Origin of the sequence: Pseudoduganella ginsengisoli (genome assembly GCF_009720865.1) — a bacterium.
GTDB lineage: Bacteria > Pseudomonadota > Gammaproteobacteria > Burkholderiales > Burkholderiaceae_D > Rugamonas > Rugamonas ginsengisoli.
The window spans coordinates 1-115343 of sequence record NZ_WNLA01000014.1 but is presented as its reverse complement, the minus strand read 5'-3'; the positions used below and the strand labels follow the sequence as shown (position 1 = coordinate 115343).

Annotated in this window: 91 protein-coding genes, 4 tRNA genes, 1 pseudogene and 2 riboswitches (1 of these 98 running past the window's edge); of the genes and pseudogenes, 51 read left to right on the top strand and 45 right to left on the bottom strand. The window is 60.0% G+C overall.

Annotated elements, in window-relative coordinates:
- The 11 genes from GM668_RS19505 to GM668_RS19455 form a co-directional block, all read left to right on the top strand.
- On the top strand, positions 1-1920 hold the 3' portion of the coding sequence (locus tag GM668_RS19505) for an efflux RND transporter permease subunit (RefSeq protein WP_155440622.1). Its footprint begins 1170 nt before the window's first position; 1920 of the gene's 3090 nt are visible here — the last part of the coding sequence; its start codon lies off the left edge, out of view; it ends in the stop codon at positions 1918-1920.
- Between the two features lie 203 nt (positions 1921-2123).
- Positions 2124-2210 (top strand) — tRNA-Leu (locus tag GM668_RS19500).
- A 33-nt stretch (positions 2211-2243) separates the two neighbouring features.
- On the top strand, positions 2244-3584 hold the full coding sequence (tig, locus tag GM668_RS19495; protein WP_155440621.1) for a trigger factor: 1341 nt from the start codon (positions 2244-2246) through the stop codon (positions 3582-3584).
- Positions 3585-3654: 70 nt separating this feature from the next.
- Positions 3655-4272, top strand: a complete 618-nt coding sequence (gene clpP / locus GM668_RS19490; RefSeq protein ID WP_155440684.1) for an ATP-dependent Clp endopeptidase proteolytic subunit ClpP — start codon at positions 3655-3657, stop codon at positions 4270-4272.
- A 164-nt stretch (positions 4273-4436) separates the two neighbouring features.
- The gene (clpX, locus tag GM668_RS19485) at positions 4437-5705 is read left to right on the top strand and encodes an ATP-dependent Clp protease ATP-binding subunit ClpX (protein WP_155440620.1); all 1269 of its coding nucleotides are present in this window, start codon (positions 4437-4439) and stop codon (positions 5703-5705) included.
- A 289-nt stretch (positions 5706-5994) separates the two neighbouring features.
- Positions 5995-8406, top strand: a complete 2412-nt coding sequence (gene lon / locus GM668_RS19480) for an endopeptidase La (RefSeq protein WP_155440619.1) — start codon at positions 5995-5997, stop codon at positions 8404-8406.
- A gap of 199 nt (positions 8407-8605) precedes the next feature.
- Positions 8606-8878 carry an HU family DNA-binding protein gene (locus tag GM668_RS19475; protein ID WP_170305716.1) on the top strand — a complete coding sequence of 91 codons (273 nt, stop codon included), beginning with the start codon at positions 8606-8608 and terminating at the stop codon, positions 8876-8878.
- Positions 8879-8931: 53 nt separating this feature from the next.
- Positions 8932-9007: transfer RNA gene (locus tag GM668_RS19470), tRNA-Val, on the top strand.
- A 32-nt stretch (positions 9008-9039) separates the two neighbouring features.
- Positions 9040-9116 (top strand) — tRNA-Asp (locus GM668_RS19465).
- A 28-nt stretch (positions 9117-9144) separates the two neighbouring features.
- A tRNA-Asp gene (locus GM668_RS19460) sits at positions 9145-9221 on the top strand.
- A 170-nt stretch (positions 9222-9391) separates the two neighbouring features.
- Positions 9392-11329 (top strand): SurA N-terminal domain-containing protein, encoded by a 1938-nt coding sequence (locus GM668_RS19455; RefSeq protein ID WP_155440618.1) that lies wholly within the window; start codon positions 9392-9394, stop codon positions 11327-11329.
- Between the two features lie 331 nt (positions 11330-11660).
- Here GM668_RS19455 and mnmH read toward each other — a convergent pair whose 3' ends face one another.
- Together mnmH and GM668_RS19445 are read right to left on the bottom strand one after the other, a co-directional pair.
- Positions 11661-12716 carry a tRNA 2-selenouridine(34) synthase MnmH gene (mnmH, locus tag GM668_RS19450; RefSeq protein ID WP_155440617.1) on the bottom strand — a complete coding sequence of 352 codons (1056 nt, stop codon included), beginning with the start codon at positions 12714-12716 and terminating at the stop codon, positions 11661-11663.
- 7 nt (positions 12717-12723) lie between these two features.
- Entirely contained in the window at positions 12724-13371 is a 648-nt protein-coding gene (locus GM668_RS19445) for an arylesterase (protein ID WP_229499560.1), read from the bottom strand.
- Between GM668_RS19445 and GM668_RS19440 the strand changes: the two genes are divergently transcribed.
- Positions 13370-14077: an ABC transporter ATP-binding protein gene (locus GM668_RS19440; RefSeq protein ID WP_229499558.1), complete on the top strand. Its 708-nt coding sequence runs from the start codon at positions 13370-13372 to the stop codon at positions 14075-14077. The two genes, GM668_RS19445 and GM668_RS19440, sit on opposite strands and share 2 nt — an antisense overlap.
- A 20-nt stretch (positions 14078-14097) precedes the next feature.
- Here the strand turns inward: GM668_RS19440 and GM668_RS19435 are convergent, their stop codons facing one another.
- Positions 14098-15612: an NAD(P)H-hydrate dehydratase gene (locus GM668_RS19435; RefSeq protein WP_155440615.1), complete on the bottom strand. Its 1515-nt coding sequence runs from the start codon at positions 15610-15612 to the stop codon at positions 14098-14100.
- Positions 15613-15730: 118 nt separating this feature from the next.
- On the opposite strand from GM668_RS19435, the gene GM668_RS19430 reads away from it, so the two are divergent.
- Positions 15731-19333, top strand: coding sequence for a hydantoinase B/oxoprolinase family protein (locus tag GM668_RS19430; protein WP_155440614.1), 3603 nt, complete (start codon positions 15731-15733; stop codon positions 19331-19333).
- 15 nt (positions 19334-19348) lie between these two features.
- On the opposite strand, the gene GM668_RS19425 is transcribed toward GM668_RS19430, so the two are convergent.
- Positions 19349-20986 carry a tetratricopeptide repeat protein gene (locus GM668_RS19425; protein WP_155440613.1) on the bottom strand — a complete coding sequence of 546 codons (1638 nt, stop codon included), beginning with the start codon at positions 20984-20986 and terminating at the stop codon, positions 19349-19351.
- Positions 20986-22659 carry a tetratricopeptide repeat-containing response regulator gene (locus GM668_RS19420; protein ID WP_155440612.1) on the bottom strand — a complete coding sequence of 558 codons (1674 nt, stop codon included), beginning with the start codon at positions 22657-22659 and terminating at the stop codon, positions 20986-20988. Before GM668_RS19420 ends, GM668_RS19425 begins: the two co-directional genes overlap by 1 nt.
- Positions 22660-22988: 329 nt before the next feature.
- On the opposite strand from GM668_RS19420, the gene purL reads away from it, so the two are divergent.
- The 3 genes from purL to GM668_RS19405 all read left to right on the top strand — a co-directional run bounded on the left by purL (position 22989) and on the right by GM668_RS19405 (position 29129).
- Positions 22989-27029: a phosphoribosylformylglycinamidine synthase gene (gene purL / locus GM668_RS19415; protein WP_155440611.1), complete on the top strand. Its 4041-nt coding sequence runs from the start codon at positions 22989-22991 to the stop codon at positions 27027-27029.
- A gap of 135 nt (positions 27030-27164) precedes the next feature.
- Positions 27165-28427 (top strand): lysophospholipid transporter LplT, encoded by a 1263-nt coding sequence (lplT, locus tag GM668_RS19410; RefSeq protein WP_155440610.1) that lies wholly within the window; start codon positions 27165-27167, stop codon positions 28425-28427.
- A gap of 159 nt (positions 28428-28586) precedes the next feature.
- On the top strand, positions 28587-29129 hold the full coding sequence (locus GM668_RS19405) for a GNAT family N-acetyltransferase (RefSeq protein ID WP_155440609.1): 543 nt from the start codon (positions 28587-28589) through the stop codon (positions 29127-29129).
- Positions 29130-29170: 41 nt separating this feature from the next.
- On the opposite strand, the gene GM668_RS19400 is transcribed toward GM668_RS19405, so the two are convergent.
- The 11 genes from GM668_RS19400 to GM668_RS19350 all read right to left on the bottom strand — a co-directional run bounded on the left by GM668_RS19400 (position 29171) and on the right by GM668_RS19350 (position 36410).
- Positions 29171-29356, bottom strand: a complete 186-nt coding sequence (locus tag GM668_RS19400) for a 4-oxalocrotonate tautomerase (RefSeq protein WP_155440608.1) — start codon at positions 29354-29356, stop codon at positions 29171-29173.
- A 24-nt stretch (positions 29357-29380) separates the two neighbouring features.
- The gene (locus GM668_RS19395; protein WP_155440607.1) at positions 29381-30169 is read right to left on the bottom strand and encodes a class II aldolase/adducin family protein; all 789 of its coding nucleotides are present in this window, start codon (positions 30167-30169) and stop codon (positions 29381-29383) included.
- Positions 30170-30269: 100 nt separating this feature from the next.
- A complete protein-coding gene (locus GM668_RS19390) occupies positions 30270-30692 on the bottom strand; it encodes an energy transducer TonB (protein ID WP_155440606.1) in 423 nt (140 codons plus the stop codon).
- 18 nt (positions 30693-30710) lie between these two features.
- Complete coding sequence (locus GM668_RS19385) at positions 30711-31145, bottom strand: MORN repeat-containing protein (RefSeq protein WP_155440605.1); 435 nt, start codon at positions 31143-31145, stop codon at positions 30711-30713.
- On the bottom strand, positions 31142-31795 hold the full coding sequence (locus GM668_RS19380) for a DNA alkylation repair protein (protein ID WP_155440604.1): 654 nt from the start codon (positions 31793-31795) through the stop codon (positions 31142-31144). Before GM668_RS19380 ends, GM668_RS19385 begins: the two co-directional genes overlap by 4 nt.
- A gap of 127 nt (positions 31796-31922) precedes the next feature.
- Positions 31923-32690 carry a peptidylprolyl isomerase gene (locus tag GM668_RS19375; protein WP_229499554.1) on the bottom strand — a complete coding sequence of 256 codons (768 nt, stop codon included), beginning with the start codon at positions 32688-32690 and terminating at the stop codon, positions 31923-31925.
- A 78-nt stretch (positions 32691-32768) separates the two neighbouring features.
- Positions 32769-33548: a peptidylprolyl isomerase gene (locus GM668_RS19370; protein WP_155440603.1), complete on the bottom strand. Its 780-nt coding sequence runs from the start codon at positions 33546-33548 to the stop codon at positions 32769-32771.
- A 91-nt stretch (positions 33549-33639) separates the two neighbouring features.
- The gene (locus tag GM668_RS19365) at positions 33640-33933 is read right to left on the bottom strand and encodes a BolA family protein (RefSeq protein WP_155440602.1); all 294 of its coding nucleotides are present in this window, start codon (positions 33931-33933) and stop codon (positions 33640-33642) included.
- A complete protein-coding gene (locus tag GM668_RS19360) occupies positions 33933-34568 on the bottom strand; it encodes a septation protein A (RefSeq protein WP_155440601.1) in 636 nt (211 codons plus the stop codon). The genes GM668_RS19365 and GM668_RS19360 overlap by 1 nt, the downstream gene beginning before the upstream one ends.
- 15 nt (positions 34569-34583) lie before the next feature.
- Positions 34584-34982 (bottom strand): peptide-methionine (R)-S-oxide reductase MsrB, encoded by a 399-nt coding sequence (msrB, locus tag GM668_RS19355; RefSeq protein WP_155440680.1) that lies wholly within the window; start codon positions 34980-34982, stop codon positions 34584-34586.
- Positions 34983-34994: 12 nt separating this feature from the next.
- Entirely contained in the window at positions 34995-36410 is a 1416-nt protein-coding gene (locus GM668_RS19350; RefSeq protein ID WP_371868732.1) for a protein adenylyltransferase SelO, read from the bottom strand.
- Between the two features lie 270 nt (positions 36411-36680).
- Between GM668_RS19350 and GM668_RS19345 the strand changes: the two genes are divergently transcribed.
- From GM668_RS19345 to GM668_RS19320, 6 genes are all read left to right on the top strand, one after another.
- Positions 36681-38330 carry a 3-(methylthio)propionyl-CoA ligase gene (locus GM668_RS19345; protein ID WP_155440599.1) on the top strand — a complete coding sequence of 550 codons (1650 nt, stop codon included), beginning with the start codon at positions 36681-36683 and terminating at the stop codon, positions 38328-38330.
- Between the two features lie 64 nt (positions 38331-38394).
- Positions 38395-39630 carry a branched-chain amino acid ABC transporter substrate-binding protein gene (locus GM668_RS19340; RefSeq protein WP_155440598.1) on the top strand — a complete coding sequence of 412 codons (1236 nt, stop codon included), beginning with the start codon at positions 38395-38397 and terminating at the stop codon, positions 39628-39630.
- 19 nt (positions 39631-39649) lie between these two features.
- Complete coding sequence (locus tag GM668_RS19335) at positions 39650-40588, top strand: branched-chain amino acid ABC transporter permease (protein WP_155440597.1); 939 nt, start codon at positions 39650-39652, stop codon at positions 40586-40588.
- Positions 40585-41868 carry a branched-chain amino acid ABC transporter permease gene (locus GM668_RS19330; RefSeq protein WP_155440596.1) on the top strand — a complete coding sequence of 428 codons (1284 nt, stop codon included), beginning with the start codon at positions 40585-40587 and terminating at the stop codon, positions 41866-41868. Before GM668_RS19335 ends, GM668_RS19330 begins: the two co-directional genes overlap by 4 nt.
- Complete coding sequence (locus tag GM668_RS19325; RefSeq protein WP_155440595.1) at positions 41865-42632, top strand: ABC transporter ATP-binding protein; 768 nt, start codon at positions 41865-41867, stop codon at positions 42630-42632. Before GM668_RS19330 ends, GM668_RS19325 begins: the two co-directional genes overlap by 4 nt.
- Positions 42632-43327, top strand: coding sequence for an ABC transporter ATP-binding protein (locus GM668_RS19320; RefSeq protein WP_155440594.1), 696 nt, complete (start codon positions 42632-42634; stop codon positions 43325-43327). Before GM668_RS19325 ends, GM668_RS19320 begins: the two co-directional genes overlap by 1 nt.
- An 8-nt stretch (positions 43328-43335) precedes the next feature.
- Here GM668_RS19320 and GM668_RS19315 read toward each other — a convergent pair whose 3' ends face one another.
- Positions 43336-43860: a chemotaxis protein CheD gene (locus GM668_RS19315; protein WP_155440593.1), complete on the bottom strand. Its 525-nt coding sequence runs from the start codon at positions 43858-43860 to the stop codon at positions 43336-43338.
- A 128-nt stretch (positions 43861-43988) separates the two neighbouring features.
- Between GM668_RS19315 and GM668_RS19310 the strand changes: the two genes are divergently transcribed.
- Both GM668_RS19310 and GM668_RS19305 read left to right on the top strand, forming a co-directional pair.
- Positions 43989-46076, top strand: a complete 2088-nt coding sequence (locus GM668_RS19310) for a 3-hydroxyacyl-CoA dehydrogenase NAD-binding domain-containing protein (protein ID WP_155440592.1) — start codon at positions 43989-43991, stop codon at positions 46074-46076.
- 105 nt (positions 46077-46181) lie between these two features.
- Positions 46182-46934, top strand: coding sequence for a substrate-binding periplasmic protein (locus GM668_RS19305; RefSeq protein ID WP_229499552.1), 753 nt, complete (start codon positions 46182-46184; stop codon positions 46932-46934).
- Positions 46935-47017: 83 nt separating this feature from the next.
- On the opposite strand, the gene nadB is transcribed toward GM668_RS19305, so the two are convergent.
- Positions 47018-48634, bottom strand: a complete 1617-nt coding sequence (nadB, locus tag GM668_RS19300) for an L-aspartate oxidase (protein WP_155440591.1) — start codon at positions 48632-48634, stop codon at positions 47018-47020.
- Between the two features lie 196 nt (positions 48635-48830).
- Between nadB and prsR the strand changes: the two genes are divergently transcribed.
- Entirely contained in the window at positions 48831-50177 is a 1347-nt protein-coding gene (gene prsR, locus GM668_RS19295; RefSeq protein ID WP_155440590.1) for a PEP-CTERM-box response regulator transcription factor, read from the top strand.
- A gap of 204 nt (positions 50178-50381) precedes the next feature.
- Here prsR and GM668_RS19290 read toward each other — a convergent pair whose 3' ends face one another.
- The 4 genes from GM668_RS19290 to GM668_RS19275 form a co-directional block, all read right to left on the bottom strand.
- Positions 50382-51479: a glycosyltransferase gene (locus tag GM668_RS19290; RefSeq protein WP_155440589.1), complete on the bottom strand. Its 1098-nt coding sequence runs from the start codon at positions 51477-51479 to the stop codon at positions 50382-50384.
- Between the two features lie 12 nt (positions 51480-51491).
- Entirely contained in the window at positions 51492-52193 is a 702-nt protein-coding gene (locus tag GM668_RS19285) for an XrtA-associated tyrosine autokinase (RefSeq protein WP_155440588.1), read from the bottom strand.
- 16 nt (positions 52194-52209) lie between these two features.
- A complete protein-coding gene (locus GM668_RS19280; RefSeq protein ID WP_155440587.1) occupies positions 52210-53769 on the bottom strand; it encodes an XrtA system polysaccharide chain length determinant in 1560 nt (519 codons plus the stop codon).
- A 115-nt stretch (positions 53770-53884) separates the two neighbouring features.
- The gene (locus GM668_RS19275) at positions 53885-54799 is read right to left on the bottom strand and encodes an EDSAP-1 family PEP-CTERM protein (RefSeq protein WP_155440586.1); all 915 of its coding nucleotides are present in this window, start codon (positions 54797-54799) and stop codon (positions 53885-53887) included.
- Between the two features lie 226 nt (positions 54800-55025).
- Here GM668_RS19275 and GM668_RS19270 point away from each other — a divergent pair, with 226 nt between their 5' ends.
- Together GM668_RS19270 and GM668_RS19265 are read left to right on the top strand one after the other, a co-directional pair.
- Positions 55026-55766, top strand: a complete 741-nt coding sequence (locus tag GM668_RS19270; protein ID WP_371868731.1) for an N-acyl amino acid synthase FeeM domain-containing protein — start codon at positions 55026-55028, stop codon at positions 55764-55766.
- Complete coding sequence (locus GM668_RS19265; RefSeq protein WP_155440585.1) at positions 55763-57406, top strand: FAD-binding oxidoreductase; 1644 nt, start codon at positions 55763-55765, stop codon at positions 57404-57406. Before GM668_RS19270 ends, GM668_RS19265 begins: the two co-directional genes overlap by 4 nt.
- Here the strand turns inward: GM668_RS19265 and prsT are convergent.
- Together prsT and GM668_RS19255 are read right to left on the bottom strand one after the other, a co-directional pair.
- Positions 57401-60181, bottom strand: a complete 2781-nt coding sequence (gene prsT, locus GM668_RS19260; RefSeq protein ID WP_170305714.1) for an XrtA/PEP-CTERM system TPR-repeat protein PrsT — start codon at positions 60179-60181, stop codon at positions 57401-57403. The two genes, GM668_RS19265 and prsT, sit on opposite strands and share 6 nt — an antisense overlap.
- 176 nt (positions 60182-60357) lie before the next feature.
- Positions 60358-60765, bottom strand: a complete 408-nt coding sequence (locus tag GM668_RS19255; RefSeq protein WP_211923419.1) for a hypothetical protein — start codon at positions 60763-60765, stop codon at positions 60358-60360.
- A gap of 628 nt (positions 60766-61393) precedes the next feature.
- Between GM668_RS19255 and GM668_RS19250 the strand changes: the two genes are divergently transcribed.
- The gene (locus GM668_RS19250) at positions 61394-63685 is read left to right on the top strand and encodes a PAS domain S-box protein (RefSeq protein ID WP_155440583.1); all 2292 of its coding nucleotides are present in this window, start codon (positions 61394-61396) and stop codon (positions 63683-63685) included.
- On the opposite strand, the gene GM668_RS19245 is transcribed toward GM668_RS19250, so the two are convergent.
- On the bottom strand, positions 63686-64438 hold the full coding sequence (locus tag GM668_RS19245) for a YdcF family protein (protein WP_155440582.1): 753 nt from the start codon (positions 64436-64438) through the stop codon (positions 63686-63688). It lies immediately after the preceding gene.
- A gap of 204 nt (positions 64439-64642) precedes the next feature.
- Here GM668_RS19245 and GM668_RS19240 point away from each other — a divergent pair, with 204 nt between their 5' ends.
- Both GM668_RS19240 and hmpA read left to right on the top strand, forming a co-directional pair.
- Positions 64643-65314 (top strand): aquaporin, encoded by a 672-nt coding sequence (locus GM668_RS19240; RefSeq protein ID WP_155440581.1) that lies wholly within the window; start codon positions 64643-64645, stop codon positions 65312-65314.
- A 137-nt stretch (positions 65315-65451) separates the two neighbouring features.
- Positions 65452-66627: an NO-inducible flavohemoprotein gene (gene hmpA, locus GM668_RS19235; protein ID WP_155440580.1), complete on the top strand. Its 1176-nt coding sequence runs from the start codon at positions 65452-65454 to the stop codon at positions 66625-66627.
- 18 nt (positions 66628-66645) lie between these two features.
- Here hmpA and GM668_RS19230 read toward each other — a convergent pair whose 3' ends face one another.
- Positions 66646-67182 carry an RrF2 family transcriptional regulator gene (locus tag GM668_RS19230; RefSeq protein ID WP_155440579.1) on the bottom strand — a complete coding sequence of 179 codons (537 nt, stop codon included), beginning with the start codon at positions 67180-67182 and terminating at the stop codon, positions 66646-66648.
- A gap of 144 nt (positions 67183-67326) precedes the next feature.
- Between GM668_RS19230 and GM668_RS19225 the strand changes: the two genes are divergently transcribed.
- The 3 genes from GM668_RS19225 to GM668_RS19215 all read left to right on the top strand — a co-directional run bounded on the left by GM668_RS19225 (position 67327) and on the right by GM668_RS19215 (position 71448).
- Positions 67327-68529: an NAD(P)/FAD-dependent oxidoreductase gene (locus GM668_RS19225; protein WP_155440578.1), complete on the top strand. Its 1203-nt coding sequence runs from the start codon at positions 67327-67329 to the stop codon at positions 68527-68529.
- A gap of 89 nt (positions 68530-68618) precedes the next feature.
- Positions 68619-70925, top strand: coding sequence for an FdhF/YdeP family oxidoreductase (locus GM668_RS19220; protein ID WP_155440577.1), 2307 nt, complete (start codon positions 68619-68621; stop codon positions 70923-70925).
- 79 nt (positions 70926-71004) lie between these two features.
- Positions 71005-71448: a carboxypeptidase regulatory-like domain-containing protein gene (locus tag GM668_RS19215; RefSeq protein WP_155440576.1), complete on the top strand. Its 444-nt coding sequence runs from the start codon at positions 71005-71007 to the stop codon at positions 71446-71448.
- Between the two features lie 13 nt (positions 71449-71461).
- Here the strand turns inward: GM668_RS19215 and GM668_RS19210 are convergent, their stop codons facing one another.
- Positions 71462-71713, bottom strand: a complete 252-nt coding sequence (locus tag GM668_RS19210) for a hypothetical protein (RefSeq protein WP_155440575.1) — start codon at positions 71711-71713, stop codon at positions 71462-71464.
- 213 nt (positions 71714-71926) lie between these two features.
- Here GM668_RS19210 and GM668_RS19205 point away from each other — a divergent pair, with 213 nt between their 5' ends.
- The 3 genes from GM668_RS19205 to GM668_RS19195 are packed head-to-tail and all read left to right on the top strand — an operon-like array spanning position 71927 to position 74544.
- On the top strand, positions 71927-72469 hold the full coding sequence (locus GM668_RS19205) for a TRAP transporter small permease subunit (protein ID WP_155440574.1): 543 nt from the start codon (positions 71927-71929) through the stop codon (positions 72467-72469).
- Positions 72466-74220, top strand: a complete 1755-nt coding sequence (locus tag GM668_RS19200) for a TRAP transporter large permease (RefSeq protein ID WP_155440573.1) — start codon at positions 72466-72468, stop codon at positions 74218-74220. The genes GM668_RS19205 and GM668_RS19200 overlap by 4 nt, the downstream gene beginning before the upstream one ends.
- Before the next feature lie 48 nt (positions 74221-74268).
- On the top strand, positions 74269-74544 hold the full coding sequence (locus GM668_RS19195) for a KTSC domain-containing protein (RefSeq protein WP_155440572.1): 276 nt from the start codon (positions 74269-74271) through the stop codon (positions 74542-74544).
- 1 nt (position 74545) lies between these two features.
- Here GM668_RS19195 and GM668_RS19190 read toward each other — a convergent pair whose 3' ends face one another.
- The 3 genes from GM668_RS19190 to GM668_RS19180 all read right to left on the bottom strand — a co-directional run bounded on the left by GM668_RS19190 (position 74546) and on the right by GM668_RS19180 (position 78162).
- Complete coding sequence (locus tag GM668_RS19190) at positions 74546-76066, bottom strand: TonB C-terminal domain-containing protein (RefSeq protein ID WP_155440571.1); 1521 nt, start codon at positions 76064-76066, stop codon at positions 74546-74548.
- 6 nt (positions 76067-76072) lie between these two features.
- Complete coding sequence (locus GM668_RS19185) at positions 76073-77797, bottom strand: molecular chaperone HscC (protein WP_155440570.1); 1725 nt, start codon at positions 77795-77797, stop codon at positions 76073-76075.
- Between the two features lie 98 nt (positions 77798-77895).
- Entirely contained in the window at positions 77896-78162 is a 267-nt protein-coding gene (locus GM668_RS19180; protein WP_155440569.1) for a hypothetical protein, read from the bottom strand.
- Positions 78163-78270: 108 nt separating this feature from the next.
- Here GM668_RS19180 and GM668_RS19175 point away from each other — a divergent pair, with 108 nt between their 5' ends.
- The gene (locus GM668_RS19175) at positions 78271-79422 is read left to right on the top strand and encodes a tyrosine-type recombinase/integrase (RefSeq protein ID WP_155440568.1); all 1152 of its coding nucleotides are present in this window, start codon (positions 78271-78273) and stop codon (positions 79420-79422) included.
- Between the two features lie 173 nt (positions 79423-79595).
- The gene (locus tag GM668_RS19170) at positions 79596-80030 is read left to right on the top strand and encodes a hypothetical protein (RefSeq protein ID WP_155440567.1); all 435 of its coding nucleotides are present in this window, start codon (positions 79596-79598) and stop codon (positions 80028-80030) included.
- A 128-nt stretch (positions 80031-80158) separates the two neighbouring features.
- On the opposite strand, the gene GM668_RS19165 is transcribed toward GM668_RS19170, so the two are convergent.
- Positions 80159-81199 carry a M35 family metalloendopeptidase gene (locus GM668_RS19165; RefSeq protein ID WP_155440566.1) on the bottom strand — a complete coding sequence of 347 codons (1041 nt, stop codon included), beginning with the start codon at positions 81197-81199 and terminating at the stop codon, positions 80159-80161.
- Positions 81200-81441: 242 nt separating this feature from the next.
- Complete coding sequence (locus tag GM668_RS19160) at positions 81442-81948, bottom strand: MgtC/SapB family protein (protein ID WP_155440565.1); 507 nt, start codon at positions 81946-81948, stop codon at positions 81442-81444.
- A 108-nt stretch (positions 81949-82056) separates the two neighbouring features.
- Here GM668_RS19160 and GM668_RS19155 point away from each other — a divergent pair, with 108 nt between their 5' ends.
- Positions 82057-82809 (top strand): pseudouridine synthase, encoded by a 753-nt coding sequence (locus GM668_RS19155; RefSeq protein ID WP_155440564.1) that lies wholly within the window; start codon positions 82057-82059, stop codon positions 82807-82809.
- Here GM668_RS19155 and GM668_RS19150 read toward each other — a convergent pair.
- From GM668_RS19150 to GM668_RS19135, 4 genes are all read right to left on the bottom strand, one after another.
- Entirely contained in the window at positions 82748-85900 is a 3153-nt protein-coding gene (locus GM668_RS19150) for a CusA/CzcA family heavy metal efflux RND transporter (RefSeq protein ID WP_155440563.1), read from the bottom strand. The two genes, GM668_RS19155 and GM668_RS19150, sit on opposite strands and share 62 nt — an antisense overlap.
- A gap of 14 nt (positions 85901-85914) precedes the next feature.
- A complete protein-coding gene (locus GM668_RS19145) occupies positions 85915-87093 on the bottom strand; it encodes an efflux RND transporter periplasmic adaptor subunit (protein WP_155440562.1) in 1179 nt (392 codons plus the stop codon).
- Positions 87090-88373 (bottom strand): TolC family protein, encoded by a 1284-nt coding sequence (locus GM668_RS19140; protein ID WP_155440561.1) that lies wholly within the window; start codon positions 88371-88373, stop codon positions 87090-87092. The genes GM668_RS19145 and GM668_RS19140 overlap by 4 nt, the downstream gene beginning before the upstream one ends.
- A 110-nt stretch (positions 88374-88483) precedes the next feature.
- Complete coding sequence (locus tag GM668_RS19135) at positions 88484-88858, bottom strand: hypothetical protein (protein WP_155440560.1); 375 nt, start codon at positions 88856-88858, stop codon at positions 88484-88486.
- A 70-nt stretch (positions 88859-88928) separates the two neighbouring features.
- A riboswitch (glycine riboswitch) is annotated at positions 88929-89025 on the top strand.
- Positions 89026-89139: riboswitch (glycine riboswitch) on the top strand.
- 51 nt (positions 89140-89190) lie between these two features.
- Here GM668_RS19135 and GM668_RS19130 point away from each other — a divergent pair.
- The 6 genes and pseudogenes from GM668_RS19130 to GM668_RS19105 form a co-directional block, all read left to right on the top strand.
- Positions 89191-90567 carry an L-serine ammonia-lyase gene (locus tag GM668_RS19130; RefSeq protein WP_155440559.1) on the top strand — a complete coding sequence of 459 codons (1377 nt, stop codon included), beginning with the start codon at positions 89191-89193 and terminating at the stop codon, positions 90565-90567.
- Positions 90568-90670: 103 nt separating this feature from the next.
- Positions 90671-91651, top strand: coding sequence for a chromate resistance protein ChrB domain-containing protein (locus GM668_RS19125; protein ID WP_155440558.1), 981 nt, complete (start codon positions 90671-90673; stop codon positions 91649-91651).
- A gap of 8 nt (positions 91652-91659) precedes the next feature.
- Positions 91660-92265: a LysE family translocator gene (locus tag GM668_RS19120; RefSeq protein WP_155440557.1), complete on the top strand. Its 606-nt coding sequence runs from the start codon at positions 91660-91662 to the stop codon at positions 92263-92265.
- 16 nt (positions 92266-92281) lie between these two features.
- The gene (locus tag GM668_RS19115; protein WP_155440556.1) at positions 92282-93460 is read left to right on the top strand and encodes a chromate transporter; all 1179 of its coding nucleotides are present in this window, start codon (positions 92282-92284) and stop codon (positions 93458-93460) included.
- Positions 93461-93496: 36 nt separating this feature from the next.
- Positions 93497-94231 (top strand): superoxide dismutase, encoded by a 735-nt coding sequence (locus tag GM668_RS19110; protein ID WP_155440555.1) that lies wholly within the window; start codon positions 93497-93499, stop codon positions 94229-94231.
- Positions 94232-94263: 32 nt separating this feature from the next.
- Positions 94264-94410 (top strand): annotated as a pseudogene (locus GM668_RS19105) (chromate resistance protein ChrB domain-containing protein); the annotation flags it as partial.
- Positions 94411-94413: 3 nt separating this feature from the next.
- Here the strand turns inward: GM668_RS19105 and GM668_RS19100 are convergent.
- Together GM668_RS19100 and GM668_RS19095 are read right to left on the bottom strand one after the other, a co-directional pair.
- Positions 94414-96633, bottom strand: coding sequence for a copper-transporting P-type ATPase (locus tag GM668_RS19100; protein ID WP_155440554.1), 2220 nt, complete (start codon positions 96631-96633; stop codon positions 94414-94416).
- A 58-nt stretch (positions 96634-96691) separates the two neighbouring features.
- Positions 96692-97051 carry a hypothetical protein gene (locus GM668_RS19095; protein ID WP_155440553.1) on the bottom strand — a complete coding sequence of 120 codons (360 nt, stop codon included), beginning with the start codon at positions 97049-97051 and terminating at the stop codon, positions 96692-96694.
- Positions 97052-97397: 346 nt separating this feature from the next.
- Here GM668_RS19095 and GM668_RS19090 point away from each other — a divergent pair, with 346 nt between their 5' ends.
- The 3 genes from GM668_RS19090 to GM668_RS19080 are packed head-to-tail and all read left to right on the top strand — an operon-like array spanning position 97398 to position 99355.
- Positions 97398-98012, top strand: coding sequence for a LemA family protein (locus GM668_RS19090; RefSeq protein WP_170305713.1), 615 nt, complete (start codon positions 97398-97400; stop codon positions 98010-98012).
- A gap of 7 nt (positions 98013-98019) precedes the next feature.
- Entirely contained in the window at positions 98020-98856 is an 837-nt protein-coding gene (locus GM668_RS19085) for a TPM domain-containing protein (protein WP_371868737.1), read from the top strand.
- 1 nt (position 98857) lies between these two features.
- Positions 98858-99355: a TPM domain-containing protein gene (locus GM668_RS19080; RefSeq protein ID WP_170305712.1), complete on the top strand. Its 498-nt coding sequence runs from the start codon at positions 98858-98860 to the stop codon at positions 99353-99355.
- A 221-nt stretch (positions 99356-99576) separates the two neighbouring features.
- Here GM668_RS19080 and GM668_RS19075 read toward each other — a convergent pair whose 3' ends face one another.
- Together GM668_RS19075 and GM668_RS19070 are read right to left on the bottom strand one after the other, a co-directional pair.
- Positions 99577-100239, bottom strand: coding sequence for a hypothetical protein (locus GM668_RS19075; RefSeq protein WP_155440550.1), 663 nt, complete (start codon positions 100237-100239; stop codon positions 99577-99579).
- Between the two features lie 112 nt (positions 100240-100351).
- Positions 100352-101218: a hypothetical protein gene (locus GM668_RS19070; RefSeq protein WP_155440549.1), complete on the bottom strand. Its 867-nt coding sequence runs from the start codon at positions 101216-101218 to the stop codon at positions 100352-100354.
- Positions 101219-101535: 317 nt separating this feature from the next.
- Between GM668_RS19070 and GM668_RS19065 the strand changes: the two genes are divergently transcribed.
- Complete coding sequence (locus tag GM668_RS19065) at positions 101536-104550, top strand: ligand-binding sensor domain-containing diguanylate cyclase (protein WP_170305711.1); 3015 nt, start codon at positions 101536-101538, stop codon at positions 104548-104550.
- A 19-nt stretch (positions 104551-104569) separates the two neighbouring features.
- Here GM668_RS19065 and GM668_RS19060 read toward each other — a convergent pair whose 3' ends face one another.
- The 4 genes from GM668_RS19060 to GM668_RS19045 form a co-directional block, all read right to left on the bottom strand.
- On the bottom strand, positions 104570-106771 hold the full coding sequence (locus GM668_RS19060) for an OsmC domain/YcaO domain-containing protein (protein ID WP_155440547.1): 2202 nt from the start codon (positions 106769-106771) through the stop codon (positions 104570-104572).
- An 80-nt stretch (positions 106772-106851) separates the two neighbouring features.
- Entirely contained in the window at positions 106852-107640 is a 789-nt protein-coding gene (locus tag GM668_RS19055) for a metallophosphoesterase family protein (RefSeq protein WP_155440546.1), read from the bottom strand.
- A 60-nt stretch (positions 107641-107700) separates the two neighbouring features.
- Positions 107701-108468, bottom strand: coding sequence for a substrate-binding periplasmic protein (locus GM668_RS19050; RefSeq protein WP_229499550.1), 768 nt, complete (start codon positions 108466-108468; stop codon positions 107701-107703).
- Complete coding sequence (locus GM668_RS19045; RefSeq protein ID WP_155440545.1) at positions 108443-108895, bottom strand: cache domain-containing protein; 453 nt, start codon at positions 108893-108895, stop codon at positions 108443-108445. The genes GM668_RS19050 and GM668_RS19045 overlap by 26 nt, the downstream gene beginning before the upstream one ends.
- A gap of 269 nt (positions 108896-109164) precedes the next feature.
- Here GM668_RS19045 and GM668_RS19040 point away from each other — a divergent pair, with 269 nt between their 5' ends.
- Entirely contained in the window at positions 109165-111675 is a 2511-nt protein-coding gene (locus GM668_RS19040) for a M4 family metallopeptidase (protein ID WP_155440544.1), read from the top strand.
- 33 nt (positions 111676-111708) lie between these two features.
- Here GM668_RS19040 and GM668_RS19035 read toward each other — a convergent pair whose 3' ends face one another.
- Entirely contained in the window at positions 111709-113760 is a 2052-nt protein-coding gene (locus GM668_RS19035; protein ID WP_155440543.1) for a hybrid sensor histidine kinase/response regulator, read from the bottom strand.
- Between the two features lie 507 nt (positions 113761-114267).
- Here GM668_RS19035 and GM668_RS19030 point away from each other — a divergent pair.
- Complete coding sequence (locus GM668_RS19030) at positions 114268-115200, top strand: formylglycine-generating enzyme family protein (protein WP_170305710.1); 933 nt, start codon at positions 114268-114270, stop codon at positions 115198-115200.
- Positions 115201-115343 lie beyond the last annotated feature (143 nt).

Here is a 115343-nt window from a genome sequence, read left to right as displayed (position 1 = left end):
CACATCCTCGACATCGACTTGCACAAGATTTCGCTGGGTGCGCTGATCATTGCGCTGGGGTTGTTGGTCGATGACGCCATCATTGCCGTGGAAATGATGGTGCGCAAAATGGAAGAAGGGCACTCGCGCTTTGACGCCGCCATTGCCGCCTACACGTCGACGGCCATGCCGATGCTGACGGGAACGTTGATTACCGTGGCGGGCTTCCTGCCGATCGGGCTGGCCAAATCCATGGCGGGCGAATATACGTTCACGCTGTTTTCCGTCAATGCGCTGGCGCTCGTGATTTCCTGGTTTGTCGCCGTGATTTTCACGCCGTATATCGGCTACGTGCTGTTGCGCGTGCAGCCGCATGCGGATGGCCACCATGAATTGTTCGACACGCCCGGCTACCGCAAATTCCGCAAGCTGGTGAACTGGTGCGTCGAGTGGCGCATGGTGACGATTGCCGCCACCCTGGGCATTTTTGCGCTGGGTATTTATGGCTTTAAATTCATTGAAAAGCAATTCTTCCCGGATTCCAGCCGGCCGGAATTGATGGTGGAAATGTGGACGCCGGAAGGGTCGTCGTTCCAGTTGAATGAAGGGCTGGTCAAGAAATTTGAAGGCATCGTGGGTAAATATGACGGCGTGGCCAGCATCACCAGCTACGTCGGCACGGGCAGTCCCCGTTTCTATTTGCCGCTGGACCAGATTTTCCCGCAGTCGAACGTATCGCAAATGGTGGTGCTGGCCAAAGATTTAAAAGCGCGCGAAGCGATCCGCAAGAAAATCACTGCGCTGTTCAAGACGGATTTCCCGGAAGTGCGCGGCCGCGTCAAGCTGTTGCCAAATGGCCCGCCGGTGCCATACCCGGTGATGTTCCGGGTGTCCGGTCCGGAAGTCGCGCAAGTGCGGGCGCTGGCGGACGACGTCAAGGACATCATGCGCGCCAACCCGAATACGGTCGGCGTCAACGATAACTGGAATGAGTCGATCAAGGCGTGGCGCCTGGACCTGGACCAGGACAAGATGCGGGCGCTGGGCATCACCACGCAAACCGTGATGCGCTCCGCGAATACGATTCTGTCCGGCACGACCATCGGCCAGTTCCGCGAAGGCAATCGCCTGATTGACATCGTGGCGCGCCAGCCCGTGGATGAGCGCGCCACAATGCAGGCGCTGCAAGATACCAACTTGCCGACCGCGTCCGGCCGCTCGATTCCCATCAGCCAGGTGGCGCGCGTGCATTTCACGTGGGAACCGGGCGTCGTGTGGCGCGAGGGCAGGGAATGGGCCATTACCGTGCAGTCCGACGTGGTTGATGGCATTCAGGGGCCGACCGTGTCCGGGCAAATCATGCCCAAGCTGGAAGAGTTGAAAAAACGCATGCCGGCCGGCTACCGTATCACCGTCAAAGGGGCGGCAGCCGATACAGGCGCTGCTGAAGCGTCGATTGCCGCCAACTTGCCGCTGGCCGTGTTCATTATCTTCACGCTGCTGATGCTGCAGCTGCACAGCTTTAAACGGTCGCTGATGGTGTTCCTGACGGGGCCGCTGGGGATTGCCGGTGCGGCCGGCGCACTGCTGATCATGGACCGGCCGCTGGGCTTCGTGGCCAACCTGGGCGTGATTGCGCTGTTCGGCATGATCATCCGCAATTCCGTGATTCTCGTGGACCAGATCGAACAGGATATTGCCCAGGGTGTCGAACCGTGGGATGCCGTGGTCGAGGCGGCGGTGCGGCGCTGCCGTCCGATTGTCTTGACGGCGGCAGCCGCGGCGCTGGCCATGATTCCGTTGTCGCGCTCAGTCTTCTGGGGGCCGATGGCAGTGGCGATTATGGGCGGGCTGATTCTTGCCACGGCATTGACGTTGCTGTTCTTGCCGGCGCTGTATGCGGCATGGTTCCGGGTTAAAAAACCGGTGCACAAGACTTGATGGCCATTGAGGAATGCATATCCGGAAAAATTTTCAAGCAATTGCTGTGTAAATGTTGTGGTAAAGCTAAAAAAGCCCTTCCACATTCCGGCAAAAACAGTAAAATACCGCGTTGAAGTTGAAAGCCCCCGTTTTGACGGGGTAAGGGTGACCCCGTTTTCAATAGAAAGTCGGGTCGCCCTTTGCTTTTGTACAAATACGCCGCGAGGATGGCGAAATTGGTAGACGCACCAGGTTTAGGTCCTGACGCCAGCAATGGTGTGGGGGTTCGAGTCCCCCTCCTCGCACCACAGTATTCTTTACATTTTTTGGACGATTTTTACATGGCAACTGCAGTCGAAAACCTGGGCAAACTCGAACGTCGTATCACGATCTCCTTCCCGCTGACCGACGTCCGCACGGAAGTGGAGAAGCGCCTGAAAGTGCAAGCCAAATCGGCTAAAGCACCAGGCTTCCGTCCTGGCAAAGTGCCCCTGAAAATGGTCGCAGCACAATACGGTTACCAAATCGAAACCGAAGTGCTGAACGATAAAGTCGGCCGCGCATTCAACGATGCCGCCAACGAAAATCAACTGCGCGTGGCAGGCTTCCCACGTATCGAACCTAAGAACGACGCGCCAGAAGGCACGCTGTCGTTCGACGCCACCTTCGAAGTGTATCCGGAAGTGGAAATCGGTGACCTGACCACCGTGGAAATCGAGACCGTCAAAGCCGAAGTCACCGACGTTGAAATCGACAAGACCATCGAAATCCTGCGCAAACAGCGCGTGCACTTCCACACCAAAGGCGAAGCCGGCGAACACGGCGACGGCGGCGAAGCCATCGCTGCCAACGGCGACCGCGTGACCGTAGACTTCGTTGGTTCGATCGACGGCGTTGAATTTGCCGGCGGCAAAGCTGACGACTTCGTGTTCGTGCTGGGTGAAGGCCGCATGCTGCCAGAATTCGAAGCCGCTACCGTTGGCCTGAAAGTGGGCGAATCCAAGACGTTCGACCTGGCCTTCCCAGAAGACTACCATGGCAAAGACGTGGCCGGCAAAACCGCGCAATTCACCATCACGCTGAAAAAGCTGGAATGGGCGCACTTGCCGGAAGTCGACGCTGAATTCGCCAAATCGCTGGGCGTGGCGGATGGCGACCTGGCTAAAATGCGCGAAGACATCAAGGTCAACCTGGAGCGTGAAGTGCGCGGCCGTGTGAAAGCACGCAACAAGGAAGCCGTGATGCAGGCGCTGGTGAAAACCGCTACCCTGGAAGTGCCGAACGCGCTGATCGAGCAAGACACGCAGCGTCTGGCTGAAATGACCCGTCAAGACATGGCGCAACGCGGCATGAACGTGAAAGACGTGCCATTCCCGCCAGAACTGTTCAAGGAAAAAGCAGAACAGCGCGTACGCCTGGGCCTGATCCTGAACGCGCTGGTTGCACAAAACAACCTGCAAGCCGAGCCTGAGCAAGTCAAAGCACAAATCGAAGACTTCGCACAATCGTACGAAGATCCACGTGAAGTGCTGAAGTACTACTACAGCGATCGCCGCCGCATTGCTGAAGTTGAAGCCCTTGTATTGGAAGAAAACGTCGTTAACTTCGTTTTGGGCCTGTCGAAAAATACGTCGAAGGAAGTTGCCTTTGACGAATTGATGGGAAGCAACGCGCAAGCGTAATCCAGCGTCAGGCGTCCGGCCTTTGAAAGAGGGCAGGGCGCCGGCTGCTTCACAAGGAAAACATTGAATGATGAACCGTAATCCGGCACTCGACACTGAAATGCTCGGCCTGGTGCCGATGGTGATTGAACAAAGCGGCCGCGGCGAGCGTTCGTACGATATCTACTCGCGTTTGCTGAAAGAGCGCGTGATCTTCCTGGTTGGCCCGGTCAATGACCAGATGGCCAACCTGATCGTGGCCCAGCTGCTGTTCCTGGAAAGCGAAAACCCGGACAAGGATATCTCGCTCTACATCAATTCGCCGGGCGGTTCCGTGTCTGCGGGCCTGGCAATTTATGACACGATGCAGTTCATCAAGCCCAACGTCTCCACGCTGTGCACCGGCCTGGCCGCATCGATGGGCGCCTTCCTGCTGGCGGCTGGCGAAAAAGGCAAGCGTTTCTCGCTGCCAAATTCGCGCATCATGATTCACCAGCCATCCGGCGGTTCGCAGGGCATGGCGTCGGACATTGAAATCCAGGCCAAGGAAATCCTGTACTTGCGCCACCGCCTGAATCAAATCATGGCGGAGCGCACGGGCCAGACGGTCGAACAGATCGCCAAGGATACCGACCGTGACCGTTTCCTGTCCGCGGAAGAGGCAGCCGAATACGGCTTGATCGACAAAGTGCTGACCAGCCGCGGTTGATCGCATCGTTGATGCCATATCTGATGCGTTTTTAGCAGCAAAGCGACGCCCGAAACTCATATGGTTCGGGCGTTTCTTTTTTATTTCAGGTAGCATGTGTCCTGTACGCTCTGCACTACGTAACACACAGGCGCACCTATCTTGTAACTACATAAACAAGTCCCATGTCCGAGAAAAAATCCTCCAGCGGCGAAAAACTTCTGTATTGCTCGTTTTGCGGTAAAAGCCAGCACGAGGTGAAGAAGCTGATCGCCGGCCCATCCGTCTTCATTTGCGACGAATGCATCGACTTGTGCAATGACATTATTCGCGATGAAACGGCCAGCATTGAATCGGTGGCGGGCGCCAAGTCCGACTTGCCGACTCCCCATGAAATCAAGGACTTGCTGGACCAGTACGTGATCGGCCAGCAGACTGCCAAGCGCATCCTGTCGGTCGCGGTCTACAACCACTACAAGCGCCTGAAACACCTGGGCAAGAAGGATGACGTCGAGCTGGCGAAGTCCAACATCCTGCTGGTCGGCCCGACGGGTTCGGGCAAGACGCTGCTGGCGCAAACGCTGGCGCGCATGCTGAACGTGCCGTTCGTGATTGCCGACGCCACCACGCTGACCGAAGCCGGTTATGTGGGTGAGGACGTCGAGAATATCATCCAGAAACTGTTGCAGAGCTGCAACTACGACGTGGAAAAGGCGCAACGCGGCATCGTCTACATCGATGAGATCGACAAGATTTCCCGCAAGTCCGATAACCCGTCGATTACGCGCGACGTGTCGGGCGAAGGCGTGCAGCAGGCGCTGCTGAAACTGATCGAAGGCACGATGGCTTCCGTGCCGCCACAAGGCGGCCGCAAGCACCCGAACCAGGACTTCGTGCAAATCGACACGACCAACATCATGTTCATTTGCGGTGGCGCATTTGACGGCCTGGCGAAGATCATTTCGAACCGTTCGGAAAAATCCGGCATCGGCTTCTCGGCGGAAGTGAAGAGCAAGGAACAGCGCGCCGCCAGCGATTTGCTGATGGAAGCGGAACCGGAAGATTTGATCAAGTTTGGCCTGATCCCTGAACTGGTCGGCCGTTTGCCGGTGGTGGCGACGCTGTCGGAATTGACGGAAGAGGCGCTGATCCAGATTCTCGTGGAACCGAAGAATGCGTTGGTCAAGCAATATTCGAAGCTGCTGGAAATGGAAGGCGCGGAACTGGAAATCCGTTCGGCCGCACTGCACGCGATTGCCAAAAAAGCCCTGGCCCGTAAAACCGGCGCCCGTGGCCTGCGTTCGATTCTGGAACATGCATTGCTGGACGTAATGTATGAATTGCCAAATGAATCCAATGTCAGCAAAGTGGTGATTGATGAAAATACCATCACCAGCGGTGCAAAGCCCTTGTTGATTTATCAGGAATCGGCAAAAGCGTCCGGCGAAAATTAAGGGTATATAAACACCTGCACACGGAAGCAAAATAAGTTTTGCATCCGTGAGGCAAGGCGGTAAAATTAAAACCAATAAGCAGGCTTCATCCGAAAAGCCACCGCGCCTGTATAGACGTGTGTGGCTTTTTTATTTGGGTTAATTAGTTTGCTTATTTTTAAAGCAGGGCAGCATCAAAACAAGCCGCAGTAATAACATTTTTTCTTCGTGAATTATTTATTGCCTGCGGGTCTTGTGATCTGGCAAAACACCGCCATCATCAGGTACACGCTTTCACATAAGGTACGCCATGACAACTTCCAAATTAACTGAGCAAACTCAGCTGCCGTTATTGCCGCTGCGGGACGTCGTTGTGTTCCCGCATATGGTGATACCGCTGTTCGTGGGTCGCCCAAAGTCGATCAAAGCGCTGGAAGCGGCTATGGAACAGGGCAAGAGCATTATGCTCGCTGCACAGAAAGCCGCTGCCAAGGACGAGCCTTCGGCATCCGACATTTATGAAATCGGTTGCGTGGCCAATATTCTTCAAATGCTGAAGCTGCCTGATGGCACCGTCAAGGTGCTGGTTGAAGGCGCGCAGCGTGCACGCATCCGCAAGATTACGGATGCCCCAACGCACTTCGTGGCCGACCTTACCCCGTTGGACTCGGAAGAAGGTGACGATTCGGAAATCGAGGCCATGCGCCGCGCCATCGTCCAGCAGTTCGATCAATACGTCAAACTCAACAAAAAGATTCCGCCGGAAATCCTGGCATCGCTGTCCGGCATCGATGACGCCGGCCGCCTGGCTGACACCGTGGCCGCACACTTGCCGCTGAAGCTGGAACAGAAACAAGTCATCCTGGAAATCTTCAACGTCGGCAAGCGCCTGGAGCATTTGCTCGGCCAGCTGGAAGGCGAGCTCGATATCCTGCAGGTGGAAAAGCGCATCCGTGGCCGCGTCAAGCGCCAGATGGAAAAGTCGCAGCGCGAGTACTATCTGAACGAGCAGGTCAAAGCCATCCAGAAGGAGCTGGGCGAGGGCGAGGATGGCGCGGACCTGGACGAGCTGGAAAAGAAAGTCGCCGCCGCCAAGATGCCGAAAGAGGCATTGGACAAAGCCAACGCCGAGCTGAAAAAGCTCAAGCTGATGTCGCCGATGTCGGCGGAAGCCACCGTGGTGCGCAACTACATCGATACGCTGGTGTCGCTGCCATGGAAGAAAAAGTCCAAGGTCAACAACGACTTGTCCAACGCTGAAAAGACGCTGGAACAAGATCACTATGGCCTGGAAAAGGTCAAGGAACGCATCCTGGAATACCTCGCGGTGCAGCAGCGCGTCGACAAGCTGAAGGCGCCGATCCTGTGCTTCGTGGGTCCGCCAGGCGTGGGTAAAACGTCGCTGGGCCAATCCATTGCCCGCGCAACGAACCGCAAGTTCGTGCGCATGGCGCTGGGCGGCGTGCGCGATGAAGCGGAAATCCGCGGCCACCGCCGTACCTACATCGGTTCGATGCCGGGCAAGGTGCTGCAATCGCTGGCGAAAGTCGGCGTGCGCAACCCGCTGTTCCTGCTCGATGAAATCGACAAGATGGGTGCGGACTTCCGTGGCGATCCATCGTCGGCGCTGCTGGAGGTGCTGGATCCGGAACAAAACCACACGTTCTCGGACCACTACATCGAAGTGGATTTCGACTTGTCGGACGTGATGTTCGTGGCGACGTCGAACTCGTACAACATCCCGCCGGCGCTGCTGGACCGGATGGAAGTGATCCGCCTGTCGGGCTACACGGAAGATGAAAAAACGTCGATCGCACAGCGCTACCTGCTGCCGAAACAGATCAAGAACAATGGTCTGAAAGACGGTGAAATCACCGTGTCGGAAGCGGCAATCCGCGACGTGATCCGCTACTACACCCGTGAAGCCGGCGTGCGTTCGCTGGAACGCGAAGTGTCGAAGATCTGCCGCAAGGTCGTGAAGATGCTGCTGCTGAAGAAGAGCGAGAAGAAGGTTGCTGTCACGCCGAAAAACCTGGACAAGTTCCTGGGCGTGCGCCGCTACGACTTCGGCGTGGCCGAGAAGCAGAACCAGGTGGGCCAGGTGGTCGGTCTGGCATGGACCGAAGTGGGCGGCGATTTGCTGACCATCGAAGCCGTGACCATGCCGGGCAAGGGCAACGTGATACGCACCGGCACCCTGGGCGACGTGATGAAGGAATCGATCGAAGCAGCGCGCACCGTGGTGCGCAGCCGCGCCAACCGCCTCGGCATCAAGGCTGAAGTGTTTGAAAAGAGCGATATCCACATCCACGTGCCGGAAGGTGCGACGCCGAAGGATGGTCCTTCGGCCGGTATCGGCATGACGACGGCATTGGTCTCCGTGTTCACGGGCATTCCAGTGCGCGCCGATGTGGCGATGACGGGTGAAATCACGCTGCGCGGCGAAGTGTTGCCGATTGGCGGTTTGAAAGAAAAACTGCTGGCGGCGCACCGTGGCGGCATCAAGACGGTCTTGATCCCTGAGCAAAACGTGAAGGACCTGGCGGAGATTCCAGACAATGTGAAAAACAAGCTGGAAATCGTGCCGGTGCGCTGGATCGACAAGGTGCTGGAAGTCGCCCTGGAGCGCCAGCCGGAGCCGATCGTCGACACCCCTGCGGTGGAGGCGGTGGCGGCGGCCCAGACCAAGGCTGACGGCCAGTCCGACGTCGTGAAGCACTAAAAGGGCCGATTTGCCCACAAACAGGCGCCTATTTGGCGCCTGTTTTTATTTTTACTGGTGTTTTCGCCAGTGTTTCCCTTGACACAAGCCTTTGCGCGCTTGTTTAATACCGCCTGAGATTTTCTCTGCTACCGGAAGGCCGCACCATTGCTGGCTGAAAACGGTATAAATGATATAAACCTTTGTGACGGGGACTTTTGTGAACAAGACTGAACTGATCGACCATATCGCTGCATCCGCTGACATTTCCAAAGCGGCTGCCGCCCGCGCGCTGGACGCGGTGATCGATGGCGTAACCACCACCCTGGCCAAGAACGACAGCGTCACCCTGGTCGGCTTTGGCACCTTCTCCGTGAGCGAGCGCGCAGCCCGTACCGGCCGCAATCCGCGCACGAAAGAAGAAATCGTTATCGATGCTGCTAAAGTTCCTAAATTTAAAGCTGGTAAAGCTTTGAAGGATGCTGTAAACTAACGGACTTCGGTGAGCACGCAGTTGCTAGTGTCGCTCACCGCGCAGTTGAACGGGGGCGGTTAGCTCAGTTGGTAGAGCGGATGCCTTACAAGCATTAGGTCGGGAGTTCGACCCTCTCACCGCCCACCACGTTTAACGCATGTTGTATCCCTACATAAGCTGGAGCGGTAGTTCAGTTGGTTAGAATACCGGCCTGTCACGCCGGGGGTCGCGGGTTCGAGCCCCGTCCGCTCCGCCAGCTCTGTGAAAAGCATACACGCCAACCAGGAGTGGTAGTTCAGTTGGTTAGAATACCGGCCTGTCACGCCGGGGGTCGCGGGTTCGAGCCCCGTCCACTCCGCCAAGAACACGAAGCCCCTGCAGCTGAAAAGTTGCAGGGGTTTTTGCTATTTAGCTTTCTGACATTGTTGTCGTTTTGCCTTGCCCGATAGAGAGCGCACACGGTAGAATCGCGTGCGCGGGCGGACCCAGGGTCCGCCTTTGCCATTTCACTCAAAACATCATTGGCGGACCATGTTTGAATTTATACGCACGCATCAAAAATTGATGCAGATCCTCTTGGCGATCCTGATCGTGCCGTCGTTTGTGCTCGTCGGTGTCAGCGGTTACAAGAGCTTTGGCGATGACGCCAATACCCTGGCCAAGATCGATGGCCATGCGCTGACGCGCCAGGAATGGGAGCAAGCCCAGCGCAAGCAGCTGGACATGTACCGCCAGCGCCTGGGCCAGCAATTCGATCAAAAGATGTTCGACACGCCGGAATTCCGCCAGAGTGTGCTGGACCAGCTGATTACTGAGCGCGCCATTACGGCGGAGGCGGCACGCAATCATTTGACCTTGTCGCCAGCCAAGCTGCAAAAGCTGATCCTGGAGGCGATCAAGGACGTGCCGGGTATCTTCAAGCCGGATGGCTCGATCGATATGGAAGTGTACCGCCGTGTGCTGGCGCAGTCGCAAGGCTTGACGCCGGAAGGCTACCAGCAACTGGTCATGAAGAGCGAGACCACGCAGCAAGTGGGCGGCTCCGTGGCGCTGACGGGCTTTGTACCGCACACCGTGGCCAAGCTGGTGTCGGACTTTGGCGCGCAAGAGCGCGAAGTGCAGGAACTGGCATTCCCAGCACAGCAATTCATGGACAAGGTCAAAGTCACCGACGAGATGGTGAAGGCGTTCTACGAAAAGAACAGCAAGATGTTCGAGACGCCGGAGCAGGCCAAGATTGAATACGTGGTGTTCAATGCGGCTGCCGTGTCGTCGCAAGTAACGGTGTCGGATGAAGAAGTCGCCGCCTATTACAACGGTAACGCCAAGCGCTACACGGCGCCGGAACAGCGCCGCGCCAGCCAGATCATGGTGGCATTGAAGCCAGGCGCCAGCGCTGCGGATAAAGCCGCTGCCAAGGCCAAGGCGGAAGCCATTCTGGCTGAAGTGAAAAAGGCGCCGGCGGACTTCGCGAAGGTCGCCAAGGCGAAATCGGAAGATCCGGTATCGGCGCCACAGGGCGGCGACATGGATGTGCTGGACCGCGCATCGCTGCCGAAATCGCTGGGCGACGCGGCCTTTGCTGCCAAGCAGGGCGATATCATCGGCCCGATTGAAACCGAGTTTGGTTTCCACATCGTGACCATCACGTCGCTGAAACCTGAATCGGTCAAGCCGCTGGCGGAAGTGAAGGAAGAAATTGCTGCTGAACTGAAGAACCAGAAGGCTGGCAAGAAGTATTCAGAAATGGCGGAAGCGTTCACCAATACCGTGTACGAGCAGGCGGACAGCCTGAAGCCGGTGGTGGACAAGCTGAAGCTGGAAGTCAAGACCGCCGATGTGGCAGGCCGCACGCCGTCGCCAGCTGCCGGCCAGGCGCCTTACAACAATGCGAAATTCCTGACGGCGCTGTTCTCGGATGATGTGTTGAAAAACAAGCGCAATACGGAAGCCGTGGAAGTTGCGCCAAGCACGCTGGTATCGGGCCGTATCGTTGAATACAAGCCTGCCGCCAAGCGTCCGCTGGCTGACGTGGAACCGATGATCCGCCAGCGCGTGCAGATCGAAGAATCGGTCAAGCTGGCCAAGAAAGAAGGCGAAGCCAAGCTGGCTGCTGCCAAGGCCAACGGCTCGGCGGAAGGTTTTGCGGCTGCGAAGCTGGTGTCGCGCGCCAATCCAAATGGCGTGAACCAGGCTGCTGCTGCGGAAATCATGAAGGCCGATGTTTCCAAGTTGCCGGCTTACGTCGGCGTGGAAATTCCAGGCATGGGTTACGGCGTGTACCGCATCGGCAAAGTGCAGCAGCCTGCCCAGCAAGACGCGGCGCAACGCCAGGCAGAAGAACAGCAGATTTCCGGCATGCTGTCGCAACAAGAACTGTACATGTACGTGGACGCGCTGAAGCAAAAAGCCAAAGTCAAAATGCTGGGCAGCGTAACGGCGCCAGCAAAAACCGACACCGCCAACTAAGTTGACGCTGCGTTAAATGAAAGCCGCTGAAGCGATTCAGCGGTTTTTTTGCGCCTAAACCATGGGGTCAGACGTGCATTCGTGCGTCTTTCCCGTGGGGTCAGACGTGCATTCATGCATTCAGGCGCCATTTCCGCCCACGGCGGCAGGCAGTACAGCGAATGGACGGTGCGGCGGCCGGGGAGTTTGCGACCCGGTCACGCTGACGAGCGGCGGATCCGCTGCGTGCTGCCAGTGCGGGCGGGCTGCTGGGGTGCGAAAGTATGCACGAATGCACGTCTGACCCCACGGGGGATCCGCATCAATGCACGTCTGACCCCACGGTTTTGCGTTAAGCGGTATGCAGCGACAGGGCCGCGGCGCGGAAGTCTTCTGGGGCGATACCTGGCAAGTCCAGTACTTGCCCTTGCGCCAGTTGCGGAAAGTTGCGGTGGATCGAGCGCAGGTAGGCTGGGTCGTAGTGCTCTGCCAGCAGGGCGTCGACCAGCTCCGCCATACGGCCGTCATTGGCCAGCGCCTGCCACGCCGCGATCTTTTCCTTGCCGTGCAGGCTGGTCAGGTAACCCAGCTGTTCATTCAAGGCGCCCGCATCCTGTGTGAAGTGCGCATAATCTTCCATCAGCAATTGCACGCGGTGAGGGCGAGACAATTGCAGAGAGATGCAGCTCGATGCGCGCATGCGCTCGATCAGCGCAGCCGGTACGCGCAATTCGCCCACCTTTTTGCTTTCCGACTCCACAAAGACAGGACGGGCAGGGTCAAAGCGCCGCAAGCGGTCCCACACGGCGCTTTCAAACATTTTTTGCGTCGGCTGCGGATGGCTGGGGAGGCGGCCCAGAACGGAACCGCGATGCGCCGCCAGCTGTTCCAGGTCCAGGACTTGCGCGCCGACGGCTTCCAGCGTCTGCAGCAAGCGGCTTTTCCCGCTGCCCGTGGTCCCGCACACGACGCGGAAATCCAGTTGCGGCGCCTGTTCCAGTGCGGCAGCCACATAATGCCGGTATTCCTTGTAGCCGCCATCGAGCTGCACCACCGGCCACCCGACCTTTGCAAGGATGTGCGCCATCGAACCGCTGCGGTTGCCGCCACGCCAGCAGTAAACCAGCGGGCGCCATTCACGCGGCTTGTCCTGCCACAGCGCCTCAAGGTGCTTGCTGATGTTGCGCGCCACAATGGCCGCGCCTATCTTCTTTGCTTCAAACGCCCCGACCTGCTTATAAGTCGTGCCGACCAGCACGCGTTCCGCATCGTCGAGCACCGGGCAATTGATCGCGTTGGGCAAATGGTCCAACGCATATTCCGACGGGCTGCGCGCGTCAATAATCGTGTCGAATTCGTCCAGCCGCGCAACGATGTCTTCAAATTTCAATAACTCGGGATATTTCATGAAAATCTTATTTCGCCTTTAACAGCGGTTGCAAATGGGGCCAGATATTCGCCAGGATGATGGGATGCGCCTTGGCCAAGGGATGCAGGCGGTCGGCCTGGAATAAGTCGGTTTTGTCGGCCACACCTTCGAGCATGAATGGCGCCAGCGGCGCTTTGACGTCGTGGCTCAGCATACCAAACATGGCAAAGAATTTATCCGCATAGTCGCGGCCATAATTCGGCGGCATGCGCATGCCGACCAGCAGCACCTTGGCGCCGGCGCCGCGCGCCTGTTCCACCATGGCGCGCAAATTCGACTCCGCTGCAGCGACGGGCAAGCCGCGCAAGCCGTCATTGGCGCCCAGTTCAATCACCACGATGTCCGGCTGGTGCTTCTTTAACAGGGCCGGCAAGCGCGTGCGGCCGCCGCTGGTGGTTTCGCCACTGACGCTGGCGTTGACAATGTCCGCTTCCAGCTTTTGCTGCTTGACCTTGTCGGCCAGCAGCGCCACCCAGCCGGTACCTGCGGCCAAACCATATTCGGCAGACAGGCTATCGCCCACCACCAGTACTTTTTTTGGTGCAGAATAAGCGCTCGGGGCCATGCCCAGGCACAGCACGGCAAACAGCGGCAGCCATACCCGGCGGCTCACACGACGAATACTTTCCAACATGCCTGACTTTTCCAATTCGATAAGGGGTTCACAAACCAGCAGCCGCATCGCCATCGAAGTGACCGGCCTCGGTAAAACCGTGTCCGACGCCAGCGGGGCACTGACCATATTGCATAGCGTGGATTTTACCGTGCAACGTGGTGAAACGGTCGCCATTGTCGGGGCTTCCGGCAGCGGCAAGTCCACGCTGCTGGGTTTGTTGGCCGGGCTGGATACGCCCACTTCCGGCCGTGTCCTGCTCGACGGTTGCGATATCTATGCACTCGATGAAGACGGCCGCGCCGCGCTGCGCAAAGCCAAGCTGGGGTTCGTGTTCCAGAATTTCCAGCTGCTGGCGCATTTGACGGCGCTGGAAAATGTCATGCTGCCGCTGGAACTGGCGGGCGATCCGGCCGCCAGGCCGAAAGCGCAAGCCATGCTGGCGCGCGTGGGTTTGTCGTCGAGATTGCGGCACTATCCGAAATTCCTGTCCGGTGGCGAGCAGCAGCGTGTTGCATTAGCGCGCGCCTTTGTCGGCGAACCACCGCTGCTGTTTGCCGATGAGCCGACTGGCAGCCTTGATGCGGCAACCGGTGAAGCGGTGATTGGACTGATGTTTGAGTTGAACCGCGAAAAGGGATCGACGCTGGTGCTGGTCACGCATGATCCCGCGGTGGCGGCGCGGTGTGGAAGGGCGTTGACGATTGCCGCAGGGCGCTTGACATAAGGCCGCGCGCCCGATTTGCCTCAGCGCCCATGCATCTGCACCATGCGGTTCAGTGCGGTGCGGATTGCCGGTATCAATTCACTGGCCGTGACACCGATCGGCCCAAGGCCCTCCGTCACCAGCACGTCCGCCGCCATCCCGTGCAGCCACACTGCCGATAATGCAGCTTCCCACGCCGGCCAGCCCTGCGCCAATAAACTGCCGCACAAGCCTGCCAGCACGTCGCCGGTTCCCGCCGTTGCCAAAGCAGGATTACCCGTCGTATTGACTACCGTATGCCCATCCGGTTTGGCCAGCACGGTGCCGGAACCTTTCAGCACCACTATCGCGTTCAGGCGCGCCGCCAGATCGCGCGCCGCGCCGGGCCGGTTGCGCTGCACCGCGTCCGATGTGATACCCAGCAGCCTTGCCGCTTCCAATGGATGCGGCGTCATCACGGTCGGCGCCGAACGTTCAGCCACCGTGGCCTGTAGTGCACTGTCCTGTGACAGCAAATTCAGCGCGTCCGCGTCAAGCAGCAACGGTCCGCTGCTATGCACAGATTTGGCCAGCGCAGCGCGGCTATCGTCCAGTGCACCCAGGCCAGGGCCGGCCACAATGACGGCGCCTTCGATGGCAAAATCCTGCGCGCGCCGCAGCATCAATTCAGGCTGGGTGCTGTCGTACGCCGGCGGGACATCGATATGGTAAGCATACACGCGGCCCGCGCCCGTCAACAGCGCGGCGCGCGCGGCCAGCGTAATGGCGCCGCCCATGCCAGGCGCGCCGCCCACCACGGCGACATTGCCATAGCTGCCTTTGTGCGTATTGTGGCGGCGTTTTTTCAGGTGGCGCGCAAAGAACTTGACGTCATTCAAATGGCAGTGCGTAGAAGGATACAAGGCCGGATCGATGTCGAGCCGCGCCAGCTGGACATCGCCCGCATAGTCGCGTCCTGCGCACGTGTACAGGCCCGTCTTGTCGCCAATATAGGTAATGGTGTGCGTCGCCTGTATCGCCACGCCATCCGGGCCCACAATGGCGCCGGTATCCGCATCGAGCCCGCTGGGAACATCGAGCGCAAAACGGTTGCACGGCAAGGCATTGACGGCTTCCACCAGGGCGCGCTTCTCGCCTTCGATCGGGCGGGTCAGGCCGATGCCGAACAGGCCATCGATGACGAGATTCCAGTCCTGCTCTGCAAGCGATTGCGGCGCGATGCGCTCAAACTTCGCCTTGCTGCCACGCGCGCGCTGCAGCGCTGCTTCGCGCTCCGGGCTGCAATGGCCGCCGGCTTCTTCGCAGCCGAATTGCTGCACTGACACTTGTGCGCCGGCAAACGCCAGGTGGGCCGCCACTTCCAGCGCATCGCCGCCATTGTTTCCCGGGCCTGCCAGCACCAGCACTTTGGCGCGGCTGGTGGAGAAAGGCAGCATATCCAGCGCCGCATTGGCCGCCGCCTGGCCGGCACGCTGCATCAGCGCCCCGGCCGGCAAACGCTGCGCCGCAGCATGTTCGATGCTGCGGATTTCAGCCACGGAATACAGTGGATTCATCGATTGGTTTCCTGGTGGTTTCCTGTGTGAGAGTGTCTCATTTTAACGCCAAATTTACATGGCGGACCGCTGTGCAGGCGCACTACAATAGGCGCCTCAACATTCCGTAGGGGAGCTCATGGATTGGCAATTCTGGATTGACCGCGGCGGCACGTTTACCGACATAGTCGCTCGCATGCCGGACGGCAAACTGCGTACCCACAAGCTGTTGTCCGAGAATCCTGAACAGTACCGCGACGCCGCCATTGCCGGCATCCGCCACTTGCTGGGTGTAGCCAGCGGACAGCCGGTGCCGCCCGGCCGCATCGAAGCCGTCAAAATGGGCACGACAGTCGCCACCAATGCGCTGCTGGAGCGTAAAGGCGAGCCGACCGTGCTGGCCATTACGCGCGGCTTCCGCGATGCATTGCGCATCGCCTACCAAAACCGTCCGCGCCTGTTCGAGCGCCATATCGTGCTGCCGGAATTGCTGTATTCCCGCGTGGTGGAAATCGATGAGCGCATGGACGCGCATGGTGAAGTCGTGACGCCGCTGGATGAAGGCAGTGCCCGCGCCGGCTTGCAGGCAGCGTATGACAGCGGCATGCGCTCGCTGGCGATCGCGTTCATGCATGGCTACCGCTACAGCGCACATGAAGCCCGCGTGGCGGACATTGCGCGGGAAATCGGCTACACGCAAATCTCTGTGTCGCACCTCGTCAGCCCCATGATGAAGCTGGTGGCGCGTGGCGATACCACGGTGGTCGATGCGTATCTGTCGCCTATCCTGCGCCGCTATGTCGACCAGGTGGCCAGTGAACTGCCGGGTGTGAACCTGCAATTCATGCAGTCCAATGGCGGCTTGACGGATGCGCGCGCATTCCAGGGCAAGGATTCGATTTTGAGCGGCCCGGCCGGCGGCATTGTCGGCATGGTGCGCGCCAGCCGTTTGGCGGGCTTTGAAAAAATCATTGGCTTCGACATGGGCGGCACGTCGACCGACGTGTCCCATTATTCGGGCGAATTTGAACGGGTATTTGAAACGCAGGTGGCCGGCGTGCGCATGCGCGCCCCCATGATGAGCATCCACACGGTGGCGGCGGGCGGCGGCTCCATCCTGCACTTCGACGGCAGCCGGTTCCGCGTCGGTCCGGACAGCGCGGGCGCCAATCCGGGACCAGCCAGTTACCGCCGCGGCGGCCCGCTGGCTGTTACGGACTGTAATGTCATGCTGGGCAAGATCCAGCCTGAGCACTTCCCGAAACTGTTTGGCGCGGACGGCAGGCAAATGCTGGACCGCGATGTGGTCAAGCAGCGTTTTTCGCAATTGGCCCGCGAAATCCGCGCCGCCACCGGCAAGCCGATAGGCGCCGACGAAGTGGCGGCGGGCTTTATTGAAATTGCGGTCGGCAACATGGCCAACGCCATCAAGCAGATTTCCGTGCAGCGCGGCCATGATGTGACGGAATATACGCTGACCAGCTTTGGCGGCGCCGGCGGCCAGCATGCGTGCCTGGTGGCCGATGCGCTGGGCATGAAGACCGTATTCATACATTCGCTGGCCGGCGTGCTGTCGGCTTACGGTATGGGCCTGGCCGACCAGACAGCCATGCGCGAACAGGCGCTGGAAATCCGCATGGACGACGGAGTGGAAGCGCAACTGCGCGCGCGTTTCGACGCACTGGGAGTGGAAGCGCGCGGAGAATTGCTGAGCCAGGGCGTCGGCGATGACCGCATTACGTTGATTGACCGTGTGCATTTACGGTATGAAGGCACGGATTCCGCATTGATCGTGCTGTTCGATACGCCCGACGGCATGAAGGCGCAATTTGAGGCGGCCTACCGCAAGCGCTTCTCGTTCCTGATGCCGCATAAGGCGCTGATCGTTGAAGCTGTCTCGGTGGAAGCCGTTGGGGCATCGGATGCGCCAGCGCCGGCTGCACCGGTACAAGGCGTACGCGAAGGCGGTTTGCGCGCGCATAGCGTGGTGCGCATGTATGGCGCAGGGAAGTGGCACGATGCGCCGCTATTCCGCCGCGACGATACGCGCATCGGCGACATCATCGATGGCCCGGCAATTATTGCGGAAGCCAATGCGACGACGGTGGTGGAGCCGGGCTGGCAGGCGCAAGTTACGCCACAGGACCATCTGGTGCTGCGCCGCGTACTACCGCTGCCGGACCGGCGCGCAATTGGCACGACGGCCGATCCTGTCATGCTGGAAGTGTTCAACAACCTGTTCATGTCGATTGCCGAGCAAATGGGCTTGCGGCTGCAAAACACGGCATATTCCGTCAACATCAAGGAGCGCCTGGACTTTTCCTGTGCGATCTTTGACGCGGACGGCAATTTGATCGCCAATGCGCCGCACATGCCGGTGCACCTGGGTTCCATGGGCGAGAGCATCAAGACGGTCATGCGTGAAAACGCGGGCAAGATGGCGCCAGGCGACGTGTACATGCTCAATGACCCTTACAACGGCGGCACGCACTTGCCGGATGTGACAGTGATTACGCCGGTGTTTGACGAAGCGGGGCAGTCCATCCTGTTCTACGTGGGTTCACGCGGCCACCATGCGGATATCGGCGGCACTACGCCCGGTTCCATGCCGCCGGATTCGCGCAGTATTGAAGATGAAGGGGTGTTGATCAATAACTTCAAGCTGGTCGATGGTGCGGAAGGAGGCCGCTTGCGCGACGCGGAAGCGCGCGCGTTGCTGGCCGGTGCGCGCTGGCCGGCCCGCAATCCCGACCAGAACATGGCGGATTTCCGTGCGCAGATTGCAGCCAACCAGAAGGGTGTCGATGAATTGCGCAAGATGGTGGCGCACTTCGGGCTCGACGTTGTGCAAGCCTACATGCGCCACGTGCAGGATAACGCGGAAGAGGCAGTGCGCCGCGTGATCAGTGCGCTGCATGACGGACACTTTACTTTGCCGCTCGATAATGGCGCGCACATCCAGGTCGCCGTGCGGGTGGACCGTGCAAGCCGCAGTGCGGAAATCGACTTTACCGGCACGTCGGCCCAGCTGGACAACAACTTCAATGCGCCGTCGGCCGTGTGCATGGCGGCCGTGCTGTATGTGTTCCGTACCCTGGTCGATGACGATATCCCACTGAATGCGGGCTGCCTGAAACCGTTGAAGGTCATCATTCCACCGGGCTCCATGTTGAATCCCCATTACCCGGCGTCGGTGGTGTCGGGCAACGTGGAAACGTCGACGTGCATTACCAATGCGCTGTATGGCGCGCTGGGCGTGCTGGCGGCGTCGCAGGGCACGATGAACAATTTCACGTTTGGCAATGCGCGCTACCAGTATTACGAAACCATCAGCGGCGGCTCCGGCGCCGGTGAAGGGTTTGACGGGACGTCGGTGGTGCAGACCAACATGACGAACTCGCGGCTGACGGACCCGGAAGTGCTGGAATTCCGTTTCCCTGTACGCCTGGACAGCTATGAAATCCGTGCGGGTTCCGGCGGAGCGGGCAAGTGGAAGGGCGGCAATGGCGGGGTGCGCAAAATGCGCTTCCTGGAGCCGATGACGGCGGCCATCCTGTCCAATAACCGCCTCTATGCGCCATTTGGCATGGCCGGCGGCGGGGATGGGGATAAAGGACGCAATTACGTGCTGCGTGCCGATGGCTCCATTGAAACGCTGGGCCATATCGGCAAGACCGAGATGGCGGCCGGGGACGTGTTCGTGGTTGAAACGCCGGGAGGAGGCGGCTTCGGCAAGGTGTGAGGCCCTACGGAGCGTTCAAGCCGTGGTGGAAATCCCGTACTTGCGCTGCGTACCCGAATACATTTGCACCAGCCGGTCAAACTCTTCATTCTCGCCATCCATCCGCCCCAGCCGCTGCAGCAGCACGCCGGCCTGCTCGCCGGTAGCGGCTTCCCAGCCCAATTCATCGAGCTGGCGCACCATGGCGCTGACGGTGGCGTACAGCACGGGCAGATTGTTGGGCGCCTTGCGCAGCGCCAGGCTGAGGGTGTAGACAGCGGACTTGTGGTCGCCCTGTTCCATCTGGTTGGCCGCGCTGTCCAGCAATTCGCCCACTTGCAGGTTGACGGTTTCGCCGACGCCGCGCGCCAGGTCGTGGCGGCCTGCTTTTTCAAACACGCCCACCGCATCTTCCAGCGACAGCGCATTGTCATCGTCATTCATCATGCCAATCACGACGCCGGCCGCGTCTTTATCGAGCTTGTATTGCAGGCACGAGTCGACCAGCCCTAGCCGGATACGGCGGGATAAGCCGCGCGCGCCATAGACGGCTGCGACGGCAGCGTTCAATTCAGAAATCGCCGCATTGCCATTGCCCATGCTTTCCATCAGCAGGGCAGAGGAGATTGCACGGCACGCTTCCAGGTTGTCATTGCCCCGCATCGAACGCTCCAGGTCGCGGATCACGCCGCCCGCCTGGCTGGAATCGCCTTTCTTGAGCAGCGCTTTGACCAGGTTCACATGGTCTTCCGGATCGCGGAATTCCGAATACTTGGCCTTGGCCACAACCTGCTTGAACGCTTTTTCCGACACGGCAGGATCGCCCGCGTCATAAGCCACCGTGCCCAGGTGCCGCAAACGGTGCACCATGTGCGGAGAAATCGCCACGGCTTCTTCCAGCACGCGCTTGGCTTGTGCAGGCTGCCCCAATGCTTCATGGGTGCGCGCCAATAAATCGTAGGCCGCCATGAATTTCGGATTTTGCGCGATCAATTTATCCAGTGTCAGCACCGCTTCGTCAAAGCGTCCCGTGTCATGCTGGCAGCGCGCCAGGCCCAGGTGCGCCCATCCTATCGGACGGCCGGCCAGGATGGTGTGATAAATCAGTTCCGCTTCCGACAGCTCGCCCAATCCAAAATGCAGTTCTGCGCGCAAGCGGGAAAATTCCGTGGCCATGCGCGGATGCGTGCTTTCACCGGCGCGGGTGGCGGCAATGGCTTCGCGCACCAGGCCCTGGTCCAGCAATTGGTAAACCGGCGTGAAGGCGGTGCGGCGGCCAATGGCGCGTGAAATCCGCTGCAGCAGGATTTCCAGCGTGAATGGCTTCAAAATGTAATCGTTGGGCGCCAATTCGGCAGCGCTGACCACCTTGCTGTACGCCCCTTCGGACGTCAGCATGAAAAAGATTGACCAGCGGCTCAGGATGTTATGCAGGCGCAAGTCTTCCAGCAATTGCTGGCCATCTTGTCCGCCATCGCCGACGCCACCCGACAAGTCGTACTCGCACAGGATGATGTCGTATTGCTTCTTGCTGATCTGGCGGATGGCAGTACCCGCCGACAGCGCATCTTCAATACGGACAATGCCAGCCTGGTTCAACATGCCACGCAAGTTCGTGCGCATGGGTTGGCTGGGGTCAATCAATAAAACGGATAATTCTGAGTAATCCTGCATCAGCGGCTTTCAACATGGGCTGGCTGCGGCGGCGCTGCCGTAGCCGGGGGAGCGACATTGTACTTCTGGCGGGCCGCCTGGTATTGGGCAATCAAGCCTGCCAGCAGCGGGTGGTTCGGGTTATCTTCGCGGATGCGCTTCAACAGGCCGGCTGCCTGGGCGGCCAGCGGCCCATCCCAGCCCATGTCAGTGATCTGGCGCAGCATGGCGGTGACGGCCACCGTCCACAAGCCGGTATTGTCGGGACGGCGCCGCAGGGCTTCCTGCATAACGGCCACGGCGCCTTTGAGGTCGCCGGAACGGGATTTTTCCGCCGCCTTGCGCACCATCTGGTCCACTTCGGAATCGACCTTCTTGCCATAACGGTCGGCCAGGTCCGTGCGTCCGGCTTTTTCACACAGCGCCACCACTTGCGCATCCGTGATGCCGCTGGTGGCGTCCGCCGTCAGGGCGGAAAACAGCGTGTTGGCCTGCTCGTCCATCTGGTTCGACATCAGCGACTGCGCCAGCCCCAGTTTTAAATTGTTGGACACGCGCGCTTCGCTCAGCGCCGCCAGCGCCGTGGTCAATTCAGCAACGGCGCCTTCTGCATTGCCATTCATTTCCTGCACCAGCGCCGAAGAGAAGGCGCGGCACACTTCGACATTCGGGCCGGCGCGCAGCGACCGTTCCATATCACGCACGACGCCGGCCGCGCCATTGGCGTCGCCCTTGGTCACCAGGGTGCGCACCAGGTTCAAATGGTCTTCCGGATCGCGGAATTCGGAATATTTGGCCTTGGCCACCACTTGCTTATACGCTTTTTCCGCGCCTTCCACGTCGCCGGTGGCCAGCGCCACTTCGCCGAGGTTGCGCAGGCGGCCCACCATGTGCGGGGAAATCGCGATGGCGTCCTGCAGCACGTGCTTGGCTGCTTCATCATGGCCCTGGGCGCGGTGCACCTTGGACAGCAAATCATAGGCTGCCATGAATTTCGGATTGGACGCGATCAGCGCTTCCAGCGCCGCTTGCGCTTCCGTATGGCGCTTCAATAAGTGCATGCAGCGAGCCTGTCCCAGTTGGGCCCAGCCGATTTGCTTGGTTTGCAGCACAGACGCGTAAGCCAGCTCGGCCGCTGCAATTTGCCCCATCGATTGCAGCAATTCCGCCCGTAGCCGCGCGAAGTCCGCGGCGTAGCGGGGCTGGGCAATTTCAGCCGCTGCGCAGGCCGCCACGGCTTCCTTGACTTTGCCCTGGCCGATTTGCTGGTAGACAGGCAGGAATACCGCGCGCCGCTCCAGCGCTCGGCCGAAACGCTGCGACAGCGTTTCCACCGTGAAGGGTTTGAGGATGTAGTCGGTGGGCAGCAATTCCGCCGCACCAATCACCCGGCCATATACGCCTTCAGACGTCAGCATGATGAAGATGGTCCACTGCGCGATGACTTTATTGTTGCGCAAGTCTTCCAGTAGTTGCTGCCCGTCCTGGCCGGAATCGCCGGAGCCATTCCCCAGGTCATATTCGCAGAGAATGACGTCGTAAGACTTCTTGCTGAGCTGGCGGATGGCTGTGCCGGCGCTGACGGCATCGTCCACCTTGGTGATGTACAGCATGCTCAGCATGTTGTGCAGACTGGCGCGCATGCCCTGGTTGGGGTCGACGATCAGGATCGACAAATTGCTATAGTCTGGCATAGTTTTCTCTCAGTGGCCTGGCTTTAGTTGCGGGCGGGCATCAGGAAACTTTGCTCCAGCATACTCTAAGGATAGGCAAAAAAGGCGGGCTTGCTGGTTTTTCGGCACAGCTGAGCCGGACTTTAGGGCAAGAGCCGCAAAAAATGTTGCTTTGGGGGCACTGTAGTGTGTCAGGCAAGCAATTTTGTGAGCAGGCTGTCACGGGTCAGGTCTGTCCCGAGAGGAGTGAAAAAGGTATAATGCCGGGCAACGGATTTTAAGCCCCACAGTTTCTTGTATCTCCTCTTTATAAATCCGCGGCCACAAGTCGCACAACCAAGCTCCCCACCATGCTGATTTTGCCGGGTTCCAACGCCCTGTCCGCCTTCCGCAGCCAACGTCTCCTCAACCAACTGCAAGCCGTCTTGCCAGCCGTCGTCAGCGTGCAAGCGCGCTATCTGCATTTCATTGATGCCGTGTCGGTATCCGAAGACGATCACAAACGCCTTCAAGGTTTGCTGACTTACGGCGAACCGGCCCACGCCGAACACCATGACAGCCCGGTCGAAGAATTTGTCGTGATTCCCCGCTTCGGCACGATTTCGCCATGGGCGTCGAAAGCCACGGATATCGTGCACAACTGCGGCATGGCGCACATCCACCGCGTCGAGCGCGGCGTGGCCTACCGTGTGCATCTGAAGGCCGGCTTCCTGGGTACCGGCATCGGCGCCGGCAAGATGTCGGCCGAACAGGCGCAAGCCGTGGCGGCGTTGCTGCACGACCGCATGACGGAATCCGTGCTGCGCCACGCCGACGAAGCCGCCGGCTTGTTTGGCGCGCTGGAAGCGCGTCCGCTGGAATCCATCGATGTGATCGGCGCCGGCCGCATGGCGCTGGAAAAGGCCAATACCGACCTGGGCCTGGCGCTGTCGGACGATGAAATCGATTACCTGCTGGACGCGTTCACGAAAGCCGCGCGCAATCCAACCGACGTGGAATTGATGATGTTCGCGCAAGCGAATAGTGAACACTGCCGCCACAAGATTTTCAATGCCGACTGGACCATTGACGGCGTTGCGCAAGACAAGTCGCTGTTCAAGATGATTAAAAATACCCACGAAAAGCAGCCGAAAGGCACCATCGTGGCGTACAGCGACAACTCGTCCATCATGGAAGGCGCGGAAGTCACCCGTTTCTTCCCGCGCGGTGAAGGCCATGAGTATGGCGCGTCGAGCGAACTGATCCACACGCTGATGAAAGTGGAAACCCACAACCACCCGACGGCCATTTCGCCATTCCCCGGCGCATCGACCGGTGCGGGCGGTGAAATCCGCGATGAAGGCGCGACGGGCCGTGGCGCAAAGCCAAAAGCCGGCCTGACCGGTTTCACGGTATCGAACCTGATGCTGCCGGGCGCAGTCCAGCCATGGGAAAACGCACAAGCCGTCACGGCGCCGGTGGAAGGCCGTGCTGCTGCTCCGGTCTACGGCAAGCCGGACCGTATTGCATCGCCACTGCAAATCATGATCGACGGCCCGCTGGGCGGCGCTGCGTTCTCGAATGAATTCGGCCGTCCGGTATTGGGCGGTTACTTCCGTACGTACGAACAAAATGTCGGCAAGCCATACGCTGGCGCGCATGACACGGTGTTTGGCTACCACAAGCCCATCATGATTGCCGGCGGTATCGGCAATATTTCGGCCAAGCACACGCACAAGCACGATATTCCCGTCGGCTCGCTGCTGATCCAGCTGGGCGGCCCGGGCATGCGCATCGGCATGGCCGGTGCGGCGGCGTCGTCGATGGCGACCGGCACCAACACGGCGGACCTGGACTTTGACTCGGTACAGCGCGGCAACCCGGAAATGGAACGCCGTGCGCAGGAAGTCATCAATGGCTGCTGGCAGCTGGAAGACAACAACCCGATCATTTCCATCCACGACGTGGGTGCGGGCGGCCTGTCCAACGCCTTCCCGGAAATCACCAACGACGCCAAGCGCGGTGCGATTTTTGACTTGCGCAAGGTGCCGCTAGAAGAATCCGGCATGTCGCCAAAAGAAATCTGGTCCAATGAATCGCAGGAACGCTACGTATTGGCGATTGCGCCAGACGACCTGCCGGTATTCCAGGCACTGTGCGAGCGCGAGCGCTGCCCGTTCGCCGTGGTGGGTGTGGCGACGGAAGAGCGCCAGCTGAAACTGGTCGACAATGAGCTGGGCAATTCGCCGGTCGACATGCCGATGGACGTGTTGCTGGGCAAACCGCCAAAAATGCAGCGCGACGTGCACCACGTGCAAAACGATTACCCGGCGCTGGATTTGACCGGCGTGGCACTGGAAGAGGCCGCCAAACGTGTGCTGCTGCTGCCGACCGTGGCCGACAAATCGTTCCTGATCACCATTGGCGACCGTAGCGTGGGCGGCATGTCGGTGCGCGACCAGATGGTCGGCCCATGGCAAGTGCCGGTGGCGGACTGCGCCGTCACGACCTTGAGCTATGAAGGCTACGTAGGCGAAGCGATGGCCATGGGCGAGCGTACGCCGCTGGCCGTCATCGATGCCCCGGCTTCCGGCCGTATGGCGGTGGGTGAAACCATCACCAACCTGGCAGCCGCGCCAATCGAAGACATTTCCAACATCAAGCTGTCGGCCAACTGGATGGCTGCTTGCGGCCAGCCTGGCCAGGACGCTGCGCTGTTTGACACGGTGAAAGCCGTCGGCATGGACCTGTGCCCGGAACTGGGCATTTCCATCCCTGTGGGCAAAGATTCGCTGTCGATGCGCACCACGTGGAAAGATGACGGCGAAGCCAAGGCCGTCACGTCGCCGGTGTCGCTGATCGTGTCTGGTTTTGCGCAAGTGTATGACGTGCGCAAATCGCTGACGCCGCAACTGCGTACTGACCTGGGCGAGACGTCGCTGATCTTGATTGACCTGGGCCGGGGCAAGAACCGTATGGGTGCATCCAGCCTGGCGCAAGTCATGGGCCAGCTGGGCAACGTGAGCCCCGACGTCGACAGCGCGGAAGATTTAAAGGGCTTCTTCGCTGCAATCCAGAAGCTGAACAAGGATGGCAAGCTGCTGGCGTACCACGACCGTTCCGACGGCGGCCTGTACACGACGCTGGTGGAAATGGCATTTGCCGGCCGCGCCGGCGTGTCCGTCAACCTGGACATCCTGACCCTGGACGAAGGGCATGGCGCCGACCAGGGCGATGCAAAGAACTGGGCGACCCAGATCGGCGCGCGCCGCAACGACCAGACGCTGCGCGCACTGTTCAATGAAGAACTGGGCGCGGTAATCCAGGTGCGTGCTGCCGAGAAATCGGAAGTCATGGACGTGCTGCGCACGTTCAACCTCGGTGCGTGCAGCCATATCATCGGCAAGCTGAACGACCGTGGCGTGGTGGAATTCACCCGCGACGCGAAGATCATCTATGCGCAGCCGCGTGCTGAACTGCACCGCCTGTGGAGCGAAACGTCGTGGCGCATTTCCCGCATGCGTGAAAACCCGGCCACGGCGGACGCGGAATATGACCGCTTGCTGGACGAGCAAGACCCTGGCATGACGCCGAAAGTCACGTTCGACCTGGCAGACAACGTGGCGGCGCCATTCCTCGCGAGCGGTGTGCGTCCGCGCGTGGCGATCCTGCGTGAGCAGGGCGTGAATTCCCACATTGAAACCGCGTGGGTCATGCACCAGGCCGGCTTTGCCGCCATCGACGTGCACATGAGCGACTTGATTGCCGGCCGGGTGAAGCTGGCGGACTTCCAGGGCATTATCGCCGTCGGCGGCTTCTCGTACGGCGACGTACTGGGCGCGGGCGAAGGCTGGGCCAAGTCCATTTTGTTCAACCCGGCCATGTCGGACCAGTTCGCAGCGTTCTTTGCCCGCAAGGACACGTTTGGCCTGGGCGTCTGCAACGGCTGCCAGATGATGAGCAACCTGAAATCCATTATCCCGGGTGCACACGCGTGGCCGAAATTCACGACGAATAAATCGGAGAAATTCGAAGCGCGCTTCTCGATGGTGGAAGTGCTGGATTCGCCGTCGATCTTCTTCCAGGGGATGGCCGGCACGCAAACGCCGATCGCCATTGCACACGGCGAAGGCTACGCAGACTTCTCGCAGACCGGCAACATCGGCGAAGCCATCGCGGCATTGCGCTTCATCGACAACCGTGGCGCCGCCACCGAGGTGTATCCATACAACCCGAATGGTTCGCCGCAAGGGCTGACGTCGGTAACGACGGCCGATGGCCGCTTCACGGTGATGATGCCGCACGCGGAGCGCGTGTTCCGCACAGTGCAAAACTCGTGGCATCCGGATGGCTGGGGCGAGGATTCGCCGTGGATGCGCATGTTCCGCAACGCGCGCAAATTCATCGGCTAATCTCTACCGTTAGTCGCTGAAACCAGCCGGGCAGGTGTGAAAAACACTTGCCCGGTTTGGTTTTAAGCAATCCATCATGGTGAAATGCACACCTTCATGGTATAAAGCACGCCTCTTTGGCTTTGCGAAATACCAATGAATCGTGGCTTTTATACCATCATGGCGGCGCAGTTTTTCTCGTCGCTGGCCGATACGGCGCTGCTATTTGTCGCCATCGACCTGCTGACCCGCCTGAACAGCCCGGCGTACATGTCGCCCATGCTGAAGCAGTCATTTGTCTTGTTTTACATTGTGCTGGCTGCGTTTGTGGGCGCGTTTTCCGATTCCATGCCGAAGGGACGCGTGATGTTTATCGCAAACCTGATCAAGATTTCCGGCTGCGCCATGCTGTTTTTCGGCGTGTATCCGGTGCTGGCGTATGCAGTGGTGGGTTTTGGCGCGGCAGTGTATTCGCCGGCCAAGTACGGCATCCTGACGGAATTGCTGCCCGCTGAAAAACTGGTGCCGGCCAATGGCTGGATTGAAGGATTGACAGTGCTGTCGATTATTCTCGGCACGGTCATGGGAGGCTGGCTGGTCAGCCAGCGCGCGGCGGAAATGTTGCTGGGACTGGATTTGCCGCTGCAGCATATGGGCATCGACACGGCGCCGGAAGCCGCCATTTGTGTGACGGCTTGCCTGTACGTGGCTGCCGGTCTGTTTAATCTGTTTATTCCTGACACGGGCGCCCGGTATATGCGCCACGAACTGAATCCTTCGCGCTTGCTGGGCGATTTTGGGCGATGCGTGCGTGTTTTGTGGCACGACAAGCTGGGCCAGGTGTCGCTGGCGGTGACGACGCTGTTCTGGGGCGCCGGCGCGACGCTGCAATTCATCGTTTTGAAGTGGGCGGAAAAGTCGCTGAACATGCCATATGACCGCGCCACGCGGCTGGTCGGCATCGTGGCGATCGGGATGGCGGCCGGTGCAGTGATGTCGGCGCGCATGATCCGCTTGAAAGATACGCTGAAAGTGCTGCCGTTCGGCATAGCCATGGGCTTGATCGTGATGGTTATGCCGTGGGTACAGAGCGTATCGCTGGCGTATCCGCTGCTGATCTTGATCGGTGCACTGTCCGGCTTCTTTGTGGTGCCGATGAATGCGCTGCTACAGCACCGTGGCCACGTGCTGATGAGCGCCGGCAGTTCGATTGCCGTTCAAAACTTCAACGAAAACATTTCGATTCTCGCCATGCTGGCCATGTATGCGCTGATGCTGAGCCTGAATCTGGACCTCGACGTCATCATCGTGCTGTTCGGGTTGTTCGTGGCGGGCATCATGGTTCTCATTACGTTGCGGCATGCGGCCAACCAGCGCCAGTTTGATTCGGTGGCGCTGATAGGCGAGGGCGGCCATTGAACTGCGCCCGGCCTTGCGTTTGCCAAGGCCGGATTTGCTAACGGCCGCTATAGCATGTGGGTCGGTACGATTCTTTTATATTTCGTACATCTATGCGGCATACTGGCAAGTTGAAAAAACGTTAATTCATGCCGGCTTAAACTTGAAGGTTCCTGCTCAATGCCTATTGCATTGCCAAATGAAATCACCACAACCCGCCTGATTTTGCGCCAGCCCCGCGCGAGTGACGCGGCTGCCTTATTCGACGCCTACACGCAGGACGCAGAAGTCGCCCGCTACATGGTTTGGGTCCCTCACAAGTCGGTCAAGGAAACCGAGGGCTTTATTGCTTATTGCTGTGAGGCGTGGTCCAGCGGCAAATCTCGTCCTTACGTAATGTCTTTACAAAGCGCCCCCCATCGCCCAATCGGTATCCTGGAAGCTCGCCTTCACTCCCACATGATTGATCTCGGCTATGTTTTGGCCCGCGAGCACTGGGGGGCAGGCTTGATGCCGGAGGCGGTTGGTACACTGGCTGAAATAGCCTTGGCTGATCCTTCATGTTTCCGCGTACAGGCGACTTGTGACGTCGAGAACATCGCATCGGCTCGAACGCTGGAAAAGGCGGGGTTTGCTCTTGAGGCCAAGCTTCAGCGCTATACCATGCATCCCAATATCAGCGCAGCACCCAGAGCATGCTTCATGTATGCGAACTGCCGGTAAACACGCTGCCAGCAGGGCGATCCCTTTCAGCGCAGTTCCCGTTACTGGTCCGACCACAGTTTGCCGCCAGTAGCCCAGTGCTCACGCTTGACTTCGTGAATCAGGATATCCACGGATTCCGGCGACGAACCCAGGGTCTTGACGGTGGCTTCCGTCACGGCTTTGACGAATTCACGCTTTTGCTCCGGCGTACGGCCTTCGAACAGTTGAACATTGATGGTTGGCATGGGCTTTCTCCTTTATTGGCTGCATCAAGTACGGTATTGGGGGCTCGCTGCGTCCAGCCGGCGCAGCAGCGACGGCCACTCCAGCACGCCTTCGGGCGAACCATCGCCCACCAGCTGCATATGGGCCTTGAGGCACGTGGCTTCCGATGGCTGGCGCAGCGGCACGACTGCCGCTTGCGCGCGTAATTGCACGTCGCAGGCACGGTCCAGCGTTTCCATCAGGACGAAGGCTTCGGCTATCGTGCGGCCGACCGTCAGGCTGCCGTGATTGCGCAGCAGCATGGCGTAGCGGGCGCCCAGGTTTTGCGTCAGGCGCTGCTGTTCGTCTTCCGTCATGGCGATGCCCTCGTAGTCGTGGTACGCCAGTTCGCCGTAGAAGCGCAGTGCATAAGGCGACAGGGGCTGCAGGCCGGTTTCCTGCATGCCGACCGCGATGCCGGACAGGTTATGCAGATGCATCACACACGCTGCATCGGGACGGGCCTGATGGACAGCCGCATGCAGGCGGAAGCCGGACTGGTTGACAGTGTATTGCGACGGCCCCACGACATTGCCATCGCTGTCCACCTTAACAAGGTTCGACGCTTTTACTTCATTGAAGCGCATGCCGAACGGGTTGATCAGGTAGTGGCCGGGTTCGCCGGGCACCGCGGCGGAAATGTGGGTGTAGATACCGTCGTCCCAGCCATACAGCGCGCATAGCTGGTAGCACGCGGCGAGATCAACGCGGGTTTGCCATTCGGCCTGGGTCGTGATGGCGGGGCGGGAGGCAAGAGCGGCGGCCGCCTGGCCTGGGGTCGAGAGTCTGTCCATGCCGCCAGATTAGCAGTCCGCCCGGCTACGGATATATGGCTTCTGGCATGAAATCTATGTGCAATCTCCTATTGCCAGGCTTGTCTCCGCACAGCGCGCATTAAAATGAAGACAGCTTCAAATTGACGCGCACAGGGAAGCGCATGGCGCAAGGTTTGCCGCCACACTTGGCGGGCGTGAATTTGCTCACCAGCAGAACGTTGGCGGCAAATTCGCTAATTTCCTTACCAGGCGAGCGCCGCACCATGACATCCACGGGCGTGCCTTGTTCATCGATCAGCACATCCATCCACAGCTCGCCACTGTCGTAGTAAATTCCCTGTGCTGTGTAAATGGCTTTATATAATTCTGTGGTGCCTTTTGCAGGGTACGGAGGAACATCATCGTCTTGCAAAACCGTGAACCAACGGCGTACTTCCTGTTGTTCATCTGGCGTTAAATCTTTGTACGCTTTATTAAATGAGACAGTGCCACCGGAAATCAGTGGCTCCAGGTAATATACCGAATTCCTGTTGCGCGGCACCCTGTATTTATGTGCAGCTCACTTCCGCTCAGGCATTCCAAGGGCGGGTAGCTGGAGTGTACGCTGCAGGCCATTCGAATACGTAATCATGCCATTGCCAGCCCAGCGGCCATCTGTCCACTCGCACTTATAACTGCCGCCCAACGCATATTCCATCGTGCCACCGTGGGCGCCCCATGTGCCTGTATAACGGGTGCCAGAGGTATACTGTACCGTGACTTCGCCAACCATTTCTCCTTTGTCAAACATGGCGTCGAGCGTGTAATGATTTTCATGCTCGATTTGTGTTTTACCCTGGCGCTTACCCTGATCGAAATCACCCCAGCTAATGGCGCCATCAGCCTCTTGTTCTGCACTGGGCCCATGCTTTTTACCGCGCTGAAAGGGGGGACGTGAAAAGCGAAAGCCCGCATTATAATTCGCCAGTTTGCCAGAATACTCTCGAATTATCACAGGTGCTTATTGGCTTCCCGGTAACTAAGTGCCGCAAGTATATCTTTATTGATAGCAGTAAATTCCCTGACCCTATCTGGCGCGTGCCGTGCATAATCGCGCAATGCCCAGCCGATTGCCTTTTGAATAAAGAATTCTTTCTCGTGGGCGAGCGCCTTGCAATAATTAAACAGGCGGGTCTCATCCGTTTTACCGCGCCAGCCCAACTGGTGTAGCAGCGCAATACGGCGCACCCAAAAATCACTGCTGGCCAGGGCTTCGTCCATATAATCATGCCTATGCCGCAGTACATCGCCAATAATCCCCGCCATTCCATCCACGCTATCCCACCACGCATGGGTACGCGCCAGTGTAATCAGTCTCGGAATATCGTCTGCGTGCAATTTCTTCCAATGCAGTGCCAGCATATCCAAGGCGGCGTAATGATATTCCCGCTCAGGCGATGTCCATAATGCCTGTGCCAGCGGCAACACTAATTGCGGTTCACTTATTTGCCGGATGATGGGTTTGATGGCAGCACGCCTGGCTGGCGTGGCAATACCGAGAAAGATAAAACGGTCACGCATATAGGCCCGCATGGCAGGCGCCCGTTCGCTGTCAGCCAGAGGAAGCAGCGCGCTGCGGATTTCGGTAATGATAGGGTGATCCATATTGTTAATTATGCCAGATTATGGCGTGATCATGCTGTTTGGTGATATGAAGGAGCGGCTTCAGCTTAGTAAAGGGCAATAAAAAAGCGCTTCCGAAGAAGCGCTTTTTCAATGAAACCCGAGGCGATTATTTCACAACAGCTTTATTCATCAGGTTATCGCGGAAGGTAATCAGCTTGCGCTGTTTCACAGCTTCAGCCACCTGGTCTTTAACTTCTTCCAGTGGCGGGAATTGTGCTTCGCGCACTTCTTCCAGGCGAATAATGTGGTAGCCGAATTGCGATTTCACCGGGGTTTGCGTCATTTCACCAGGTTTCAGTGCAACCATGGCTTGCGAGAATTCAGGCACATACGAGCCTGGCGCGGAGAAGCCCAGGTCGCCGCCATTGGCTGCGGAACCGGTATCTTTGGTACCTTTCGCCAGGTCTTCGAATTTCGCGCCGCCTTTCAGCTTGGCGATAATATCGGTGGCTTCTTTTTCCGTGTCCACCAGAATATGGCGGGCGCGGTATTCTTTACCGCTTTGCGCTGCCTTGGCGGTATCGTATTCCTTTTGAATTTCCGCGTCGGTCACGGCATTCTTTTTCAGGAAGTCGCGCATCATCATATTAACCATGATTTGCGTGCGGGCTTTATCCAATTCCGCTTGCACTTCAGGGCGCATACCCACGCCTTGTTTCATGGCTTCCTGCAGCAATACTTCGCGTGCAATCAATTCTTTTTTAATGGCGGCGCGCAGTTCTGGCGAATCCGGCTGGCGGCTTTGTGCCGTATATTGTTGAACAGCGGCTTCCAGTTTAGCCGAAGGAATGGCTTTGCCATTAACCGTTGCGACGTTTTGCGCCATTGCAGGCACGGCAGCCATGGCCAGCAGGGTAATCAGGGTACGTTTCATTCTCTCTCTCACTCTATTCTCTGTATAACCGGCAATATAAAAGCGCCCCGCAGGGCGCCTTAATATCGGCTCGGTAAATTACTGAACCTTGGCTTTCTTAACCAGTTCTTCCTGGTAAGCCATCACTTTTTTACGTGCGACTTCGTTGGCCACTTGCGGCTTCAGCTCTTCCAGCGAAGGCAGCGTTGCATCGCGCACATCGTCGACTTTAATGACATGGAAACCGTTAGGGGTTTGTACGGCTTTTTCCGTCACTTGGCCTTTATTCAGGCCAACGAAAGCATCTGCGAATTGCTTCGGTACGGACTTTGGATTGACCCAATCCAGGTCGCCGCCGTTGGCAGCCGTGCCGGTATCTTTCGAGGTTTTAGCCAGGTCTTCAAACTTGGCGCCGCCTTTCAGTTTGGCAATGATGGCGTCCGCATCCGCTGCGGTTTCCGTCACGATGTGGCGCAGGTGGTATTGCTTGCCGCCGTTCTGGGCAACGAAGGCGTCGTATTCTGCCTTGATTTCAGCGTCCGATACCTGGTGCTTCTTGACGTAGTCCATCACCAGTGCGTTTACGAGGATTTGTTGACGTGCATCTTCCAGAGCAGCCTTGACTTCGGCGTTCTTGTCGTAGCCTTGCTTGGTTGCTTCCTGAACCAGCACTTCCTGGCCGATCAATTGCTTCTTGATCGCATCGCGCAGTTTTGGCGAGTCCTGGTCACGGCCTTGTGCGACCACTTGCTTGACCATGGCATCGAGGCGCGCCGACGGAATGGCTTTGCCATTGACGACCGCAACATTTTGAGCAAACGCAGGCGCCGCAACGACGGCGATAAGTGCGATCAGCAAACGGGCTGGCTTCAAATTCATTGTTTCAAATCCTAAGGGGTAAAGTTCTTGAAAAAGCGGCGGTAAGGAAGGTGATCGCAAATGTCGGTTCTATCCAAATCGCCGCATGGTTTCATACTTCTGACGGTGCCAATGCGGTAATGGCTAATGCATGAATTTCTCCACGCATCATATCGTGCACGGAATCATACACGAGACGATGTCGCATGACGAGTTTCAAACCTTCAAATTTAGCAGAAACGATGCGCAGCTGGTAATGACCGCCGCCAGAAGCTGCACCCGCATGGCCTGCATGCAATGCGGATTCATCTTCCAGCTTCATTTCCACCGGTTCTAATGCAGCGCGCAAGCGCTGTTCGATGCGTTCAATTCGGTTATCAACGCGGTTATCGATACGGGATTCCATTACGCTTCCTCATCTTTAATGTATTTAGCCAGGTAAAAAGTCTGCCCGACAATAAATACCAGGGTGAGGGCGGTGGCGCCGAAAGCTTTAAAGCTGACCCACGCAGGGGTATCGCCTTTGAACAAGACAAACGCAACGAACAGGTTGACCAAACCCAGTGCAATAAAGAATGCGGTCCACATCCAATTCAAGCGTTCCCACACGTCATCCGGCAATTCCAGTTGCGTGCCCATGGTCTGGCGGATGGCGTTGCGGTTGAACAGGTAGCGGGCGCCCAGCAAGCCTATGCCAAAGCACCAGTAGATCAACGTAGGTTTCCACTTGATGAAGACTTCGTCATGGAAGTAAATCGTCAAGCCGCCGAAGACAACGAAGAAGAACAGCGACAGCCACAGCATGAAGTCGACTTTGCGGCCCAGCACCAGCAAATACACGATCTGGCCCGCGTTGGCCAGCATGCCGGCAATGGTGGCGACCACCATCGGCGCCTGCTCGGCCGTAGCGGTGCCGCCCGCCATCACGCCAGACAGGTGGGCATTGACCCACGCTGCCGTGGCGTCGGCATGCAAGCCGCCAAATTTATAGCAGCCAAAAAACACCAGCAGCGGGAAAAAGTCGAACAGTATTTTCTTCATGAAGCTTCTTTATTTTCAATCTTGTGGTTCAAAGCGCAGCGACGCCGAGTTAATGCAATAACGCAAGCCGGTCGGCGGCGGGCCGTCCGGGAAAACATGGCCGAGGTGGGCATCACACACGGCGCAGATGATTTCGGTGCGCAGCATACCATGGGAACGGTCGACCACTTCGATGACATTGTCTGGATTCAACGCTTCAAAATAGCTGGGCCAGCCGCAGCCGGAATCAAACTTCGTGTCGGATGCAAACAGCGGCGTGCCGCAGCACACGCAAGTATAAATGCCGTGTTCGTGATGGTCCCAGTATTTGCCCGTGAAAGCACGCTCCGTGGCGGCGTGGCGGGTGACCTGGTATTGCATCGTGTCCAGCATGGCGCGCCATTCGGCGTCGGTCTTGGTAACTTTGTTGGTCATCATGAGTCCCAATTAAGAAGAACAGCTGACTTCGAGGTGACTGGCCCAGTCGGGAGGCAGGGCCGCGTAAGCTTCGTGCTCAGGCTGTTCGTCGAACGGACGCTGCAAAACTTTCAGCAGGCGCGCCACTTCAGTAAAGTCTTTTTGCTGTGCTTTTTCAATGGCAACTTGTGCCAGGTAGTTGCGCAGCACGTATTTCGGGTTCACCGCATCCATCGCAGCTTTGCGTAGCGAGTCTATGCTGTTCTCTTGCCGCAGGCGCGCCCGATAGCGCAGCGCCCATGCATCGAAGGCGGCGCGGTCGATGAACAAGTCGCGTAGCGGTGCATCCGGGTGCGCATTGCCTTCTTCGCTGGTATCGGCGTCCACCTGCAAATTGCCGAGGCGGCGGAAGAACAACGTGAAGTCCGGATGGTTGTCGTGCAACATGCCAAACATGGCGTCGAGCAAGTCGCGGTCGTCATCCTGTGCCGTCGTGAAGCCCAGCTTGGCGCGCAGCAGCGCATCGATTTTCGCGGCAAAAACGGGCTGGTAGACGTCCAGCGCCGCTTGCGCGGTTTCCACTTCGCCGATCAGCGGCAGCAGCGCCTGGCCCAGCGCATAGCAATTCCAGTGGCCGATTTGCGGCTGGTTGCCATACGAATAGCGGCCCTGGCTGTCGCTGTGGTTGCAGATGTGGTTGCTGTCGAACGCTTCCATGAAGCCGAACGGGCCATAATCAATGGTTTCGCCCAGGATCGACATGTTGTCCGTGTTCATGACGCCATGCATGAAGCCGACTGCCTGCCAGTGCGCCATCAATTCCGCTGTGCGGCGCGTCACGGCTTCCAGCAGGGCAGCATAGGGGTTGGCTGCATCCCGCAATTGCGGATAGAAACGCGCGATGACGTAATCGGCCAGTGTTTTTAATTGTTCCGGCTGGTTGCGGTAAAACCAGTGTTCAAACGAGCCAAAGCGGATGAACGTGGGCGCCATGCGCAGTACGACGGCGGACGTTTCAATGGTTTCACGCACCACGCCCTGGTCCGACCCCGCGACGGCCAGCGCGCGCGACGTGGGAATGCCCAGCGCCGCCATGGCTTCCGAGCACAGGAATTCGCGGATCGACGAGCGCAGCACGGCGCGGCCGTCGCCCATGCGGGAATACGGCGTCAGGCCAGCGCCTTTCAATTGCAATTCGATGGGGCCGTGTTCGGTCGGCACTTCGCCCAGCAAAATCGCGCGGCCATCGCCCAGCTGGCCGGCCCATACGCCAAACTGGTGGCCGGAGTAGACGGCCGACAGTGGCTGAGCCTGGTCGGGGATCGCATTGCCAGCCAGGATATCGAGCGTGCTTTGTTCGGCCAGCGATGCTTGATCGAGGCCGATCAGGGCGGCCGCCTGACTTGACGCCGCAACCAGATACGGTTGCGGCAGCGGGGTGGGCATCAGGCGGGTATAAAAATCAGAGGGCAGCCCCGCGAACGAGTGCTGCAGAGACAGTTGTTTAATGGCGATTCCAGTGCAGATAACAATAGGATTTGTCTGATTTTAGCCTACGCGGATTCTAGGCGGGGCGCTTAACGGATTACTATCGCTGTTACAACCAGTAACCAGTGTTTGTTTCTAGTCACGTTGCTGCACTGCAGCATCAAAAACGTTTGACGAAAATAGCACGCGCGTTCGAAAATTAATTTAATAAAACCGCAAGGAGACGAGATGGCGCCACCCCTGATGGGTCAAATGATGAACCAGCCGTTGCTGGTCTCTAGCATTATCGAGTTTGCAGCACGGCACTTCGGTAACAGTGAAATCGTGTCGCGCCGCGTGGAAGGCGATGTACACCGCTATACCTACCGTGCATGCCACCAGCGCGCCAAGCGCCTGGCCAATGCGTTGCAGGCGCTGGGTGTCGGCATGGGCGACCGCGTGGCGACACTGGCCTGGAACGGTTACCGCCACCTGGAAGCGTACTACGCGGTATCCGGTTCCGGCGCTGTACTGCATACCATCAATCCGCGTCTGCACCCTGAACAGGTGGCCTATATCACCAACCACGCGGAAGACCAGGTCTTGCTGTTTGACTTGACGTTCCTGCCGCTGGTGGAAGCCATCGCCCCCCATTGCAAGACCATCCGCACCTATGTGTTGATGGCGGACCGCGACCGCATGCCGGCCGGCTCGAAAATCCCGGATCTGCGCTGCTACGAAGACTTGATCGATACGCACAGCGATGACTACACGTGGCCGCAATTCGATGAAAACGCCGCCTGTACGCTGTGCTATACGTCCGGTACCACGGGCAATCCCAAGGGCGCGCTGTATTCGCACCGCTCCACGGTGCTGCATGCCTACGCATCGGCCATGCCGTCGGCGCTGAATGTGTCGGCGCGCGATACCGTGCTGCCGGTGGTGCCGATGTTCCACGTCAATGCGTGGGGCTTGCCGTATTCCGTGCCGTTAAATGGCGCCAAACTCGTGCTGCCGGGGGCGGCGCTCGACGGCAAATCGCTGTACGACCTGTTTGAGAGCGAACAGGTGACGTTTTCCGCCGGCGTGCCCACAGTCTGGCTGGGGCTGATCAACTATGCGGTTCAAAACGGCTTGAAGTTTTCGTCGTTCCGCCGCACGGTAATTGGCGGTTCGGCCTGCCCGCCGGCCATGATGAATACCTTGCTCGATGCGTTCAACGTGGAAGTCATCCACGCGTGGGGCATGACTGAAATGTCGCCGCTGGGCACGACGTGTACGTTGCAGCACAAGCACCTGGCGTTGCCGCAGGAAGAACAGCGCCGCCTGCTGCAAAAGCAGGGCCACGCCGTATATGGCGTGGACATGAAAATCGTCGACGACGATGGCAAGGAATTGCCGTGGGATGGCAAGGCGTATGGCCATTTGCTGGTCAAGGGGCCATGGATCATCCGCGCGTATTTCAAGGGCGAAGGCGGCGATCCGCTGCAGGACGGCTGGTTCCCGACCGGCGACGTGGCCACCATCGATGAAGATGGCTATATGCAGATCACGGACCGCAGCAAGGATGTCATCAAGTCTGGCGGCGAATGGATCGGCACCATCGACCTGGAAAATATTGCCGTGTCCCACCCGGCCGTGATGCAGGCCGCGTGCATAGGCGTGCATCACCCGAAATGGGATGAGCGGCCATTGCTGGTCGTGGTGCCGCGCCCTGGCATGACGGTCAGCCGTGAAGAATTGCTGGCCTTTTATGAAGGCAAGATCGCCAAGTGGTGGCTGCCGGACGACGTCGTGTTCACTGACGCGCTGCCGCTGGGCGGGACCGGCAAGGTCCAGAAAAACAAATTGCGCGAGCAATACAAAGATCACCGCTTGCCAACGTTATCGACGCAGTAAGGCATCGTGCATCAACCGCGCAGGCGTCCTGCCTGCGCGTATAAAAAACCATCAAGGAGGAGACATGAAACGCAGCATTTTTGCAGTGGTGGCCAGCCTCGCCCTGACGCATCTCGCGGCCAGTGCGGAAACCATTAAAGTCGCATTTATCGACCCTCTGTCCGGCCCGTTCGCGCCGGTCGGGCAAAACCAGCTGAAAAGCTTCCAGCTGGTGGCCGACATGGCCAACAAGGGCAAGTGGGCGGGCGACGGCAACACGATCGAAGTCGTCGGCTTTGACAACAAGGGCAGCCCGCAGGAAGCGCTGACGCAATTGAAAACCGTGATCGACCAGGGCTACCGCTATATCACGCAAGGCAATGGCTCCGGTGTCGGCCTGGCGCTGCTGGACGCTATCAACAAGCACAATGACCGCAATCCCGGCAAAGAAATCGTTTATCTGAATTACGCGGCAGTCGATCCGGACATGACCAATGCCAAGTGCAGCTTCTGGCACTTCCGTTTCGATGCGAATTCCGACATGAAGATGGAAGCGCTGACCAGCTATATGGCGCCTGATAAAGGCATCAAGTCGGTGTACATCATTGGCCAGGACTACGCGTTTGGCCGCGCCGTCGGCCGCGCCGCCAAGGAATACCTGGCGCGCAAGCGGCCCGACGTAAAAATCGCCGGCGACGATCTGCACCCGATCGGCCAGGTCAAAGATTTTTCGCCGTATATTGCGAAAATCAAGGCATCCGGCGCCGACAGTGTCATCACCGGCAACTGGGGCGCCGACCTGGCGCTGCTGATCCGCGCCGCCAAGGATGCCGACCTGAAGGCGAATTTCTACACGTATTACGGCATCACGACCGGCGTGCCGTCCGCCATTGGCGCGGCCGGAGCGGAACGCACAAAAATCATCGGCAACTGGATGGCGAACAATGAATCGTTCAGCGGCCGCGAAGTGGTCGATGCGTTCAAGGCCAAGTACAACGATGACTACTATGCGGCGCAAACCTATTCCATCATTGCGATGCTGGCGCAGGCCGTCAAGGCGGGGCGCACGGCCGATCCCGTCAAGGTCGCGTTTGCGCTGGAAGGCATGAAGTCGACTTCGCTGAACGGGCACGTGCTGATGCAAAAGAGCGATCACCAGTTGCAGCAAAACCTGTATATCGGCACTTGGACCAAGGTCAATGGCAAGGACGTCAAGTTCGACCAGGAAAATACCGGCTATGGCTGGCGCATGGACAAGAAGATCGACGCGTACGTGGCGGGCCAGCCGACGTCGTGCCAGATGAAGCGGCCGGGCGCTTGAGCGGGCGTCAGCGGGCATCATGGAATTCACGATCTTTACGCTATTGAACGGCGTCAGCTACGGCTTGCTGCTGTTCATGCTGTCGTCAGGGCTGACGCTGATCTTCAGCATGATGGGCGTGCTGAACTTTGCACACGCCAGCTTTTACATGTTGGGCGCGTACATTGCGTACACCATCGCCAGCCGCATCGGCTTTTGGCCGGCGCTGGTGCTGGCGCCGCTTGCCGTGGGCGTGCTGGGCGCGCTGGTGGAACGCTACGGCTTGCGGCCGCTGCACAAGGTGGGGCACATCCCGGAACTGCTGTTCACATTCGGCTTGTCGTACCTGACCGTGGAGCTGGTGCAGCTGGTGTGGGGGCGGACTGCGTTGCGCTATCCGTTGCCGGCAGCGCTTGAAGGACCGCTGTTCACGCTGTTTTCCACCAGCTTCCCGAAATACCGCGCCTTCATGATGGCGGTGGCGCTGGCGATGCTGGGCAGCACGTGGCTGCTGTTGACGCGCACCCGCATCGGCCTGGTGATCCAGGCGGCGCTGACCCACCCGGAGGCGGCCGAAGCGCTGGGGCATAACGTGCCGCGTATCTTCATGGGCGTGTTCGGCGGCGGCAGTGCGCTGGCAGGACTGGCCGGTGTCATCGGCGGGCAAGTGTTCGTGACGGAACCGGCCATGGCGGCCACCGTCGGCAGCATTATTTTCGTCGTGGTGGTCGTGGGCGGCATGGGGTCGCTGGCGGGGGCATTCATTGCATCGCTGTTGATCGGCGTGATGCAGACGGCGGCGGTGGCGCTCGACCATACGTTGGGCGGGCTGCTGGCGTCGCTGGGCATGGGAGCGGTCGCGCCGGGCAGTGCGCTGCTGAACATCACCATTGCCCAGACGTCGGCCATCCTGCCGTACGTGCTGCTGGTGCTGATGCTGATCTTCCGCCCGAAAGGCTTGCTGGGGACACGCGAATGAATCCATTGACAACCTCTAAACCACTGCGCTTTGCGCCGCTGAACCTGGGCCGCTGGCTTGTTTGGGGCGGCTACGCGCTGGTGCTGCTGGCGGCGCCGCTGGTGTTTTCCAAAGGCAGCGGGCTGACCATGCTGTCGCAGATGGGGACCGTGATGCTGTTCGGCCTGTCGTACAACATGTTGCTGGGCCAGGGAGGCATGCTGTCGTTCGGCCATGCCGTGTACGCCGGCCTGGGCGCGTTCTTTGCCGCCCACGCCATGAACCAGGCTAGCGTGCCGGTGACCCTGATTCCACTAGCCGGTGGCGTGGCCGGCATGGGGTTCGGGGTGCTGTTCGGCTACGTCACGACGCGCAAGGCTGGCACCACGTTTGCCATGATTACGCTGGGACTGGTGGAACTGGTGTTTGCCAGTGCGCTGATGTTCCCCGGCTTTTTTGGCGGTGAAGGCGGCGTCACGACCAACCGCGTCTATGGCGGGCAAGTGCTGGGCATTACCTATGGCCCGCAAGTGCAGGTGTATTACCTGATCGCGGCCTGGCTGTTCGTGTGCACGGTGGCTGCCTATGCGTACACGCAAACGCCGCTGGGCCGCATCATCAACGCCGTGCGCGACAACCCGGAGCGAGTGGAATTCATCGGCTATGACGCGCGCTGGGTACGTTACCTGGTGCTGGTGCTGTCGTCGTTCTTTGCCGGCGTCTCGGGCGGACTGTCGGCCATTAACTTCGAGATCGTCAGCGCGGAAAACGTCAGCGCGGTCCGTTCCGGCAGCATCTTGCTGTTCACTTTTATCGGCGGCATCGGGTTTTTCTTTGGGCCGTTGCTGGGCGGTGTGGCCGGTGTGCTGTTTTCCGTCCTGCTGCCAGACTATACGGCGGCGTGGCAGCTTTATCTGGGGCTGTTCTTCGTCGTGCTGGTGCGCTTTGCACCGGGCGGGCTGGGCGCGCTGGTGATGGCGCTGCTGCGGGTGGCGCAGCACGGCCAGTTCAGCCGCATCGCGGCGCCGCTGGCCAGCGTGGGGCTGGCTGTCCTGGCCGGTGTGGCGGGGCTGGTGATGGTGATAGAAATGACGTACCACCTGACGCAGGATGCCGCCAACGGCAGTGCGAAAAAATTGTTTGGCGTGATGGTCGATGCGGCCGGCATGGAGGCATGGGCGGTGGCCGGCGGCTTGTTGCTGGCCAGTGTGGCGGGATGGCTGCTGCTGCAGCCACGGTTCGCGCGGGCATGGGACGCGGCTGCGGCAGCGATGGCCGGTCAAACAGGGAGGTCGGCATGATACAGCAACATCATGCGCTGGCGCTGCAGGATGTGCGCAAGCGCTTTGGCAATACGGAAATTATCCGCGGCGCGCAGCTGCAAGTGGCGCGCGGCGAACGGCTGGCGCTGATCGGACCCAACGGTGCGGGCAAATCCACGCTGTTTAATTTGATTTCGGGGCGCTTTGCGCCGACGTCGGGCGCGATTTTGCTCAATGGCCGCGATATTGCCGGCTGCACGCCTTACCAGGTCAACCGTCAGGGTTTGGCGCGCAGTTTCCAGATCAGTAATTTGTTCACGAATTTGTCCGTGTATGAAAACTTGCGGTGCGCCGTGCTGTGGCACCTGGGGTACAAATACGCGTTCTGGCGCAAGCTGTCAGCGTTGCGCGACGCCCATGCACGCGCCGAAGAAGTACTGGAACTGATCGGCTTGCAGCGGCAGCGCCATACGCTGGCCGGTGTGCTGACGTATGCGGAACAGCGCGCGCTGGAAATCGGCATCACCATTGCCGGCGGCGCCGACGTGATCTTGCTCGATGAACCGACTGCGGGCATGAGCCGTTCGGAATCCGATGCCGCGACGGAATTGATCCGAAAAGTCACGGTGGGCAAAACCCTGGTGATGGTGGAACACGACATGAGCGTGGTCTTCGGGCTGGCCGACAAGGTCGCGGTGCTGGTGTACGGGGAAGTGATTGCCTGCGATACGCCGCAGCGCATCCGTGCCAATGCAGACGTGCAGGCGGCGTATCTCGGCGGCTTGCATGAGGAGGCAGCGTGATGCTGGAGATTCAAGGATTGCATGCGTATTACGGCAAAAGCCACGTGTTGCATGGCGTGGACTTGCACGTCAGGCCGGGGGAAATTGTCAGCCTGCTGGGCCGAAATGGAGCGGGCCGTTCTACACTGGTGAAGGCGGCCATGGGGCAGGTGCGGGCCGAGGGCAGTATCCGGTTCCAGAATGCGCCGATACTGGGCTTGAAGGCATATCAGGTGGCGCGCAAGGGCTTGGGCTATGTACCGGAGAGCCGCGACATCTTTCCCACATTGACCGTGGAACAGAACCTGCTGCTGGGTGAGCAGCGCGGGCGGGGCGCTTCGCGCTGGACGCTGGGCGACATGTACCGCATGTTCCCCCGCCTGCAGGAGCGGCGCAGCGTGGCGGCAGGCGTGCTGTCCGGCGGCGAACAGCAAATGCTGACCTTGTGCCGCACGCTGATGGGGGATCCGGACCTGATCATGATCGACGAGCCGACCGAGGGGCTGGCGCCGAAGATCGTGGCGCTGGTCGGCGATTACCTGCAGGCGCTGCGCGACAAGGGGATTTCCGTGCTGCTGGTGGAGCAAAAGCTGGCTATTGCACTCGATATCGCCCAGCGCGTGTACGTGATGGGGCATGGCACCATTGTGTTCGAAGGGACGCCGGACCAGTTGCGCGCCAACGGCGCCATCCGCAGGGAATGGCTGGAAGTGTGATGGCGCATTCAGCCGCGCAGCAATTGTGGTGGCGGGGGCGGCGGCGGGACGCGGCCTTCCGAGGCCGGCGGGATGATGGGGCGTACGAAGCACGTGTACGTACCGCAATCGACCAGCAATTGCCTGCCTGCATATCCACCCAGGTCGCTGCAGGCGACACGCAGGCCGAACTGCTGCAGCGTCGACAGCGCCGCCACGATATTTTGCCGGCCCACTTGCATGATGGCGCTGCCCGGACCAAACATGCTGGCGCCACCGGCCAGCACCACGTCGACATTCGGCCGATCCGCAGTCGTGACGCCCATAGCGGTCAACAACGACGGCACGGCCTGTGTGACGTAGCGTGCACCCATGCCGTTTTCTCCCAGGGGCGCATTGGGCAGCACGCAATGCGCCAGCGCGCAGCGTTGGCCTTTTGGCCACAGGAAGGCCAGGCCCACGCACGATCCCAGCACGGCAACCAACCGGTCATTGCCCCGTCCGGTCAGCAATTTACCCATGTCGACGTGCCGTATGATCACTTCGCCTGCCATGCGGATTTCCTCACGCGTTGTCCTTGGCAGAACAGTACCACAGCACAGTCTGTAAAAAAATAATACGACCGTTCGTTTTTGCGTTATAGTGAGGTTTTACTGACTTGTTCACACAATAAGGAAGAGACATGAGCGCCGATTACCAAGTGCACGGCACCGTAGCCGTGATTACGCTGAACAACCCACCCGTCAATGGCCTGGGACTGGAAACCCGAGCGGCTGCCGTGCAAGGCATGCGCCGCGCACTGGCTGATGACGCAGTGAACGCCATCGTCATCACGGGCGCCGGCAAGGCATTTTCCGGCGGCGCGGATATCCGCGAATTCAATTCGCCGAAAGCGCTGGCCGAACCTTCGCTGGCCTCTTTGATCCGCACGGTGGAAGACTCCACGAAACCCGTGGTGGCGGCCATTCATACGGTGGCCATGGGCGGCGGCCTGGAACTGGCGCTGGGCTGCAACTATCGTGTGGCAATGCCGGGCGCGCAAATTGCGCTGCCGGAAGTGAAATTGGGCCTGTTGCCGGGCGCGGGCGGTACGCAGCGCCTGCCGCGCGTGCTGGGCCTGGAAGCGGCATTGAACATGGTGGTGTCGGGCGCGCCTGTACTGTCGGAAAAGCTCGCAGGAACGGCGCTGTTCGATGCCGTCTTTGGCGCCGAAGACAATTTGCTGGAGCAAGCGCTGGCGTTTGCGGAGAAAGTTGCCGACGTGCGTCCGCTGCCGAAAGTGCGCGACCGCAAAGTCGACTATCCGAATCACGAAGCATTCCTGCAATTTTCGCGCAACACAGTCAAAGCCATGTCCGGCCCATTCCCGGCGCCGCTGGAATGCGTGGAAACCGTGGCGGCTTCCGTCACAAAGAAATTTGACGATGGCCTGGCGTTTGAACGCGAGCGCTTTATTGCACTGATGCAAACCAATGAATCCAAAGCATTGCGCCATGCATTCTTCAGCGAGCGCATGACCAGCAAAGTGCCGGACCTGCCGGCCGACACGCCGGTGCGCACCATTGCCAAGGCCGCCGTGATTGGCGCAGGCACCATGGGCGGCGGTATTGCCATGAACTTTGCCAATGCGGGCATTCCGGTGACGATCCTGGAAATGAAACCGGAAGCGCTGGAAAAAGGTTTGGCCACCATACGCAAGAATTATGAAAATACGCTGAAAAAAGGCAAACTGACGCAGCAGAAATTCGACCAGCGCGTGGCGCTGATCACGGGATCGCTGGATTATGCGGAAATCGCCGATGCCGATATCGTGGTGGAAGCCGTGTTTGAAGACATGGGCGTCAAGGAAGCCGTATTCAAGAAACTCGATGAAGTCATGAAGCCGGGCGCGATCCTGGCGTCGAATACGTCGACCCTGGACGTGGACAAGATCGCAGCATTTACCAGCCGTCCGCAAGACGTGATCGGCACACACTTCTTCAGCCCGGCCAATGTCATGAAATTGCTGGAAATCGTGCGCGGCGCGAAGACTGGCAAGGATGTGCTGGCGACGGCGTTGGCGCTGTCGAAAAAGCTCAAGAAAACCGGTGTGGTTTCCGGCGTGTGCGACGGCTTTATCGGCAACCGCATGATCGAGCAATACAGCCGCCAGGCCGGCTTCCTGCTGGAAGAAGGCTGCCTGCCGGAACAGGTCGACAAGGCGATGGAAAAATTCGGCTTTGCCATGGGGCCGTTCCGCATGGGCGATTTGGCAGGCAATGATATCGGCTGGTACATCCGCAAGCGCCGCTACGTGGAATCGCCGGAAATCACGTATTCGAAAACTGCGGATTTGCTGTGCGAAATGGGCCGCTTCGGCCAGAAAACGGGCGGCGGCTGGTATGACTACAAGGCAGGGGACCGCAAAGCGTACCCGAACGAGGAAGTCAACGCCATGATCGTCAAGCATTCGGCAGACCTCGGCATTGAGCGCCGCAAGATCAGCGATCAGGAAATCGTTGAACGCCTGGTCTATGCACTGGTCAATGAAGGGGCGCATATCCTGGAAGAAGGTATCGCACTGCGCGCATCGGATATCGACATGGTGTACCTGACGGGTTATGGCTTCCCGCTGCACCGTGGCGGCCCGATGTTCTATGCCGATACCGTGGGCTTGCCAAATGTGCTGGGTGCGATGGAGCGCATGGCCCGCGGCCGCCACGGCGACGCGTGGAAACCTGCGCCGCTGCTGGTCAAGCTGGCGGCCGAAGGCAAGGGCTTTAACGGCTAAGCCGGACGCGACCTGCGCCGCATACTTTGCCGGTATGCGGCACGCTTGCCACAAGCAGTTGCGATTGCTTGTCCCAATGTTATGATGGGGCAACTAGGAGGGCATATGCGCAAGCTTGCAGCAAGCATGTTATTGGCGCCGGTGTTATTGGCGGCGGCGCCGGTCTCCGCACGCGAATTATTGGCCATCGGCGCGCACTTTGAACGGGTATTCGAGCGCGGCCAGGAAGGCGATATTGTCGGACTGGGCCCGGAAATCATCAAAGTCCTGGCCCAGCGCATGGGCCATACGGTGCGCTTTGAATTGTATCCATGGGCGCGCGCCCAGGCCCTGATTACGCAGGGCAAGGCTGACATCCTCGTTGGCCCGTATAAAAATCCCGAGCGTTTGCAAAACATGGCTTTTTCGAAGCTGGCCTTTTACCAGGACCAGATGGTGTTCTATGCGCGCGCCGACGCAAATGCCAGTTGGAATGGGGATTTCGGCACGCTGGGGGAACAGCGGATTGTCGTGCTCAACGGGTGGGCCTATGGGACAGCGTTTGACCAGGCGCGGCCACAATTGCGCCTGAGCGTTGCCAACAGTGTGGACAGTGGCTTGAAAATGCTGGTGCACCAGCATGTGAACTTGTTTGCCAGTAACCGCCGCAATACGGAACCCGTGATGGGCCGGCTGGGGCTGGTCGGGCAAGTAGTGATGCTGCCCAAGGTAATCGATGTGCAGGAAGGGTATTTTGCGTTTCCCCGCGATACGCAATTCGATACGCTGCGGCGCGATTTCGACGCCGCGTTCCAGCGCATGGTGGACAGCGGCGAATTGAAAAAACTGGGGCAGCGCTATGAAGTCAACGTACCGTAGCCCCAGCTGGCCAGATGAGCCGACCAAGGCCGGCTAATCCGCCCGTGGGCTCATGGTCCGGCCGGCGCTCCGGCCGGGGCGCCTTAAGCGCGCCGGCCCGGTGTCAGCACGCTGGGCAGCGCCTTCGGCAAGGTTTCCGGATAGTCGCGGGAAAAGTGCAGGCCCCGGCTTTCGCGGCGCTGCAGCGCACTGTTGACGATCAGGCTGGCCACGTCGACCAGGTTGCGCAATTCCAGCAAGTCGCTGGTAATGCGGAAATTGCGGTAATACTCGTCAATTTCCTCTTTCAGCAATGCAATGCGGTGCTGCGCCCGTTCCAGGCGCTTCGTCGTGCGCACGATACCCACGTAATTCCACATCGAACGGCGTAATTCATCCCAGTTGTGGGAAATCACGACTTCTTCGTCGGCATCCGTGACGCGGCTTTCATCCCAGTCCGGCAGGTAAGGCGTGCCGGCCCGTTCCTTTTGCTCGATATCATGCGCGCAGGCGCGGCCGATGACCACGCATTCCAGCAGTGAATTGGACGCCAGGCGGTTGGCGCCATGCAAGCCCGTGTACGCGGTTTCTCCGACCGCATACAGGCCGGGCAAATCCGTACGGCCGGACAGATCCGTCACGACGCCGCCGCACGTGTAGTGGGCCGCGGGGACGATCGGGATAGGTTCCTTCGTGATGTCGATGCCCAGTTCCAGGCAGCGCGCATAAATTGTCGGGAAGTGTTCTTTCAGCCATTCGGCGGGCTTGTGGCTGATGTCGAGGTGGACATAATCGAGGCCCCGCTTCTTGATTTCAAAGTCGATGGCGCGGGCCACGACATCGCGCGGCGCCAATTCAGCCCGCTCGTCGTGCGCCAGCATGAAGCGGCTGCCGGCAGCGGCGCCCGCTTCAGGCGGCAATTTCAGCAAACCGCCTTCACCCCGGATAGCTTCCGTGATCAGGAATGACTTCGCATAGGGGTGGTACAGGCACGTAGGGTGGAACTGGATGAATTCCATGTTGGCGACGCGGCAGCCGGCGCGCCATGCCATGGCGATGCCGTCGCCGCTGGCCGTGTCCGGGTTCGTCGTGTACAGGTAGACTTTACCGGCGCCGCCGGTGGCCATCACCGTGTGTTCCGCCGCGACCGTGTGGACGACGCCGGTTTTCACATCCTGTACATACAAGCCATGGCAATGCGGCTGCTTATTATGCGGCGCCGATTTCGGACCCAGCTTGTCGGACGTGATCAAGTCAATCGCGCAATGGTGTTCAAACAGGCTGATGTTCGGGTGCGCCCGGACTTTCTGCTCCAGCGTGACTTGCACGGCGTGGCCGGTCGCATCCGCCGCGTGGATAATGCGTCGCTGGCTGTGGCCGCCTTCGCGCGTCAGGTGGAAACCCAGTTCCGCGCTGTCATCGCGCGTAAATGGCACGCCCTGTTCGATCAGCCATTCAATGGCCGCGCGGCCATTTTCCACGATAAAGCGCGTCGCAGCTTCATCGCACAGGCCGCCGCCGGCAATCAAGGTGTCACTGATGTGCTGTTCATGGCTGTCGCCGGAATCCAGCACGGCGGCAATACCGCCTTGCGCCCAGTTGCTGGCGCCATCCAGAAGTTCACGTTTGGAAATGATTGCGACCTTGCGGGTTTCCGCCAGGTGCAGGGCCACCGACAAGCCGGCCAGGCCGCTGCCGACGATAGCGACATCGAATTTCATTATTTAAATCGGTTGCTGGAGAGAAGTAAGACTATAGACGATTTGCTGCTTTCCTGTCATGGAATGGTCATTTTCACCCGGTGCACGGAGCGCCGCCGGAGGATTTGTGCTGGCGCAAAGCTGCGTCGTAGCGTGGGCGCGATGATGGCAAAGCCACCAGTTGGCCGGTGGTAGGTCCATCGTCAGGAGGCAAGTCATGACCAGGAAAAAACTGTTATTGGTGGAAGATGACCCGGGTTTGCAGCGGCAATTGAAGTGGGGGCTCGATGCATATGACGTGTTGTTGGCAGGCAACCCGGAACAGGCAATGACGCATTTGCGGCGGCACCAGCCGGCAGTCGTCACGATGGACCTGGGATTGCCGCCCGCGCCGGACAGCGCCACTGTCGGCCTCGCACTGCTGGCGGACATGCTGGCGGCCGCGCCGGAGACAAAAATTATAGTTCTTTCAGGAAATCGAGACCGTGCCAACGTGTTGAAAGCAATTGCCATGGGCGCCTACGATTTCCAGCAAAAACCAGTTGAGCTCGATACGTTGCACTTGATGGTTGAGCGCGCTTTTTTTCTCCATGCGGTCCAGGCCGAGCACCGGCGCATGCTGCAAATCGAGCAGGATTCGCCATTGGGCGGCTTGATTTCGCGCGACGCGGGCATGCTGAAGTTATGCCGCGACGTGGAAAAAGTCGCGCCGTCGGCCGCAAGCGTAATGTTGCTGGGGGAATCCGGCTGTGGCAAGGAAGTGCTCGCGCGCAGCTTGCACAGTTTGAGCGCGCGGCGCCGCAAAGCCTTTGTTGCCATCAATTGCGCGGCCATTCCTGAACAATTGCTGGAAAGTGAACTGTTTGGCCATGAAAAGGGCGCGTTCACGGGAGCAGGGCGGCAAATTCCTGGAAAGATTGAGCTGGCCCATGGGGGCACGTTCTTCCTGGACGAAATTGGCGATATGGCGTTGCCGCTGCAGGCGAAATTATTACGATTTTTGCAAGAGCGGGTCATCGAACGGGTTGGTGGACGGCAAGAAATCCCCGTCGATGTGCGGGTTGTGTGCGCGACCCACCGCAATTTGAAGGAACAAGTGGCGCAAGGCGCGTTCCGGGAAGATTTGTATTACCGTCTCAGTGAAATTGTGCTCGATATTCCGCCGTTGCGCGAACGGTGCGGCGACGCACCGCTGCTGGCCCATCACTTTAAGAACCGCTGCTGTGCGACGGCCCGGCGCCACTTACAATTCCATCCGCAGGCACTGGCGGCCATTGAAGCGCACGATTGGCCAGGCAACGTGCGGGAGTTGGAAAATTGCATCCGGCGCGCAGTCATCATGGCCGAAGGACCCTTGATCATGGTGGAAGACCTGGGTTTGCAGCCCGCTTGCGCTGCCGTGAACGACAATGTCAACTTGCGCCAGGCGCGCGACGCGGCGGAATACCGGGTCATGGTCAAGGCGCTGGGGCGGGTCGATGGCAACATTTTGCGGGCAGCGGAATTGCTCGGGGTGAGCCGGCCCACCCTTTACGATTTGATGAGCCATCACGGCATCCGGTAGGCCGTCTTGCCTGGCATCGGTAAGATGCCGGCATGTATGCGTATCGATGGCGAGGCTTGGTCAGGGCCTGTGGCGGGTATCGCTGCTGCACTTCCGCTGGCGCCGGGTGCAACGGCTATTGATGACGTGTCAAGGCGTTGCCGTATCGGATGCCGCCGCTGCCAGGTTGCAGCCGAGACTGGCCGGCAATGCCTGGCATCGGGTTTATTTGGCAGGAATCAGACGGTCATACAGTTGCGTGTAATGTTGCGCCACCACTGCGAGGCTATGGTGGCTGAGGACTTGCCGCCTGCCGCGCATGCCGTGGCGTCGTGCCAGCCCGGCAACCCGCACATAATCCGCCAGCGCTTCGGCCAGCATCATGGCGTCGCCCTGCGGTGTCAGCGCACCGGTCCAGCCGGTTTGTACCAGCCGGCTGTGTATGCCACCCTGGCAGGCCACGATGGGCAAACCACTGGCCATGGCTTGCAAAATAAAGCTGCCAGACTCCGGCGTGCATGCGGGTGCGGCAAACACGTCCATGATGCGCATCAGGCGCGCGACGTCGTCGCGCTGGCCCGGCAGCCACGCCATACGGCCGGCGCCCGCCGACGCCAGCATCGCAGTACAGGCCGCCCGTGCGGGGCCGTCTCCAATGATCAGCAGGCGCAGCGGCAGTACCGCGCCATGCAGCGCGACCAATTGCAAAAAGGCCTCGACCAGTTGTTCGTGCCCATGTTTGCCATCCATCTCACCAACCGCACCGATCACGCAGACGCCATCGGACAAGAAGCCTTCTGGTCCGATGGCGGCGGCAGGGCCCAGCCGCGGGTGAAATTGCATGCAATCGACGGCAATCTGCGTTGAAGGCGGGCAGGCCGGAGTCAGGATGCGGCTCAGCCAACTCCGTATGCCATGGCGCAGTGGAGGATGACGGCTGGCGCTGGCGCCATGCAAGCGTACCGGTACGCCGGCCAGCGCTGCCAGCCATTGCAACGCGGCACTGTGCGTATGGATCAGCGCTGGACGCAATTGCCGCAAACGCCGGAACAGCCGCACCAGGCTCAGGTTGCCATCGGCTTCCATTTTGCACGCGTCGTCCGCCACGTGGACCCATTGTGCGACATGGCCGCTATGACGCAATTCCCACATGGCGCTGCGGCGCCAGCCGAGGATGATATGCCGGTAACGGCCGGGCGGCATTTGCCGAAGCAGGCACAGCAAATTTTCGTCCGTATCCACCGCATCCGTAATATGGATCACCAGCGGTGGCCGGGCGGTTTCCGCGTGGCAGGCTTGCTGCGTCATGGTAGGCGGGGCCATCGCTTCTCCTCGTTATCTGGTATGCAGTGGCGGAACTGGGCGCCACGCAGATTTCAGCAGCGGGGTCTGGGTTTTGTTGTAGACCAAGTGCACATGGGGGCAAGGGTCCAACTGGCGCAGTGCTTCAGCGAGACTGGCGCGTGTGGTGGTCTGAGCATCGACCACCAGCACCACCTGGCCCATTTGTGTCGCCAGCACGCTGGCTTCCGACGTGCCCAGCAGCGGTGCGGTATCGAAAATGATGATGCGGTCCGCATAGCGCGATGCCAGTTCGTGCAGCAGGCGTCCCATATTGCGGCTGGCCAGCAATTCCACCGCGTGATGACTGCTTTGGCCCGCCGGCAAGACACTGAGCGCGGCACTCCCGGTTTTGACGATCACGTCGGCAACACTGAGCGTATCGTCCAGCAGCACGTCCATCATGCCAGGGCCATCGGGTAGACCCAGCATATGGGGCAATGCCGGCCGGGTCATGTGGGCATCGACCAGCAAGACCGTCGTATCGCGCTCGACGGCCATGCTGAGCGCCAGGTTTAACGCGCAAAAGCTCTTGCCTTCGCCCGGCATGGCGCTGGTGACGGCAATCAAATTGCCGGCGGTAGCGCTGCCGTCGCGCAGCGTACGCAATAACGGGCGCTTAATCACGCGAAATTCTTCGGCGACAGCGTGTGCCGCCATCATCCAGTCGGGGCGCGCTGGCAGGTTGCTACGCATGGCGCGGGTTCCTGAGTCAGGGGGCCATCATGGGGTGGAACACGCTGCCATCGGTAGCCAGAGTGTGCGCCATCAGCCCCCCGTAAGACAGTAGCAGCGAAGCCGCCAGTGCGCCGAAGGCTGCGCGGCTGCGGCGGCGCCTGTGCAGTTGGGCCGGCGTCCAGTGCATGGCGATGGTGCCGATCACATGCACTCCGCTGAATTCCCGTAAGTCGCGCAAGCTGGTGAAGCCCGGCGCGTTGCGGTTGGCGGCTGCCGCCGCGAGCCAGGCTGCCGCCAGCGCCAATGCCAGAACAGCCGAGTTAAGAATGAACCGGTTCGGGCCAACAGGCCGCACGGGCAGCGTGGGGGGATCAATGATGCGGAAATTCATCATTTCCTGGGTCGAACTCAAGCTGCCTGACAGTTTGGCAGCTTCCCGCTTGCTGATGAGTTTTTCGTAATTGTCTTTGTTGATCTGGTAGTCCCGGTTCAATTGCGCCAGCTGGGACTCCAGCTCCGGTACAGCTTTGCTTTGCGCCTCCAGCCGTGCGTGGCGCACGCTCAGTTCCCGTACGCGCGCACGGATGGCCGCGGCTTTTGCATCCGCTTCGGTCAACGCAACTTTAATTTGCTGCAACATCGGACTGTAGCGCCTGCCGGGGTCAGCGGTGGGCGACTGGTCGGCCGCGCTGTCTGCCTTGCGCTGTTCCAGCTGCTTCAGCAGGCGGTGCGCCGCAACGACGTCCGGATGTAAGTCCGTATATTGCATTTGCAATGCATCAAGCGACTTGTGGATGGCGGCAATGCGGACTTCCAGTTCAGGGTCGTCGATCTGCGCGGATTGCGGGATATCGGCGCCGTGCAAGGCCATGCCCGGCATTTGCTGGCGTATCGCATCGCGCGCCTGTTCCGCTTCCAGCAATTCCAGGCGCGCTGTATTGAGTGCATCGGCCGATTGCGCGAGCTGCGTGCCATAGTCCAGTCCCGGCCGTGGCAACAGTGCGTTATGGCGCAATTTGAATTCTTTGACGGAATCTTCTGCAGCCTGCAACTTTTCTTCGTAGGCGCTGATTTGTTCGTCGATGAATTGCACGGCTTTTTCCGATTCGCCTTTCTTGCCCCGGAAACTGCCTTCAACAAAGATCGCCAGCAGCGACTGGACCACGTCGCGCACCAGTCGGGGATCGCGGTCGTTGTACGTGATGGTGTAAATGTCATAGCTGCCGGTGCCGGCAATCCGAATACGGCTCAACAATTCTTCCATGCGGATTTCGTGTTCTCGGGGCGTGACCTGGCGGATGTCCAGGTCGACCATACGCATTACCCGTTCGATATTGGGGCGGCTTAGCAGGGTACGGCTCATGATCGCCACTTGCTGTTCCACATTGGGCACGCTGGTCATGCCGGACAGCAGGGGCTTGAGGATGCCCTGTGTATCGACAAAGACGCGGGCGGACGTCTGGTATTCATTCGGGAGCAGGGCTACTCCGGTCCAGCCCGCCAGCGCAACCGTCCACGCGACAACTGCGGTGCGCCAGCGGTATTTCCACATACAGTGGGCGGCCGTCTGCAACAGGTGGATCAGCTCTTCCATATACTCATTCCCCGAACGCGAAGTGGATGCCCTTGGTTCGATTATAGGAAGGGCGCCGCACCGCTCAGCCGCAGTTTCCTGCGCGGTTGAGCGGCGTCAAGCCGTCCTGTGCGGCCTAGCTGCGGCGCCGCCGGCCCAGGAAGCCCATGCCCAGCAAGCCGCCTGCGAGCAGTGCCAGCGAAGCAGGTTCTGGTACGGCTTGCAGGGTATTGGCCAGCGAATTGTGCTGGATCGTGATCTGGTATTCATTCCCGGCCATCAACATGCCAGTGGTGGCGGAAAATGCGCTGGCGCCGGGCGCGTAAATCAGGTCGGCAGGGGCGGCGTGGGTGGCGCTGCGGATACTGGCCGCATTTAATGCATCGGGCGCGTAAGCCAGTTCCGTCGTACCCGTCGTCACGTTGAAGATATTAAGCGACCACGACAGGCGCGCATTGGCATTGGATACGGCGCCCGATCCCGGTGTGACCAGCGCACGGGTGTAAGGATTGCCCATGAACGACACGGTCATTGTGTCGGACGTCCCCATGACAAAGCGGAACGTGGTCGACGTGCCGACATCGGAGTTGCCCGATGCGACGGCATTGACGGCGGTCGATGCATCCGCGCGGGTGGATGCATGGGCTCCGGCAGGGGTGGCGCCAATCATGATCGACGCACCGGTCAATTTCTGGTCTGCGTGGCCATAGGTATTGAAGATGGGCGGAATGCCGGCTATCGGCGTGAAGGTATCCGGCGGAACTGGGGGGCACATCCCCAGGCACTGTTGCGCCACATTGGGGGGGATAGGGGCCAGGATGCTGCGCGAATCGGCATCGTTGGCAAACACGCCGTTCAATTGCGCGGTGGCGTGGGCGTCATTGGTGCCGGCCAGCGTGGAAAAATTACCGACAGTGTAATCGGCGCCGGAAGAGTGGGTCAGTTTGAAATCCGTGATATCCAGGATGGCGGACGCAAACGTGGATGCGCTGGCAGGGCCGGATACGGCCAGTGCGGCGGCCGCTGCCAGCAGAATTTTCGGGGTATTCATGGTGTGCTGCTCCTTTCGTGGTTGGCCGCGTTGGATGCGGTTAGCCCTCTACAGCAGTAACCGTGCCTGGCGGCGAAAGGCTGCCAAATCAGATACTTGGGCGTCCGTGATGCGGTACTTGCCTGCACTTTGTGAAGGAAAGCGACACTGCGGCGATTTTTTTTCGCGGTCATTGAACTTTTCAAGCGAGGTGTTGTCCAAAGGGCCAATACTTCAAGGAGGCAACGTGGACGACAACACGCTTATTTCTTTTACGGACCACCCGGGCATGCGTGAATTGGTGATTGGCGAAGCCGCGCATGACCCAATGGAAGACCATGAATTGGACCGGCAAGTGTTTCATTTACGGCTGGCCAATTCACGCCATGAACGGGAGAGCGCCAGTCTGCTGTTGAAGAAAATGTATGGCTGGCGTGGTTACGACGTGGATCCCCACGCGGTTCACAGCCCGAACCGCATCACGCTCTATGCGGAAACGGGCGGCGCGACGGTGGGCACGATGTCGCTGTGCCTGGATGATCCCGTGCTGGGCTTGCCGGCGGATGAAAATTTTCGCCATGAGCTGGACCAGTTGCGGGCGCAAGGCCGGCGCCTGTGCGAGCCTTCGCGGCTGGCCATTGATAAAGGGGCGTCGCGCCGTGTTTTCGCCGGGCTGATCCATATTTCCTACCTGTATGCACACCATATCCATGGCCACTCGGATTATGTGATTGAAGTCAATCCCCGCCACGTGATGTTTTACCGCCGCATGCTGGGGTTCGGCCATTGCGGCACACAGCGCAACTGTTCACGCGTGGGCGCCCCGGCAGTACTGCTGCGGCTGGACTTGCAATACATGAAGGAACAAATCCAGCGCTACGGCGGACTGATGGAGAAGCATCCCAACGTGCGCTCGTTTTATCCATTTTTCTTTCCACCCGACGATGAAGCCGGCATTACCGGACGCCTGATGCGGGGCAGGGGATGAACGCCGCCGCGTTGGCGCCCGCGCTGGCGCAATGGCGCAGCTTGCTTGGCGATGCACAAGTGCAGACGGATGCTGCAACACTGGACAGTTTTGCCAGCAGTACCGCGTCATGGCCAGCCCGCCCCGCCGCCGTCGTGCGCCCGGGATGCCGCGAGGACGTCGTTGGCGTGGTGCGCATTGCGTCCACGCACGGGGTACCGCTGTACCCTGTCAGTACGGGGCGCAACTGGGGGTATGGCGATGCCTGTGCCGTCCTGCCGGGGCAGGTGATCGTGGATATGTCGGGCATGCGCGGCATCCTGGAAGCGGATGGGGAACTGGGTTACGTCGTGATCGAGCCCGGCGTAACGCAAGGGCAATTGTCGCGTTTTCTCGCGGAGCAGCATTTGCCCCTGTGGATGGATTGCACGGGCGCAGGCCCGGATACCAGCCTGCTCGGCAATATCCTTGAGCGGGGATTCGGGCATTCGCCTTATGGCAACCGTGTCCAGCAAGTGTGCGGCATGGAAGTGGTGCTGGCCGATGGCGAAGTCGTGCGTACCGGCTACACGCACTTCCAGCCTGCACGGGCCGCCCGCGTGTTCCCATATGGCGTGGGCCCTTGGCTCGACGGCTTGTTTACGCAGTCAGCCCTGGGAATCGTCACCAGCGTCGGGCTGTGGCTGATGCCGCAGACACCGGTATTGGGACATTTCCTATGCAGCGTGCCCAGCCACGACGGCGTGGACGCGGTGGTGGATGCGCTGCGCCCGCTGCGCATGGACGGCACGTTGCGGTCGGTCATCCATATCGGTAATGATTTAAGGGTTTTGTCGGGCGGCATGACGTATCCCCGTGAAGCCGCGCAAGGGCAGCGGCCGTTGCCTGAGGCATTGCGTGCGTCGCTGTGCCATGATGCCGGGATTGCAGCATGGACCGTGTCCGGCGCCCTGTATGGGAATGCCCAGCAAGTACAGGCAGCACGGCGCGCGTTGCGCCGCGCGCTGGCGCGGCTGCCGCTGTCGCTTCGATTTATCGATGAACAGCGGCTGGCGCTGGCAGGCCGTGCAGCGCGGCTGTTTTGGCGAACGGGAACCGGCCGCAAACTGGCGGCCCGTGTGGCGCTAGGCCGTTCGCTGTTCAATATGAACCGGGGTATCCCGGATGGCCGCTTTTTGGCAGGGGCATATTGGCGCAGGCGGGGCGGCCTGCCGCCGGGTTTTCCTGCCAACGCGGATCCGGCGCGCGACAATTGCGGCCTGCTGTGGCTGTCGCCGGTCATGCCGTCGCGGGGGGCGGACCTGCGCGCAGTCATGAACTTGGCGCAACCGTACTATGCCCGGTATGGGTTTGACTTGTTTGCCACCTTCAGCATGATTACGGAGCGGGCACTGGGTGGTGTGCTGACCATTGCTTATGACAAGGACGACCCTGCAGAAAGCGCGGACGCCCAAACTTGTTATCACAGCTTGTTTGACGCACTGATGGCTGCCGGCTATTTGCCTTACCGCGTCGGTTTGCAATCGATGGCGGCGCTGGACCCGCAGGCAGACAGTTTTTGGCGCACCGCAAGCCGTATCAAGGCTGCATTGGACCCGCTGAACATCATTGCACCGGGACGCTACCAGCCGCCTCCCGGTGCAGGAGGCACAGGGTCATAGCGTACCCATCAGCGTGCGCACTGCGTCTTGCCGTTTGTATCCGGCGTCGGCTTGCAAGCGTTCCAGCTGGCGCCTGGCTTCACGCCGTTCTCCCGCGCGGAGCAGGGCGTCGGCATAGTGCAACCGGATATCGCCCGATTGCGGCGCACTGTCGGCTGCTTTTTTCAAGATGGGGACGGCACGGCCGGGCTGGCCTTGCTGCGTCAAGATCCAGCCCAGCGTATCCGCCACGGCGGCGTTGGCCGGCGCCTGGGCATAGGCTTTTTCAGCAAAGCCCAGTGCGCGCTTGTCGTCTATTTGCAAGCAACTCCACGCCAAATCATTCAATGCCACCACATGGTTTGGCTGCACACCGAGCACTTGCTCATACTGGGGAATAGCAGCACGGAATTGACCGGCAGCCAGCAGCGTACTTGCGAAATACATGCGGGTCGGCAAGTCGCGCGGATGGCTGTTGAGCCAGCGTCCGATGTGGCTGGCCGCAGCACTGTCCTTGCCGGTGGCTGCCAGGGCGCGGTGGATGGAAATGGCCAGCGGGCCGCTGGGCGCCAGGTTAAACGACCGCTGGTACAGTGGCAGCGCAATAGCAGGATGCGCGCGCGCCATTTCAATATCCCCCTCCAGCCGGTAACCGAGCCCTGCGCTGTCCGGACGGGATTGCGTGGCACGCGCCAGCGCCACGGCCTGGTCCCAAGTGCGCAATTCTGTCATCAAGCGTATGGCTGTCGCGAGCGCAGCACTGTGATCGGGTTGCAAGGCCAGCACTTTGCGGCACGCGGCCAGGGCGTCGGCGGTCCGGTTCAATGCCATATAGGCCCCTGCCAGCTGCATGTGCACGGCAGGGTTATCGGGCTGGCGGCCGGCCAGGTCTGTGTAGCTTTCCAGCGCGCCCTCTGTATCGCCGGCGGCAGCGCGTGCGCGCGCCAGCAAGGCCAGTGCGTCAGCGCTGCCGGGATTGGCTGCCTGCAGTTTCTGCGCCAGCGCCAGTCCCTTCGGCACTTCGTTTGTTTCCAGGTAATAACTTGCCAGTTGCAATGCCGGTGGCAACGCGTCAGGCGCGCTCCGCCTGGCTTGCTCCAGCCAGTTCCGTGCAGCCGCCATGTCGCCCTGTTGTGCTGACAGGTGCGCCAGCCCCGCCATCAGTTCGATGTTGCCGCTGTCGCGCGCCAGTGCCGCCTGGTAGCGCCGCTGTGCGTGTTCAGGATGGCCGGCCAGCATGTCGAGTTGAGTGAGGTTTCGTAGCGCCGGCGCGTACCCAGGCTGCAGCGCCAGTGCCGCTTCAAATGCACGCCGCGCACCGCTGGGATCCTGGCGGGCCAGCAGCACGCCGCCTTTGAGATTTTGCAGCGCTGGGTTGTTGTGCTGCTGTTCCAGAGCCTGCACCGCTGCCAATGCCTTGTCATAAGCGCCCATTCGCATATGGGCGGCAACCAGCAGGGCGCCGGCGCGCTGCCGCCCATCATTGTCATTGGCGGCAAGATTTTCCGGCGCTTGCAACACGGCTTCCAGCGCCGCCACTGCTCCCTGGTTGTCTCCTATGCCTAACTGGCTGATGGCTTGCGACGTCCGCAGCATGGCGCTGGGCGGCGCCAGCGCCGTGGCTTTGTCAAAACAGGCGGATGCTTTGCTATAAGCTTGCATGCGCATATACGATTCGCCCGCCAGCGCCTGCAACTGCGCGTCGGCCGGATGCTGCTCAAGCAATGGTTCCAGCATTGCGATACTGGCTTCAGGCTTGCCGCTGCGCAGCGCAATCATCGCTGCCAACCGCATACCGAATGCATGCTGGGGCTGGTTTGCCAGGAAACGGCGGACGTGCTGTTCAGCTAGCGGCAAGTTGTTTTGCGCCAGATAGATACCGGCTGCCAGTAAATTGGACGGTGGATGGTCGGGGGCCGCGCGCAAGATCAGTTGCAACCGTTCCAGTGCAGCTGGATATTTCTTTTCCTGCAGCGCCAGCAGGGCTTCGGTGTAAATGACGGCCGCGTTGCCAGGGGCAATCCGGCTGGCGGCGGCCAGTTCAGTGCGTGCGGCGCCAAGTTGGTTGTCTGCGGCCAGTAATGCCGCCACATCGAGCCGGGCCTGCAGGCTTGCAGGGCGCAGTTTAATCGCTTGCCGGTAGCTGGCCAATGCCTTGGCGTGATCCTCTTGCCGCCTGTACAGGTCGCCCTGCATCCGCAGCGCTTCGGTTGAATCCGCATGCGCTGCCAGCGCCGCATTCACCGCGCTCATGGCGGCCTCGTTAGCGCCTGACAGCAGCGCCAGGCGGGCTTGCCCCAGCAAAGCCGGCACGTGGCCCGCCTGCGTAGCCAGTGCGGCGGCAAACAGTTGTTCCGCTTCATTTGTGCGTTTCAAGCCCAGCAAGGCATAGCCCCGCAATGCGCGGACATCCGCCACTGCCGCCGCCGGTAAGGCGCCGCCATCTGGCAATTCCGCCAACACTTGCTCGTAGCGCTGCTGCAGCAGCAAGGCGGCGCCAAGCCGAGGCAAAACCGCAGCGGGCAAGGCGCCGGTGTCGCGGGCGCGGCGAAATTCCTTTTCAGCGGACAGCACATCGCCGCTTTCCAGGTAAACGTCGCCCAGTTGCAGGCGCGCCGCTGCATTTGCCGGTGTACGTTGCAAGACGTTTTTCAGCTCGATGATGGCGGCGTGGTTATCGCCAGCGGCCTGGTGCCGGCTGGCGGATGCCATTAACTGAGTCTGGTTGGGTTCTTGCTGGCAACCGGTCGCCAGTATTACGACCGCCAGCATGGCGGCGGGAAGGGATAGGGACATGGCGCTCTCCTGGGCAAATGATTGCTTCAGGGTAGGCGCGCAAACCATCACGCCTTTGCGCTGGCGCAGGGTGTCAGTTTATTCATGCAGCTGCAAGCTACAGGGCTACGGATCGGCGAAGATCTCGGCAGGCGGCGCCGCGCTTCCGGTAGCGGGCGGTGAGCCTGCACGGGGAATTAGTAGCGCGTCCAGGTATGGGCGGCTGTACGAGACGCGGCGGTCTCATTCAATGCATCAATATTCGGATTGCGGTGGATGTCACGCAGCTGGGACAGATGGGTTGCCGCTTGAGTATCTCCGGAACGGGCTGCATCTTCCAGTAGGTGCAGGACTTCGGCGCGGCGCGACGTATCAGCCTGGTAGTGCAGGGCAAGTTCCCGCTGTGCTACCGCAGAGCCCTGTTCAGCCCATTCACGCATTCGCCGCTCTGCAACAAAATTACCTTCATCATTCATCTTAAGGGCCGTCGCTTCAATCACGCTGTCCGGTGGCATCATGTCGTCCTTTGCCTGTGCCCCGATCAGTACGCCGACGGTAACCAGCACCGCAGCGACTAAAACGCCGGATTTGTTGAATAATTCCATCGTAAAGTTTGCCTTTGTTCGAATTTCCGCTGTCAGACAGCGGATGCCATCTTACCACTTATTTCTAAACCCCAACAGAAGGTTTGTGCTTTTGCTATTTGCTGCACTGCACAGGAATGGATGGCGATTCTTGATTCTTTAGGTGTGCAAATTTGCCACGGTGGAGTATGTAGCAGGCTTTAGAAATTGAGAAGCGAACAATTGTATTAAATTGTCATTCGAGCTGTTTCTTGCGAAACAGTCGGACGGAACATTTGTTTATTATTAATCATACTTGAGAAAAATCAAGCGAGACAGATGAGATATTAGTATTGATTTCCGCGAAAAAACACTTGTAACGGGCTCATAAATCTTTCGCCCGGGTATGAACGAAGGGCTGGCAGGGCCATAACAAGCTTCCCGCCTAGTATGAAATTTAACGAAATATGTGCCTGGGCAAGACCGGTACATATAGTTCAACACCACTTGAGGACGTTACCGGCATCGAATAATTTGCAATTAACGAACATTATAGGCGCCGACATACACCCCCAGCCGCCAACCAGCAGTGGCCACCACACCTGGCTCGCACTTGTGATCAAGACAACCGCCGCTCTATACTCAAGCTGTTGCCAATACTGGGGAAATTATGGCTACCGACTTCGACCAGATGGTATTGCAGCAATTGCCTGGCGCCGTCGTGGTATGCAACCGGCGCGGCGCCGTGGTGCATTGGTCGCCGGGGGCGGAGCAAATGTTTGGCTACGCTGCCGACGAAGCCATCGGCCATCCTTTGTATGAACTGGTCGGTATGCCAGGCCAGGATTGGAATACATTTATTCAAACCCTGGAACGCAGTGGCGGGGCATGGGATTATGAAATCCTGCGGCGCAGAAAAAACGGTTCCCCGGTATTTGTCGATGTTTCCAGCAAAACCGTTTATGACAGTACTGGCCGCAATGAATTCGTCATGTTCTGTAAAAAGGACATCACGCGCTTAAAAGCCATGCGTGATGCCAAGCAGGTGGAAGCGCGCTTCCGCGATGTGCTGGAATCCACGCCGGACGCCATCGTCATTGCCAACTCCACCGGACTGATCGTGCTGGCCAACTCGCAGGCCGAACGCCTGTTTGGTTACCTCAGCGGCGAACTGCGGGGGCAGCCGATTGAAGTGCTGTTGCCTGAGCGCTTCCGGGGCAGCCACGTGGGGCACCGTTCCAATTATTTTACGCAGCCGCGAACCCGCACCATGGGCGCGGGTCTGGAATTGTACGGGGTCCGCAAGGATTTATTGGAATTCCCGGTTGAGATTTCCCTGAGTCCCATCAATACGGAAGAGGGCGCCATGGTGATGAGCGCGATCCGTGACATCAGCGACCGCCGCAAGGCAGAACAAAAATTCCGCGGCTTGCTGGAGTCTGCGCCCGACGCCATTGTCATCGTCAATGCCCTCGGAGAAATTGTGCTGGTCAATACCCAGGCGGAAAACCTGTTTGGCTACCACCGGCGTGAGCTGTTGGGAAAAAAAATCGAAGTTTTGATTCCGCAACGGTTTGCCCATGGCCATCCGGGATTACGGGGCGGTTTTTTCCATTCTCCACGCCCACGTTCGATGGGCGCCGGCCTGGAGTTGTACGGATTGCGTGCTAATGGCACCGAATTCCCTGTGGAAATTAGCTTGAGCCCGTTGGAAACCGAAGGTGAGACACTGGTATCGAGCGCCATCCGCGACATCAGTGAACGCAAACGTATTGAAGCGACGCTGCATGAGCAGCGCGAGCAATTACAACGCGCCAGTCTGGCCAAGGACCGGTTCCTGGCCAATATGTCCCATGAATTGCGTACGCCGTTGAATGCCATCCTCGGTTTTGCACAATTGCTGGACAATGATGCGCTGCCAGTGTCGCCGGAGCAGCGCAAGGAATTCATGGGGTATATCCAGAAATCCGGCAAGCATTTACTGGAACTGATCAATGAAATTCTCGACTTGTCGAAGATCGAATCGGGCGCGGTCACGTTGTCGATGGAGCCGGTCGGCGTCGACGAACTGTTGAACGAAACGAATATCATGATGGAGCCTCAGGCCGGCAAGCGGGGTATCCGCATGATTTTCCCGCCGCAGACCGGGCTGTATGTGCAGGCGGACCGCACCCGCCTGAAACAGATTGTGCTGAATTTGTTGTCGAACGCCGTCAAATACAACCGTGACCTGGGCGTCGTCGTGGTCGATTGCATGACGTCGTCCAATGACCGCGTACGTATTTCCGTACAGGATACCGGCCTGGGTTTGCGCAGCGATCAAGTGGAAGCGTTGTTCCAGCCATTTAACCGGCTAGGCCAGGAAAACAGCGGGCAAGAAGGGACGGGCATCGGCCTGGTCGTCACCAAGCGCCTGGTGGAATTGATGGGTGGCACGATCACGGTGTCCAGTTCTCCCGGCACAGGCAGCGTGTTTTCCATTGACCTGGCTGCCACGGACGCGCCGCTCAGTGCAAAGGCGGCGATTGACGCCGCGTCGGCCGTACCGCCGGCGACGGCACGTGCTGCGGTGGACGGCGCACCGCTGATATTGGTGTACGTGGAAGACAATCCCGCCAATTTGCGGCTGGTGGAAGAAGCATTGCGCTTCCGTCCTGACGTGCGTTTGCTGACGGCCACCAACGGTGAACGAGGACTGGAAATGATACGCACCAGTCAGCCCTCCGTCGTGCTGCTGGACATGAATTTGCCGGATATAAACGGCATGGAAATCCAGCGACGCTTGCGCAACGATCCGGCAACGGCGGGTATCCCCGTGATTGCCATTTCTGCCAATGCCATGCAAAACGACATCAATACTGCGCTGGATGCGGGGTTCTTTCGCTATATTACGAAACCGATCGAACTCGATGCGTTAAATGAAGCGCTGGATGCGGCGCTGGCCGTCGTACGCAGCCGGTAATCAGTGCCGCAACCGGTACCATGCCAGGCCGATCCATTCGTAGCACGCGTAATAGCTGGCTGATAACCCCGAACTGCTGGGCAGTAACTGGAACGCGTTAAATGGTCCCGTCGAATAATATGCGGTGGGTGCAGGCACCACTTCAAAACCGGCTGAACGGAATACTTGTTCGGCGCGCTGCATATGCATGGCGTGCGTCACCAATACGATACGCTTGATCCCTGCCGGCAACAGGATGCTTGCGCTGAACGCTGCATTTTCAGCGGTATTGACGGAAGCTTCCTCTACCCATTTCACGTCCGTACGAAAATCATGACGCAGTGCCGACGCCATGTTGGCAGCCAGCGATTGTTTTTGCGCAGAATAAATTCTTCCGCCTGTGACCAGCAGGGGCAGGCCCGTGTCGTGCTGTACCCTGGCGGCATAGCGCATGCGCGCCAGCGCCGACTCGTCTGGTGCGTCATCCCCACCGTATTCCGGCGATTGCATCACGACACCGGACGTCAGCACCACGATGGCTTGCGCCCCGCTGGCAGCTTGCGCAGTCAGCGGGGGGGCACTGTTTTCCAGTGGCGCCAGCATAAAGTTGCCCACGATACGGGTACTCAAAGCCAGCAGCACAACCAGCGCGCCACGGAACAGGAAGCGGCCAGTACGGGGTGAGCGGCGGCGCAGCGCCAGGCCGATCAGGGCGACGATTAACAGGCTGGCAGGGGGCAATACAACGAAGTGGATGAGTTTGGATAGCAACATGCCGGCATTGAAACAATTGCATTACCCCATGTCAAGCGTCCTCTAAAGTCCAGTCGGTCTGTCATTGCCGTGCCGGCCCCGCCGCCGTCAGGTCCTTTCGCCCGTCGGCATGGCAGTGCTGGCGTCATAGCAAGTATTGACAACGCCTGATAAGCGTTGGGATGAGTTGCCCTACAGTACGCCTTTTGTACTGGAGACATGTGCATGGGCATCGTGAAACGCATGGTGGCGGAAGGCATGGGTACGGCATTGCTGCTGGCGATTTCCGGTGGCTGCGGTATTGCTGCCCAGCGGCTGTCCGGCGGCGATGCCGCCATGGCGCAACTGGTGACAGCGCTTGTATCGAGCACGGGGCTGGCCGTACTGATCCTTACGTTTGGCGGCATTTCCGGCGGCTATTTCAATCCGGTGCTGACCCTGTCTGACGCGTGGCGCGGCAATTTGCGTGTGGAGTATGTGGCGCCATACATTGTCGCGCAACTGGCCGGCGCACTGACCGGTGTGGCAGCCGTGCATGGCATGTATGGGCTGGATTTCCTCGTGGCGGCAGCGCAGCAGCGTCACGGCATAGGGCAGTGGCTGGGAGAATTCGTCGCAACGTTTGGCTTGCTGGCCGTGTTTATTGGATGCGGCCGCGCACGCCCCGTCATTGCGCCATTTGCCGTCTCCGCCTACGTCATGGCCGCGTGCTGGTTCAGCTCGTCTTCTGCATTCATGAACCCCGCATTGACCCTGGCCAAAGTCGTTGGCGCTGCCGGCGCTATTTGCCTGGCCGATGCGCCTGGTTTCATCTTGTCGCAACTCGCTGGCGCCGCTGCAGCCACGGCCATATTTCTGTGGCTGTATGGCAGCGCAAGTAATACGGTCCGCTCCTGACCATGCTCCCACGAGGGCGTGTTTTTTGCGAAATTAAACATGTAAAATATTTGCATGTTAATGGGAAACCCGATATAGTTGACGCATATCAAGAAACCTATGCACCCGTAACTTTGCTTAAGAAAGGCTGCCTCGCTATGCTGTCCCAAGAACACCGTGCCATCATCACTGCCACCGTACCGATCCTCAAAGAAGGCGGTGAAACGTTGACGCGCCACTTTTACCAAAAGTTGTTCCGTGAATACCCGCAAGTCGTGCCATTCTTCAACCAGGCACACCAGCATGGCGGTACCCAGCAGCGTGCGCTGGCCAACAGCATCCTGATGTATGCATCAAACATCGACCGCCTGGAGGCGCTGGGTCCGCTGGTCGGCGCCATTGTCAACAAACACGTATCGCTGCAAATCCAGCGTGAACACTATCCTATGGTGGGCGCAGCGTTGCTGGGTGCGATCCGTGAAGTGCTGGGCGCGGAAGTGGCGACTGATGCCGTGCTGGAAGCCTGGGGCGCAGCGTATGGCCAACTGGCGGACATTCTGATAGGCGCGGAACAGCAAGCTTACGACGCCAATGCGGAAGCCGAAGGCGGCTGGCGTGGCGCCCGCGCTTTCAAGGTCGTGGGCAAGACGGCGGAAAGCGATGAAATCACGTCGTTTGTGCTGGCGCCCGCCGATGGCGGCAAAGTGATGGCCTATCAGCCAGGCCAATATACGACGGTCGTCGCCACCATCGATGGTACTGAACAACGCCGCAACTATTCGCTGTCGGCCTTGTCGAACGGCGAAACGTACCGCATTAGTGTCAAGCGCGAAGCCGGCGGCAAGATGTCAAATTACCTGCACAACCAGGTCAACCTGGGCGATACCGTGAATCTGTTCCCGCCAGCCGGCGACTTCGTCCTGAAGCAAAGCGACAAGCCATTGGTGTTGATCAGCGGCGGCGTCGGCATTACGCCAACCCTGGCCATGCTGGCTTCCGCGTTGCGGACGCAGCGTCCGGTGCATTTTATCCACGCGGCCCGCAACAAGGCCGTGCATGCATTCCGCGGCCATATCGACCACTTGGCCGGCGTGCATCCGCAACTGCGCCGTCACTATGTCTATGAACGTGATGAAGATGGCCAGGCCCATGCTGCCGGTTATTTGAGCAAGGAACAATTGCGCGCATGGCTGCCGGAAAACCGCGACGTCGATGCGTATTTCCTGGGCCCGAAGGGCTTTATGCAAGCCGTGAAATCCCACTTGCGTGACCTGGGCGTGCCGGAAACCCAGACCCACTATGAATTCTTCGGTCCCGCCGAAGCTTTGCAATAACGTGTGGCGCGGCCGGCATCAAGCGTTGTCCGGCCGCTTGTTTTGCGCTTTATGTTTGCTGGCCGCCCGGCCATCGAGCCACCGCACGACTGCCTGGTTATAGGAGGGGGGCGTGACGGCAATGACCCGCTGCACCAGGTCGGCCAGCGTGTGGCTGCCCAGCTCTTCGCGCATACGCTGCTCCGCTGACAGCATCACGGCGTGTATCGTGCAAGGCGGTACCCCTGTCCAGTCCGGCTCATTCCCTTCAAATACCGCACAGCGCTGCCGCACTTCACGGCATTCAAACAGTGGCTTGCCGCCATCGATGGCGTCGACCACCTCCAGCACGGAAATCGCCGCAGGCGCACGGGCCAGCGCAAAACCACCCCTGACGCCTTCCGTTGCCCGCACCAGTCCTGCCTTGCTGAGTTTGGTGAACAGTTTCGCCACGTAATCGGCCGGTATGCCCTGTAATTCGGCCAAATCCTTGGCGCTGGCTTCTTCGCCGCTCCGATTCGACAAGAACACCAAACAGTGCAGTGCATATTCAACACCGGTACTGATATGCGACATAACAAACCCCGACTAAATCACTCGTAGTTTTTCAGCATAGCGGAGTGCACGCTCTGCTGGCAAGCTTGCACCAGCCGAAGGAATGCTATATCGTTAACTACGATTCTATAAGTCGTAGTTTTATCTTACATCAAGGAGAATGCAATGGCACGAACGATTTTGGTGGTGGGAAGCGGTTTTGCCGGGCTGTGGGCGGCGCTTGCAGCGGCGCGTGTACTGGATCAGCACAGCGTCATGGATGTGGAAGTCGCGCTGGTGTCGCCCCAGCCGCAATTGGCGCTGCGGCCCCGCTTGCACGAAGGCGACCCGGCTGCATGGAGCACGGACATCTCGCCGCATTTGCAGGCAGCAGGCATACGGTACATCCAGGGCGCGGTGCAGCGCGTGCACCGGCAAGACAGCCACGTGGAGCTGGCAGGCGCCGATGGCGCCATACAATCTGTAGCCTATGACCGGCTGGTGCTGGCGGCAGGCAGCGCCATGCACCGGCCGGCCATTCCGGGACTGGAGCAGTATGCCTATAGCATCGACCAGGCTGCTGATGCGGCGGAACTCGATGCCCACTTGAAAACCCTCGCAGCCCGGCCAGATACGCCGTCGCGCAATACGTTCGTCATTGCCGGCGCCGGATTTACCGGGATCGAACTGGCTTGCGAATTGCCAGGCCGGCTGCAAACCATGCTGCCGGGCGTGCAACCCCGTATCGTGCTGGTCGAGCAAGAGGCGGCTGTCGGGCCTGACCTGGGAGGCGGTCCCCGCCCTGTGATTGAACAGGCGCTGGACAGTCTGGGCATCGAACGCCTACTGGGCCAGGCAGTGACTGCGCTCGATGCCGGCGGCGTGGTGCTGGCCAACGGCGAACGCATCGCCAGCGCCACGGTCATCTGGACTGGCGGAATGCGCGCCAGCGCCTTGGCAGCGCAAGTGGCGGCAGCCACGGATGCGCTGGGCCGGGCGGTAGTGGACGCTGATTTGCGCGTACCAGGGGGGGGCGGCATCTTTGCGGCAGGCGACGCCGCTGCAGCAATCACGGATGACGACGGCCACCATACGCTGATGGCTTGCCAGCATGCTTTGGTCACTGGCCGCTATGCGGGCCACAACGCCGCCTGTGATTTGCTGGGGCTGCCAACGCAACTATATCGCCAGCCTGTGTACGTGACGTGCCTGGACTTGGGCGGCTGGGGTGCGGTCTTCACGCAAGGCTGGCAGCGCGATGTGGCCATGGCGGGCGCCGACGCGAAAGACTTGAAAATCAAGATCAATACGCAGTGGATCTATCCGCCGGCGCCGCAGCGTGCGCAATTATTGGCGGCAGCCGATCCCGAGCAGGCATTCAAGGGATAACGGGACGGCAAACGGGATTTGAGTTGGGCATGGCGTATGATAAAGTGCGCGCCACTCCTATAGACAACTGCGACACTGCGCCAGCCGTCATGACCACTTCGAAAACCATTCCGATCCACGCGTACGACAAGCCGGCCGGCGGCTTTGGTTCGCTGCGCGGCGCCGCCAGCGCCTTGCAGGGCAACGGCGCGCTGCCTGCCCTGAAAACGCTGCCGCATGTGAACCAGCCGCAGGGAATCGACTGCCCCGGTTGTGCGTATCCTGATTCGCCCAACGATAAATCCGTGGATTTTTGCGAGCAGGGCGCATGGGCCATCGCCCACGAAGCGACGCCAAAGCGCGCCACGCCGGAATATTTTGCGCAGCACACGGTGACGCAATTGCGCACCCGCGAAGAGTGGCAGCTGGAAGCCATCGGCCGCCTGACGGCGCCGATGCTGTACGATGCGGGTTCCGATACGTACCGGGAAATCGGCTGGGAACAGGCGTTTACCATGGCGGGCGATGCGCTGCGCAGCCTGGACAGCCCGAACCGCGCAGTATTTTATGCGTCGGGCCGCAGCAGCAATGAAGCCGCGTTCCCGTACCAATTGTTTGCGCGCGCCTTTGGCACCAACAATATGCCGGATTCATCGAACTATTGCCATGAATCGTCCGGCGATGCGCTGCGCCTGTCGCTGGGGGTAGGCAAGGCGACTGTCACACGCGAGGATTTCGAACACGCGCAGGCGATCTTTGTCTTTGGCCAGAATCCCGCAACCAACCACCCGCGCATGCTGGGCGATTTGCGTGAGGCAAAGAAGCGCGGGGCGCGTATCGTGGTGTTCAATCCGCTGCTGGAGCGCGGATTGCAGCAATTTACGGATCCCCAGTCGCCCACGGAAATGCTGACTGGCGCCAGCACGCCGATTGCGGACGAGTATTACCAGGTGCGTGTGGGCGGCGACCTCGCGGCGCTGACCGGTATCATCAAAGCCGTGCTGGCAGCCGACGAAGCGGCCGGCGGGACCGTATTGGATCGCAGCTTTATTACTGAGCACACGCAAGGTTTTGAAGCGATGGCGGCAGTGGTAAGGTCGCAGGACTGGCGCGCGATTGAACGCGCCAGCGGCTTGAGCCGCATGCAAATGGAAGCGGCGGCCCGCACGTATGTCGCATCGGACGCCACCATTGCCACGTGGTGCATGGGATTGACGCAGCACGAATATGCGATTGAAACCATCCAGATGCTGGTCAATTTGATGCTATTGCGCGGCAATGTCGGCAAGCCTGGCGCCGGCGTGATGCCAGTGCGCGGCCACTCGAATGTGCAGGGCGACCGTACGGTGGGCGTGACCAACCGGCCAAAAGCGGAATGGCTGCAGGGTTTGCAGCGCGTATTCGGCTTTACGCCGCCCAGCGCGCCTGGCCTTGACGCAGTGGGGACCATCAACGGCTTGCTTGACGGCTCAGTGCATGCGTTCACAGGACTGGGCGGCAACTTCGCGGTGGCAGGGCCGGACAGTCCCCGCGTGCTGGCAGCGCTGTCGCGCTGCAAGCTGACGGTGCACATTGCCACGAAACTCAATCGCACGCACTTGTACCCAGGCCAGGTCGGCTTGCTGCTGCCTTGCCTGGGCCGTACGGAACACGATGAACAAGACAATGGCCAGCAATTCGTCAGCGTGGAAGATACGGCCAGCATGGTGCACGCATCGACGGGGCGCAACCGTCCCGCCAGCGGCAAGCTGCGTTCGGAACCGTTTATCGTGACGGAACTGGCGCGCCATACTTTGCCGGACTCCACCATTGACTGGCGCGCCATGGGCCGCGATTACGACACCACGCGCAATTACATCGAACAGGTGGCCGAAGGCGCCGTAGCGGGATTTTCGAATTACAACAAGAATATCCGCCAGCGCCGCGGCTTCCATTTGCCCAATACGGCGGCATTGCGGATCTGGAAAACCGACACAAGTAAGGCAAATTTTGCTGCGCATGCGCTGCCTGCTGAAACCATCATGGACCGGGCCCGTGCCGTCTATGGCGATAAAGTGCTGTGCCTGGCTACCGTACGGGCGCATCGCCAGTACAACACGACCGTGTATCACGATCCGCGTGGCGAAGTGGACCGCTATCGCGGCGTGCACCACACGCGCAAAGTGTTGTTCATTGGTGCGGCCACGCTGGCGCGCCTGGGTTTCAACGATGGCGACATCGTCAATGTGCGCGGCGCTTCGCTGGACGGCATCGAACGCAAGGTGGAAGGCTACCGTCTGGTGCAATACCCGATCGTTGGCGATGACGTATTTGGCTATTTCCCGGAATTGACGCCCTTGTCGCCGCCAGGCTTGACCGCGCGCGGCTCCAATACGCCTGCGTTCAAGGAAGTACCCGTCTTGATCGAACGTCCGTGATTTCCGGGCGGCATACTCGCGCCGTCCGCACGCTGGAAAGCCGATACTGCCCGCATCATCACGGATGGGAGCAGAGATCATGAACCAGATGAAACCGTTCAGCGCGCTGGCGGCGGCAGCGCTGGCTTGCAGCGCTTTCTGCACGGCAGTTTCCGCTCAAGAAATTGCGCAACAGTCGTCCAATGGCGTGAATTACGTCACGGGCGGCGTCGGCAGCGAAGAGCGCCAGGCCATGCAGGAGGTGAGTCCCCAATACAACGTGAAACTGACGTTTGCCGATAAAGGAACCGGTGAATACCGTTCCGGTGCGGACGTCGAGGTGCGCGACATGCGGGGCAATGTGCGGCTGCAGGCGAACGATGCCGGTCCGCTGCTGTATGCGCAATTGCCGCCGGGACGCTATCGTGTCACGGCCAACGTGGATGGCCGGCAACAGCTGCGCACGATTACCGTCGGCAACGGCGGCAGCCGGTCTGCCGCATTTTACTGGGATACAGAACCACCGACATCGATGGGCCGCTGATCGGTAACGCCCCCTAACTTCGTACCAGCCAGCGCCGCAGGAATATCGTGCGGCGCGGGCGGGATTTGAATTCGGCGCGGGTCTTGACGATTTCCAGCTGGCCCGCGCTGAACACTTGCTCGTGCGCCCCGTCATGGTCGCGCCAGCGGCACCGCACGCCATCTTCCACGCCGGGCGCCGCCACTTCCGGCCCCACCACCATCATTTTCTGGCGCCAGCCGATCGGCCGCACCACATCGCCATCTTTTGGTCGTTCTCCACGCATCTCGCGCCTCCTTTCATATTGATTCCATTGTGGAGGAGGGGATAGCATGGGGGCGCTACTTTGCCTGTGCGCACAAATTTGCGTGACGCATCACGTAAAAGGCATGCTGATAGCTGTTCAACCTGCGCGGTATCAGCTAGTATCCTGACAACTATTCTTTTACATCAATAACGAATGGCCATATGTATGTATGCGCTGTTTGGGGAGACAACTATGCAGGGCTTATTACGGCTGTCATCCGTTCTCGACAAGATCGGGTACCGCTGCGGCCAGCTGGCCAACGTGATGATACTTTTATCCTGTGTCATCAGTGCCAGTAATGCACTGATCCGCTATGGCTTCGACTGGAGCTCCAATTCCCTGCTGGAAATGCAGTGGTATCTGTTTGGCGCGGCCGTCATGCTGGGGGCATCTTATACGTTCCAGCGCAATGAACACGTGCGCGTGGATCTGGTCTACGGCCACGTTTCGGAACGTGCGCAACTGTGGATCGACGTATTTGGCATTATTTTTTTCCTGTTCCCGGCCTGCATTTTATTTGCGTGGCTGTCGTGGACGTCGCTGTTCATGCCTTCGTGGGACGTGCTGGAACAATCCAGCAATTCCGGCGGCTTGCCCCGTTACCCCATCAAAATCATCGTGCCGATCGGCTTTGCCTTGCTGACGGTACAGGGCGTATCTGAATTGATCAAACGTATCGCCGCACTGGCCGGCAAGACGCATCTCGATAATAAATACGAAAGGCCGGTGCAATGATTCCTTTGGAGATGATGCCGCCGCTGATGTTTGGCGGCCTGGTGGTGTTCATGCTGGTGGGGTTCCCGGTGGCGTTTTCGCTGCTGGCGGTGGGCCTGGCGTTTGGCGCCATATCGATCGAGATGGGTTACTTCAATGTCGCCTTTATGCAGGCCGTGCCGCAGCGTATTTTTGGCAGTGTGCTGGCCAATGACTTGTTGCTGGCGATCCCATTCTTTACGTTCATGGGCGCCATCCTGGAAAAATGCCGGCTGGCGGAAGACATGCTGGACTCGATGGGCCAGCTGTTCGGCAAAATGCGCGGCGGCCTGGGCTATTCCGTCATCATTGTCGGCTTTATTCTGGGCGCCATTACCGGCACCGTAGCCGCGCAAGTGATTGCGATGGCCATGATTTCGCTGCCCGTCATGATGCGCTATGGCTACCACATGCGCTATGCAACGGGCGTGCTGGCCGCGTCCGGCACGATTACGCAGCTGGTGCCGCCTTCGCTGGTATTGGTGGTGCTGGCGGACCAGCTGAAAACCCAGACGGCCAGTGCCGACGTGGGCAGCATGTATTTGGGCGCCTGGGGGCCGTCGATTGTGCAGATTGCCCTGTTTGCGCTGTATACGTTCATCTTGTCGCGCCTGAAGCCGGACTGGCTGCCCGCCGCGCCGCGCGATGAAAATACGCTGTCCGGCTGGCCGCTGTGGAAGCAGTGCCTGCGCGGAATCGTACCGGCGGCCGTGCTGATCTTTATGGTGCTGGGTACCATGATGGCCGGTATTGCCACGCCGACGGAGTCGGGCGCCATGGGGGCGCTGGGCGCTGTGATCCTGGCCGTGATCCGTGATCCGGCGTTTTCCAGCCGCGACAAGCTGGTGTTCCGCGTCGGCATGACGTCCATGTTGGCGGCCCTGGCGCTGCACCTGGTCTTCGACAAGGAAGGTGAAAACCTTGCCGCGCCCATCAAACTGGCGCTGCAAGCCATACTTGCCGTCCTGTTCGCCGCCGTGGCTTACCTGGTCGTGCGTGCTGCCCGTATCAGGGAATTGCGCGACTTGATCGTCCTGAGTTACCAGGGCACGATGCGGCTGACCGCCATGGTGGTGTTCATCCTGATCGGTTCTACCTGCTTCTCCGTCGTGTTCCAGGGCGTCGATGGCGGCCGCTGGGTGGAGCATTTGTTTACAGGTATTCCGGGCGGCTGGATCGGCTTCCTGCTGGTGGTAAACCTGTTTGTGTTCTTCCTGGCATTCTTCCTGGACTTCTTTGAAATCGCCTTCATTGTCGTGCCGATGCTGGCGCCGGTCGCGCAAAAAGTGCTGACGCCGGTACTGCTGGCGTCGATGGGGACGCCGGAAGCCGCCGCCTCGGCCGCGCTGGTGTGGTTTGGCGTGATGCTGTGCGTGAATATGCAAACGTCATTCATGCACCCGCCGTTTGGCTTTGCCCTGTTTTACCTGCGCGGCGTAGCGCCGAAAGAAGTCAAATCGTCCGACATTTACTGGGGCGCATTGCCGTGGGTTGGCTTGCAGCTGGTGATGGTGCTGCTGGTGGCGATCTTCCCCGCCACGGTGACAGCCTTCCTCGATAAAGGCGTGGCTGGCGCGGAAACCGCACCGGCCGGGCTGATCATTGACCAGGAAAGCATGGGCAACGAACAGTGGACGCAGCCGGAGCAAAACGACGAACCGCCGCAACTGGACTTTGGCACGCCGGAAGACAAGCCTGCCGGTGAAAAACCTGCGGAACCTGAAAAGAAATAACCCTGTGCGCCACCTTTGCCGGTGGCGCTTTTTTTTCGGAGGCGTGTAATGGAAATGAAGCGCGTTAACGCAGGCAAGCTGCGCGCGATCGGCTACGATGCGCGCGAGCGCCAGCTGCGGGTGGAATTCGACGATGGCACGGCCATCGATTATTCCGGTGTCGGCGCCGAAGTGTGGCGCAAGCTGTCCACGTCCGGCTCCGCGTGGAGCTATTACCGCGACAATATCGAAGAAGAATATACGGGCAAGGCCAGCCGCGTACGCAAGGAGAGCGACCGCAAGGCGCTGGAAGACTTATTCCGCGCCCCGGACGAGCCCGCCTGAGTTACTGGGGCGGGGTTGGCGGCGCGCCGGTTTCCCCGCTGTTTGCCGGTTCATGTGCGGGTCCCGCCGGCCGCGAAATAATTTCCAGGCCATACGACAGCACGAACTGTGGCGACGTTCCCGTTGGGAAGGGCGGCGTGTTGCGGATAGCCTTTTCCACCGTGGCATCGTATAACGGCAACCCGGACGCCTTGTGCAGCACCACGTGTTCAATCCGGCCCTGCTTATCCAGCTGGACCTTGAATTTCACCGTATATTGTCCCGGCGTTTCCATTTGCGTAACGCGGTAGCGGATACGGCTGCGGATTTCTTCCAGGCGCTCAGCGCTGGGCGGCGAGTATTTTTCCACTTGCGCCGCGCCGGCTGCCCGCAACTGTTGTTCAATTTTCCGTTGCTGTTCCGTACGGGGACCAGTCAGCGCCTGGCCCGCACCGGGCTTGTTTGTGGCAACAGCTGGCGTGCCGTGTGTCCCGGGCAGATCCACCGCGTGATGGATAAAACGCAGGGCGGCTGTCAGCAGTAATAGCCAGAACACGGTGCTGCCTGCCGAAACCCAGCCGATTTTTCCAGGTTTTGCAGCGGCCGGCGGCGGCGCTTCTTCGGCAGCCGCGACCGGCTGCTTTAATTCGTCGGGCAGCGCAGCATAAGCAGTCCGCCATAGCTCCACATTGTCCATGCTGGCCACGAGTTCCAGCCACGTGGGGAAACGCATGGCCATTTGTTCCACGTGCGGCATATCGGCACGCAGCTGGCCCGATTCGGGCACGTCTGACTCGCGCAAGCGCGCAATGACTTGCCGCTGCGCGGTTTTCTGGTCGCGGTCCTGGTTGTCGAACATGCTGCGCTCATCGATTGCCCGGTCGACAATCGCGCCCGCGTGGCCGAACTGGCGCAAGCGGTGCCGGTCGCGGCGCCATTCAAACACGTCGGCTGCCGCTTCCAGCAAGGTTTCATGGCCATTGCGCCAGCCTGACGCCAGCAAGTGCACGATACGGGCTTCAAAAATGCCCCGCGCGGCCAGGTTCACCAGGCGGTCATCATGCAGGCAGGTACGCAAGTGCTGTTCCCATGCAGCCGAGTCATGCAGCGTGCGTCCCTGCGCCAGGCCGGAGCAGCCTGCCATAAAGGCTTCAAATACGTCGGCGCTGAGCTGCTGGGGATCGATTTGCAGCGGATCGAGGTCCAATAGGGGCGGGCTGTCCGGCGATGGGCGGACATGTTCCTGTGCTGCCGCCGGAGCCCGCTCCGGCGTCTCGGGCGCGTCCGCTGCGGGCATTGCCGGCAGTGGTGCGCCAGGCGCGGCATCCGCTTCGGCTTCCGCCCGGGCGTAATAGCGCTGGTATTGTTCCCAGCGCAGCGCTGTTTCATATGCTTCGCGCAGTTGCTGGAATCCTTCCGCATCCGCGCCCTGGTCGATGCGTTTGACTTCCCGCGCATAGGCGCGCCGGATCGCGCGCTGGTCTGCCGAGCCATCCAGCGCCAGCCGCTGCAAGAACCATGGCAGTGCGTCGGCGCCGCTCATCGCCAATTAGTCGTCGCCAAACGGCACAGGGTTGGTGAAATTCTCGTGTTCGACATAATCAAGCAATTCAGACAGGCCCTTGACAGCCGGTGCAATGACTTTCTGGTCCTGGGTTTCCAGCGCCTGTTCAAAGCGTACGATCTGGCGGCTCAAATGTTCGCGCGCATCGCCGCGCAATTGCTGGTACAGCCGTTCGCCTCGCGCCAGCAAGGTCCGGTTTTCCATCTGGTCGCGCGGGTGGATTTTCAGTGCAGACAGCGCGGCAAAGCGTTCGTTGATTTGCTGTTCCGTCAGCAATCCCGGATTGCCTTCAATCAGCAGCGTGTGGGTATCGCCGGACGACAGCAGGGTCAGTTCCACTTGCAGCAAGCCGTTGACGTCATAGGTGAACCGCACGTCGACGCCGTTGTCGTCACGCTTGCCGCCGGGCAGGTCGACTTTCAATTCGCCCAGCTTGATGTTGTCCCACGCCATGCGCGCCTCGCCCTGGTACACATCGATTTGCAGCGTGCGCTGATTATCCTGGATCGGGAAATAGCGTTTCACCCGGCTGACGGGCACCACGGTATTGCGTTCGATAATCGGGTCAAAGTGGCCTGACGAGAAATTGTTGACATCCAGCTGCATCGACGTGGACACACCCAGCGAATACGGCGCCACGTCCGTCATCACCACTTCATCGAGCGCCTTGTCATTCATTTTCAAGCCCGCCTGTACGGCGGCGCCCAGCGCCACCACTTCGTCGGGATTGATTTCGCAGGACGGGAAGCGGCCAAACATGCGCGCCACCATGCGGCGCACGGCCGGCATGCGGGTGGCGCCGCCGGCCAGCACGATGTTATCGAGTTCCGCCACCGGAATATTGGCGTCGCGCAGCGCCCGTTCCACCGGATCGCGCAAACGCGCCAGCAGCGGTGCGCACGCTTTTTCCAGCGTGGCTTCATTGAGTTCCATCGCATATTCCGCCGCGCCTTCGCGCACGCGGATGTCCGCCCGCGGCGCGCTGGACAACGCGCGCTTGGCAAGTTCGGCTTGCGCATACAGGCGCTGCATGAAAATCGCGTCGTTTTTCAGCGGGGTAGGGATCTTGTTTTGTTCGAAGAAGCGTTCCACGAGGGCGCCCACGAAATCTTCGCCGCCAAGGAAGTTGTCGCCGGCCGACGCCCGTACTTCCATCACGTTGTCGAACAAATCCAGTACCGATACGTCAAAGGTACCGCCACCGAGGTCGAACACGAGGAATTTGCTTTCCGTATCGCGCAAATGGATGCCATAGGCCAGCGCGGCGGCGGTCGGCTCGTTCAGCAAGCGCTCGACTTTCAAGCCGGCCAGCTGGCCCGCTGCCCGGGTCGCTTTGCGCTGCGCGTCGGAAAAATATGCGGGAACGGTAATAATGGCTTCCGTTACCGGCCGGCCCAGCGCGGCTTCCGCATCATCCTTCAGCGAACGCAGGATCAGTGCGGACAATTCCTCCGGCCGGAATGCACGCTTGCCCAGGTGCGTGATTTTATCGCTGCCCATGTGGCGCTTGAAGGTGGCGGCACTGACCGCCGGATGCGTTTGCAGCCTTTCGCGGGCAGCGCGTCCCACGAGGATGGCGCCGTCTTCATCGACGCTGACGCAAGAGGGTGTCAGCACTTCGCCCAGGCTGTTGGGAATCAGGCGCGCCTGTCCGTTTTCCCATACCGCAATCAAACTATTCGTGGTGCCCAGGTCTATGCCGACGATCATTGTGAGTCCTTTAAGTTGCAGCTTTAAATCTTAACCGATATCGGCGGCTGGATTACCAAATACGCAACATTAGTGTTGCCGCATATTCACGTGACGCGTCACTTTAATTGCGCTTTTAATTGGGCAATTTGCTCGTGCGCGTGTTCCAGCTGTTCTTCCAGTTCCACCACGCGCGCCAGCGCCTTATCCAGCTCGACAAATAAGCGGTGGGGCGAATCCGGTGCATGGTCGTCCAGGTCGCGGCTCAATGCCATGGCGAGTTTTTCCGCCCGTTTATTGTCGCGGTAGCGCTTGGCGCGCTCCGCCGGCGTCAGTGCATCGTCTTTTGGCGGGCGTCCCCGTCCCCGTTTTTCCACTTCGCTCATGCAGTCTCCCTATTATTTGTGACGCGTAACGATAATACCCTTAAATAAAGTGACGCGTCACGTTAAATTCCAGGCACTGTATAAACCACTGTATGTTATACTGGATAAATGACCAGTAAATTCGCCCTGATTGATCTGGAACCGGCGCCCGTCACGGCGCTGCCGGCGGCATGGGTGCCCAATGCGGGCGTCGATGCCGGACGTTTGACGACTGCGCAAAGCGACAGCGAACTGGCGCGTGAATATATTGGCCACGGCGAACTGAGCCCTGCGTCGCGAGCGAATACGCAAAAGGAATTGTTCCGTTTTTTAACGTGGTGCCGTGAAGAAGCCCGTAAAACCCTGCGCGAGTTGACGGTGGCGGACCTTAATCTTTACAAGGAATTCCTGCGGGCGCCGCCACCGGATTGGGTGTCCGCCACCAAATGGCCCCGGACAGATGTGCGCTACCGGCCATTTTCCGGGCCATTGTCCGATGCCAGCCGCCGCCAGGCCGTCATTGCCGTCAAAGGCTTGCTTCGTTTTGCAGAACAGACCGGGTACCTGGACCGTAATCCCGGCGCGCTGGTGCACCACGTGCGGGTGGCCAGTGCAGCCCGCATTACGCGCTACCTGACGCCGGACGCCATCTTGCTGGCGTTGAAAGCAGTGGACCAGCGTGAAGCGTTGAGCCAGGCTGCGTTGCGCCGGAGGGAGCGCGACCGCTTCCTGCTGCTGGCTTATGCCCATACGGGTGCGCGCTTGTCTGAAGTGGTTGGCGCGGACATGGGGGCGCTGTACACGGAAGGCAATGGCCGCTGGTGGCTGGACGTGATTGGTAAAGGCAACAAGGCACGCCGTTTGCCGGTTCCCCCCGACATGCTGGATGCCTTCCGGCGCTACCGCGCTGCGTATGGCTTGCCGCCGCAAACGTCGCGCGCCGACCGTACGCCGCTGGTGTTGTCCAGCAGGGGGACGGCATTGCAGCGCGTAACGGATGAAGCGGCGGCGGACGCCCTGAAAGCCGTCTTTGCCGATGCCGCCTTGGCTGCCGATGTGCTGGGCGATACAGACAGTGCGGCAGCGTTGCGGCAAGCGTCCGCGCACTGGCTGCGGCACAGCATGCTGACCAACCATGCAAACAATGGTGTGCAGCTGAAAACCCTGCAAGATACGGCGGGGCACGCCAGCATCGTCACCACTGCAGCCTATCTCCATAAGTCTGATGTGGAACGCCACGATGAAATCATGGCATCCGTAAACGGCGGCCATCCTGGCTAATTATTGGGAAGATATTGGGAAGAACTACGCAACTGCGGCCGCTTGGCCTATAGTTGAACAAAGGCTGGATCCGGAGTCACCGGAAGGGGGACACCATGACATTGCTTCAACCTGCCACGTGTGCGGCGCTGTTGCTTGCCGCGCCTCTGGCTGCACAAGCCGGGGGCAAACTAATGAGGTCTTTCAGTGAAACATTGACGGTCAATGCCAGCGGCGGACGTGTGCTGGTCACCGTCGTGCTCGACAATCCCAATGGCCATCCAATGTCTGTACCCAATGCCATTGCAACGGATAAGGAATTATTCGGCCGTTTATTTGAAATCCGCGATACGGCGACGGGAAAACTGTTGGAATACCAGGGGCCGATGGTCAAGCGGGGCGCGCTGACTGCTGAGGATTACTTCACGGTACAACCAGGCATGCGCCATACCAATACGCTCGATATTACCGACAGCTATGCGTTCAAGCCGGGCCAAAACACGTACCAGCTGACTTATGCCGGATTTGCCGTGCCTGATTTAGGAAGATTGGAGGGAACCGTGCGCTTGTCGGTTGCGCCCGTCAGTTTTACATACCGCGCCGATAGCGGACCGATGGCGGGGCGTTAACGCGGAGCAAAAAGACCCCTGCAAGCTGGGATGGGGCGAGCAGGGGGGAAGGCCCGTCATTTCGTGGGGCGACTACACAGGGAGAGACGGATCCCGCGCCCCCGTCGGGATCCGCAAAAAAACTATCCTTAGTTGCCAGCCGGCGTGTTTTCGCCAAAGTATTCGTGCGAATCCGCGTTATCCAGCGCCGTGTCTGGATCCGTAATGGCCAGTTGCGCCGCGCCGCTCTGGCCATACACATGGTCATCGGTACCGGCAACCACGTTGAAGTGGCTCATTTCATGCACCAGCGTGCCGCCTTTGGAGTCGGTGCCCGTCATTGGCGCGCTCCAGAATGCTTTGCACACATAAATCTTGTAAGGCTGGGTAGGGTAGACATACGCGTAGTAAGTCTTATTGCACGAGCAATCCACGGTGATCGGCTTGTTTTGGAACGCATCCTTGATGGCGGCAAAATGCGATTTCGCCGTGTTGTAGCGTGCCGACGTATAAGCGCCGAACCATTTGGTATACCGGGTACCTGCTTTGCCTGCCGCCAGGTAGGCATCGCCATCGCTGGCCATGGCGGTACCTGCAGCCACGGCCGACGAGATCGTGCTTTGCTGCGACGCACTGCATTTGCTGTACGACAGGCTGCCGCCGGCCAGCGATTGCACAGGCTGCGCTTCCGGCATCACGCCGCGGCGCAGCGCGCCTTCGATATATACCGTCACGGCGTCGGACGTCAGGTCTTCGGCTTGCTTATTCTTGTTGCTGCCTTTGGCTTTGTAGCGAATTTTGTATTCGCCCGTCACACTCATGTTGTACATGGAGGACAGCTCGATTTGCACCGTGTGCGATTTGCCGGGCTGGATCGTGAAGTAATCGCTGGCAGCCGGGGCCGGGCGTTTGGCGATCATGCCTTCATACGGGACCGGCACGCCATCGCGCGTGACGTCAAACAGCGAATGTTCGATGTCGCCGAACGGAGTATCCCATTTGAGGATTTGCTGCGGCTGCGACGTGGTGTTCGTCATCGTGACTTTTACGACCACGTCATCGCTGGCGCCCAGCGTTTGTTTGTCTATGCTGACCTTGGTCACGATGCCGTTACCGGCTGCCTGGGCACCGAAGCACAATGCTGCTGCAACAACTGAACCGCCAAACTTCACCACGTGATTCCAGCTCATGTTTATCTCCGTTCGTTAGGTTTTTTATGGATGGTCAGGGCTTTGTGAGCCCATCCATGAACCTATCGTCACATGAGGCCGGGCAATTTTTCAATAGAAAATTGCAAAAGTTAGCTTGACAACATGTCTATACCGTTTGGCTTAGGCTTTTAAGCAACACACGTGTTTGATATTGAACACCGAGCTGATGTTTGTTAAGAATGAGACGCGCTAAACCACTGTTTTTACGAGGGTTTAAACAATCAATCGTTGGGGTTGCCGGAGTGAGGAGGGGGACGTTGATGTTTCTTCTCGACACCGTGATGTAGGAAGGAAAGTATCAACAGGGCAAATACTGCGCTCAATACTGCTGTCGCCTCGCGCCCCATGCCGGCTGCGATGCCCACTGCCGAAGTCAGCCAGACACCCGCTGCCGTTGTCAGGCCGGTAATCTGGTTTTCATCCCGCAGCTTGAGGATGGCGCCCGCGCCGATGAAACCAATCCCGGAGATGACGCCCTGCAAGACGCGGGACATGTCCGCCACCGCCATCCCGGCCTGTAGCGGGATCAGGACAAATAATGCCGAGCCCAGCGACACGAGCATGTGGGTGCGCAAGCCGGCGGAGGCGCCGACCGATTCCCGCTCATAGCCCAGCATCGCGCCCAGCGCCACTGCGACAAGCAGCCGGATAACGACTTGCGTAATATCCTGGATGGCTCCCAGGTCGGAAAATTCCCTCTGTACCGTTACCCAGATTTGCTGCCACATACGGTGCCCGCCAGCGTGATTGATCGCTGATTGTAGGCTGCGCAGCCAGTTGGGCGACGCATCGTTGGGTACTGTAAGATGGCAACCTTTTCGCTCCCGCCGCTACCGATGTCCAGCCTCAATCCACTGACAGAAATTTATCGCGACCAATGGTTGCTGGTGGTGCATAAACCGGCAGGGTTGCTGGTGCACCGCAGCCCCGTTGATCCGCACGAAACAGAATTCGCGCTGCAATATGCGCGCGCCATGAATGGCGGTCAATACGTGTATCCACTGCACAGGCTGGACCGGCCCACGTCGGGCTTGCTGGTCTTTGCCCGCGATCCGGATACGGCGAGCACACTGGGCAAGGCTTTGATGGAAGGCAAGGTGCGCAAGCGCTACGTGGCCATGGTGCGGGGCTGGTGTCCGGAACAAGGCGTCATTGACCACCCGTTGCGCGAAGAACCGGAAGACCGCCGCAGCAAAGACGACGAAGCGCCCATCCGCGATGCGTTGACCCGCTACCAGCGGCTGGCGACGACGGAAATTCCCGTCGCGATCGAGGGGTATGCGAGCAGCCGCTACAGTTTGGTGGCGCTGTATCCGGAAACCGGCAGGCGCCACCAGTTGCGCCGGCACATGAAACACATCAGCCATCCGATTATCGGCGACGCGAATCATGGCCGGGGCCGCCACAACCGTTATTTTGCGGAGCGCTTCGGGCAGGGCAGGCTGATGCTGGCTGCCACCGGGATGGCGTTTGCGCACCCGGTGACGGAAGAATGGCTGCAACTGGCAGCGCAGCCAGAAGCGAGCTTCATGCAGGTGCTGACGATCTTTCCCGAACATCCGTCTGCACAGGATTTGACCGGTGCATAAGGCGGTAAAGCACCGGTAAAACCAGCAGCGTCAGCGCGGTCGACGACAGGATGCCGCCAATGACGACCGTGGCCAGCGGCCGCTGCACTTCCGCTCCCGTGCTTGTCGCCAGCGCCATCGGGACGAAGCCCAGCGACGCCACCAGGGCGGTCATCAGCACGGGCCGCAGCCGCGTCAGCGCGCCCTCGGTGATTGCCTGATCCAATGCGGCGCCGTCTTCACGCAGCGCACGGATACAGGAAATCATCACCAGGCCATTTAAGACTGCCACGCCGGACAGGGCAATAAATCCCACCGCTGCCGAAATCGACAGCGGTATGCCCCGCAGCGACAACGCCGCGATGCCGCCCGTCAGCGCAAACGGGATGCCGGTGAAAACCAGCAAGCCATCCTTGACGTTGTTGAACATGACGAACAGCAAAGCCAGCACGATCAACAGCGCCAGCGGCACCACGACTTGCAAACGCTGCGCCGCCGATTGCAACTGTTCAAACGTGCCGCCCCAGCTGGTCCAGTAGCCGGGCGGGATGGCAACGCCGGCAGCAATTGCCCGTTCGGCGTCCAACACAAAGCTGCCGATGTCGCGGCCCCGCACATTGGCGCTGACGACAAGGCGGCGTTTGCCATTTTCACGGCTGATCTGGTTCGGGCCCGGCGCGAATTCCAGGCTGGCCACTTCCGACAGCGGAATGTAGCCGGCGCCATTGGGCTGCGGAAGACGAATCGGTAGCCGGCCCAGCGCATCAGCATCGCTGCGCATGGCTTCCGGCAACCGCACAATGATGCCAAAGCGGCGGTCGCCTTCAAACATGGTCCCTGCTTGCTGGCCGCCCGTGGCTGTGGCCAGCGCCTCTTGCACGTCGGCGATGTTCAAGCCGTAGCGGGCTGTCTTGTCCCGGTCGATATTGACCGTCAGCATAGGCAAACCGCCGGTCTGTTCGGCTTTGACTTCCGTCGCGCCCGGAACCCGCTGCAGCACGTCGGCGATATGGCGGCCAGTCGTGGCCAGCACGTCCATGTCATCGCCATACACCTTGACGGCCACGTCGCTGCGTACGCCGGAAATCAATTCATTGAAACGCAGCTGCACCGGCTGAGAAAATTCATAGGCGTTGCCTGCATACTTTTCCGCCTCCCGCTGGATCGCAGCGATGAGTTCATCACGGCTGCGCTTGGGCGCGGGCCACGCGGATTCCGGCTTCAGCATGATGTAGCCGTCGGAAATGTTGGGCGGCATCGGGTCGGAAGCGATTTCCGCTGTGCCGGTACGGGCAAAGATCCGCTCGATTTCCGGGAAGGCTGCTTTGAGGCTGGTTTCCAGTTTTTTTTGCATGTCCAGCGACTGGCTGAGGCTGGTGCCAGGAATGCGCAGCGCCTGCAACGCAATGTCGCCTTCGTTCAGGCTGGGGACAAATTCACTGCCCATCCGCATTGCCAGCAAGGCCGTCAGGATCACCAGCGTGACGGCGGTGGCAACCACGGCGGCACTATTGCCCAGCACGCGCGCCAGCAACGGTGCATAGGCACGGCGCGCCATGTCCATTAAACGGTTTTCCTGTTCCGATATGCGCTCGCCGATAAAAAGCGCCACGGCGGCAGGTACGAACGTCAGCGACAGGACGATGGCGCCGACCAGCGCCGCCACCACGGCAAATGCCATCGGATGAAACATTTTGCCTTCCACGCCGGCCAGCGCGAAGATCGGCAAATACACGGCCATGATGATTAACTGGCCAAACAAGAGCGGGCGGCGCGCTTCCGCTGCGGCTGCCGACACTTCCCGGTAGCGTTCTTCCAATGTGAGCGGGCGGCCACGCTGTTGTTGCGCGTGGGCCAGGCGGCGCACACAGGCTTCCACGATCACGACAGCGCCATCGACAATGATGCCGAAATCCAGCGCGCCCAGGCTCATCAGGTTGGCGCTGACCTTGTAGGCGGCCATGCCCGTCAACGTGAACAGCATGGACAGCGGAATCACCATGGCGGTAATCACAGCTGCACGGATATTGCCCAGGAAGAGGAACAGGATCACAACGACCAGCACCGCGCCTTCCAGCAAGTTCTTTTTCACTGTATGGATGGCTTTATCCACCAGCGCCGTACGGTCATAGACAGGGATGGCCTTGACACCGGGCGGCAACGTGCGGTTGATGTCCGCCATTTTCTTTGCGACCGCTTGCGCCACGGCGCGGCTGTTCTCGCCGATCAGCATGAAGACCGTACCCAGCACCACTTCCCGCCCGTTTTCCGTGGCCGCGCCTGTGCGCAATTCCTGTCCGAGACCCACTTCGGCCACGTCGCGCACTTTAATGGGCACGCCCTGGACGTTCTGCAAGACAGTGTTGCGGATGTCGTCCAGCGAACGGACTTGGCCCGGCGCCCGGACCAGCAATTGTTCGCCGCGCCGCTCAATATAACCGGCGCCCACATTGCCATTGTTACGCTCGACCGCCGCCACCACGTCTTTCAGCGCCAAGCCATATGAACTGAGCCTGGCCGGATCTGGTGTGATGTGGTATTGCTTCGCATAGCCGCCAATCGAATTGATTTCAGTTACGCCTGGCACTTGCCGCAACCGGGGTTTGATCATCCAGTCCTGGATTTCACGCAAATCCGTTGCCGTATAGCGGCTGCCGTCGGCCTTTTTGGCGCCGGGTTCGCTTTCCACCGTCCACAGGAAAATTTCGCCCAACCCTGTCGAGATTGGTCCCATCAAGGGAACGACGCCGGCTGGCAGGCCGGCTTCCTGCATGCGCTGGTTCACCAGTTGCCGCGCAAAGTAGATGTCCGTGCCGTCCTTGAAGATGACCGTCACTTGCGACAAGCCATACCGTGACAGCGACCGGGTCTGTTCCAGGTTGGGCAAGCCTGCCATGACAGTTTCCAGCGGAAAGGTCACGCGCTGCTCGATTTCCAGCGGTGAATAGCCGGGTGCGCTGGTGTTGATTTGCACCTGGACATTCGTGATATCCGGCACGGCGTCGATGGGCAAACGCTGGTAGTGATAGACGCCAATGGCCGCCATGGCAAGCACGGCCAGCATAACCAGCCAGCGGTGGACGATGGCGCCTTGAATGATGCGTTCAAACATGGTTCGGCTCCCCGTCAATGTTCATGGCCCGCATTGCCTTTGCCTTGCTGCGCCTTGACGACAAAACTGCCGGTCGCCGCATAGGCGGCGCCAGGCGGCAAGCCATCGGCAATTTCAACCAGGCGGCCGTCGGCCAGTCCGGTGCGGACGGTAGTGGCCTTGAAGCCTTTCGCCACTCTGGTGAAGACAACGGATTGGCCGTCCAGCGTCTGCACGGCGCCGGATTCGACCGCGACGGCGACTTCTTTCTGGCCCTTTGCCACGGCGGCATTGACAAATAAACCGGGGCGCCACGCCTTATGCGGGTTATCGATGACCACCCGCGCCTTGGCGGTGCGGGTTTGCTCGCCCAGTAAATTGCCGACATAGCTGACTTTGCCGGATGTGCTGGAGCTGGTACTGCCGGACTGGATATCCACGGTGCCGCCAACGCGCAAGGCTTCGATATCCGCCGCCGTCACGTTGATTTCCACCCACACGCTGGACAGGTCGGACAACAGGAAGACATTGGCGTCTTCCTTGACGGCTTCGCCCTGCGCAATGTGCTTTTCCACCACGACGCCATCAAACGGCGCGCGCAATACATAGCGGTTCAGCGCGCCATTGGCGGCTTCCGCACCGAGCGCCGTCAATTTGGCGCGCGCCGTTTGTGCGTGGATTTCCGCTTCATTGAAGGCCAGTCGCGCTTGCAAGTAGTCTTGTTCCGCGGAGATACGGTCTTGCCACAGTTTCTTTTCACGCTCATACGTGGCTTTGGCCAACGCCAGCCGTTTGTCGGCCGCCAGCAACTGGCTGCGCAAGTCGGACAGTTCCGGGCTGGCGATCACGGCCAGCACCTGGCCTTTTTTGACGTGCTGCCCCAGGTCGGCATGGACGGATTCCGCTACGCCGGGCAGGCGCGGCACCACGTGGGCCGTGCGGTCTTCATTGAATTTCACTTCGCCGGGCAATCGCAGCAGGGCGCCGATCGTGGCGGCTTGCGCGTTGGCCATGACGATGCCGGCCGAGCGGATTTGTTCGTCCGACATGGCAATCACATCGTCTTCATAGAGACTGTGTTCCGCATTGGGCTGCACTATTGGCTTGGCCGCTTGGTTGCCGTCGGATGCCAGGATGATGGCGGCCAGTACGGCGCCGGCCACGCTGATGCCCAGCACAGCTTTCAGCGATTGTTTGTCAAAGGTGAGTTTCATCGGGTGTTCCTCTTTTCCGGCAGCGCGGCAAGGCGCTGCAAATCCGCGGTGGCGCGGTAGCGTTCAGACAGGGCGTCCAGGTAGCGTGCGCGCGCCTGGGACAGCGTGCGCTGGGCGTCCAGCACATCCAGGAAGTTGAATTTGCCCAGCTCAAAGCCGGTAACCGCCGCATCCAGCGCGCGTTGCGCGGCCGGCAGCATGTCGGTGCGCATGGCGTCGATACAGGTTTGCGCGACTTGCGCGCGCTGCCACGCATCGGACACTGCTTCGGCCAGCGCCAGCCTGTCCGCCTCCAGCTGCGATGCCGCCTGTTCGACGCGGCGCAGTGCCGACAGCACATTGCCCTGGTTGCGGTTGAACAGCGGCAAGCCGATCGACAAGCCGGCCACGGCCTGGGTGCTGCCTGTCGCTTGATCCCGCTTGCTGCCAAAGGTGACGGCGGCGTCCGGCAACCGCTGTGCGCGTTCGAATTGCACTTGGGCTTCTCCGCGCGTGATTTGCGCACGGGCCTGCTGTATTTGAGGCGCGTGATCGAGTTGCGCCAGCAGTGTTTCAAGCGGCGGCAATACCACCCCATCCGCCGCCGGTTCGGACAAGGTTTGTTCAACGGGGACTTGGCCGCCCCACAGCGCTGCAAGGCGGCGTTTGGCGCCAGCCAGGTCCGCTTGGGCTTGCGCCATTTCCAGGCGGGCAGTGCTGGCTGCGACTTGGGCGCGGGTTTCGTCCAGCGGCGAAATCTTGCCTGCTGCAACACGCCGGGTGGCGGCCGCACTGGCTTGATGGGCCAGCTCCACCGCGGACTGGGCCAGCCCGGCGCGCTGCTGCGCCGTCACTGCTGCCAGGTAGGCCGCCGTCACATCCGCGCGCAACGCGGCAGCCTTGATTTGCCACTCGCCGGCTGCCAGCGCATGGTCTTGTTCGGCCACCGCGATCCGGGCTGCGCGCTTGCCGCCCAATTCCAGGGGCTGGGTGATCTGGATGGTTTGCGTGCGGTTGGTGCGCTGCGCCCCTTCGCGCAGCACGGACAAAGCAGGATTGGGCAGTAACGCGGCCTGCGTGCGTGCGCCGTCGGCAATGGCCATACCCTGTTCGGCAACGCGCAGCGCAGGATTGTGGGCATAAGCCAGCGCAACGGCTTGTTCCAGCGTCAACGCTGGTGGCGCCTGGGCGGTAAGCGGCTTGGAAATCGTGCCCGGCTGTTCGGCAGCAAGGGCGGAACCGGGCAGCCACGGACTTGACAACAAGGCCGCGGCGCCCAGCAATAGCATTCTGGATCGCATGGATAACACTCCGAAAGACAACGTCGAAGAAATCCGGCGGCAATCCGCTCAGGCATGCGCCAGCCTGCGCAAGCGCGCTGGCTACCAGGTGAGGGAAGGAGCCGCCGGGCTTAAGCGGCGTTGTGCCACTGTGGGCGTTCTGGCGGCGGAGTGTAAGCGGACGATGGCGCGGACAGCGCCATGGCCTGCAATGGGAGCATCAAGGCGCCATGCACCAGTGCATTGTCCGTGGTCGCGGGCGCCAGCGGCGCGGGGGAACAGGACGAGCAATCCGTATGCGGTGTCAGCTTCTTGGCCAACGTGGCCGATTTTGACGATTGTACGTCGCCGGCATGGCCGCTGTGCTGGTGGTGGCCAAAGTGCTGCGCAGCGCGGCCCGATTCATGTCCGCAATAGACGCTGACCGCCATCCAGCTGAACTGGAGAGCGACGATGGTCAACATAAAGAACAGGAACTTACGGGTCATGGCGGCGGAGTATAGCATGGCGCTTCCGCCACACAGATGTGAAAAAATCATTTGGTAAATCGTCACGTCTTCGACTATGCTTCGCTGCATCGTGATATCGGGAGAGACTGACCGCCGCATGCGGCGACAGCGCCGAAGGAGCAACCGCCCCGGAAACTCTCAGGCAAAAGGACCGGTATCGCATTCACACTCTGAAGAGCTGCCGGATTTTGTCGCCCGGTACACCGAAGGAGCAAGCGTCGAACTGCCACAGGGCAGGGGCATGCGAAATCTCTCAGGTCCAGAACAGAGGGGGTGTCACTTGCGTAGCCGCGCAAGGACCCTCTTTTGACATCTGGAGTCTCGAGAACATGAATATCAGTGTATTTGACCTGTTTAAAGTCGGCATCGGTCCGTCCAGTTCCCACACGGTCGGCCCCATGGTGGCTGCGCGCCGCTTCTTGATGGAATGCGGTTCACTCGACAAGGCGGTCGGCATCGAAGTGGCGCTGTATGGGTCACTGGCGCTGACCGGTGTGGGCCACGCTACCGATAAAGCCGTCATCCTGGGCTTGCTGGGAGAAACGCCGCCGGGTGTCGATCCTGATGCGGTGGACGAATTGCTGGCCCAAATCGAACGCGATGGCCAGTTGAAATTACTGGGAACCCATCCTGTTCGATTTACTGCCCGCGACAACCTGGTGTTCCACAAAACCGAGAGCTTGCCGGAACACCCGAACGGCATGCGCTTTACGCTGACGCTGGACGATGGCGGTTTTGTTGAACGCGTTTTTTTTTCCATAGGCGGGGGGTTTATTCGTGAAGCGGGCGACACGCAAGCCGTGCAAAGCCGCGACGACATTGCCGTGCCATTCCCGTTTGAGTCCATGGCGCAATTGCTGGACCATGGCCGCCGCGCTGAACTGACGATTCCGCAAATGCTGCGCGCCAATGAATGCGCCCGCATGGAAGAGGCCGCGCTGGACGCCGGGCTGGATGGCATCTGGCAAGTGATGAGCGACTGTATTGCGCATGGCCTGGTGACAGAAGGCCCGCTGCCCGGCGGTTTGAATGTCAAGCGGCGCGCCGCCCGGTTATGGAAACAGGCCACGGCGCCGGACGCGGCAGGCCAGCCACACGATGCGCTGCACCAGGTCACCTTGTATGCGATGGCGGTCAACGAGGAAAATGCCGCAGGCGGCCGTGTCGTGACAGCCCCGACCAATGGGGCGGCCGGCATTATTCCTGCCGTGCTGCGCTATTACGTGGAATCATGCAAACCCGCCGATCCGGTGCGCGGTGCGCGCGTATTTTTATTGACTGCCGCGGCGATCGGCATGCTGTGCAAGCGTAATGCGTCCATTTCCGGGGCGGAAATTGGCTGCCAGGGCGAAGTCGGCGTCGCGTGCGCGATGGCGGCGGCGGGACTGGCTGCCGCGCTTGGCGGCAGCAACGAGCAAATTGAAAATGCGGCGGAAATCGGCATCGAACACCACCTTGGCATGACATGCGACCCGATTGGCGGCCTGGTGCAAATTCCCTGCATCGAACGCAATGGCATGGGCGCCATCAAAGCCATTACGGCTGCGACCCTGGCGCTCAAAGGCGACGGTACGCACGTCGTCAGCCTGGATGACGTGATTGAAACCATGCGCCAGACCGGCGCTGACATGCATAACAAATACAAGGAAACGTCGCTGGGCGGACTGGCCATCCACGTGGTGACGGTCAATCACGCCGCGTGCTGAGCCTTTTATTTGTGACGCGTCACGGAAAATAATGAACAGCAAATAGTTTGTAGCGGTTATTACAGAATTTGTAGCAATAGCTGTAACAGACTAAGATGCGGTGATGAACGATACCACCGCATCCTGGCTGCTGCTCATACTGAGCCTGCCCGCCACCGCCACGTCGGCTCGCATGCGCATCTGGCGCAGCCTGAAGGCAAGCGGCTGCGCCGCGCTGCGGGATGGCGCGTATCTGTTGCCCGATCGTGGCGACCACAAATATGTGCTGCAGCAATTGTTGACGGACGCGGAACGGGAGGGGGGGACCGGCTGGCTATTGCCGGTCGCGCCGAAATCCGCACGTGAAATTCTCCGTTTGCAGGCGCTGTTTGACCGTTCGGACGACTACCAGGCATTCGTCGCCGGCCTGGAGTCGTCCCGGCCAGCACTCACGGCCATGGCTGCGCCGGAATTGCAACGGCAACTGCGCAAATTGCGCAAGGAATTCGATGCGCTGCGCAGCCTGGATTTTTTCCCCACCGATGCCAGCCGCCGCGCCGATGCCGCGTGGCTGGATTTTGTCCACCTTGCCGAAACCTTGTTGTCCCCGGGAGAGCCGCAGATAGCCGGCGGCGAGATCCCGCGCCGCGATCTGGCCGACTATCAGGGCCGGACCTGGGCTACGCGCCGGGGATTATGGGTCGACCGGGTGGCGTCTGCGTGGCTGATCCGCCGCTTCATTGACCAGGATGCGCATTTCCTGTGGCTGGCCACGCCGGCCGACTGTCCTCCTCATGCATTGGGATTCGACTTTGACCACGCGAGTTTCACGCACGTGGGGGAATGCGTGACGTTTGAAGTGCTGGCCGCCAGCTTCGGGCTCGACACTGATGCGGGGCTGCGGCGGCTCGGAGCCATGGTGCACGCGCTGGACGTGGGTGGTGCGTTTGTGGCGGAAGCCGCCGGCTTTGAAGCCATGCTCAGCGGTGCGCGGCGCCGGGCCAAAAATGACGACCAGTTGCTGGCCGAGATCAGCACGGTACTCGATGCGCTGTACTCGCATTTTGCCAGTGATGCCGGGGCCGCTACTGGCGACGACAACTAGGAGACCGTATGGATCTGTATGGCATGTTTGTCTTGATGGCCACGGCCACGGTGCTCAGCCCGGGGCCCGGCGTGTTGATGACACTGACCAATGCACTGCACCTGCGGCGGCGCGACACGTTCGGCGGTGTACTGGGCATTGCGGTTGGCGCGGCGGTGGTCGCTGCGCTTTCCGCCACCAGCCTCGGCATTGTGTTGGCAGCGTCGCCGGCCGCCTATACCGTCCTGAAATGGATGGGGGCGGCGTATTTGATTTACCTGGGACTACGGCTGTGGCGCGCGCAAGGCATCGCGGTGGCCGAAGGCGGCATGAAACCGGGCACCGCTGTGCACCGGTTTGCCGAGGGCGTCACACTGCAACTGACCAATCCCAAGGCGATTTTCTTTTTCCTGTCGGTTTTCCCCCAGTTCATCCGGCCGGATGCGCACTTTGCCCGGCAATTTGCCGTACTGGTGGTGACGTACGGAACCATTGTCGTGCTGGTGCACTGCCTGTATGCGGCATGCGCGCAGTACGCGAAGCGCTGGCTCGCTTCGCGCACCGGCGGGACGCTACTTCAGCGCGTGGCGGGTACGGTTTTTATCGCATTTGCCGCGCTGCTGGCTTTCCATTGAGTTCACAGGACGCACGATGAGCAAGACTTCTTTTCCACCCGCTGCCGGTTACACGTTGTGGCAACTTGTTTTATATATGTTGCGGCTGGGAGCGCTTGGTTTCGGCGGCCCGGTGGCGTTGGCTGGTTATATGCACCGCGACCTGGTGGAGCAGCGCCGCTGGATTACTGAAGCAGACTATAAGGAAGGCGTCGCGCTGGCCCAGCTGGCGCCGGGACCGATGGCAGCGCAACTGGCTATTTACCTTGGCTACGTGCACTACCGCATCCTGGGCGCCACGCTGGTGGGGCTCGCGTTCGTGCTGCCATCGTTCCTGATGGTGGTGGCGCTGGGCTGGGCGTATGTGCGTTTTGGCGGCATTTCGTGGATGCAGGCCGTGTTTTATGGCGTTGGCGCGGCCGTGGTGGGCATCATTGCCATCAGTGCGAAAAAACTCACGGAAAAAAGCATCGGCAAGGACAAGCTGTTGTGGGCAATTTATTTGCTGCTGGGTGCTGTCACCGTCGCGACTGAATCGGAAATCGCGTGGCTGTTCATCGCGGCCGGCATATTGGTCTGGCTGTTGCGCGCACCGCCGCAATGGCTGCGCAAACCCGGATTGAACAGCGTCGCGGTCACGCAGTTGCCATGGCTGGCCAGTCTGGCGGGTGGCGCCGATGCGCCTGTGCTGATGCAAATTGCCGTGTTCTTTGCCAAGGCTGGCGCCTTCGTGTTCGGTTCCGGCCTGGCCATCGTGCCGTTCCTGTACAGCGGTGTCGTTACCGAACTGCACTGGCTCAATGAGCGCCAGTTTGTCGATGCGGTGGCCGTCGCCATGATTACGCCGGGACCGGTGGTCATTACCGTCGGGTTCATTGGCTACCTGGTGCAAGGGTTCAATGGCGCCGTTGTGGCGGCGCTGGCCACGTTCCTGCCGTGCTACCTGTTTACCGTGATTCCGGCACCGTATTTCAAGAAATATGGCCGGTTGCCGGGCGTGATTGCCTTCGTGGACGGCATTACCGCCGCAGCGGTCGGCGCCATCACGGGTTCCGTGATCGTCATCGCCAAGCGTTCGATTGTTGATATTCCCACCGCCGCCATCGCGCTGGTGACGATAGGGGTGTTGTGGAAGTTTAAGAAACTGCAGGAGCCGATTGTCATTGCCGTGGCGGCCGTGATCGGGCTGGTGCTCTATCCACTGATGCACGCTTAAGCAGGAACAGCCGGTTCCATATTCAGGGAGCCGAATATGCACGACGTAACCGATCCACGGCGCCGCGCGCTGCTACAGACCGCGTCCGCCGCCACTATGCTGGCAATTGGCGGCGCGGCACACGCTCAACCATTGAAGGAGACCTCCACGATGCACGCATTTGAAAGCGCCACCACATTAAAGCCGCTTACATTCGATCCGGCAAAACTCAATGGCCTGTCCGAGCGGCTGATCCGTTCGCATTGGGAGAACAACTATGGCGGGTCCGTCAAGGCGCTGGCGGTCGTGAAAAAAAGCCTGGCCGAAGCGCTGGCCAACAAGGATACGCCGGCCTTTATTTATAACGAGCTCAAGCGCGAACACTTGCTGCGCACCGGTTCCGTCGTGTATCACGAGTATTACTTTGACAACCTGGGCGGCAGCGGCAAAGCCGGCGCCAATGAACGCAAGGCGATTGCAGCTGGGTTCGGCAGCTTCGATACGTGGGAAACCGAATTCCGGCGAATTGGTGCGGGTTTGGGCGGCGGTTCGGGCTGGGCGGTGTTGGGATTCAATACCCACACCCGCCAACTGGAAAATTACTGGCTGGCCGACCACGCCCACGGCCCGGCCGCAACGCTGCCCATCCTCGTCCTCGATATGTACGAGCACTCCTACCAGATGGACTACGGCGCGGCGGCCGCCAGGTACATCGATGCGTTCTTCAACAATATCCAGTGGGATGCAGTGGCCCGGCGCATCGAAGCGGCGCAGCGTGTCAGCCAGATTTAACAAGCAGACTTTGCAAGGTGGAGGGCCGTGCCATGAAGTGGATTACCCGCGAGCGTCCGAAAATCGACCGCATTGCCTGTCCCTGGCTGATTGCGCGGTTTATCGATAAGGAGCCGGAGTTTTTATATGTCCCTGCTGCCGACGTTTTGCATATTGCGCGAGAGCAGGGCGCGATTCCCTCGTCAGGCGCCGTGCCGGCCTGTAGCGCGCAGGCGTAAGGCATTGCTGATCACGGACACAGAACTCAAGCTCATGGCCAGCGCAGCAACCATCGGCGACAGCAATTGTCCCGTAAAGGGATAGAGCAATCCCGTCGCCAGTGGAATGCCGAGCGCGTTGTAAATGAACGCAAATGCGAGGTTTTGGCGCATATTGCGTACCGTCGCCAGCGACAGCAAGCGTGCCCTGGCAATACCGCGCAGGTCGCCTTTGACCAGGGTGACGTAGGCTGAATTGATGGCGACGTCCGTCCCGGTGCCCATCGCTATGCCCACGTTGGCCCGAGCCAGCGCGGGTGAGTCGTTGATGCCGTCGCCTGCCATTGCCACGATCCGTCCGTTGGCTTGTAACTTTTCCACCAGCGCCAGCTTGTCCTGTGGCGTGACTTCGCCATGGAATTCACGGATGCCAAGCCGGTCCGCCACGGATTTCGCCGTCGTCACGCCGTCGCCGGTGGCCATGACCACCGTGATGCCGGCTTCGCGCAGGGCGGCCAGCGCTTCCGGCGTCGATAATTTGACGGGATCGGCCACGGCAATCATGCCCAGCATGTGGCCATCGGCTGAGACGTACATCACGCTGGCGCCTTCCTGGCGCAATGTTTCGGCTCCGGCAGCCAGCGGTTGCCAGTACACCTGTTCCAGCTCCATTAATGCTGTATTGCCCAGCGCAATGGTCTTGCCTTCCACCACACCGCGCACGCCGATGCCGCTGGACGATTCAAATTGCGCTGGTCTGGACAGCTGCAGTCCGCGTGCATGCGCCTCGGCCACGATCGCGCGCGCCAGCGGATGCTCGCTGCCCTGGTCGATGCTGGCGGCAAGCCGCAACACTTCCTGCTCGTCCCCGCCCGGCGCCGCCACCACGGCGTGGAAGGCAGGCTTGCCCTCGGTAAGCGTGCCAGTCTTGTCCACCACCAGCACATCGACCTTGCGCAATTCTTCGATGGCAGCGGCATCGCGGAACAGGATGCCCTGCGTGGCGCCGCGCCCGGTTGCCGCCATGATCGACATGGGAGTTGCCAGGCCCAGCGCACACGGGCAGGCAATGATCAGCACGGCAACTGCATTGATCAAGCCATAAACCCAGCCGGGCTGCGGCCCATAGAATCCCCAGCCAAGCAGAGTCAGCACCGCGACGGCAATCACGGCTGTCACAAAATACCCGGCCACCACGTCGGCAAGCTTTTGCATCGGTGCGCGCGAACGCTGCGCTTGCGCCACCATCTGTATGATTTGCGACAGCATGGTTTGCGCGCCGACTTTTTCCGAGCGCACCACCAGACTGCCGCCGGCATTCATGGTGGCGCCAATGACCTGGTCGCCGGGCCGCTTGGTGACGGGCATTGGTTCGCCAGTCAGCATGGATTCATCGATGGCGCTTTCGCCTTCCAGCACGACGCCGTCGACCGGCACTTTTTCGCCGGGGCGCACGCGCAACACGTCGCCGGTATGAACGTGCGTCAGCGGAATATCTTCTTCGCTGCCGTCGGCGGCAATGCGGCGCGCGGTTTTGGGCGCGAGGCCGAGCAGCGATTTGATTGCTGCCGACGTCTGCGATCGTGCACGCAATTCAAGTATCTGGCCCAGCAACGTCAGCGATATGATGACGGCTGCGGCCTCGAAGTACACGCCGATCCGGCCATGCATCGCCAGGCCGGGCGGGAAGAGGGCGGGGGCGCTGGTTGCCGCCACGCTATAGCCATAGGCCGCCGCGACGCCCAAACCGATCAGTGTCCACATGTTCGGGTGGCGGTCGCGCACGGAGCGCAGCGCCCTGACAAAGAATGGCCAGCCGGCCCACAGCACCACCGGTGAACTCAACACCAGTTCGATCCAGTTTTGCTGCGGCAAGCCACCTGGGAAAACCCGGTGTCCGGCCATGGCCAGCGCTGTCACGGCAATGCTTAATGGCAAGGTATGCCAGAAACGATGCTGGAAATCCGCCAGTTCCGGATTCTCGTCTTCCCGCAAGGCCGGAAGCACAGGTTCCAGCGCCATGCCGCAAATCGGACAATGGCCCGGCGCCATCTGGCGGATTTGCGGGTGCATCGGGCAGGTATAGACCGTCCGATCCTGCACTGCCGCCGTATCGGGTGCCGTGGCGGTGGGTTCCGGATGCATGCAATGGCCGTGCTGGTGCGCATGATGGCTATGCCCATCCATTGCGACGTGCTGATTCATAGTGGGCTCGTCTCTTATCCGGGCCGCGCTCCTGCTTCATCACCCGGTGTTGCGCCGGCTATTTGCAATGCTCGTCCATCATTTTCATGCGCTTCTGTTTTTCACCGGCGGACATTCCCTGCAGTTGCTGATCCATCATGGCCTGTTGCTCTGCAGGTGAGCCGGACGACATCATCTGCTTGTGCATGTCGCACATGGCTTTCATGTCCATCTTGCTGTCCGCGGCAGCTGCGTTCTTCTGGTTTGGTTTCGCCTTCGCTGCCGGCGCTGGTTTTGCGGGAGCCACGGCAGCGGCCGATGCGGCGCCATGGTTGTGGTCGTGTTCTTCGGCGTTTTGCGCGATGGCAGCAGGCGCGGCGGCGGCGGTGGCCGCGAATACCGATGCGGCACATAACCGGGCGAGGCAGGATAGTTTCATGGCGTGCTCCATGGAGGTTGACTGGCGCTTTTGAACAGTAGCTGCGACTCATGCTAGGCAGGCCGGCACCAAACTACTTTGATGCAGATCAAATAAGTCAGAGTTCTATGGTTGCGCGGTTTGACTTTCCATAGCCAAGGGGAGTGCCCCATTAGCCGTCGCACGTGCAAGCTTTGGACCTCCAATCAGTTGAAATTTGACTTGAGTCAAAGTCGAAGTTGACCTTGCAGGCGTATCGTGGGTTCGTTTTGTGCAGGACTGCGGATGGGAATTGGCTGCATCGCGGGCATGACTACTCTCTCGTGTGGGTGATTGACAATGCAGCTCATTAATCTAGGAGGAAATTGTGCGCAAGGCATTCATAGGGTGGTATCTGTTACTGGCAGCGGCCTTGAGCGGTTGCGGTTACAACACGCTGCAATCGAACGACGAGCAGATCAAAGCCAGCTGGTCGGAGGTAGTGAATCAGTACCAGCGCCGGGCAGATCTGATTCCAAACCTGGTTAATACGGTCAAGGGTTACGCGGCCCACGAGGAAAAGGTATTGACTGAAGTCACCCAGGCCCGCGCCCAGGCTGGCGCCATTCAGGCGACACCAGCACTGCTAAATGATCCGGCGGCATTCGCCAAATTTCAGCAGGCGCAAGGCGCGTTGAGCGGGGCGTTGTCGCGTCTGCTGGCGGTCAGCGAGAATTATCCGCAACTGAAAGCGGATGCCGGCTTTCGCGATCTGCAAGCCCAGCTCGAAGGCACGGAGAATCGCATCACCGTGGCCCGCAATCGCTACATCAAAGCGGTCCAGGACTACAACGTGACGGTACGTTCTTTCCCAAGCAATTTGACGGCCAGGCTGTTCGGCTTTCAGATCAAGCCCAATTTCACAGCAGAAAATGAGAAGGCGATCAGCGCGCCGCCGGCGGTGAATTTCGATCCTGCGCCCAAACCGGCTGCGGAGCGGTGAGATGGGTATGCGGATGGCGTGGCGCTGGTTGTTGCTGCTGTACTGGGCACTGGCAAGCATCGCGGCCGGGCATGATGGGCTGGCGCCGATTCCACCGCTGAACTCGCCCGTCACCGATGTTGCCGGCGTTCTCACTGCTGCGCAGGTTGCACGTCTGGACGCCGATTTGCGGGCTTTTGAGGCGCGCAAAGGAAGCCAGATCGCCGTGCTGATTGTGCCGACGACCCGGCCGGAAACGATAGACCAATATGCGATCAGGGTCGCCGAACAATGGAAGCTGGGGCGCAGGAAAATTGATGACGGCGCCATTCTTGTGGTGGCCAAAGATGATCGCGCCTTGCGCATCGAAGTCGGCTACGGGCTGGAAGGTGTGCTCAATGACGCCACGGCCAAGCGTATCGTCGAAGACGTGATCGTTCCCCGTTTAAAACTCAATGATTTTGAGGGTGGCATTGCGGCGGCCATCGACAGCATGACAAGAATAGTGGAGGGCGAGCCTTTGCCCGCCGCAGACGCTTCCCGGGGCCGGTACGGAGAAGGCGCTATAAGTCAATTGTTACCGATGGCGTTAATTGCGGCGCTCGCGCTCGGTTCAGTCTTGCGGGCAATATTCGGCAGAATTACCGGTGCGGCCGTCACAGGGGGAATTGTCGGCAGTGCAGCGTGGTTACTGGCGGGCAGCATATCGGCAGCGATGTTGGCGGCAATTCTGGCTTTCACCCTGACGCTGGTTGGTGCGTCGCACTTGGCCGGCCTGTATCTCGGGCACGGCGGCGGGCGCCGCGGCGGCTGGGGTGGCGGAGGCGGTGGTTTTGGCGGCGGCGGCGCTTCGGGGAGGTGGTAAGGTGAACTATGCACGCTTGGCAAGGCATCTCGCCACAAGCCAGAGGACGATCAAAAAGCATTTCCCCGAAACATGCCTGGCAGAGATCAAGCAGGCGATTATCGATTCAGAACGAACGCACAGGGGACAGATCCAGGTTGCCATCGAACCGGCTCTGCAACCATCGCAATTATGGCGGAACATGTCCGCGCGCGAACGGGCGCTTGAGTTGTTCGCGAGTATGCATGTTTGGGATACGGCGGAGAACAGCGGCGTACTGATCTATGTGTTGTTTGCTGACCGGTCCATTGAAATTGTGGCCGACCGGGGCGTATGCGCAAGGGTTGCCGGTGATACCTGGCAGGGCACCGCCGATACCATGCGCATACATTTTGCCTCCGGCCGCTATGCTCAGGGAATACTGGCCGGAATTGCGGCCGTATCGGGGGAGTTAAGGGCGCTGTTGCCCGCGTGCGGCGGCGGCCTGGATGAATTACCAAACGACGTCACGTTGCTTTAACCGGCAGCGGATCGGCGCTGAGAAACTCTCAACTTATCCGTGACGCGTCACGGATATAGATGTGGTGCCGGCCAGCGAGTGCGGGAAAATCGGGGGCCGCGATGTACTCGACATTAGTGGCAATAATGTCGATTAGATAATATTTGGTGCGTAAGAGCAAGATTACACCACGCGGCCGGTGTGCACAAGATCCCTGGTACGGAGGGAAGCTATGGTGGCGCTTACGCTGGCGTGTCGAATAACTCGCCTGAGCCACCGGCTCGAAGGCACCCAGCGGCGCTCCTGAGGTCATCAGCCGCCGCCATGAGCGCCTCCGCGCGCTCAATATCGATGGCTTCCTTTCCAAAGATTAGCGCCATCGGGATCAGCATCGCAGAGAAAACCAGTATGACCGCTGGCGGGAAGTCGCCACGAAAAATTATTGGCCATAGCAAAGGCGACGAAGCGCCGGTGAAGCAAGCCAGGTATAGCGCGTAATACCGCCGTCTGTACCAGCAGCGTACGGACGCCGATTGAAAGCTGGTTTTGTATGCCAGCTCATGGTGGCTGAGAATTTTGTGGGAATCAAAAAACCGCCGGCCGCTGATATAGGCGGGCAAATCCCGTGGCGACTTACGCAGGTTGATGACGAACTCAATTTCTGCTGCCTCGATGTACGTTGTTCCAGCCAGCGCTTGTAATCCAAGGTCCTTGGAGTACGGGTCGATTTTCCCTTCAGCGATTTTGCCCAACAACTTTTCCGCAAACTCGCATTGCTCGCGCATATGCTTGGCTTTTGCGCCGATCCAGTCCTGGTGTTCCTTGAATGGGCGCCAGGCGGCGAGGGGGATACTGATTGCCGCAGTTAAAGCGCCAATTGCCGTGATTAAGCCTTGCAAGTGCATGGTGCTCCTTTAGAAAGTTCATGAGTCCATTTCGCATTTGACATAATATAGATTATGCGAAGTTAATCACGCGTCGGCATCCGCCCGCGCGGTCACGCGGCCGGATTGATTTCTATAGGCGTTTCTTCGGCCCATGCACCGGTCCATCCTTCGCCAGCGCCTTTTCCAGCTGCTGCATAATATCCGGCGCCAAATTCTCGTAAACCTTTTGAAACAGCTTCACATAGCGCTCATCCTGCATCAGTGCCAGTAAGCCCGGATCGAACGTGACAAAGCCATAGCTGGCTTTCAGGTCCAGGACGTATGGTTTGTAACCCGGCAGATTGAGCGGCATGCTGCCAATGATGATGCTCTGATCGTAAAACTGCGTTGGCGAGTAAGTGTTCTGTCCGGACGGCACGCCAGTTGTCAGCAGCTTGTTATTGGGTCCCATGGCGTGGATTGCATAGGCGTGATGCCCGCCGCTTGCCAGCACTTGAAATTGCGGCAGTCCATCCATCTTGAGCTGTTTCAGCAACTCGATAATTCCCTGGATCGGTCTGCCCTTTAACGGAAAAGCCAGTTGCTTTGGCAGCCCGTAGCGTTCCGATAACCAGGCAATCATTTGCCTTGTATCATTCGAGTCAATTTCGAACTGGCTGTTTTTGATTTCTTCCGTGTACCCTGCAAACCGCGAATTTTGCAGGGCCCAGTAAATGCCATGCGTGCGGTCCACCAAGCCCCGGTCGCTTGTGTAATTAATGAGCTGTTGGCCGGCGATTAAACCGCACTCTTTCGTATCCGCCTCCTGCGTGTATCTGGAATCTGCCAAGACTATATGCTTGGGTTGTACTGACGGAGCAATCAGCGCTGGCGGATCAGTTCGTTCGTGAAAAAGGTTGCGGGTGTCGTGATACTGCCTGCCCCCGATTACTTTTGAGACATTGTTGACGCCACGTGCAGATCTGGAACTGCGCGCAATTCGTGCAAGAGTAAGCATTCAGCGGGACTCCCATCAGTCTGTTGATGAATCCACCATACCGCATGCCCTATTTGCACAATCTATCACATTGTCACTAAAGCAAAATTTTGCTTTGCCGCCTGCCGGGCTTCCGTCGAGCGCGTCACAAAAAGCGACACGGTGCTAGGCTGAATCTTCCAACGCCGGGCGCATTGAGGATTGCGGGATTAAAACAACTGAATTCGCACGACGTTTCGAGGTATAGTGGAATCATGCTTCTAGGCAATGATCGTCGCGTTATGCTAATTACCAGCCGCCTGCAACAGCATCTTCGGACCCTTGCTCTGAGTGTTGCCATGCTCGGACCGCTTTCGTGTGCGCTGGCCGAGTCCGCCCCACCCCGCTGGACGCCCATGGGCGCAACAGTGTTCAAGCACATGCCTGCACCGCTGACCAATACCATGGCGCAGGATAGCCGCGGCTTCATGTGGATGGGGACGCAATCCGGCCTGATCCGTTGGGATGGCTATACGCAGCGCCTTTACACGGCAGACAGCAAGCGTCCGCGCGCCCTGCCCGACAATTTTGTGCGTGCCGTGCATGTAGACAGTCACGGTAATTTATGGGCCGGCACCAGCTCCGGAGGTTTGGCCCGCTATGACCCCGTCAGCGACGACTTTACTGTCATCGGCACGGGGGCCGGCGGAGTTAGCGACGCCCACGTGGCGGCCCTTGCCGACGATGGCGCGGGCGGCATGTGGATAGGCACCGCCAACGGACTGGATCATATGGACGCTGCCGGCAAGCTGAGCGCTGTGACCGCCACGGTGCTGCCGCCGTCAGGACGCGGTTCAGCCATCCGTACCATCGAAGCGCTGCTGCGCGACCGCGCGGGCGGTTTATGGCTGGGTACGCGGGAGGGTTTGCTCTACCGTGCGCCAAACGCAGCCGCCGCTACGGCGGTCGGACTGGATGCGCCCATCAACGCCCTGTTCCAAGACACAGCCGGCCGCATCTGGATCGGCACCCGCAACCAGGGCGCCTTCATGATTCCAGCAGGTGAACTGCGCGCCGTTCCCGTCGTGGAAAGCGGCGCGCACGCCGCCTTGCAAAAGCAGCGCGTGGTTGCCATCGCTGAAGTATCGCCAACAGAAATCTGGTTCGGCACCGAAGGCGATGGGATTGTCGCGCTCGATCCCGGCAGCGGCATCACGCGCCGCATCCGTCATAAGCCAGACGTGGCCGACAGCCTGAGCGACAACGACACCTATGCGCTGTTCCGTGAACGCAGCGGCTTGATGATGGTGGCGTCAACCGAAGCGAACAGCGTGTATGACCCGCGGCCCCAGGCCGTCATCACTGTCCGCGACACGGGGTTGCCGGTGGACGGTAAATTATCGGTGCCCAGCGTCCTCGTGCGTCCGGATGGAAAAATATGGATGGCTGTCGGAGGTGGCGGCATCGACATCGTGGATCCCAGGGCAGGCGGCATCGGCCGGATAACGGCCGGCGAGCCCGGTGGGCTGCCAACCGGACGGGTCATTACCATGGCGAACGGTCCAGACGGCAACGTCTACGCAGGCACCCAGCAAGGCTTGTTCCGTATTGACGGCCAAAGCCTGCGTGTCGAACCTGTCCAGATACCAGGGCGCAGCGTCAGCGCGGCATCGTGGGCCGTGGCCTTCCAGGGCAATGTCATGTGGATCGGCGGGCTCGACGGGCTGTGGGCGTTGCAAGCCGGCGCCAGCGGCGCGGCGGCGCCGCTGCTGCGGCACGAAGACGCCCGGCTGGGCGACAGCCGTGTCACGACGCTGCTTGCGCTGCAGAACGGCGGCTTGTGGATCGGCACGCGCGGCGGGCTGGTCTTTTTACCATCCGCCGAAGGCAGCCTGGAAGTCGTGCCGACCGATATGGGCAGCAGCGACCGGCTGCTGCCTGGCTTTACGTCGTCGCTTGCGCTGGACCGGCAGGGCCGCTTGTGGTGCTCAACCTTTGGACGGGGCGTCCAGCTGCTGGAACGCACCGACGCCGATGGCAGGCGGCGCTTCCGCCGGATAGAAACCACGCATGGCTTGCCGGACAATAGCGTCAACGCTGTGTTGGCAGACCATCAAGGCACGATGTGGGCCAGCACGGACATGGGTTTGGCGCGCATCGATCCCAATACGCTGACGGTCAAAGCGCTGACCGAAGCCGACGGCATACACATTATCCAGTACTGGACGAATTCTGCCGCGCTGACCGCTGAGGGTGAATTGCTGTTTGGCGGCTTGACCGGGCTGACCGTCGTGCGCCCGGACAGGCTGGCCACCATTGCATACCGCGCGCCCGTGGTGGTCACCGACCTTGCCGTGGGCGACCAGCCGGTGGCGCCTGGCCGTTATTTGCGGGACGCCAGCGGCGCCGCCGCGGCCGCGCTGGAAATCAAGCCCGAAGGCAAAGAGCGCGGTTTTTCGCTGGAATTCGCCGCACTGGACTACTCCGCCTCCGAGCGCACGCAGTACACGTACCGGCTGGTCGGCTTTGACAGCAACTGGATCCCGACCGCGCCCGGCTCACGCCGCCTGGCCTACACCAACCTCCCCCCTGGAAACTATACGCTGCAACTGCGCGCCGCAACGCGATCGGGCGAATGGACACCGCCCATCAGCCTGCCGGTGCATGCGCTGCCATCGTGGCACCAGTTGACCTGGGTGCGGGTATTGGCCGGGCTGTTTGCCGTGGGCGTGATTGCCTCGCTGATGCGGTTGCGCATCGCGTGGTACCGGCGCCGCCAGGCCGAGCTGGAATCCGTGGTGGCGCAGCGTACGGCCGAGCTGCGCGCCAGCCAGGTGATGCTGGAGCAGCTGGCTTACGCGGATCCGTTGACCGGCCTGCCCAACCGCCGTCTTTTCGGCGACGAATTACGCCGGATGCGCGCACAAGCGGTGCGCGACAAAACGTCCTTCACATTGATGCTGATCGACCTCGACCATTTCAAGCAAGTCAACGACACGCTGGGCCATGACGCCGGCGACGCCCTGTTGGTCGAAGTGGCGCGCCGCCTGCGCTTGTGCGTACGGGAAGCGGATCAGTTGGCGCGGCTGGGCGGGGATGAATTTGCGGTACTGCTCAGTAATACCGGCAACTCGCATGACGCCGATCAGGTGGCGCGCCGCATTGTCGACAGCGTCGCCGAACCCATTGCGTTCGGCCCGCACCAGATGCGCGTCGGCGCCAGCATCGGCGCGGCGGCGTTCCGCAGCGAGCTGGCCAACGACGAAGCGCTGTACAAGCAGGCCGACCTGGCGCTATATCAAGCCAAAAGCGCAGGCCGCAATACGTGGGTATGGTACCGGGCCGAGGAACACGCGGAGCTGGCAGGCAACTGACGCGTGTCCCCGTGCGGGGTTACTTCGATGCGGCTGCTTTCGCACGCGCCGCGTGCAATTTGCGGTAGCTGTCGATCTTGCGCTGGTGGCGGTCCAGACCCTCAAGCTTCATGCTGGTCGGCGTCAAGCCGTGGAAGCGCACGCTGCCATGAACCGAACCCATCACGGCATCCATGCGCTCATTGCCAAACATGCGGCGGAAATTCACTTCAAAGTCGGCGATGTCCATGTCGTCGCTCAGCTCGACTTCCAGCACCGCGTTCAATGCCTGGTAGAACAATCCACGGTCCACCGTGTTGTCGTTGTACTGCAGGAAGTTCTCCACCAGTTCCTTCGCTGCGTCGAACTCGTTCAGCGCCAGGTTGATCAACAGCTTCAACTCCAGCACCGTCAACTGGCCCCATACCGTGTTTTCGTCGAATTCGATGCCGATCAAGGTTGCGATATCGCCATACTCGTCCAGCTCATTTTCTTCCAGGCGCTCCAGCAGCGCTTCCAGCGCGTCGTCATCGAGGACGTGCAGGTTCAAGATATCCTGGCGGAACAGCAGCGCTTTATTCGTGTTATCCCAGACCAGGTCTTCCACCGGATAGATTTCCGAGTAGCCCGGCACGAGAATCCGGCATGCAATGGCGCCCAGCTCGTTATATTCAGCCGTGTACACTTCCTTGCCCATTTCTTTCAGGATGCTGAACAAGGTTGCCGCTTCTTGTGCGTTCGAGTCTTCGCCGTGGCCCGAGAAATCCCATTCGACGAAGTCATAATCGGCTTTGGCGCTGAAGAAGCGCCACGAGACGATACCGCTGGAATCAATGAAGTGCTCGACAAAGTTGTTGGGCTCGGTCACGGCATTGCTGACGAACGTCGGGCGCGGCAAATCGTTCAAGCCTTCAAAGCTGCGGCCCTGCATCAATTCCGTCAGGCTGCGTTCCAGCGCCACTTCAAAGCTTGGGTGGGCGCCAAACGACGCAAACACGCCGCCCGTGCGCGGGTTCATCAACGTGACGCACATGACTGGATATTGGCCGCCCAGCGACGCGTCCTTGACCAGCACGGGGAAGCCCTGCTCTTCCAGTCCCTTGATGCCGGCCACGATACCGGGATATTTCGCGAGCACTTCCTGCGGCACGTCCGGCAGTGCGATTTCGCCTTCGAGGATTTCGCGTTTGACCGCCCTTTCGAAAATCTCCGACAGGCACTGCACCTGCGCTTCCACCAGCGTATTACCGGCACTCATGCCATTGCTGACAAACAGGTTTTCCACGAGGTTGGACGGGAAATACACGACTTGCCCATCCGATTGACGGACAAACGGCAGCGAGCAAATGCCGCGCTCGGTATTGCCTGAATTCGTGTCATACAGGTGCGAGCCGCGCAACTCGCCATCCGGGTTGTAGATTTCCAGGCAGTAGGCGTCAAGGATTTCCTTGGGCAGTGCATCTTTCTTGCCCGGCTTGAACCAGCGTTCATTCGGGTAATGAACGAAATCCGCGCTGGCGATATCTTCACCCCAGAATTCACCCGCATAAAAATGGTTGCAGCTGATGCGCTCGATGTATTCGCCGAGTGCCGACGCCAGTGCGCTTTCCTTGGTCGCGCCTTTGCCGTTGGTGAAGCACATGGGCGAGTGGGCATCGCGGATGTGCAGCGACCATACGTTGGGCACAATGTTACGCCACGAGGCGATTTCAATTTTGATGCCCAGGTTGGCCAGCACGCCCGACATATTCGCGATGGTTTGTTCCAGCGGCAAATCCTTGCCCAGGATATACGTACTGGCTTCGCCTTCAGGTTTCACCGTCAACAGCGCTTGCGCATCGGCGTCCAGGTTGTCGACGGATTCAATGACGAAGTCCGGACCGGTTTGCACGACTTTCTTGACCGTGCAGCGGTCGATGGAACGCAAAATCCCTTCGCGGTCTTTGGCAGAGATATCTTCCGGCAATTCGACCTGGATCTTGAAAATCTGCTTGTAGCGGTTTTCCGGATCAACAATATTGTTTTGCGACAAGCGGATATTTTCCGTTGGAATATTGCGTGTATTGCAATACAACTTCACGAAGTAAGCCGCGCACAGGGCCGATGACGCCAGGAAGTAATCGAACGGACCAGGCGCGGAACCGTCGCCTTTGTAGCGGATCGGCTGGTCAGCGATTACCGTGAAATCATCGAATTTGGCCTCCAGACGAAGCTTATCGAGAAAGTTGACCTTAATTTCCATGGGAGAATTCCAAATGAGTACGCAGATTGAATAACCCGCTATTATCCGATTTTTTAGCGGTGCGGTACAGGATGGGCGATTTACAGGTCGACCACCAGTCCCGCATCAAATGCTGCGTTTTCATTGGCGCCGCCCCGAAGCAGATAACCGCACGGGTTGCAAATGACGCGGCCGTTTCCCACCGGGTAGTCGTACGAGTCGTGCATGTGACCGTGTATCCACAGGTCTGGCTTTTCCGCCAGGCTGTCCAGCGGCGACGCAAACGCAGCCGAAGTCAAGTCGGTTGCATACTTGGCGGCGACGGAGCGTATCGATGGCGCCATGTGGGTAATGACGACGGTTTTTCCGTCAAACGCCTGCGCCAGCCTGGTTTGCAGCCACGCCTTGTGGGCAGTATGCAATTGCGCGGTATCGGCAGCCTGCAGCAAACGGCTCTCCGGCTTTTCGCCAGTTGCCACGCTGATGCGGCGGTAATCCGTCATGACGTTTTCCGCCTGCCGCATGGCGGCGTTCTTTTCCGGCTCGCCAAACAGCGCAAAGTCGGTCCACAGTGTCGCGCCAAGAAAACGCACGCCGCCGGTCACGTATTGATCGCAATTGAGGAAGTGCACATTGCCGGTGGCAGCGCAAGCGTCGCGCAATGCACGTTCGACGGCATATAGCTCGTGGCCATACGCTTCGTGGTTGCCCGCCACATACAGTACGGGCAAACCGGCAAACGTTTGGGCGGCCCATGGCACAGCATTGGCGCCCGTATCAATGTCGCCGGCAAGGACCACGGCGTCCGGACGGCTGCGGGCCAGGTCGATGCCCAACGGCTGGCCACGGCGGATTTCCAGGTGTAAGTCAGACAGTATCAACAGGCGCATGGCAATCCCGGTATTCATATCCGTGACGCATCACGAATATTAAAAATTCTTGGAAAGGAATCAATACCGCGACTGTATCATTTTCCAGCGGGGATCTTCTGCCAGCTTGCGGATGGCGGGCGCGAGTTTATCGTACAGGCCGCGCTGCGACTTGGGCACGAGGATGCGGCGGTCGCTGGCAGTACCGGGCAGCGCTTCCGAGATGACACCGCCAGTGAAGCGGTGCGTCCGCATGTAATAGCGGAACACCGAATCCGTGACGACGATCATATCGACCCGGCCGCGCAACAGCTTGTCGAGGTTGCGCTCTTCCGTCGCGGCATCGTCGCGGACGAACTGGTTTTGCGCTATCCATTCGTCCACGCCCGGGTACACATAGCCAAGCGTGACGCCGATGCGCGCGCCTGCCTGAGATGGCTGGCCGAAGAAGAAGGGATTCGTGTCACGCGACACCAGCACGAAGGCGTCGTGCGCAAACGGTTCCGTCCACAGGAATTTTTCCTGCGCCGCATCGCCGACCCATTGCGGCGCCATGCCGATCACGATACCGTCCAGCGTGCCGTTATCGAGCTGCGCCTGCAGCCGCTTGCGGGGCATGGTCTCCAGCGCAAAGTCAATGCCGTCCAGTTTGAGCTGGTTCAGGTACGCGACCATTTCCGGATACAGGCCGGTTTTCTGGTCGATGAACAGCGGCGCGAAGGTCGCATTGGTGTACACCGTGACGCGGTCCGCCGTGGCGGGCGCGCTGGCGCCCATGCACGCGAGCCACGCCAGCGCCAGCGCCCAGCGGCGCAGCCAGCCGCTATTTATAGACGCCGCAGCCGACATACAGGTTGTCGACTTTTTCCACATACGACTGCTTGGTCTCCATTGCCTGCGTCACCGTGTTGGACCACTTGTATTCCGGCGCCCAGCCCTTCCCTTTGGTGTCGCCCAATTCCAGGAAGTTCTTGATGAAGAATTTGCCGTCCGCATCCTTGAGCTGCATGACGTTTTTGCCGACCAGGCGCTGGTTCACGCCATTGGCCAGCGTCACGCCATCTTTATCCAGCACGAAGATATACAGGTCGCGGTCAACGAATCCGCCTTTGGGATTGTTGAATTCCGCCAGCGCCGCGTCGCGCCCTTTGGCCTTGATCAGCGCCACGGCTTTTTTCACCATCGCGACGGCCTCATCTTGCGTCCCTTTATCCGCCGCAAAGGCCGCGCCTGCACTGGCCAGCGCCAGCATTACACCCGCCAGGAAGTTTTTCATGCCACACCCTCTTCTTAAGAATGCCGACAGGAAAAGGTTACGGCTTCCATCAGATGTTGTCACGCTTTTCAGAGCGCGGGAAGGTGTATATACCACATGGACCAATAGTCGTGAAACCCTTACCAATATTGTCCAATGTTTAATTTGAGACGGGACTTGCTGCGGTGTCTCATTCCGCGTTTTTTTTGACTCGGCCGCGCGGTTTATCTATGGTGCGAAGGCGTTATCAAATCAGCAACCAAATCAGCAACCACCCCCCTGGAGAACTTATGAAGCTTCGGAAAAACCTGCTTGCCCTGTCAATTGCCGCCATTTGCGTGTCTGCCACTGCGTCGCCTGCCATGATGGCGCCGCCATTCGCCAAATCCTCAGCGCAAGAGAGCGCTGCGCTGGTGCAAAAACTCGCCGCCGCACACGCCAGTACCGGCCTGGACAGCGACCATGGCTATACGCTGGCCGTTGAACATCCGGGTGAAGCCGGTACCCGCATTACCCGTTTTGCCCATACGTATAAAGGCGTACGGGTGCTGGGCTCGGATTCCGTCGTGGTTTCCGATGCCCGGGGCAATGTCGTCAGCGCGTCCGCTTCCGACCGCCGCAACGGCCTGGGCCGCGGATCGGCCAATGCGCTGGCTGCCACGCGCGCGTTCAGCGTTACGCCTGCCGTGACCGCGCAAGCCGCTATCGATGCCGCCGTGCGCGCCACCGCAGCGAACGGCGTTCACCGTAATGCGCCGTCCGCTGAACTGGTGATTTATCCGGTCGTCAAACAGGTCCGCGCGCCCGGCAAGGAAGCCAAGCAGGAATCGCTGCTCAATGCCGCCGACGTGGAAGAGCGCGTGACAGGCTACGAACTGGCATGGCTGGTACAGACCCGCATGGCCGATGGCGGCAAGCTGGTGTTCCGCGACACCGTCATCAGCGCCGCCAATGGCGCCACCCTGGCGCAATGGAATGCCTTGCAAACGGTCGCGGGCACCGGACACAGCCTGTTCTCCGGCGATGTGCCGATCCAGACCACGCTGGCCAATGGCGCCTACAAAATGCTGGACAGTTCCCGCGGCACGGGCGGCGTCTATGGCGGCATGGCCGTGACGAATGCCGCCAACAGCCCGATTTCCAATCCCGTACCGGGCGCCGTCTATACCAACACCACCAATGTCTGGGGCGATGGCCAGCCCTATACGGGCGGCGGCACCAATAGCGCCAATGGCCAGACGGCGGCGGTCGATACGCTGTGGGGCCTGATGAATACGTATGACCTGTTGAAAAACACGCAGGGCTGGTCATCGCTCGATGGCTTCAATACGGCAGTGTATGCCGCTGTCCACGTCGACACAAACTATGACAATGCGTTTTACGATCCCAGCTGCAAATGCATGTACCTGGGCGACGGCGCCAACGGCCGCGGCCTTGCCACACTGGATGTGATGGGCCACGAACTGGGCCACGGTGTCACTGGCGCCACGTCCAACCTTGGCTATTCCGGCGAATCCGGCGGCTTGAATGAATCGTCGTCCGACATCATGGGTGAAATGGTGGAAGCCTATGGCAAAAATGGCGGTACCGGCAGCACCATCCCCGCGACCGGCAATGACTGGATGATCGGCAAGGAATTGCAGCCAACCGGGGCGCCGCTGCGCTGGATGTGGAAGCCGTCGAAAGACGGCGCGTCGCGCGATGCCTGGTCAAGCACGCTGAATTCGCTGAATCCACACTATTCCTCCGGCCCGAACAACCGCATGTTTTATTTCCTGTCGCAAGGCTCCAGCGCCAGCACGTCGAGCGAAATGTACAGCCCGTATTTGACGCAAATTCCGCAAGCAATGACGGGAATTGGCAATGACAAGGCATTCCGTATCTGGTTCCGTGCCGCTACCACCAAGTTCACGTCGTCCACCAATTACCTGGATGCCCGCAACAAGATGGTCCAGGCCGCGACGGAGTTATACGGCGCCGGATCGCGTGAAGCCGTGGCTGTCAGCCGCGCCTATGCCGCCATCAACGTGGGCCAGGACACCGGCGAAGGCAATGGCATGCTGACCATCAGTTCGCAGCCGCAGTCGGTTGCCGTTCAGCTTGGTGCGACCGCGACGTTTTCCGTGACCGCCACCAGCGGCGCCGCGCCGTATAAATACCAGTGGCTGCGCAATGGCGCCGCCATTACCGGTGCGACGCAGCCCACGTATTCACTGACGGCGCAGGCCAGCGATAGCGGCGCCGTGTTTGCCGTCAAAGTCACGGATTCTTCGCCGACACCACAAACCGTGCAATCGAATAACGCGGTGCTGACCGTCAGCACCGGCCCGGAAACCATGGATTTAATCAAAAATGGTTCGTTTGAAAGCGGCGCACAGTATTGGGGCGGCTCCGCCAACATCATTGGTTCGTGGTCCAACGAAGCCGCATACGACGGCACCAAATACGCCTACCTGGGCGGCAATGGCGCCACGTCCACGGAATCGCTGACGCAAACCGTGACGATACCGGCCAATGTCACGGCAGCCACGCTGTCATTTGCGCTGCATATCGACAGTGCGGAAACCACGACGACGACGGCGTATGACAAGCTGGTTGTGACCGTGAAAAACAGTGCGGGAACCGTGCTGGGCACGCTGGCGACGTACACCAACTTGAACAAGGCGACAGGCTACACGGTGAAGTCGTTCAACCTGCTGCCCTACAAGGGCCAGACCGTGACTTTGTCGTTTGTTTCGACGGAAGATTCGTCGGCGCAAACGTCGTTTGTCGTGGATAAAGTGCGCCTGATCATCAATTGATCGCACGCTGATGGAACAGCGGTGCCGGGATCCTTAAACCGGCACCGCCTTGGCCTGCACGGCCAATATCCCTTCCTGCAATTCACGCATCGAATACGGTTTGCTCAAGATATGGAATTCCGCTTGCAGCGCTTCACTGTCATCGCGTGAAAACCCCGTCGCCAGCAGCACGCGTATGCGCGGATAGCGTGCGCGCAGTTGCCGCGCCAGGCCGATGCCATCCATGGAGCCCGGCATCACAATGTCGGACAGCACGATGGCTGGCTTGAACTTGCCTGACACCAGCATTTCCAGCGCTTCATCCGCACTTTCCGCGGTTGCCACCTGGTAGCCGAGTTGCTCCAGCAATGCGCGGCTGCCATCGGCCACGGCCTTGTTGTCATCCACCACCAGCACGCTGCCGCCGCGGCCACTGGACGTCACCGGCTGCGTATCGTCGCTGTGTACACCCAGCCCCGGCGCAGCGGCCGGCAAGATGATTTGTACCGTCGTGCCTTTCCCCAGTTCCGACGTAATGCGTGCTGTGCCGCCCTGCCGGTTGGCGAAGCCATACACTTGCGCCAGGCCCAGTCCCGTTCCTTTACCCGCCTGTTTGGTGGTAAAGAATGGATCGAACACATGCGGCAGCACGTCGGGGGGAATGCCGGTGCCGGCATCAGTGACGCTCAGTTCGGCATACAGGCCATGCGGCAATTGGTAGGGATTTTCAGGCGGCAGGCGCAGCCGCGACGCGTGGACGCGGACCACGCCGGACTCTGGCATGGCGTCGCGGGCATTGACGATCAAATTCAGCATGGCTGCTTCCAGTTCGCTGGGATTGACGAGAATGGGCGGCGCCCCGTCTGCGACCACCAGTTGCACGTCAATCCGGGCGCCAATGGTGGCGCGGGCAAAATCCACGCAGTCAGGCAGCAGGCGCTGCAAATCCACCAGTTTGGGCTGGTAGCTGCGGCGCCCCGAAAATGACAGCAAATGCTGGATCAGCGACTGGACGCGGCGTACGCCGCGACGGATGACGGAAAAGTCTTCATCGATATTCTGGCCCCGCAATTTATGCTGCAGCAATTCTATGCGCATATTGACGACTTGCAGGAAGTTGTTGAAATCGTGGGCTATCCCGCCTGCCAGCTGGCCGACAACTTCCATTTTCTGCGCCTGCACCAGCATCATTTCCGTGGCTTCCCGCTTCTGTATTTCCGCTTGCAAGTACTGGGTCTGGCGCGCCAGCGACGCGACGGAGCTCACCAAGGTCTGCTGCAAACGGGCAATCCGCTCCAGCAACAGCACCAGTACAACCGTGCCGCCCATCACGTAACTGGCGCGGGCGGCGTACCACCCGGCCGTATAGCGTGCACCGCCAAGGGTACTGAGCACAATGCCGCCCAGCATGGCCAGCAGTGGAACGCTGAGCCAGGAAAACAGCGACACATGGGTGTTGCGGTTCCAAATCAGCACGGCAATGCCGCCAGCCACAACAGCTGCCATGGCCCATGTGATCCCGTTACTCAGGTGCATGAAGCGGTCGCCGGCCAGGAAGTAGTGCGGCAACGGCAAATACGCCGCTGCGGCGTATAGCAAAGCAACAGCGGCAGCGGCGCAGTACATGGCCGGCGCCAGGCGCAGCGCCGCCGCAGGGCTCGATTCGTGAGGCTGCCGTGCCTGCCGCGCAATGGCCGCCACGGTTAACCCGACAAATCCGGTTTGCCAGGCCATGTACAGCCACGCCACGGTTTCCGTCCTTCCCGCCAGTGCGATATCGGGCAGCAAGGCGCCGGGGAACGTCAGCAAATGCAGGCATGCCATCGCGGCGCTGTATGCATAGGCAACGGCCAGCAGGCGTAGTGGCCGTCCGGGGTGGCTTTTGAACTCAAATCCCAGCAACAGCGCGGTCAACCCATGCAAAATGACCATGCCAACGGCATAAATGGCGGAAATATGCGGCAACTTCGGACCTTGCACCTGGGCATACGGAACCAGGACCGCCACCAGCACGAGATAGCCAATAAAGATTGCAGCCAGCAATCCCAGCTCGCGCTTGCTGACAGCCCGATGCACCAGCAATCCGGATTGTAGTAAGACATTCATGGGGCTGGAATAAGAAGCAAAGTAATGGCTCCGCAGGATGCATATCGTCAGTGAAACTGTATCAGTAATTCAAGATGCCGAGGGAATTCTGAGTTGCGCGCCGGGTTGCAAGCGCACTGCATAGAATGGCAGCGTTCCTAGTGACGATGTGAGGCTGCCCACTCCATGACTGCGCCCCAAGATCATGCCCCATCCGACGTCCCGCCTGCGCCACGCGGTGGCGCAGGGCCTGTCCACTCCGACACCACGCAATCTGCCATCCGGCAATCCACTTCCGGTATGCCAACCCGCCCGCATGGGGACGACGTGCATGCCGCCGCTGGCAGCGCGACGCAACCAACGGGCCAGGCGGATTGGTCCGCTTTCGGGCCAGGAGGTAGCGGGACGGCGCCCCCAAACACGGACGAGGCAGATCGGCCTGCGTTCGAGCCAGACAGGGGCGGGACGGCGTCTGCAGACCATGCCCTCGCGGAGCCGCAGCGCGTCCGGCGCCTGAAAATCGCGTTGATGGTGTGCGGCGCAGCCGTCACGGTCGGCATGGGCGTCGCCATTGCCGTGCTGATGGAAGAAGCGTCGCCACCGTTACGCGTGGGGGTTGCCAGCCGGCCGACGGGTTCGCATGCACCAGCGGCGCCCCCGGCTATCGGCGGCAGCAGCGGCGCTTCGGGCGCAGTGCCGGGCAATGCCGGCGCCGGCGCCGCTCCTGCAAATGCTATTGCGTGCCCGCTGCCGGGCGGACCGGCTGCCTGCCCGGCCATGGTGGCCATTCCGGCGGGACGCTACCGAATGGGTTCGCGCCGCACGGATCCGGATGCGCAAGAGGAAGAACTGGGCGGCGCCGAGCGCGCCATCGCGCCGTTTGAATTGTCGGCTCATGAAATCACGGCCGGCCAATGGCAATTGTGTGTGAACCAGGGCGCGTGCCCGCCGCCGGCACAGCCGCCACAGTCTTCCACCATGCCCGTTACCGGCATCAGCTGGGATGCGGCGGCAGCGTATGCCGCCTGGCTGTCGCAGCAAACCGGCCAGCCATACCGCCTGCCGACTGAAGCCGAATGGGAATATGCGGCGCGGGCCGGCGCCAGCACGGTTTTCCCGTGGGGCAATCAGCTGGGCCAGCGCCATGCGCACTGCGGCCAGTGCGGCACCTTGCCGGACTACGCGGGCCTGGCGCCGGTTGGCAGCTATCCGGCGCAGCGGGGGCTGTATGACATGGTGGGCAATGCTTATGAATGGGTGGCCGACTGCTGGACGCCGAGTCACGCCCAGCCGGTCCCGCCTGCCCAGTCGGCGTGCCACGAAAAAGTACAAAAAGGCGGCGCCTATGACACGCTGGAAGCCGACGTGCGCCCGGTGGCGCGCACCCATGGCGACCGTGCAACGCCAGATGTTAGGGTAGGTTTCCGCATCGCCCGCCAGCTGCAACGGACTGAACAATGATAAAAAACGTTTCCCTGATGACGATGCTGTGTGCGCTGCTGGCCGCGTGCGCCAGCGTCCAGCCTGAGGCGCCGCCTGCCCACATCCCGCATAAACGGCCTGCCGCGCCGAAGCCGCCGCCGCCCCCGGCGCCCGTGCCCATC

Coding starts and splice junctions, on each gene's coding strand:
- tig (WP_155440621.1), top strand. CDS start 2,244: ATGGCAACTGCAGTCGAAAACCTGGGCAAACTCGAACGTCGTATCACG.
- clpP (WP_155440684.1), top strand. CDS start 3,655: ATGAACCGTAATCCGGCACTCGACACTGAAATGCTCGGCCTGGTGCCG.
- clpX (WP_155440620.1), top strand. CDS start 4,437: ATGTCCGAGAAAAAATCCTCCAGCGGCGAAAAACTTCTGTATTGCTCG.
- lon (WP_155440619.1), top strand. CDS start 5,995: ATGACAACTTCCAAATTAACTGAGCAAACTCAGCTGCCGTTATTGCCG.
- GM668_RS19455 (WP_155440618.1), top strand. CDS start 9,392: ATGTTTGAATTTATACGCACGCATCAAAAATTGATGCAGATCCTCTTG.
- mnmH (WP_155440617.1), bottom strand. CDS start 12,716: ATGAAATATCCCGAGTTATTGAAATTTGAAGACATCGTTGCGCGGCTG.
- GM668_RS19440 (WP_229499558.1), top strand. CDS start 13,370: ATGCCTGACTTTTCCAATTCGATAAGGGGTTCACAAACCAGCAGCCGC.
- GM668_RS19445 (WP_229499560.1), bottom strand. CDS start 13,371: ATGTTGGAAAGTATTCGTCGTGTGAGCCGCCGGGTATGGCTGCCGCTG.
- GM668_RS19435 (WP_155440615.1), bottom strand. CDS start 15,612: ATGAATCCACTGTATTCCGTGGCTGAAATCCGCAGCATCGAACATGCT.
- GM668_RS19430 (WP_155440614.1), top strand. CDS start 15,731: ATGGATTGGCAATTCTGGATTGACCGCGGCGGCACGTTTACCGACATA.
- GM668_RS19425 (WP_155440613.1), bottom strand. CDS start 20,986: ATGCAGGATTACTCAGAATTATCCGTTTTATTGATTGACCCCAGCCAA.
- GM668_RS19420 (WP_155440612.1), bottom strand. CDS start 22,659: ATGCCAGACTATAGCAATTTGTCGATCCTGATCGTCGACCCCAACCAG.
- purL (WP_155440611.1), top strand. CDS start 22,989: ATGCTGATTTTGCCGGGTTCCAACGCCCTGTCCGCCTTCCGCAGCCAA.
- lplT (WP_155440610.1), top strand. CDS start 27,165: ATGAATCGTGGCTTTTATACCATCATGGCGGCGCAGTTTTTCTCGTCG.
- GM668_RS19405 (WP_155440609.1), top strand. CDS start 28,587: ATGCCTATTGCATTGCCAAATGAAATCACCACAACCCGCCTGATTTTG.
- GM668_RS19400 (WP_155440608.1), bottom strand. CDS start 29,356: ATGCCAACCATCAATGTTCAACTGTTCGAAGGCCGTACGCCGGAGCAA.
- GM668_RS19395 (WP_155440607.1), bottom strand. CDS start 30,169: ATGGACAGACTCTCGACCCCAGGCCAGGCGGCCGCCGCTCTTGCCTCC.
- GM668_RS19380 (WP_155440604.1), bottom strand. CDS start 31,795: ATGGATCACCCTATCATTACCGAAATCCGCAGCGCGCTGCTTCCTCTG.
- GM668_RS19375 (WP_229499554.1), bottom strand. CDS start 32,690: ATGAAACGTACCCTGATTACCCTGCTGGCCATGGCTGCCGTGCCTGCA.
- GM668_RS19370 (WP_155440603.1), bottom strand. CDS start 33,548: ATGAATTTGAAGCCAGCCCGTTTGCTGATCGCACTTATCGCCGTCGTT.
- GM668_RS19365 (WP_155440602.1), bottom strand. CDS start 33,933: ATGGAATCCCGTATCGATAACCGCGTTGATAACCGAATTGAACGCATC.
- GM668_RS19360 (WP_155440601.1), bottom strand. CDS start 34,568: ATGAAGAAAATACTGTTCGACTTTTTCCCGCTGCTGGTGTTTTTTGGC.
- msrB (WP_155440680.1), bottom strand. CDS start 34,982: ATGACCAACAAAGTTACCAAGACCGACGCCGAATGGCGCGCCATGCTG.
- GM668_RS19350 (WP_371868732.1), bottom strand. CDS start 36,410: ATGCCCACCCCGCTGCCGCAACCGTATCTGGTTGCGGCGTCAAGTCAG.
- GM668_RS19345 (WP_155440599.1), top strand. CDS start 36,681: ATGGCGCCACCCCTGATGGGTCAAATGATGAACCAGCCGTTGCTGGTC.
- GM668_RS19340 (WP_155440598.1), top strand. CDS start 38,395: ATGAAACGCAGCATTTTTGCAGTGGTGGCCAGCCTCGCCCTGACGCAT.
- GM668_RS19335 (WP_155440597.1), top strand. CDS start 39,650: ATGGAATTCACGATCTTTACGCTATTGAACGGCGTCAGCTACGGCTTG.
- GM668_RS19330 (WP_155440596.1), top strand. CDS start 40,585: ATGAATCCATTGACAACCTCTAAACCACTGCGCTTTGCGCCGCTGAAC.
- GM668_RS19325 (WP_155440595.1), top strand. CDS start 41,865: ATGATACAGCAACATCATGCGCTGGCGCTGCAGGATGTGCGCAAGCGC.
- GM668_RS19320 (WP_155440594.1), top strand. CDS start 42,632: ATGCTGGAGATTCAAGGATTGCATGCGTATTACGGCAAAAGCCACGTG.
- GM668_RS19315 (WP_155440593.1), bottom strand. CDS start 43,860: ATGGCAGGCGAAGTGATCATACGGCACGTCGACATGGGTAAATTGCTG.
- GM668_RS19310 (WP_155440592.1), top strand. CDS start 43,989: ATGAGCGCCGATTACCAAGTGCACGGCACCGTAGCCGTGATTACGCTG.
- GM668_RS19305 (WP_229499552.1), top strand. CDS start 46,182: ATGCGCAAGCTTGCAGCAAGCATGTTATTGGCGCCGGTGTTATTGGCG.
- nadB (WP_155440591.1), bottom strand. CDS start 48,634: ATGAAATTCGATGTCGCTATCGTCGGCAGCGGCCTGGCCGGCTTGTCG.
- prsR (WP_155440590.1), top strand. CDS start 48,831: ATGACCAGGAAAAAACTGTTATTGGTGGAAGATGACCCGGGTTTGCAG.
- GM668_RS19290 (WP_155440589.1), bottom strand. CDS start 51,479: ATGGCCCCGCCTACCATGACGCAGCAAGCCTGCCACGCGGAAACCGCC.
- GM668_RS19285 (WP_155440588.1), bottom strand. CDS start 52,193: ATGCGTAGCAACCTGCCAGCGCGCCCCGACTGGATGATGGCGGCACAC.
- GM668_RS19280 (WP_155440587.1), bottom strand. CDS start 53,769: ATGGAAGAGCTGATCCACCTGTTGCAGACGGCCGCCCACTGTATGTGG.
- GM668_RS19275 (WP_155440586.1), bottom strand. CDS start 54,799: ATGAATACCCCGAAAATTCTGCTGGCAGCGGCCGCCGCACTGGCCGTA.
- GM668_RS19265 (WP_155440585.1), top strand. CDS start 55,763: ATGAACGCCGCCGCGTTGGCGCCCGCGCTGGCGCAATGGCGCAGCTTG.
- prsT (WP_170305714.1), bottom strand. CDS start 60,181: ATGTCCCTATCCCTTCCCGCCGCCATGCTGGCGGTCGTAATACTGGCG.
- GM668_RS19255 (WP_211923419.1), bottom strand. CDS start 60,765: ATGGAATTATTCAACAAATCCGGCGTTTTAGTCGCTGCGGTGCTGGTT.
- GM668_RS19250 (WP_155440583.1), top strand. CDS start 61,394: ATGGCTACCGACTTCGACCAGATGGTATTGCAGCAATTGCCTGGCGCC.
- GM668_RS19245 (WP_155440582.1), bottom strand. CDS start 64,438: ATGTTGCTATCCAAACTCATCCACTTCGTTGTATTGCCCCCTGCCAGC.
- GM668_RS19240 (WP_155440581.1), top strand. CDS start 64,643: ATGGGCATCGTGAAACGCATGGTGGCGGAAGGCATGGGTACGGCATTG.
- hmpA (WP_155440580.1), top strand. CDS start 65,452: ATGCTGTCCCAAGAACACCGTGCCATCATCACTGCCACCGTACCGATC.
- GM668_RS19230 (WP_155440579.1), bottom strand. CDS start 67,182: ATGTCGCATATCAGTACCGGTGTTGAATATGCACTGCACTGTTTGGTG.
- GM668_RS19225 (WP_155440578.1), top strand. CDS start 67,327: ATGGCACGAACGATTTTGGTGGTGGGAAGCGGTTTTGCCGGGCTGTGG.
- GM668_RS19220 (WP_155440577.1), top strand. CDS start 68,619: ATGACCACTTCGAAAACCATTCCGATCCACGCGTACGACAAGCCGGCC.
- GM668_RS19215 (WP_155440576.1), top strand. CDS start 71,005: ATGAACCAGATGAAACCGTTCAGCGCGCTGGCGGCGGCAGCGCTGGCT.
- GM668_RS19210 (WP_155440575.1), bottom strand. CDS start 71,713: ATGCGTGGAGAACGACCAAAAGATGGCGATGTGGTGCGGCCGATCGGC.
- GM668_RS19205 (WP_155440574.1), top strand. CDS start 71,927: ATGCAGGGCTTATTACGGCTGTCATCCGTTCTCGACAAGATCGGGTAC.
- GM668_RS19200 (WP_155440573.1), top strand. CDS start 72,466: ATGATTCCTTTGGAGATGATGCCGCCGCTGATGTTTGGCGGCCTGGTG.
- GM668_RS19195 (WP_155440572.1), top strand. CDS start 74,269: ATGGAAATGAAGCGCGTTAACGCAGGCAAGCTGCGCGCGATCGGCTAC.
- GM668_RS19190 (WP_155440571.1), bottom strand. CDS start 76,066: ATGAGCGGCGCCGACGCACTGCCATGGTTCTTGCAGCGGCTGGCGCTG.
- GM668_RS19185 (WP_155440570.1), bottom strand. CDS start 77,797: ATGATCGTCGGCATAGACCTGGGCACCACGAATAGTTTGATTGCGGTA.
- GM668_RS19180 (WP_155440569.1), bottom strand. CDS start 78,162: ATGAGCGAAGTGGAAAAACGGGGACGGGGACGCCCGCCAAAAGACGAT.
- GM668_RS19175 (WP_155440568.1), top strand. CDS start 78,271: ATGACCAGTAAATTCGCCCTGATTGATCTGGAACCGGCGCCCGTCACG.
- GM668_RS19170 (WP_155440567.1), top strand. CDS start 79,596: ATGAGGTCTTTCAGTGAAACATTGACGGTCAATGCCAGCGGCGGACGT.
- GM668_RS19165 (WP_155440566.1), bottom strand. CDS start 81,199: ATGAGCTGGAATCACGTGGTGAAGTTTGGCGGTTCAGTTGTTGCAGCA.
- GM668_RS19160 (WP_155440565.1), bottom strand. CDS start 81,948: ATGTGGCAGCAAATCTGGGTAACGGTACAGAGGGAATTTTCCGACCTG.
- GM668_RS19155 (WP_155440564.1), top strand. CDS start 82,057: ATGTCCAGCCTCAATCCACTGACAGAAATTTATCGCGACCAATGGTTG.
- GM668_RS19150 (WP_155440563.1), bottom strand. CDS start 85,900: ATGTTTGAACGCATCATTCAAGGCGCCATCGTCCACCGCTGGCTGGTT.
- GM668_RS19145 (WP_155440562.1), bottom strand. CDS start 87,093: ATGAAACTCACCTTTGACAAACAATCGCTGAAAGCTGTGCTGGGCATC.
- GM668_RS19140 (WP_155440561.1), bottom strand. CDS start 88,373: ATGCGATCCAGAATGCTATTGCTGGGCGCCGCGGCCTTGTTGTCAAGT.
- GM668_RS19135 (WP_155440560.1), bottom strand. CDS start 88,858: ATGCTATACTCCGCCGCCATGACCCGTAAGTTCCTGTTCTTTATGTTG.
- GM668_RS19130 (WP_155440559.1), top strand. CDS start 89,191: ATGAATATCAGTGTATTTGACCTGTTTAAAGTCGGCATCGGTCCGTCC.
- GM668_RS19125 (WP_155440558.1), top strand. CDS start 90,671: ATGAACGATACCACCGCATCCTGGCTGCTGCTCATACTGAGCCTGCCC.
- GM668_RS19120 (WP_155440557.1), top strand. CDS start 91,660: ATGGATCTGTATGGCATGTTTGTCTTGATGGCCACGGCCACGGTGCTC.
- GM668_RS19115 (WP_155440556.1), top strand. CDS start 92,282: ATGAGCAAGACTTCTTTTCCACCCGCTGCCGGTTACACGTTGTGGCAA.
- GM668_RS19110 (WP_155440555.1), top strand. CDS start 93,497: ATGCACGACGTAACCGATCCACGGCGCCGCGCGCTGCTACAGACCGCG.
- GM668_RS19100 (WP_155440554.1), bottom strand. CDS start 96,633: ATGAATCAGCACGTCGCAATGGATGGGCATAGCCATCATGCGCACCAG.
- GM668_RS19095 (WP_155440553.1), bottom strand. CDS start 97,051: ATGAAACTATCCTGCCTCGCCCGGTTATGTGCCGCATCGGTATTCGCG.
- GM668_RS19085 (WP_371868737.1), top strand. CDS start 98,020: ATGCGGATGGCGTGGCGCTGGTTGTTGCTGCTGTACTGGGCACTGGCA.
- GM668_RS19075 (WP_155440550.1), bottom strand. CDS start 100,239: ATGCACTTGCAAGGCTTAATCACGGCAATTGGCGCTTTAACTGCGGCA.
- GM668_RS19070 (WP_155440549.1), bottom strand. CDS start 101,218: ATGCTTACTCTTGCACGAATTGCGCGCAGTTCCAGATCTGCACGTGGC.
- GM668_RS19065 (WP_170305711.1), top strand. CDS start 101,536: ATGCTCGGACCGCTTTCGTGTGCGCTGGCCGAGTCCGCCCCACCCCGC.
- GM668_RS19060 (WP_155440547.1), bottom strand. CDS start 106,771: ATGGAAATTAAGGTCAACTTTCTCGATAAGCTTCGTCTGGAGGCCAAA.
- GM668_RS19055 (WP_155440546.1), bottom strand. CDS start 107,640: ATGCGCCTGTTGATACTGTCTGACTTACACCTGGAAATCCGCCGTGGC.
- GM668_RS19050 (WP_229499550.1), bottom strand. CDS start 108,468: ATGTCGGCTGCGGCGTCTATAAATAGCGGCTGGCTGCGCCGCTGGGCG.
- GM668_RS19045 (WP_155440545.1), bottom strand. CDS start 108,895: ATGAAAAACTTCCTGGCGGGTGTAATGCTGGCGCTGGCCAGTGCAGGC.
- GM668_RS19040 (WP_155440544.1), top strand. CDS start 109,165: ATGAAGCTTCGGAAAAACCTGCTTGCCCTGTCAATTGCCGCCATTTGC.
- GM668_RS19035 (WP_155440543.1), bottom strand. CDS start 113,760: ATGAATGTCTTACTACAATCCGGATTGCTGGTGCATCGGGCTGTCAGC.
- GM668_RS19030 (WP_170305710.1), top strand. CDS start 114,268: ATGGTGTGCGGCGCAGCCGTCACGGTCGGCATGGGCGTCGCCATTGCC.